Raw genomic sequence first — 114667 nt, forward strand, 5'->3', positions numbered from 1 at the left:
CGTCGACGTTCACGTCAAGACGCCGGGCACAAACATCGTCTCTATCCAGGGCGCGCCGACAGCCACCTTGAACGGCGATGATCTGTCACTGACGTTCAACGACGGCGCCCTGGCGCTATCGGCAACCTCGCCGCAAGGCACGCCGGTTTTGCATAACGTGACGATTACGGATGGCGCAACCGCGGTTGAGACCGCCGGCAATGACATCATTTTCGGTGGCTCTGGGACGACCGATACCGTCACGTGGACCGGTGCGGAAAACAACTACGCCATAACCTACAATGCGGCGACGCAGACCTTCACGGTTAGCGACCACCGCGCCGGTTCGCCCGATGGCACGGATACGGTATCCGGCATCGAGAATTTCAAGTTCTCCGATGCAACATATGCGAGCTCCAACTTCACCACCGCGCCGGTCACGATCGAGTCGTTCGGTTCGACGAGCCTGCTCCAGCAGGGCAGCTACTACGAGCTCGGCGTTTCCGGTCCGATGCTGAAGGACGGCGGAGCGCCAGCGGTTAGCGGGTCATTGGTGGCGATCGGAGCCGAGCAAACGGCAAGCGGGTTTGACGTCGCCTGGAAGATGTCAGGCGCGGACAGCTATACGGTGTGGACCACCGATGCGAACGGCAACCATCTCACGAATCTCCTGCAGTCGGTATCGGGTGCCGCCGTTACCCTGGAAAATCTTGAACTCACCTTCCATCAGGATCTGAACGGAGATGGCAGGATCGGGGTGCTGACCACGCTCAGTGATTTCGATGGGAACCACAAAGCCGACATTCTCTGGCAAAATAGCGACGGAACGATAGCAGTCTGGAACGACGGGCAGCTTGCTGGAGCGCACAATCTAGCCAATGCGGGCGTGGTGCCGAGCGACTTTCACATTGTCGGATCTGGAGATTTCGACGGCAATGGACGCGCCGACATTCTCTGGCAGAGGGAGGACGGCACGGTCTCGATCTGGGACGATGGGCAAATCTCGAGCGCACATTGGATTGCGAATCCGGGCGTGGTGCCGAGCAGTTGGCACATTGCCGGTATTGGCGACTTCGATGGTAACGGCCGCAGCGACATACTTTGGCAAAATAGTAACGGAGCGGTCTCGCTATGGGACAATGGGCAGATTTCCAGCGCACATTGGATTGCGAATCCGGGAGTCGTGCCAAGCAGTTGGCATATCGCCGGGACCGGTGATTTCGATGGTAACGGTCATACAGATATCCTTTGGCAAAACGATAATGGCGCAGTTTCGATCTGGGATAATGGTCAGATTGGCAGTGCCCACATCGTCGCCGCCGCCGGCTTAGTGGCAAGCACCTGGCACATCGTCGGCACGGGAGACTTCAACGGTGATGGACGTAGCGACATTCTTTGGCAGAATGACAATGGCGCAGTGTCGATTTGGGACAACGGTCAGATCGGCAGTGCTCATATTGTGGCAGCCGCCGGTGTGGTTGCGAGTAGCTGGCACATCGCTGGCATCGGCGATTTCGATGGGAATGGGTTCGCCGATATACAGTGGCGGAACGATAACGGCGCAGTCTCAATCTGGGATAACGGCCAGATAGGTAGCGCCCACATTGTGGCGAATGCAGGTGTGATGCCAAGCACGTGGCATGTTGGCGCAGATGGTGTGACGAATGAAATTCTGACAGGTGGGTCGGGTAATACCATCCTCTCGGGGGGGCCGGGCACTAACACACTGATTGCGGGCCCAGGAAATGACTTGATGTCTGGCGGTCCCGGAGCCGATACCTTCGTATTTGCGCCAGTGAACCCGACCGTTTCAAATGGCGTCTACCATGCCGGCTTTGGCAATGATGTCATCACCGACTTCACAGCTAGCTCTGACAACATCAATCATGACGTCTTGCAGTTTGCATCGTCGATGTTTGCGACGGGGACCACCGCTACTTCGCTTGCTGCTGGAACAGCTCATAACGCTGCGGGCGGGTTAGTTGCGCTAGCGCAGCATGGCAGCGATGTCGTGATCACCGTGGATCCAACGGACACGATCACGTTGAGCAATGTGTCACTGACAGTACTCAAGGCGAGCGCCGCGGCAGATTTCCACTTGGTTTGAAGGAGTCCTCGGCGTGAAGTGTTGCGCCGGTCTGCGCGGCCGTAGAACGGGTTCTTCGGATCCGGTCCGATCACCTTGCACTTGCAGAGCTCGGGGCGGCCGTTGAGATCGGCCGGCATTGGGGTGACGTAGGACCTTATGGAGTATCCAAGTTATTCTCACGGATATCTCCAGAACAACCGGTGAGGGGATAACGCACGACAGTGCCAGCATCGGGCGCGCTTAAGTTAGTCAACCAAAAGCTTGCTTTGATCGAGCATGAAAACAGCCGCCTACACCACCTTCGCCCGTCGGAGTTCTTCAATTTCCTCTTGATCTATTCCAAATTCCCGAAGCACTTCCTCGGTCTGTTCACCGAAGTCCGGCGGCCGCGCCACCATCGTGCTGGGTGTACGCGACAGGGTGAAGGGCTGCGCCACCAGGCGAATATCGCGGCCCTCCTTGTTTGGGACCTTTTGAGCCATGGCGAGGTTTTCGACCTGCGCATCTGCGAACACTTGGTCGATGGCGTAGATCGGTCCGCAGGGCACGCCGGCCTCGTTCAGCTCCCTGACCCAGGCCTCGGTCGACTTCCTCACCGTGTGCTTCTCGATCTCGGCGTTCAGGGCGTCGCGGTTCTTGGAGCGGGCCGGGGCGGTCGCATAGTCGGGATTGGTGAGGAGCTCCGGCGCGCCCACGGCTTGGGCGCAGCGCTCCCAGATCCGCCCGCCGGTGGTGGCGATGTTGATGTACCCGTCGGAGGTCTTGAACACGCCGGTCGGAATGCTGGTCGGGTGGTTGTTGCCGGCCTGCTTGGCGACTTCCTTTTCCATCAGCCAGCGCGCGGCCTGGAAGTCGAGCATGAAGATCTGGGCCTGCAACAGCGAGGTCTGCACCCACTGGCCCTGGCCCGAGACCTCGCGCTCCAGCAGTGCGGTGAGGATGCCGATGGCGCAGAACAGGCCCGCCGAGAGGTCGGCCACGGGAATGCCGACCCGCATCGGACCCTCGCCCGGCGCGCCGGTGATCGACATGAGCCCGCCCATGCCTTGCGCAATCTGATCGAAGCCCGGCCGCTTGTGATAGGGGCCGTCCTGGCCGAAGCCGGAGATGCTGCCATAGACGATGCGCGGGTTGATCGCGCGCAGGGCCTCATAGTCGATGCCCAGCTTCTTCTTCACGTCGGGGCGGAAATTCTCGACCACCACATCGGCCTTGGCGGCGAGCCGCTTGAAGACGGCAAGGCCGCGTTCGTCCTTCAGATTGAGCGTCATGGCCCGCTTGTTGCGGTGCAAATTCTGGAAGTCAGACCCTCGCCGCGGCCCGCCCGGCTGCTCGCCGCCGGCATCCTCGGTGAGCGCATCGATCTTAATGACGTTGGCGCCCCAATCGGCCAGCTGCCGCACGCAAGTGGGCCCGGACCGCACGCGGGTCAGATCGAGTACGGTGAAACGTGACAGGGCTTCCGAGGCATGTAGGAAGGGCATTTTTCGAGAACTCCGGACATAGGGGCGGTATGCCGATCTTCTGATCGGTTAAATTGAGCCAAAATTCAATGGTCTGACGAGAAGCCCGCTCCCTTGCCGCCGCAGTGGCGCGTTTTAGCCCGGATGCCTCCGCAATTAACGGTAATTAACCGGGATTGCGCAGGGGTGGAACGTGGCCGAATGGTTTGCGCCGTCCATTGCGTTTGCCCGCTCCGTCGAAACTGCAAATTAACGCCAGGAAATCAATCCTTTGGACTTTGTGCGCGACAATGCGGGTCGCAATCGCGGCGAATCGCTTCGTGCGCTCTGCGTTTCCGCCTGCTCCCGATGGTCAAAGCTTGAGACGACACGATGACATCGACATCTACCTGGACGCCGACCTCGAACAAGCTGATCTCCGACGATCCCTTTTACACAGTCGTCGGCGATAGTATTCACGGGAGCTACATCCCGGCCAGTTCGGGAGGCTCGACGACCGGCGGTTCGACATCCGGCTCAGTCATGTCGGTCACTTCGGGTGGCATCTCGATCAACCTGATCCTCGATGCGGCCGCGCAGGCGGCACCAACCAGCTTCAAGAACGGCCTGCAGCAGGCGGTTGCGATCCTGGCCGCCAACATCACTGATAAGATCACCGTCAACATCAAAATCGACTATAGCGGCACCGGCGGTGGCGCCGCTGCCGGCCCGGACTCGGGCTATTACGAGAATTACTCGTGGGTCCACTCGGAGCTGGTCAACAACGCGAGTGCCGGCGACACCACATTCAACAGCCTTCCGACCGGATCCACGATCCAGGGACAGTCGAACGTCGCGGTCTGGAACGCGCAGCTCAAGCTCTGGGGCGTGCTCGGCGCCAACGACACCACCACCGACGACGCCAGCGCGAATTTCTCGACCGACATCGACCCCAACCTGTTGGTCGGTGTTGCGCTGCACGAGCTGACCCATGCGATGGCGCGCGTGCCCTATGGTTCTGCGCCCGATGTATTCGACTTCTACCGCTTCACGAGTCCGGGCGTCCGCCTGTTCGAGGGCCGCGCGACCGCGCCGGCGGCGTATTTCTCGTTGGACGGGGGGATCACCAAACTCGCCGACTACGGCCAGAACTCCGACCCGAGCGACTTTCTCAACAGCGGTGTGCAGGGATCGAACGATCCGTTCAACGAATACTACACCAGCAGCACCATTCAGGGCCTGACGACGACCGATCTGAAGCAGCTCGATGCGCTCGGCTTCCACCTCGCGCTCAACTCGCCGACGACGCTCGAGTCCTACGGTTCGACGAGCCTGGTGCAGGCCGGCAGCAATTACTTCATGAACCCGACGGCCGGCGGCGCCGGTCCGTCGATCAAATATAGCGGGACGTCGGTCGTTGCGGGACAGTTCGGCGACTATGTCCCGATTGGCGCGGAGGCGGTGACGAACGGCTACGAGGTGGCCTGGAAGAACACAACCACAGATCAGTATTCGGTATGGAGCACGGATGCCAACGGCAACTATACCGGCAATTTCTACATGCCGGGTCCGGGCAACAGCATTGCGCTGGAAACACTCGAAACCAGCTTCCATCAGGACCTGAACGGTGACGGCACAATCGGCGTCGTACAGTCCGTGATCGAGGCGATCGGAACGACCGCTCTGGTCGTGTCAGAAAACAATTATGTTCTCAATCCGGTTGCCGGCGGCACGGGGCCGATACTGAAATATCAGGGGGCCCCCGTCGCGCCCGGTCAGTTCGGCAATTATGTTCCAATCGGCGCAGAGCCGGTGACGAACGGCTACGAGGTGGCCTGGAAGAATACGACCACGGGCCAGTATTCGGTATGGAGCACGGATCCCAACGGGAACTATACCGGCAACCTCTACATGCCGGGCCCGGGCAACAGCACGACGCTGGAAACGCTTGAAACCAGCTTCCATCAGGACCTGAACGGTGACGGCACGATCGGCGTCGTCCAGTCCGTGATTGAGGCGATCGGAACGACTGCCCTCGTCTTGTCAGGCAACAATTATCTTCTCAATCCCGTTGCGGGCGGCACGGGGCCGATGCTGAAATATCAGGGGCCCGCCGTCACGGCCGGTCAGTTCGGCAGTTATGTTCCGATCGGCGCGGAGCCGGTGACGAACGGCTACGAGGTGGCCTGGAAGAATACGACCACGAGTCAGTATTCGGTATGGAGCACGGACACCAACGGCAACTATACCGGCAATTTCTACATGCCGGGCCCGGGCGACAGCACGGCGCTGGAAACGCTTGAAACCAGCTTCCATCAGGACCTAAATGGCGATGGGACGATCGGCATTCCCACTAGCGCGAATACTGCCGGGCAGGTTGCGATCGTCGCCGGAGATAGCTTCGTGTTCGGAGCAGGCACCGGTGAACAGTCGAATTCCGGCGGCTTCGACTTCTCGCAGCTAACGACCGCCCCGGACGCAGTCAAATTCGCGGTCAACCTAGCGGAATCGGTCGGGATAGGGAGCCTCGGCGAACACATTGCCGATTGCTTTGGACATCAACCCGCTCTTCACCACGAACTGCTCGCCGGCTTTATTCTTCATCATTGAATCGCGTGCTGCTCAACCACGCAAACCGGGCGTGGCACCACGGCATATCGGCCCAAAAACACAAGACGTAAGAGCGTCGAGGCATGCAATCGACCGGAGCGGTGCCGAACGTCCATCGTTGACCGTCGGCTCGACCTAAGTCGGGCTTCGATGCAGGGGACCCCTGATCCAGACAAACCTGTTGGAGCGGCAGTTCCTTCAGAGTAGGATACGGGGTGATCACACGGGGCTGGACGTGATCCTCTGCTCGATCTATCGGTTAGTCGGGGCGTCAGCGTGGCGCGGAGACAACTGTTCTGATCGGCCCGCCAAGCTAGCCGACCGGGCACGATGGCGATCCTGCTGCCGCTCAACTTCACGATGGATCCGACCTCGGCGATCGTGCGGCGAGATCGCCGTCAAGATCGACTTGCGCCCCTGGATTTCCCAGAAGTCGCGCACGCCATTGCGGATTGATGCAGCGCTTCTTTGAAGCAGCCCGGTTTATTTCTACTCTGCGGGCTCGAAACATCATGCAGCCATTCATTGACATTTACAATTTTTCCCGCAATTAACATTGCGGCATTTATGTGCCGATTTTGAGACGGGGATCATTTAAGCTATGGAGAAATTTGCGAGCCGCACCGATGAAGTCGATGCGCTACATTACGTCGGAACTGCTTTTAGGGAGCATTGGAAGCACGCCCTGATCTGCTTCACCACGTTGTTCGTACTCGGCGGAGCAGGAGTATTGTGCAGTGCCAAGGCGACCTATTCTTCAAGGGCCGTGTTAACCTTGGCGCCCTCAATCGAGGCACTGGTCAAGACCGAGGCCGTTCTCGATCCAGTCCTGCAGAACCCGCCATTCAATCAACAGCAGATTCCAATCGAACTGATACGCAAGCAACTGGCCGATAGTGTGACTGTCTCTCCGGAGTTGGCCACAGGCTCGGCCCTTCGAGCGCTGTCAGTTTCCGACGAAACACCGGAGCAGGCACACGCTGTTCTCCAACAGCTACTCAAGAGCCTATTTGCCGCTTCTGTACCGCGCGGCACATCCCGCGAATTTCTTCTGGAGCGGATCAAGAACCAGACCACTGCCCTCACAAACCTGAAAGCTCTGGCGCGGTCTCTGCAGGAGAATGCAAGGACTGTGAATGGAGGAAGCGAAGGTGAGCAATATTCTCGCGCTATGGTAGCGCTTGTATCGGATATCGCGAGCAAGGAAAATGAACTTTGGCAACTGCACAACTCCCTTCTCGGCATGCAGCCGAGCGACGTTATCGTACCACCGACGATCGCCACTATGCCGAACCCGAAGCGTTTGCCCGCGAAGCTGATCTCTGTCGCCACGGTGGCAGTCGCACTCACGCTCGCATTTGTAATTTTGCTGAAGCAATGGCGTCAGCGGTATTCCCTTTCAACACGCGTAAAGCTGCGCCAGGCCGCGAGCGATAGTATGGCGACAGCTAGCGCCTCTGTCCGAATTGGCTGCAAATCCAGCGCATAATCGAATTGAAGAATTTGAACCAGAGGCAATGCGGTTTCTGTTTGCTCTGGCGTTATGCGTCCTCACCGCCGGATGTAAGGGGGCGGATAGTCATTCCTTTCTGCCGGCGTTTATGCGCGCCGACGAAGCCAAACCACGGCCGTCTGAGACTACCCCCGACGTCAAACATTTGGTCGGCACAAAGCTTGCTTCCGTGTTTGTAACAGGCTCGCAGCCGACGAACGTTCGGGTGTCGGCCCCGCTGCATGACCCTCGCGGCACTGGTTGGACTGCTTGCGTTCGCGCCGAACTGACGTCGGCTGTCGGCAGGCCGCTTGGAACCCAGACCTACCGCATATTTATAAGCGATGGAGTCGTTTTTGATCGCCGGCGCGTTGACGCTGATGACAACTGCGTCATCGAGAACTACGAGCCGATCTCCTGAAGACTATCCTCATATCCGGCGCGGGTGTCGCCGCGCAATTGTATCCGAATGTTGCTGGCACGGCGCAGCCCTCAGACCGCGTTCCGCGTACATTCTGATCATGAAATTCTCGGGTCGCTCGCGCGCTGTATCTGCGGCCGACCTGTGCATTGTTCGAGATGAAGGGTGGGATCGCGAGCAGCCGGGCCAGGCCCATCGCCAATTGGGTGTTTGGCATCGAAGGCGATTTGCAATGGTCGGATGAGAAGAGTCGCGCCTCCTTGCATCGGCGTCGTCTCCCGTCTTCCCGGCCTGACGTTCCTTCCCGCCGGCGCGCCGCCGACAGCACGCTGACGATCGACCAGAAGCACCAACAGTTCGGCACGGTTCGCGCCCGGTCGGCATCCTGGCAGCCCCGACGGTGCCGTTCTACGGCACCGGCGGTCCGGCCCTGCGCCAGGCGGCGATGTAGCGAATGTGAGACGCAATCCAGGACACTCCGGCAGGCTTCCGGGGACTGGTTCTGACGGCTCCGGCGGCAACGGCGGTTTTTCTCCGCTCGGTGGCGCCGATATGACGGCTTCCCGTGAACCACCGCGACCTCCGGGGACACCAATTCCGGCAGCGGGGGAGGTGGTGGCGGTGTTACCACTGCAACTTGTCCAGCTTCGGCGGACCTGGCGCAAGCGGCGGCTATGTCGAACACGTCAGTTGCCGGCTGCAAGCTATACTTACACGATCGGCACTGGAGGTGTGCTGGCACTGCGGGGACGAAAGGCTCGCCCGGTGCCGCCGGCTTGATTATCGGCGGAAGAATTCTAACGACTAGGCAGGCTGCCTTCTGGCAGCCCACCATCCGGCGACGAATCCGATGATGCTATCGCCAAGACGCATCATCGGCTTTTCGTACAGCCTCCAGCTTAACAGCCCGATCAGGCAGGTCGCCGCCATTGCTCCAAAGCGAAGTGGTTCCTGCATCCACTCTGGCGGAAGGGGCGGCTGCAGGCGGATGTAGATGAAGGCAAAAACCAAAGGATGGATCAGGTAGATCGAATAGGAAGCGTCGCCAAGAGCGACGCCGATCTGGCTCTTCGCTGGAATGTTCAGGAAAGCAATCAGCGCGAAGTAAAGCGGGATGGGATACGTCGCTCGACCGAACGGCAGCACAAAGAATAGCGCCGCGCAGATCAGGACGGGGATGACGACACCGAAACGCGAGGCTCGCTGGTAGGTTAGATACGCCATGATCCCTGCGAGGAAATTTCCGTAGTAGCTGAAGAACTGTTCGAAGTACCAAGGCAGCATCATCGAGTGGTGGGCGACAAGCCCGGCAATCAGCGCGGCGATCAGCCCGCGCAGACCGAACAGCGGGACTGTCACTGCCGCTAGTACGTAGAACGCCATTTCATGCTGAAGTGACCAGCCAAGGTCGTAGAAGGGGAACCCCTCGGTCGGAAGCAGCGTGAGCGACCAGTTGAAGAAGGCGTCGGTCTGTCGTTCGTTGCGACCAAGAAACCGGGTTAATTCTAGGAAGACGAAGGACGTTGCGATCCACAAGGGATAAAGCCTAAAGATGCGCCGGATCAGAAACGGCAGAGGGGCGAAATGTGGTGACGTCGTGACAAGGCAGATCACGAAGCCCGATATTGCGAAGAAAAAATCGACCGCGATCCAGCCGTAGTCGCGCAAGATTGGGATCGGGTAGGACGTCCCTGTCGGGAATAGCATGGTGACATGCCAAGAGTGAAAATAAGCGATCGACAGCGCCGCAACGGCGCGCGCGATTTGCAGCCCATCTAGCTTTTGGCTTTGTTGCATCGGTGCCCCCTGCGCAGTTCGGCCGGCATCTTAGTCGGAAGTTTGTGGCGTTCAACTACATATCATAGGTCAAGAGACCGGCGCTCGCTCGGGCAACGCGGGCCCTCGGCCGCCCTTGTCGGGCGTTTTTGTTGGGGGAATGAAATGAGGCTTATCGACGAACGGCACCGCCGACTGGACGCGTCGGCTGCCTGTACGCCTGTAGGCGTTGCGATCGCCTCGATAGGTTCAACTTCGACGACGCATGCCGGCTGTACCGGGGGCGCGGGTATCGAATGCAGGATCGGGCAGAACTCGAGCGGCAAGCTCGAATATCTCTAATACGCGGGCTCGTGGCCGAGCTTGCCGGACGCGGCCTGAAGGTCGACTACCACTCGGTATGGGACTTCGTGCATGCCGAGAAGCTCAGCTTCAAAAAAAGCGTGGCTGGCCGAACGCGATCGACCCGAGGTCGCGCGGCGGCGAGCCCAGTGGGCGAAGTATCAAGGTCGCATCGAAGCTGAACGGTTGGTCTTCATCGACGAGACCTAGACCAGAACCGACATGGCCCCTTTGCGGGGATGCCGCGCGGGCACAGGCTTCCCGCCAAGGTCCCTCACGGCCGCTGGAAGACGATGACCTTCCTGGCGGCCCTGCACCATGACCGGATCGATGCGCCATGGTTCATCAAGGGGCTGATCGATGGCGTGAGTTTTCGCACCTATATCGAGAGGGTTCTTCTGCCCGTCCTCCGACCCGGCGATATCGTCTTGGACAACCTCGGCAGCCACAAGAGCAAAAGCAGTTCGCCAGCTCATCCGCTCGGTCGGCGCCAAGCTCTTCTTCCTGCCAAAATACTCGCCCGACCTGAACCCGATCGAACAGGTCTTTGCCAAGCTCAAGCATCTGCTCCGAAAAGCTGCCGCACGAACCGTCAATGCGGTCTGCGCCGCAATTGGCCAGGCACTCGATGCCCTCACCCTCGATGAATGCGCCAACTACCTCAAAATCTCAGGCTCAAACCTAATGCCATCACGCTTTAGATGGACCGCGGGCGCTTTTCGTCCGGTCCGTTCATGCTTGCGCCGGCTCGGCAGTCTTCGCCAATGTGTCGTCGCGCTTCACCGACTATCCTGCGCGGCGACATCAACAATCAGTTCGCAGGTCCACGGTCGCGAAATACTGGACTTAACAAGGGCGTCAAACAGCAAAAGCCCGTCCTCAGGTCTTGTCATCCTTGGCGCGCTTTTTGAGATTTTTCGGGAGCGTAGACTTCGCAGAGCGTTGCGCGCCGCATTCACGACGCTGTCGTGCGTCGAGGGTTCCCGCCGGCTTGCGGAATTCGTCCGCCGATCAAGCAGCGCTGAAGAGAGGCGGGTTGAGAGCGCCGCGAAGCGCACGCGGGTGCATGCTCGGATAATGCCGACAAACCTGTTGGAGCGGCAGTTCCCTCAGAGTAGGATACGGGGTGATCACACGGGGCTGGACGTGATCCTCTGCTCCGTCTATCGGATAGTCGGGGCGTCAGCGTGGCGCGGAGACAACTGTCGTGACCGGCCCGCCAAGCTAGCCGACCGGGCACGATGACATCAGAGACCTCGCGCACGGCAAAATCGGCATAGGAAGTTGCAGCAGGAGAAACTGTGCAGAAGCAGCCTATTGTTGTTTTCGGAATCGGTGACATCGCCGAGTTGGCGGATTTCTATTTCACTCATGATTCCGACTACGAGGTCGCCGCGTTCACGGTCGACTCCGCTTTTCTGAAGCAGCACGAATTTCGCGGCCGTCCGGTGGTCGCCTTCGACGACGTCGTGGACAGGTTTCCGCCCGACAGCTTCGGCTGCTTCGTAGCCGTCAGCTACGCGAATCTCAACGCTGTGCGGACTGAGAAAGTCGCTGCCGCGAAGGCAAAGGGCTATCGACTCGCAAGCTATCTCAGCAGCCGCGCGACAGTATTTCCTGGCTTCGAGCTCAGGGAAAACTGCTTCATCCTTGAAGACAATACCATCCAGCCCTTTGCGACGGTCGGCGCAAACGTGACGTTGTGGAGCGGCAACCATATCGGCCATCACTCGATAATCGAGGATGATGTGTTCCTCGCGTCCCATATCGTTGTATCTGGCGGCGTGCGGATTGGGCAGGCCAGTTTTGTAGGGGTGAATGTCACGATCCGCGATCATGTGACGGTCGGCCGGAAATGCGTCCTTGGCGCGGGCGCTCTGGTGCTCGAAAATCAGCCGGACTTCTCGGTGGTTGCGCCGCGGGGATCCGAGCGTTCACCGGTGCCCAGCAATCGTCTTCGAAAACTCTGAGTCCGCGATGCCGTGGCAACGCCTGGGTCTTGTGTATGCTCCGAGCGGAACGCTGCCGTGGGCGCGGAGCCATGCGGCGTTGCCCGTTCCCTCGTATCTGGGAGGAGACATCTTTCGCTTCTTCTATAGCTCGCGCGATGTGGACAGGCGCTCGCATGTCGGATGGGTAGACGTGGAGGTGTGCGAGAAGCCTCGGGTCCACGGCATCGCGCACGTGCCCGTGCTCGCACCGGGAGTGGACGGCACTTTCGACGACAGCGGCGTTGGCATCGGAAGTGTCGTCGTGACCGATGGTGAGATTGCGATCTATTATATGGGCTGGAATCTCGGAACTCGCTCACCTTGGCGAAATGCAATCGGGCTTGCACGATCTTCATCTCTGGACGGTGCGTTTGCGCGATATTCGGCCGGTCCGATTTTGGACCGTTCGCCGGAAGACCCCTACACGCTTTCCTACCCATGTGTGTTGCGGTTCGGTCCCGATGAATGGAGGATGTGGTATGGCTCAAATCTCGCGCCCGCGGTCGGCAACGCGGATATGCAGCATGTAATCAAGCAAGCGCGATCGGCCGACGGGATTCGCTGGAAGCGGGATGGCAGGACCGTAATCGGGTTCGCCGACGAAGCCGAATATGCGCTGGCGCGTCCAAGCGTGGTGCCGGTCGGCAACAGTCTATTGATGTGCTTTGCGTGTCGCGGCTCGCGCTATCGTATTGGTGCGGCGGCATCGAGCGACGGCGGGACCAGTTGGACGCGGCTGGACGTCGCGATGGGGCTTGTTCCGTCCGATCGAGGTTGGGATAGCGAGATGACTTGCTACCCTGCGCTGTTCTTGCACCGCCAGCGCCTGTGGCTAGCGTACAACGGCAACGGATACGGGGCGACGGGCTTTGGTCTGGCTGTGTGGGAAGGTTCGTTGCCCGTCTAGACCCTCAGGATTGTTTCGGACGTCCGGCGAGGTATTCGGCGATCGATCCAGGCTGACGCACGTTGTAGCCCAGCAGTCGGCGCAGTTCGCTGTCGCTAGTAAACTCATTTCCTAGCGCACTGGGCAGATCGATCTGCTGGCGGATCAATGGAATGGTGTAGACGTGATTGACAGCACGCCGCGCTTTGGCTGTCGCGTTGACACCGCCGCTGTGGAAGACCATGCAGTCGAGCACGATAAACGAGCCCGCAGGCGCGGAAATTGGCAAGGCTTGCGTCTTCACGAAATGATCCGATGGAAAGGCTTCCTGGCGGTGTGACGCCGGCAACACCATCGTGGCGCCGTTTTCAATTGTGAACGCATCGAGGCAGAACAGTGCATTAATGGCAAGCGGACGTGACGATACGAAATGTTGATATGGCAAATCCCTATGCCAAGCCCCTTGGTTGTATTGATTTCCATTCGGCGGATTGACGATGCCGTTCTGCTGGTTGAGCACGACGTAGCCGGAGATCAGTCGGCTGCAAATATCCAGGATCCTGCTGTTGGTAGCCAGCTCAAGAAAAAGTGGATCGTGAGCCAGAGGCAATCGGATGGTATTGTGTTCGTCAATCGATCTGAGCGCATCGGCGCCGCCGTGTCGGGATGTATAACTTTCCTGCGTCCGATCGAAAGCATCGGTTAGCGTCGCCAACTGTTCGCGGCTATAGCCGCCGTCGACCACGCCGTATCCCAACTGGCGGATGGACTCGCAGGTTCTCTCGACGTCGTTCGCCGATTGTGTCTGTTCGAGGATACCATAGCGTCGGGGACTATCGTTCTGCAGGGTATTCATCTCGGGATCAGTTCGTTCCAGGTGATTGGATGAAGACCGTCGCGTTCCAGTCGCCTAGCGACAGCCTCCTGAACATGAGGCGCCGTCGCGATCAGGGTCGGCCAACGAAGATTCTGAACCGCATCTCGATAGGATGCAACGGGTTGCCCGAGGTCCCAGGCCTCGGTTGGATCGTCGAGCACGAGCGAGTCGATACGCGCCCAGGTTTTAGGTGCATAAGTCCTCAGCAGGGCTGCGGTCTGGCCGGCACCAAAGGTCAACAGGTTCGTAGCGGATCGCGACCGATCTAGGAGAAACTGATCCAGCGTTCGCCAGTGCTCCAAATAGGATTGCCGTTCGGAATGGAGCCGGACCGAGTCCGCGTCCTGCGCGAGAGGCTTATCGCGATCATCGGTCTGCGCAGCGAAAATTGACATTTGGAAATCGCCGATGGCGCTCGGTGCCGAGGCCTGCTTTTCAGTCGCCAGCGCCGCCCGCCTGCCGCAGATCCGAAGGGCGCCGCGTGTCAGACTATAAAGATGATCGTAGAACAGCAGCTCCACGTTTGGCGAGTGTCCGTCCGGACATATGATCACTATGCGTCCGTCTGGTGCAAGATGGTCACGCAACGATCGGAGAAATGCGGTTGGGTCGATTGTATGCTCAATGACATTTACTGCGATAATTAGGTCGAAAGGACCTGTGCCGGCGGGAACATCCTCAATAAATCCGCGCACGAGCCTGATGCCCTGCTGCGATCGGGCCGTCTCTGGCAACGCAGGATCTACGCCGCAGGCATCCGCATCAGGCCAGGTTTGCCGCAGTTCGGATAACAGTGCGCCCGAGCCGCAGCCAATTTCCAGAATGGCACTGGGTGGGACGCATTCACCGCGGATCCAGCGGCCGTAGGCCTGCGCCCGCGCAGCATCCGATTTCGGGGCAGCAGCAGCGAGATTGTAATTGTCATCGTAAATGGCGCGTATATCATTTTCCGCTGAACTCGATGCGTGGAAGGCCGTGCCGCACGCCAAGCAAGACATTTTGGCCAATGCGCGAGGCGTCGCCCGTCCGTCGCTGAGCATCGATTGGCAAGGATGCGGGAGCGCTAGTGCGGCGGCGCCGCTACCGCAAATCGGGCAAGGTACGGATGATACGGCCGCGCCTATCAAGTCTTTGCCTCCGGATGTCGCACCAGGACCGTGAACTCGTACAGTCCATAGTCCTGCAGGAGCGCGACCGATCGGCCGTACCGTGAAAGGCAATACCCGAGCATCTCTGACGGGTCGGCATAGTATAGGTTTGATCTTCGCCGGTCAGGATCGCTCGACAGGCTTAGGACGTTGAAGCCAAATCCTTTACGTCCGGCGTGGGCGAGGACGTCCAACGTTTCGCGAATATAAGTAAGCCACGTCTCATCCGAGACGTCGCCTCTGACGTTGAATATCCCGCTGGCGATCGCAAAGTCGGCCTTTGCATCCAACGAAGCTCCGATGTGCCAGCTCCGATCATCACCTTCTCCGTGAAGCCTCCGAGCCGCCTCGACCATGCTGGGTGCTATATCGTATCCCCTGAAATGTCCACGATGGCCAACGCTTCTGAGAAAGCCCAGAAAATCTCCAAATCCGCAGCCAAGATCGATAATCGACCCGTCTTGGTCGTGCTCGAGCAATCGAAGAAACTGCCGATGTCGAAGCTGATGCGATTCAACCCCATTCCAATCGACACCGCGCGATGTCGCGCCGTGGGCGTCGAGTTTGGCGGCATAATACGCCGCCACTTCGGAGAGAATTCTCTCTTGCTTTGAGTCTGTCACTCTTGGTTCTCGATATCAATGAGGGAAGCAGACTGCATCAGCCTCTCGACAGGCTGAGTAGAGGAGCGGTGGACGGAGCGCACGATCGTGTAAGGTCTGCGCTTAGTTTCCGCCAGGATGCTCGCCATGTAGATTCCCAGGATGCCGAGAATCAGTGTGATAAGTCCTCCGAGAAACCACAACGAAATGATCTGCGAGGCAAATCCGCTCACTCCGATACCATTCGTGAGGTAACGCAGCAGGAAGTAGATGATGACGCCAATCGACGTCATGAAGATTAACAGTCCAGTATAAAAGACGAGATACAGCAGCCGTGTCGACGAGGTCGTCAGGTGCTTTACTGCAAGATCGATCCGCTTCCAAATCGAGTATGTCGACGGCGAACTCGAGAGCTTCGCGACGACCATCGGGATTTGGCAGAACCCAGTGACTTCCCAGAGATCGGACATGACGAATTCCCGATCGCGGTGTCGGATCAGCGCATTGACGTAGGCGGCTTTCATCAATCTCGAGGTGACGAGATTCCGCGGCAGAGGTCGGTCGCCAAGCGCGTCGACTAGGGCAAAAAAGACGGTGCCCCCAGCACGCTCCAGAAAGCCGCCGCGCCGAGCCTGCTGCACGCCATAGACGACATCGCAATCGCCCTGACGAAAGCGTTCATAGAACAAGGCCAGGTCTTCGGGCTGCTCCTCAAGGTCGCTGTCGATCAGGAATACGAGATCGCCGGAGGCATAGGCCAATCCGGTCATGATTGCCTTGTAGTGTCCAAAATTGCGGGAAAGATCGACGACGACAACGCAAGGGTCCGAGCTTTGCAGTTGCAGAGCTACCTCCAGGCTGTCGTCTGGAGATCCGTCATTCACCATGATCAGTTCGAGGTCGTCGGTTATCTTGCGAGCCGTTTCGATCGCTCGCCGATGGAATTCTCGGATGTAGGGTGCGGACCGATAGAGCGTGGTGACGATCGAAATTTTCATCGGCCGCTCCTCCGATTGCTGAGGCCCGCTGGCCACGAATAGTGTACGAGTCGCCGATGTTTGATTGGAGTGAACACGATCTATTCAACAGGGCAATTGCTGCTGTGCAAAACGGAGGGCACGCCTTCGAGTGGACCATTCAGCTTTACGGTTTGCATCATTTTGCAGTTTGCGAAAACAGCGTATTTTGCAACGCTTGGGCATTATGGAATGGCCTACCGCCTATTGTCATACGATACGCGAGCCGCACGCGCAAACGTGCGGAACTCCTAAATCGCGAACTTTGAACCGGTGTCGTAACCTTCGGCCCAAAGCTTTCCGATTGGCCCGGAGCCGGGGGTAATAGCCCGGAACTCTTCCGGAGCATTTCAATTCGAAAGTGATAGAGAACTTAACTGCGATCAAGGGTTGTCAGGCAGGCTTGGACGGGCACCGTAGCGACGGCAAGGCGACACTCTCTTGCCTGCGGATCGATATCGATATCTATGGCGCATCGCCGACGGCGCGGTACACCGTCAAAGGCGAGAACCACCAGTCGCAGCAGGATCGATGGGTCTGTGATCTGCTTCAATGCCGGCGACGGGGCGGCCGGCTTCTATTGCACCGCTTGAAGCAGTCCAACCCCGGCTGCGGGCTCATGTTTCGGGGATGACACCTGCCGTTCGTCGGCTGAGATCCCTCCGTAAACAGCTAATCCAGCTTCGTGCCGACCAACCGTTTGCGATCGGGAGCCGCAGCCGACAGTGGCTCGGCTTCTTTGTCACGCACAAGTGCAGGGAGATACGCATGACTATCCGCGCCCGTATACCCGGCGGTCAGGGTACACAGCCCCACAAATAACAGAGCACGCATTTCACCAGGTTGCGAGTCCATCGGGTCTTCACGCGATGGACAGCTTGGCGTGCCCAGAGGAGGAATGCCGGCGCCACTGGCGCCGTAAAGTCACCAATGCCAATGTGAGGGCGAGTGCCAGGGTCGCAACAACGATCAGCTTCTCCAGCAAACGCCTCGGATTAGGTATCGTGGCGGTTGTTGGCTGTACGATAACATCGCCCGGCTGCATGCCACGAAGGCTATTGTGCAATTGCCATAGATCAATTTCCTTGGTTGCGATGTCTGACACCAGCGCCGCCAGCGCGCGAGAATATTGCTCTCCTTCGCTCGCCCCCTCGACAGTCTTTGCATTCTCCTGCAGGGAGCGCGCGACAGTTCTCAGGTTCGTGAGAGCGGCGGCTTGATTCTTGATCCGCTCCAACAGAAATTCGCGGCTCGTCCCTCGCGGTACCGAAGCGGCAAATTGACTCTCGAGCAATACTTGCAGAACCGCGCGTGCTTGCTCCGGTGTGTCCCCGGAAACCGAAATTGTGCGCACGCCTGAACCTGCGATCAACTCTGGGAACACGTTTACGGCCTCAGCCAACTGATTTCGAGCTATCTCGATTGGGGTCTGCTCCCGATCAAGGACGGGTTCTGCAAAACAGGATCGAGAACGGTCTCCGTCTTGATAAGCGCCTCGAAATACGGCGTGAGCGACAGCATGGCCTTTGAGGAATAGGTTGTTTTGGCCGTGAGCAACACTGCTGCGCCACCAAGAAGAAACAAGGTAATGAAGCAGATCAAAGCGATCTCCCGATCCTCCATAAATACGCTGACCAAGTAAGGCAGCGCGTCGACCTCGTCGATCCGCCTCGGCTCCAAGCCCGCCATAATTTAAGTAATCCCCGCAACAAGTTGAAAAAATTCGACGCGAAGAAAATGTCGCGATTAATGGCGATTGCGCGAGCAAATGCCAACCACAACCTTACATGGAACTATGACAGAGAGGCGGTCCCCCATGGCACCGCATTCGTCGTGGTGATAATGTAGGCAACAGATCGCCGTGTTCCTTCAAGCCGTCGCGCGTGATGCAATCGCGGCACTCGACCCAATCCAGGCACGCCCGCGTTCGTCTTTGCCTGTGGATAAGCGGTGCATAACTGGCACCGTGAGAACGTGTCTGGCTGAGTTGGTTACAACTTCAACCAGCTGAGAAGGCTAGATAAAATGACTGGCGGGAATAGGTTGATCACCGGAAAGCGCCCCCGGTTCAAGCTGGCGGGTCTTCGCCCTTGCTCCTCTCTCCGGATCTGAGGAGCTTTGGCAGCGGCGGCATCTGTTGGCGCGGAGTATCGGTCGGCTGGTCGGGGAAGGGATCAAGTTCCTGTGCCTTCCTCCTGGCGATCAGGGCGCCAATAGAACCGATGACTACCAGCAAGACCCCTGCGATTATCAGCCAGTGGGGTAAGCTCAACGTTGCGACAATCGATAGCCACATAGTCTCCGTCAAGCCCTGTACTCTCTAAAGCGGGGGGGGGGCGCTTGCTAGGCGCTCTGGGTAAAGCGCGGGTCGGACCGCTCCGGCATCCGAACTTGATCGATCTGCTGACGCATTCGCACGAGCCTTTGCGCCTCAGCCACCAGACGCTGCTTGTCCCTGGGAGTCAAATTGAGCATCGCTTCGCGAGCAGTAGAAAACTGATTGAACGTGTCATTCAGAAAGAGTCTGATTTTGGTGCAAACTGCGCCCGCTCCAAGGGCTCCGATCCCAGCGCCGGCGAGAAGAAGCGCTATTCCATTTCTAAAATCCGGTTTCACCCCTTTCGATGCAGCATCCGCGCCTTGAATATTGACGGCTGCATAGCCTCCGACCGCTGCGCCTCCGAGCATCGCCCAACCGCATATGCCCTTTACTGCATCTGCAAGCCATTCGGCCATATCAGGCATGCCGAGTCCAGCAGGATCCGAGATGAACTTAATAATTTCGCCTCTATTCATTTCGAGTCCTCAAATCAGCACCACCTGCATTGGCGAAATTAAAATTGTCCGAAAATGACAGACGTATGCAACCATCGCGAGCGGGCCGAGTCCAGCAGGATTTCGGCTCGTCATTTGCGAACCAGAGTGACGGGGCCGGCGTCGAATTATCTGATTCCTAGCGGTCCCAGACGCGCGTGTGTCAATCGGCTCCCAAATTTGCAGGCCGAATGACAAGCAACGAGGACCGTCTAAGCATCCTAGGACAAATTTCGCGATCTGGTCGCGGGACTTCTTTTCCCGTACACGCGGCCTGTGCGTCAGGCTGTGCCTCGACGCTGGGTGAATCGGAATGCTTCAGGACCCGTATCAAACAGTAGGTCAAGCACGCTCACGCCATGTTCAAAGCCGCCATGGAGCTGCGGGTATTCCGGATACCCGTCGTAGCTCATCCACTCAGTAGTGATTCCGTCAGCGGCGAGAAGAGCCTCGTCAAGGTAGGCTCGTGCCGAAGGGCCGCTTAGATAGCGATCCGCGCCCGCGGCACGCGCGATCGCAAGAAGCCTCACAGTTTTCGTACCGTCTGCGGGATAGGTTGTATCCCGGACAATGCGTGTCTTCAATCCAAGCAGCCCTGCTATCTCGCGCGTGAACAGTTCGTTCACATCAGTGAGGCGCGTCTCCTTGTCGGCCCGCTCGTACCAGACCCGCACGACTGGCGCGAGCAGGTCGAAGAACGGTGCGCGACGATAGGCCAGTTCGAGTGCCCGCCAGTGTTTCTCGGCCCATGGCTTTTCGATAGCGACTTCGTCGATCGCCTGGTCGAACCGCCCTTTGGTCACGACAGGTATCGTGAGCCACTCGAGGCCGTTGGCAGTTTTAATACGGTTTCGATTGTGCCAGTGCCGCTTCACAAACTGCATGCGATCGAAGATCACGTACTCATCGCATTGCCCGATCAGGTCGAAAAATCCCTTCCAAGGGATGTAGCAGGACTGAATGATAGAGATTCTCACTTAATGGCCCTGATAAGATTTCTGCTTCTTGGGCTGACGCGGCTTGCTATTCAGTCGGGCTTTTACAGCTTGCACTCACAACGGTCCACAGTTCTGCTTGACTTGCAATCGACTTCGAAGCGGCTGCAATAGGCGTTCAGGTGAGGCTGCTTGGTGGGCTTTGCTATCAAGGAAGTACCGGCTCGGTTGCAGTGAGGAACCCTCGATTTGCCGCCTCTTCTGCGGAAGAAAGGCGCAAGTGTCAGGACCTGCAATCGCGACGACTATGTGATGGTGTCCCTCATTCTTATTCCGCTCGCCGAGCGGAAACAGCCACGAGCAGCCTTAGGTCAGTCCTCTGCGAGCCCGGCCGCGGCGTGGTGTATGATTATCTGCGCTGCTGTCCCCGACCCAAATTCCGTCAGCAGCGTGCGCGGAGATGGAGCCGACCGCGGTCGCTGAATATGCTGGCCAAGGAGTGGTGGATAAATGATCGACAGGAGAGAAATCGTTGTAGGCACTGCCACCTGCGCTTCTCAGACGCGAAGAAATCATTGCGTCAAGCAAATTGCGCCTTCGGCTAACTCCCTCGCATCGTGCGGCAACAAAAGAAAGGTTAGGGTGTCATCATTCCGCGTTAAGCATTTTTTGTGCATTGCGTCATCGGGAAGAAACTGAACTTCTGGCCACCGGAACCGGTTCGGAAGTTGGAATGTTGATGCCGAGATCGGGACTAGTCGCCACGTCCGAACAGGTGTTGCTACACCTCGTCTCGCATGGATGTTTTGCCACCGATCAGCCGCAGTGCCAGCCAGCAAGCCGGTCCGCTCGCGTAGTCTGCTCTGGTCCGTGTCGCTCTCTTTGCTGGCCACCCCCCCGGGAACGTTCCAATTTCCATCGCCAAGGTGGACTGGCCAATCCACCGCCGGCTCGCAAGCCGGTCATTACGGCGCCATACTGGTCGGGGCCAAGGTCGGCGACGGCGACGCGCTTGGTATTCTCGTGAACGGTGTCGATTGGAAGGTCATCGCATGCGGCAGAGGCAGTGGGGCAATCACATCCCTGTTCGTCTCTGATGTCGATCAAGAAGCGGGCTGCAGGATAGGCCTCTTAGCTCCGCGGGCTGCCGGCGAGTGCGAGTCTATTCTGCGTCGACGCGAAAGAAACGGCGGCCCCTTGAAAAGCTGAAAAAAGCCTGCCGCAGTTTCAGATAAGGGCTGGATTGTTATCAAGGCATGTGTGAATTGGAGTAGTGAACCGCAATGTCCCCTGCTAAACGTGCATTGATCTAGCACGTTAGCAATTCAATAAGCACCCGAGATCAATGAATTGCCCCTTCGGACTGTCCTTGCTCGACGCTCACAAATCATCGGCCGCAACAGAAAATATGCGAAATGTGCAGTTGGCGAAGATATTCGAAGCAACGGCCTCTTGCGCATCCTTGATTGCTAGCTTCTCTGTTCTGATTTGGATGCTACGTCTTTGCCAGCACGGCGTCGATTTTACTGACGAAGGTTTTTATTTGAACTGGATTGCAATTCCGCAAGAGTATCGCGCATCCATTTCGCAGTTTGGATTTGTGTATAATCCTCTATTCCGACTCGTCGGACAGGATATTGTGCTGCTCAGGCAAGCAAACGTACTGATCATTTTTTGCTGCGCCTTCCTGCTGTCTTTGACTACGCTACACACGCTGCTTGCAAGCCCATCTGGGAAATCAGATGGAACGGAGAGGCGGCTACTTGCGCCCGCGCTAGTAATCGCTAGCGGGGCGTTAACGTTTTTTGACCTTTGGTTGCCGACTCCGAACTACAACTCCCTTACGTTCGTATCCTTGATGGTTACCTCCATCGGAGTGCTACTGACCAGCCGCGCTCTAGCACGATCGAGCGTCGGCGGATGGGTTGTTGTCGGGGCGGGTGGTGCATTGGCGTTTCTCGCCAAGCCGCCAGCGGCGGCTCTGCTCGGCGCCCTCGTGCTCGCTTTCACGCTTGCCGTCGATAAATTCTCGATTCGTGGATTGCTCGCGTCCATTCTGACCGCATTGTTGATCCTGATCCTCGTAGCGCTGGCCGTCGATGGCTCGCTCCGGGGATTTGTAGCCCGGATGCAGCTTGGCTTCGAGCTCAGCACTGTGCTGGCAGCCGGCCAGTCGCTCGGAAACCTATTTCACCTGGATGGGTTGACCCTGAGCCGGGAGCAGCGGGTCAATTTTGGGCAGCTGCTCGTCCTCGCTTACGTCATGATCGTGCTCACCGCCAGCGCGAGGTCGGCGTTGAGGATCGCGTCCGCGACTATCGCCGCGATTGCTTCAGCAGGTGTGGTCGGTGTGAGTCTCGGGTGGATGAGTCCGACGATCTCGTACGAACCGTTTCAGCCATTGCTGTTCTGCGCGATCCTGTTTGCGACAGTCGTCGCGGCACTGCTCTTTTCGCCTTGGAGGCGTGCACTTCTTTCGCGGGAGATCCTCGCGACCACCGCATTCTTTGTCGTACTGCCGTACGTATACGCCCTTGGGACCAACAACAATTATTGGCAACATGGCGCGCGCGCAGGCTTCTTCTGGCTGATGGCCGCTGTCGTGCTCAAAACCGCGCCGGCTGCGAAAGAGGGGCCTCTCGCCCGCTGGCGCCTTACGCCCGTCCTTGCGGCGGCCTTAGTTGCAACGACTGGAATTCTGTTTGCTTCAGCAGAGCATCCCTATCGTCAGATCGCGCCTTTGCGGATGCAGAATACAGCGAGCGAATTCGGCAGCGGCAATCAACAACTCCTGCTGAATTCCGAAGCGGCAGCCTATGTCCGCAATCTCAGGACCATTGCGGCCGAAAACGGATTTGCGCTGGGTCGCCCGGTGATCGATTTGAGCGGCGTCAGTCCCGGCGCTATCTATGCTCTTGGAGGGAAGCCCCCCGGCGTCGCATGGCTGAGTGCGGGATATCCCGGCAGCAGCAACTTCCTGAAAGCTGCGTTGGCAAATGTCGGATGCGCACAGCTCGCCTCGTCTTGGCTGCTGACGGAACCCGGCTCGCCCGATTCGTTTTCGTTTGACGTGCTCAGTCCGTTCGGTATCGACGTCTTACGCGACTACAAGGAAGTTGGAGTAATCCAATCGGTCCGGGCGTTCGCGCCGGTCAAATTCGAGCAGCGCCTTTACAAGCCCGTGCGGGACCTGAAGGACGCTGTCGATGCGTGCGAGCGGGCCAGGGCGGCGAAGCCGTAGCGATGACGGCTACGCTTTTCGGATCAGTGCAGGAGAATTTGCCGCAGCGTGTCGCAGACCCGCTCCTGCTGCGATTCGCTCAAGCCGATCCAGAACGGCAGCCTGATCAGCCGTTCCGAGACCGATGTCGTGGTCTTGAGTTCGCCGGCCGCGCGACCAAACCGCCGTCCCGCTGGCGAGGAGTGAAGCGGCACATAGTGGAACACCGCGTGAACTCCGTGCTCCTTGAGCGCGGCGAGAACCGTACCGCGGTCGATATCTTGGGACAGCAGGACGTAGTACATGTGTCCGTTCTGGCGGCAACCGTCAGGCACGATAGGACGGCGCAGCAGGCCCCGCTGCTCCAGTCCGGCGAGCATGCCGTGGTAGCGATTCCAGATCGCCAACCGCTCGGCCGTCATGCGGTCGGCCTGCTCGAGCTGGGCCCACAGAAACGCCGCGGTCATCTCGTTCGGCAGAAAGGACGAGCCGACATCCTGCCAGTTGTACTTGTCCACTTCGCCGCGGAAGAACCGGCTGCGATTGGTCCCTTTCTCGCGCATGATCTCGGCCCTGGTGACGAGTTCGGGATCGTTCAGAAGGATGCACCCGCCTTCGCCGGACATGATGTTCTTGGTCTCGTGAAAGCTGAAGCTTCCGATACGACCGATCGCCCCGAGCGCGCGTCCCTTGTAGTCGGCCATGATGCCCTGGGCGGCATCCTCGACAATGCTGAGGTTGTGACGCTCGGCGATCGCCAGGATCGGGTCCATGTTGCAGCCGACGCCAGCATAGTGCACGGGCGCGATCGCGCGCGTCCGCGATGTGATCGCGGCCTCGATCTGCCGCTCGTCCAAGTTAAGCGTGTCCTCGCGCACATCGACGAACACTGGCACCGCGCCGCGAAGAACGAACGCGTTCGCGGTTGATACGAAGGTGAAGGAGGGCACGATGACTTCGTCGCCGCTCTCGAGGTCGAGCAGCATTGCGGCAAGGTCGAGAGCAGAGGTGCAGGAGTGCGTCAGCAGCGCCTTGGCACATCCGGTGTTCCGCTCGAGCCATTCGTGGCAGCGCTTCGTGAACGGACCATCGCCGGACAGGTGGAAATTCCGCTGCGCCTGCTCGATATAGCCCAGCTCGTTTCCGGTCAGATGTGGCCGATTAAAGGGTATGAACTCGGATATCATTCCTTACTCATCGATGTCGACCGCGGGGTCTCGCCGGAAATCATATCGACATCCATCCGCGAGGCTGCTAGCTCGCTCCCGTGGAGAGAGATGGCCTTGAATCACAAAGCCGATGCGAGCGGAAACTTGGGGCCAGCCGACTCCGGGCGTCATAGCCGGGTTCGCCGCCTTGTTCAAGGCTGGTCGGCAAATCTGGTCCAGCTGGCTCTTGGCATCACGCAGCAAGTCCTGCTCGTCCCGGTCTTCCTGCATTTCTGGAGCAGCGATGTGCTCGCGGCCTGGCTGGCCATCCTCGCCGCTGGAAATCTTATGCTCATCGCAGATGCCGGCCTGCAGCTCCACGCGATCAATCGCTTCCTGACCTTCAAGTCGAGCGTCGATCCCGACGGGCGCACGGCAAGCTTCTACGCGCGCATGCGGCTGATCTATTTCGCCGTGGCGGGCGCGCTCAGCGTGGTCGTGCTGGCGCTGACGCAATTTGCGCCGCCGGCCGCCGTGCTGGGATTCCAGGGAGTGGCGGGGTTCGACACCGCCCTTCTTGTCATGACAATTGGCGTGCTGGTGATCCTGCCGTCCAACCTGGTGTCGGCGCTGTACCGGGCGCGCGGCGAGTACGGCCGCGCGGTGTGGCTGCAGAACGGCGCTATCCTCGTCGCACAACTGGCTCAGCTCGTCGCCATCCTGATGCTCGGTACGCTGGTCGCCGTCGCTGTCGCCTTCCTCTCGACGCAGGTTGCGATGGCGTTCTTCCTTGTCGCAATCGATGCGCCGCACCTGTTTCCGTTCCTTCGTCGGAAGCAGGCGCCGGTGTTCCGGCGCCAGTTTTGGCGCTGGTCGGTCGGGCAATTCCGGCTGGCGTTTCCGTTCGCGGTTGCCAACGTGACGGAGCTTGCGTTGCTCAACGCGCCCGTGCTCCTGGTCAGCGCGTTCCTAGTCGATCGTATTGCAGTCGCGCAGTGGGGACTGACGAGAGTGGTCGTTGGGCTTCTGAGGGGATTGTGCGTCCAGGTCAGCCTGCCGCTCGCCGCCGAGCTCGGGCATGACTACGCCATCGGAGACAGGGATCGTCTGCGCCAGCTCTTTGCACGGGGCTCGCTGCTCGTCACCATCCTGTCCAGCCTGATCGTGTCGGGCCTCCTGCCGTTCTGGCCGGATTTCTTCGCCCTATGGACGCATGGCAGCGTCCCCTATGACGCTGCGCTCACCGCGACCTTGCTGCTCGGCTCCGTCGCCACCGCGCCATCGCTGCTCGCGCTCTCCTTCGCCAATTACAGCAATCGACGGGACCTTCTGGTTCGTACGAAAGGCCTGCAGCTCGTCGCCTTCCTGGTTCTGTCCATAACGCTGATCCCCGTGCTGGGCGTGCTCGGAGCGGCGATCGCGATCGTGCTGAGCGATCTCCTGATTCAAATGGGCGTGCTCGGCTCCATCCTCATGCGCCAGACGTTGCAGAATGCATTTCGCCACCTGCTGTTCAGCGGCATTGTCGCCACGGTCATCATTGTCCTCGGATACGGCCTCGGCGCCGTTATCAGGTCCTCGCTACCGCTTGCGGGCTTCCCACGCCTCGTCGGCGAAAGCGTGCTGTGGCTGGTCGCAGTGTGTCTCGTGGCCGGCGTGGTCTGGACTCGCCGCATTCGTGCGACACTGATGGCGTCGGTTCCGGACTAGCGGACTATCACCCGCTGGTCCGGACGACGTCTGTTAGAGGAGGCTGGCTTGGCGGATGAGGTATTTGCCGTAGGCGGTATTCTTCATCGGCTCGGCGAGCTTCACGAGCTGTTCTGCATCGATGAAGCCCTGGAGGAAGGCGACTTCCTCCGGACAGGCGATCTTCAGTCCCTGCCGCTTTTCGACGATGTAGATGAACTCCGAAGCTTCGAGCAGCGACTCGTGAGTTCCTGCATCGAGCCAGGCATAGCCACGGCCGAAACGCTCGGCGCGAAGCTCGCCGCGTTCCAGATACCACTGATTGACGTCGGTGATCTCGAGCTCCCCGCGCGCCGAAGGCTTGATTTCGCGCGCGACATCGACGACGCGCTCGTCGTAGAAATAGAGGCCCGTTACGGCATAGTTCGACTTCGGCGCCTTTGGTTTCTCGACGATTCCCGCCGGACGGTGCGATAGGTCGAACTCGATTACGCCATAGCGCTCGGGATCGTCGACCCAGCAGGCGAATACCGTTGCGCCGCGCGTCCGCTCGGCCGAATTACGCATCAGGGCGCGCAGGTTGTCGCCATAGAAGATGTTGTCGCCGAGGATCAGCGCGCAGGCACTGCCGGCCAGGAACTCGCGGCCGATCAGGAATGCCTCGGCGATGCCGCCCGGATGATCCTGGATGGCAAAGGACAACTCGATGCCCCATTGCCGTCCATCGCCGAGCAGCCGCTTGAACTGGTCGATCTCCTCCGGAGTCGTAATGATCAGCAGCTCGCGGATTCCGGCAAGCATCAAGGTGGTCAGAGGGTAGTAGATCAGCGGCTTGTCGTAGATCGGCAGCAATTGCTTCGAGGTGGCAAGCGTCAACGGATAGAGCCGGGTTCCGCGACCGCCGGCCAGAATGATTCCTTTGCGTTTCATGTGCTCGCACTCTATGTCAGTGTTCACGGCTACTTAGGGTAGGGTGGTCCGTTAGCACGCGCCGTAGCCAACTCAAAGGTCGGAGACGGTCGAGTCGATGCCAAGACCCATCCCCAGAGAGAAAAATCGTTAATTTTTCCAGTGCGTTAGACCGGGGAGAGGTGGCTGCGTTGCTAGGTCTCCACCTCTGGGCTAGGAATGGAGCGGGGACGTCTTCGGCACGACTCTTCCGCGCGCCGCGCCCCTTCCGGCTGACCGACAAGGCATCATGGCGAAGCGCGTCTACTGCACTTACTTTGACCACAACTACCTGCCGCGGGGCGTCGCCCTGTATCAGTCGCTGCAACGATATGCGCCGGGTGCGCGGTTGTGGGTGCTCTGTCTCAATGACATCTGCTACCGCGCGCTCTTAGCGCTCGACCTTCCGCATCTCGTGCCGTGCCGGCTCGCCGATTTCGAGGCCGCTGATCCCGAGGTGGCGGCGACGCGGTCGACGCGCAGCACGATCGAATATTTCTTCACCTGTTCGCCGGCCTGGATGCTCTTCGTGCTGAAACGAGAGCAAGACGCGGAATGGGTGACGTATCTGGACGGCGATCTCTATTTTTACGCGTCGCCCGAGACGATCTATCATGAGCTCGAAGGCTCGTCGGTTGCGATCATTCCCCACCGTTACACCCGGGAGATCGCGCGGCTGAAGAAGTTCGGCACTTACAATGTCGGTTGGGTCGGCGTTCGCAACGAGCCGGACGGTCGGGCAGTCATCGAGTGGTGGCGAAAGAAGTGCATCGAATGGTGCTATGATTACGTGGACAACGGGCGCTTTGCTGATCAGGGTTATCTCGATGCCTTTCCCGGTCTATCCGCGCGGGTTAAGATTATCGATAACATCGGAGCGAACCTGGCTCCCTGGAACATCGGCAACTATCGAATCGATTTCAGCAACGACACCGTCATCATCGACAAGGCGCACCCGCTGATATTTTTCCATTTCCAGGGGCTGAAGAAGGGCCTGGTCTGGTTCGTTTTCAACAGTCACCGGCGCTATCGGGCGCCTTTCTCCATGAACGCGCGCGAGCACATCTATAAGCCGTACATCAATGAATTGCTCGAGATCGAGCGAAGCACCAGCGCGCTTCTGGCTGTTCCCAAAATGAAGCCGCATGGGCGGTCATCGAATGTCGGTCTCAGGAAATACCTCGAGGGCAAGGTGCGAAATTTGGCAACGCGAGTTTTGCAGGTACTCGACGTCGTGACCGGGCGGGCCTTTTTCGTCTACAAGGGAGTTGCGCGCTAGAATCCGCGCATGCTGCTTGCGTTCATACTTTGGGGGCACTGCAGGACCTCCCGATCATACCCTTGGCTGTGTTCTGTCAAAACTACCGATGTCGACATTCCAGAAGAGGTTTGCTAGTTCGTTCTGAACACACTTCAGAGTCAAGAGCAGTGAATCAGTGGTGACCAATGCTGCCGCCGTTTTGGGAATACGGACGCGAATATGACGAGTTGCGGGACGAGATTCTCGCTGCGGTCGATCGTGTCTTCAGCTCAGGTCAGTTGATTCTCGGGCCGGAGGGGCTGGCTTTTGAGCGCCAGATGGCCGAATGCGTCGGCGTGACCGGAGGCGTCGGCGTCAATAGCGGCACCGATGCGATCTACATTGCGCTCGCCGCGCTCGGCGTGAAGGCTGGCGACGAGGTCATCACGGTGCCGAACACCGCGGTCCCGACCGTATCGGCGATCCAGACGCTCGGCGCACGCCCGGTCTTCGTCGACGTGCGGGACAATGATTTCCTCATGGATGTCGAGCAGGTCGAGGGGGCAATCACGCCGCGCACGAGGGCGATCATCCCGGTCCATCTGTATGGCCAGTGCGTCGATCTGGACCCGCTGATGGCGCTAGCCGAGCGGCACGGGCTCAAGGTGATGGAGGACTGCGCCCAGTCGCAGGGCGCGCTCTACAAGGGGCGGCAGTCGGGAAGCATTGGTCATGCGTCGTCGTTCTCGTTCTATCCGACCAAGCTGCTCGGAGGGTATGGCGACGGCGGAATGGTCCTCAGCCGTGACCAGGCAGTCATCGATCTCGCCCGTTCGCTGCGCTTCTACGGTATGGAGCAGACCTACTACGCGGAGAGACATGGGTTCAATTCAAGGCTGGACGAGGTTCAGGCAGCAATTCTCTCGCTGAAGTTGCCGAGAGTGGAAGGTTGGATCGAGCGCCGCCGTAGCATCGCCGGCCGTTACCGGCGCGGCTTTGCGGGTTGCGGCCTTGAGATGCCGGCCGAGAACAACTATGGCCGTCACGTCTACCACCTCTTTGTGGTGGAGGCGCCGCGTGACCGTGACGAAACCTTGGCACGAATCCAGGCGCGAGGCCTGAAATGTGGTGTGCAGTACAAGTGGCCCATCCACCTGATGCGAGGTTATCACGATCTCGGCTATCGCCCTGGACAGTTTCCCGTTGCGGAGAAGAAGGCACAAAGAATCTTCTCCTTGCCCATCTATCCGCACCTCACGGACGACGAGGTCGACGAGATCATTGATGTCGTGAGAGCGGAAATCTAGCATGGCCGAGCATCAGAACCTCGATTGGCTGAGGGACAGGCTGCGGGCTTCACTGTACGCGGAAGCCAATGACCCTTCCGAGCTGATTGAGTGGCTGCAAGACCGCCGCAAAGAGGTGCCGTTTTCTGCTCATTTGATCGCATTGCGCGATGTCGCGAACTGGCGACAGGACGACGACGGCAATATCCACAACGTGAGCGGACAATTCTTCCGGATCGAGGGCGTGAGGGTGCAGAGCGCGCCCGGCCTTCGCGAGATAGCTGGATGGGACCAGCCGATTTTCACGCAGACCGATGGCGGCGTTCTCGCGTTGCTGTCCCGGGAAACGCGAGATCGTGGCGTGGAGTTTCTGCTGCAGGCGAAGGCCGATCCGGGCAACATAGGCTATCTGCAGTTCTGCCCGACCATTCAGAGCACGTGGGAAAACATCCGCGGCCTGAAAGGCGCCCGCCGCGCGCCATTTGCGGAATGCCTCGATCCGTCCGACAATATTCGTCTAATCTACAGATCGAAGCACAATGAGGAAGGCAGCCGCTTCTGGCAGAAGTCGAACGAAAACATGATCCTGTTCGTGGAGGACGCGTCCGCGCTGACGATCGATGATCGTACCTACCGCTGGGCCAGTCTGTCGCAGATCAAGCAGATGATGCTTCTCGACAACGTCGTGGGACCCTACGTCAGGACTGTCGTCGCGCCGCTGTGACGTCCAGTTGATTGCGGCGGCCTCTCACCCCGACTATTTCCTTTTCGAGAGGAGATAGGTTTCTGCTTTCGAACGATGGCCTGTCACCTTGGACACGTCATACGGAATGGACGGCCAGCTTCGTTCCAGGCGCAGCCCGGCTGCTTCGCACAGGCCGATCAGTTCCTGCCTGCCGAAAACGATCTCGACCACCGGCGCGCCATAGGCATATTTTCGCAGATATGTCGTCGGGTGATCGTCGAACACCGGCACGCTGTGCAGGATGCAGTAGTCGGCGACGCGCGCCGCCTCGCGGATCGCTGCGGGATAATCGATGATGTGCATCAGCGATACGCCGTTGAACACGATATCGAAGGCGGCGTCGGCATAGGGCAGGGCGGTCGCGTCGGCGACCTCGAAGGCTGCGGACGGGTAGTTGGCATGCGCCCGCTCGATCATTGCGGCGGAATAGTCGATGCCGGTGTAAAGCAGTCCGCCTTTGACCAGGGCATCGAATACCTCCGAATAGTAGCCGCTGCCGCATCCCACCTCGAGCAATCGAGGCTGCCCGATGCCGGTCGCAGCAACAGCCTCGGCGGCCACCTGGAGGTCGAGCCGCGGCTCGCCCCGCTTCATGGCGGCGATCAGGCCAAGATAGGCCCGCTCCTGACGGCGCACGGTCCGCGCAGCGAGCCAACCACCCGATGAAGCCTGCGCCTTCCGGGCTTCCTCGACCCCGCCAAGCACGCTGTAGTCGGTCGACGTCAGGATCTGCCGGCGGAGCAGCGGCGACGCGTTGACAACGCGTTTGCCGATTTGCCTGATTGCGCGGGGCAGCTTCATGGTCAGGGCCTCAAGGTTTCGACGTAACCGAGAATCTCTCTCGTGCGATGACGATAGGTGTGTTCGCCGAGGGTCTTTGCGTGACCAGCCTGCGCGATGGTGGTGCGGCCGCCGGCATCGTCGAGATATCGCTCGACGGTCTTCAGGCAATCGTCGACCGTGCGCCACACGGCGATTTCGCGATCGGGCTCGAACAGGGTGTGAAGATTGTCCTTGAAGTCGGTGAGCAGGAATGTCCCCACGCCGGTCGCCTCGAACAAGCGCATGTTCCCGGCCTCCCGGCCGGCGAGGTCGATGTGCGAATTCAACGTGATCTTCGACCGCCGCAACACCTGATACATGTCCGCGCCCCAGACCTCGCCCTGGAAGCAGGCGTGCAAGGGCGAGGATGCAGCAAGCGTTCGCGGCAGCGTGCCCCACAATTTGAGATCATAGTGTCGCGCCACGGCCTCGAGCAGCGTGATCCGCTGGCGGTGATCATCGGAGATTGTTCCGACGAATGACACGTCGACGGGAGCCTCGACCGCCGCCGGAAGGCGTTCCAGCACGACCGGGTCGAAGGCCAGATGGTTGACCTCGGCGCGACTGCCGCGTTTGCGGAACCACTCGACCGTCGTCGGCAACTGCGAAATCATAAGATCGTAGGCGGCCCAGTCTTCGCCGGGGGACGGCTCGATGCCGACCTGTCCGATGATGACCGGGTTGCACAATGCCTTGATGCGGCGGATCAGGCGTGTGTCGACGTGGAAGGCGTCCTGATTGAGAATGAGATCGGGGCGGAAGTCCTCGATCTGCGCGAGCAGGATGCGTTCGCTCTGTGAGTCGAGGCGCGGGCTGAGGCCCACACGCCGCGCCAGTGGACGCAGCAACGGCTTGAAGGGCACCGCCGCCCGCTGCAGCCAGCCGGGGAGCCGCTGTACCTTGCTGGACGTGATTTCGGCAGGTGCCTCGATGGTCATGCCGTGTTCGCGCGCCCAGGCCGATTGCAGATAGGAATTGTTGACGTGGATCTCCGCCGCGGTATGGCCGAGTTCGGCGAAGTTGCGCGAGTAGAAATCGGCCACGCCGAACAGGGTCGCGTTCCTCGCCGACATCTGGTCGACGTAGGAGGCCTCGGACAAGGCAGGGTCGCGCCGGTACAGCCACGCCAGGAAGCGCGGGTAGTCGGCGTTGAGTATCAGAATGCGCATCCCCTAGACCGCGATCCGGAAGCTGTAATTCTTGTCGAGCCAGGCCTTGTAGCCGCCGCTTACGATCTCGTCCCACCAGCTCTGGTGGTCGAGGTACCAGTGGACGGTCTGATCGAGGCCGGCCTCGAAGGTGATGCTGCAGCTTTCGCCGAGTTCGTTTGCGAGCTTGCGCGCATCGATGGCGTAGCGGTGGTCGTGGCCGGGCCGGTCCGTGACATATCGGATCAGCGAGCGGCAGGATTGGTTGGTCGCCGCCGGGCATGACGGAAAGCGCGCGGCCAGCGCCGGACTTCCGGCAAACGCGCGGTCGATCAGATCGCAGATCGTGCCGACGACATCGCGATTGTTCCGCTCGCTGCCGCCGCCGACATTGTAGGTCTCGCCCGGAGATCCCCGCTCGACGACCGTCATCAGCGCCCGACAGTGCTCGGACACGTGCAGCCAATCGCGAATGTTCGACCCATCCCCGTAGATCGGCAGCGGCTTGCCCTCCAGCGTATGGATGATCATCAGGGGAATCAGCTTTTCCGGGTGCTGATAGGGGCCGTAATTGTTCGAGCAATTGGTGATCAGCGCGGGCAGCCCATAAGTCACCACGAAGGAGCGGACGAGATGGTCGCTGGCCGCCTTGCTGGCGGCATAGGGCGAATTCGGACGATAGGGCGTGGACTCAGAGAAGGGCGGGTCCGTCGGTTCGAGCGATCCATAGACCTCGTCGGTCGAGATGTGGAGGAAGCGCGCATGCCGCATCGTGTCGGAGGCGCGCCAGGCATCGAGGGCCGCCTTGAGCAGGGTGAACGTGCCGAGCACGTTGGTCTGGAGGAACGCCTCGGGATCGACGATGGAACGGTCGACGTGGGATTCCGCGGCCAGATGCAGCACGCGATCGAACTTGTGCTCGTCAAACAGTGCGCGCACCAGACCCGCATTCCTGATGTCGCCCTTGACGAAGACGATGCCGCCGTTCGCGATCAGCGGTTCGAGGCTGCGGATGTTGGCCGCATATGTCATCGCATCCACGACGACCAGCCGGTCATCCGGACGAGCCGCCCGCCACGCATGCACCAGATTTTGGCCGATGAATCCGGCCCCTCCAGTAATCAGAACGTTATGCATTCAACACCTCGACGATTAGCATTGGTTTTCTCAACGTGCAGGCGCCGGAGCCTTCGCTCGGTCCGACTGGGCGGTGAAAGCCGGCCTCGGCGTAACGTACCAGAGAATGAAGATGATCAGGGCCCCGTTCGACAGCAGGTTCGTGGCCAATGGTACGTTCAGGAGCACCTGGCTCAACAATCCCCCCGACAGGATGACGAATCTCGGAGGCAGGCCGGCCGAGGCCCGGTTTCCAAGAGAGATGACGAGCCCGCAGGCGGCCGCCGCGACCGGCGCCGCAAGGGGCCCGACGGATGCGATGCCCTCGGTGGCAAACAGTGATGCGTTCAGGTTCCCGAGCTCATAATTCTTGGACATCAGGACCGATAGCGGGTCGTTATAGGTACAGCCAAGATACGTCTTGATCAGAAGGATCTGACAAAAGTGCGTTAGCTGATGGGTCGAGAAAAAGTCGTTGTAGACGTCGAGTGCGATCGAGGGGAACGCGATCATCCGGAAGTTGATTGCCGAGAAGTATTTGATGAACAGCTCGTACGGGATGGCTCCGAGCTTGTAGGGAATGATCAGCAACAGTCCGCCGGAGATCGGCAGGAGCAGAGACAGGAGAATGGCGGCTCTTGGTTCGAACCCTCGGGCGACCACCGCGAGAAAGAGCAGCCAGAACGGGGCAAAGAAGGTCAGCTTGGTCAAGGTGATTGGATAGAACGCCAGCAGCAGCAGAAGGGCAATTGCTGCTTTCACTCTTTCACCGCTCGTGACGAAGCTGGCAAAGGCGAACGGCAGCAGCGCGTTCGACGTTATGCCGATGGCGTACCGGAGCGGAGCAGGAAATTCCAAGGCGTTCCGGAAGTCATAGATCGTGTCGATGCCCGCCAGTCTGAAATTGTAGAATGTGCCCGCCGCGACTGTCGCGGCCGCGATCATCAGGATGACCAGCCGCAACTTCTTCGCCGCGTCATCACTCAGAACGACATGCTGCTTGATGGGTCCGGTGATGAAAAGCACCGGGACCAGGAACGCGACGATCGAAGCGATGGCGGAAGCGAGCGACAGCGCCCGGTCGTAGGGAAATTTCGAGAATACACGCAGCCACGCATAGCCGACGATCAGGGTATAGAGATAGAAGCCCACGAAATAGCCGAAACTGAACCGGGCACGCGCAAAGAGGACGGCGACTGCCGCGAGCAGCAGGACGACCAGGGCCGCTGTCGGCAACTGCGCCTGCGCGAAGGCGACCGCTCCGGTGTAACCGTAGAACTGGGCGACATAGACCAGCGACACGCAGCAGACGACCAGGTGAATCCAAAGCAGCAGCAGGCGTCCTTGCCACGACGAAGGGGTCGTGAGGCCGAAGGCCCCGGTCGGTCCGAGGACTCGTTCCGCGGCTTTCATGCCGGCTTGCCGAAGAGTGGCCGGGGGGTCACGTACCAGAGTATGAAGAGCAGTGCAGCGCCGTTGGTCACGAAAGTGATCGTGAGGGAGACGTTGAGGAAGATCTGCGGGAGCACGCCGGCCGACAACAGGACAAATCGCGATGGCAGGCCGGAGGAGGCGGAGTTGCCGACCGCCACGACCAGGCCGCAAATGAAGGCGGCGAGCGGCGCAAGTCCGACGCCAACCGAGGCGATGCCTTCGGTTGCGAACAGTGATGCGTTGAAATTCCCCACATTGTAGGCGTTCTGCATCACGATCGCCAATGGCTCGCGGTAGGGGCAGTCGATGAAGGATTTAAGGGCGTTCACCTGACAGAACCAGGTCAGGTCATGATGGGCAAAGAAGTCGTTGTAAAAGTCGAGGGCGCTGGAGGTCAGCGCGATCATTCTGAAATTGACCAGGCTGAAATAGGCGATGAACTGCTGAAACGAGATGACGTTCAGGTCGAGCAGCCTGGCCAGCAATATGCCGAACAGGATCGGTACCAGCAGAGACAGGATCACCGCGGTTCTCGTCGAGAAGGCCCGGGATGCGACCGCCAGAATGATCAGCCACACCGGCGCGAAAAGCGAAAGCTTGGCCAGGGTGATAGGATAGAACATGAGCAGCAGGAGCAGGCACAGGGCGGCCCGCCACTTGGCGCCCTCGACGACGAAGCAGGCGAAGGCGAACGGCAGCAGGACGTTCGAGGTGATCCCAAGCCCGTACGAGAGCCAGGCCGGAAATTCGAGCTGGTTGCGGAAATTGTAGATCTCGGAGATCCCGACCAGCCGAACATTGTAGAGCGCGCCGGCTCCGAGTGCTGCGGCGGCAAGCACCAGGATGCAGGTCAGCAGCCTTCGAAAGCCGGCCTCCGACAAAACGAACCTCTGTCTGGCCGGTATCGACATCAGCATGGCGGGCAAGAGGAACGTCAGTCCCGAGGCGAATGCCGAGGCATAGGCCACGACGTGGTCGTAAGAGAACGTCGATAGCGGGAGCAGCCAGAGGTATCCCATCAGCATGGTGAAGAAGTAGAAGCCGACGAGGTAGCCGAAGCTGAAGCGGCACACGGCGAACAGGATCGAGAGCAGAGCGAAGGGTGCGATGTTCAGCGCGGCGAGCAAGAGCCTGTCGCTGTTCGTGGGGGTCAGGCGCATGAGCGGCGCGTAGTACTGCACGACATAGGCCATGGAGACGAAGCAGGCGGCCACGTGCAGGTAGATGAGGAAGACCGGCCCGAGTCCCTCGTTGCGGCTCGTGTCGACCTCGATGGGGCTACGGTTCAAGATCTCGTCCACTTCGCTGCTCATCTGCGCAGGGATTGGTTGGCCGCGAGACCGTGGCCGGCCGATCCGTCAGGTCTTCGTGACGACGAAGGTGTGAAGAAAGGCAATCGCTCCGAATGCAACCAGGATCGAGGCGACCGCGGCGATGACCAAGAGGGAGAGCCGCTTTGTGCCCACCGGTTGCAGCATGACCTCGGGCGCGAGCGCGATGCGCGTGCTCTTGAACGCCCTCGCGGCGATCTGCGCCTCGAGGAGAGTCGATGCAAGGGCATCGCGCTGGGAGCGTAACGTGGTGAGATCGCGCGTCGATTGGGCGCGATCCTCGTTCAGGACGGCTAGCAATTCCACGCGGCTCGCGATTTCCTTGCGGAACCCGTCAATGTCGGGCATCGCCTTGTTGTCCGCTTCGAGCTGCGTTGCGGCGCGCTGGAGCGCCGTGCTGCGCTCGAGTTGCATGTCGCGAATCGAGCCCTCCGTTTCGGCCAGCAGTCCGCCCACGCGGTCGAGCACCTTCCCATATTCCGCGATCTGCTGGTCCACCCCGTCGCTGGTCTGCTTCATCAGCACAGTCCGCAGGGAGGCGGCCTCGCGCACGAAGTCGCTGCGCTTGGCGTCCTCTTCCACGATCTGGTCGATGATCTTCTGATGGAGCGCCTTGGCGTCTTCGGCGGCGGCGGGGTCGATGGTGCTCTGGATGCTCACCGTCTGGCCGATGCTGTCGGCCGACAAATTTTGGAGTGCGCCGAGCGTCGATTGTTGCGCGCCGTTCTTGGCCAATGCCGCCAGGGCGGCCGGCCCATAGACAACGGGTATGCGCTTTGCGAGCAGTTCCGGCGATTGGATCGGCTCCTCCCGCCCGTTGAAGGCGAAGGCTCCGATCTCGACCGCGGATCGGACAAGCGAACGGGGCTGGACAAATATGAAGATGGCCGCGGCCAGGACGACGAAGATGATCCCCGCGACAGACAGAAAAGTAACGCGAAACGACTGAAGTGTCCCCAGAATCGCGGCAGTGGCTTGGTCAGTCATGCTCTTGAACTTGGCTTGAAATCTCACAGTCTTTTAGACTGGTTCGCCGACTGTTAGGCGAAATGACGGGCCGAGTCCATTTTTTGGAGTTTTTCGCGCCCCGCGAAGCTCGCAGTTCGCGTTTCGGGCTGGAAGGCTCCGCAGGACAGGGATAGGGATAGGGATAGGGACAGGTCGGTGCAATTGATTTCTCGTGGAAATTGCGCCCGGTTGTCATCTCCGGCGGGTGCCAATTGGCTTGATCTAAAAGAGCTTTTGCGTATAGACCTCTAGGCCGCGAGGGGGCGGATATTGAGGCGTCCTGGCCTCGGCCTGCGTGATCAGGGGGAAGGTTTCATGCTCAGATTCGGCTTGCTCGGTTGCGGACGTATCTCCAAACGGCACGCGGATCTGCTTGGCTCCAATCAGATCGAAAATGCCAAGCTGATCGCGGTTTGCGATCCGGTCCGCGAGCGCGCCGACGCTGTGGCGACGAAATTCGGAATACCTGCAGACTACGACATCGAGACGTTCCTTGCCAGGAAGGACATCGACGTCGTTACCGTGCTGACACCGAGCGGCATGCATCCCCAGCATGCGATCGCCTCTGCGAAGGCGGGCAAGCACGTGGTCGTCGAAAAGCCGATGGCGCTTCGGCTCCAGGATGCCGACGACATGATCCGGGCCTGCGACCAAGCCGGCGTGAAGCTGTTCGTGGTCAAGCAAAACCGCTTCAACGTGCCGGTGGTCAAGGCCCGCGAGGCTCTCGACGCCGGTCGCTTCGGCAAGCTGGTGCTCGGAACGGTCCGGGTGCGGTGGTGCCGTGACCAGGCCTATTACGACCAGGACGCCTGGCGCGGCACTTGGGCCTATGACGGCGGCGTGCTCACGAACCAGGCGAGCCACCACATCGACATGCTGGAGTGGTTCTTCGGCGACGTCGTCAGCGTGCACGCCCGCGCCACGACGGCGCTTGTGAAGATCGAAACCGAGGATACCGCAGTCGCAACGCTGAAATTCCGCAACGGCGCGCTGGGCATCATCGAGGCGACGACGGCGGTTCGTCCGAAGGATCTCGAAGGCTCGCTCTCGATCCTCGGCGAAAAGGGCGCGGTCGAGATCGCCGGCTTCGCCGTCAACCAGATCAGGCACTGGCGCTTCGTCGACGAGCTTCCAAGCGACAAGGAGGTTGTCGAGAAGTTTTCGGTCAATCCGCCGAACGTCTACGGATTTGGCCATCAGGCCTATTACCAGCACGTGGTAGATTGCCTGCTGCACGAGCGCGCCGCACTGGTGGACGGTCTTCAGGGCCGAAAGAGCCTGGAACTGATTTCGGCGCTTTACGAGTCGATTGAAACCGGCAAGGAGGTAGCGCTTCGTTTCGAACCGCGCAGGAGCCGCCTCGGGCTGACCGCATGAACATGCCGGAAGTACATCGGGTCGGCGTACGCGACGACGTCAAATTCGGCGCCGGCGTAAAGCTGGTCGAGCCCTGCAACCTCTATGGTTGCGTCATCGGCGACGGCTGCTTCATCGGGCCCTTCACTGAGATCCAGAAGGACGTGATGATCGGGGCGCGCACCCGCGTGCAGTCGCACGCCTTCATCTGCGAGCTCGTGACTATCGGCGACGACTGCTTCGTGGGTCACGGCGTGATGTTCGTCAACGATACCTTCGCAACGGGCGGCCCGGCCCGTGGACGCAAGGAGCTGTGGCGCACGACGGTCATCGGAGACCGCGTTTCGATCGGCTCCAACGCAACCATCCTGCCGGTCCGGATCGCGAGCGATGTCGTGATTGGGGCAGGGGCGGTCGTTACGAAAGATATCACCGAGCCCGGTACCTATGCCGGCAATCCCGCGCGCCGCATGGCGCCGCGCAAGGAGGCTTGATGCGAGTACCATTCGCCGATCTACACCTTCAGTACCAGAACCTGAAGTCCGAGATTGACGGCGCGATCGCGGCCGTCATCCGCGACAGCGCCTTCATTCGCGGGCCGTTCGTCGACGCGTTCGAGGCGGAGTTCGCCAAGACCGCCGAGGCGAAGCATTGCATTTCCTGCGCGAACGGCACGGACGCGCTCTACCTTGCAATGGTCGCGCTCGGGGTGAAGCCGGGCGACGAAGTGATCACGACGGCGCATTCCTGGATCTCGACATCCGCGATGATCACTTATTCCGGCGCCAAGGTCGTGTTCTGCGATACCGACGATGCCACCTTCACGATCGATCCGGCCGCGATCGAGCGGGCGATCACGCCCCGCACGGTCGGCATCATCCCGGTGCATCTGTACGGTCAGCCGGCCGACATGGACGCCATCATGGCCATCGCGCGGAAGAACAAATTGTGGGTGATCGAGGACTGCGCGCAGGCTCACCTGGCGCGCTATAAGAGCCAGCTCGTCGGCACGTTCGGGGCGGCTGCGACCTACTCGTTCTATCCGGGCAAGAATCTGGGCGCGATGGGAGATGCGGGCGCGGTCGTCACGAATGACTCGGCCCTCGCCGAACACATGACCAAGCTCGCCCGGCATGGTGGCGTGGTGAAGCATAAGCACGACATCGAAGGCATTAATAGCCGTCTGGACGGTATGCAGGCGGCGATCCTGTCGGCCAAGCTGCCGCACCTCGAGGCCTGGACCGTGGCCCGGCAAGAAGCAGCGTCGGTCTATGACGCCGGCCTCAAGCAGATCGAGGATCTCGAGGTGCCGCAGGTCGCGGCCGGCCGCACACACGTCTACCATCTCTACACCGTCAAGCATCCTAAGCGCGATGCGTTGGCGAGCTACCTGAACTCAAACGGCGTGCAGACGGCGATCAACTACCCGACGGCGTTGCCGTTGCTGCCGGCCTATGGCCGGTATGAGCACAAGCCGGAGCAGTTTCCGAACGCCTCTCGCGACCAGCACAAGATACTTTCCCTGCCGATGTACGCCGAGATTAGCCGGCAACAGCAGAGCTACGTCATCGGCCTGATCCGGAAGTTCGAAGGCTAGGGCCTGCTTCCGGCCGTACCGATCACCTCGCGATACCGTCTGGTCGCGGCTTCCTCGCTGTACTTGGCAGCGACAACCGCCGCCCTACGCCCTTTGGCGGTGGTGCCCGCACGATCCGTTGCGGCGTCGGAAATCGCCTTGGCAAGCAGCGCCGGTTCCTCCGGCGGCACGACCCAGCCGATCGCTTCCTCGCCCAGCACGATCGCCGCCTCCGAATGAGATTCGGAGCACACGATGATCGGCCTGCCAACGGCCAGCAGGTTGTAGAGTCGACTTGGAATCGACACGCCGGCTATATGGCGTCGGTAGGGGATCACCCAGACATCCGCTGCAGAGAGGAAATCGACCAACTCGCTGTCGGGCACCGGGGCCATCATCGTCATGTTGTGGAGTTGCTCGGCGGCCGCCAGTTCATTGAGCTTATTCCAGCCGACGCCCCATCCGGAAAACAGGAAGTGGATATCCCGGTTGCCGGCCAGCAGCCTCGCTGCTTCGAACACTGCCCTGGGGTCATGAGTGAAGCCTAGATTGCCGGAGAGGCCGACGACGAATTTATCGCGGAGAACATTGCGAAATGGATTGGCCGGACCGAGCTCTCGGTATCCGATCGGTATCAATGCCCAGTTGGGGATGAAGTGAATTTTCGCAGGCGCAACGCCCTTGTATCTTGTGAGCAGGGGAGGCGTGTCGCGCCCGATCACGATGATGGCGTCGAGTGCCCGGAAGAGCTGAGAATTGGCAAAGCGCAGCAGGCGCGCGGAGATCGAGGTGGGCTTGATGAACTTCGCCGCTTCGAGCGCCTCAGGATAGAGATCGTAGATCAGCAATACGGTTGCGGCCCCCCGCAGCCGTGCCGCAAGGACCACCGTGTAGGGCAGAGTGAACGGGGTGGTCACGCAGAAAACAGTGTCGCTGCGCCTAACTCGTCGCAGGATTTCAAGGAACATGTCAGCGGCGAGCGCGCACATCCCAATCGCTCTACGTACCAGGGCGTGCTTTTCCGATCTCCTGCTCCTGATCTCGACGACCTCTGGCTCATTCTCCGCGCCTGATGAGCGTGATCCCGCTGTGCCGGAAAGGACAATCACTTCGCGGTCCGCTGTCAGTGCGCGGGCAATCTGCCCCAAATACACTGCTGTCGTAGTTTGGTCGGGCGGATAGTGTTGCGTTGCGACGAACAGCCTGTCCGATCCCATGATTGAGTTACTCACGCAGAAAAGCTCTCCGGATTTGATGCCGGTCCGCATTCCTTGACGTTGATCCATCCTTTCTCGCTCTGGAAGGAGATGTACGCTCTTTTGATCCCATCTTCCATCGACGTCGTCGCGCGCCAGCCGAGCGCCGCGAGACGGCTGATGTCGAGCAGCTTCTGCGGCGTGCCGTCGGGGCGCGAGGGGTCGAACGTGATCGCGCCGCGATAGCCGATGACATCGGCGACCAGGCGGGCGAAGTCGGCGATGGTGATGTCCTTGCCGGTGCCGATGTTGATCAGCTCCGCCCCGGAATAAGTCTTCATCAGGTGCACGCAGGCATCCGCCATATCGTCCGCATGGAGGAACTCGCGGCGCGGCGTGCCCGTGCCCCAGACCGTGACGGTCCTGGCGCCGGCGACCTTGGCCTCGTGAAAGCGCCGGATCAGGGCGGCGACCACGTGGCTGTACTCGGGATGATAATTGTCGCCGGGGCCGTAGAGGTTGGTCGGCATCACGCTGATGAAGTCGCTTCCATACTGGCTGCGATAGGCCTCCGCCATCTTGATGCCGGCGATCTTGGCAATCGCATAGGGCTCGTTGGTGGGCTCGAGCGGGCCGGTCAGCATCGAGTCCTCGCGCAGCGGCTGGCTCGCGAGCTTCGGATAGATGCAGGAGGAGCCGAGGAACATCAGCTTCTCGGCACCATTCAGATGCGCGGCGTGGATCACGTTGGCCGCGATCGCGATGTTGTCGTAGATGAACTCGGCGCGCAGCGTGTCGTTGGCGGCGATGCCGCCGACCTTGGCGGCGGCGAGGAACACCACCTGTGGCCGCATTTTCGCGAACCAGTCGAACACGGCGGCCTGGTTGCAGAGATCGACCTCGCGCCGGTCCACCGTGACGAGCTTGACGTCCTCCCGCGCCAGCCGGCGCACCAGCGCGCTGCCGACCATACCGCGATGGCCGGCGACGTAGACGCTCTTGCCCTTCAGCTCAAACGGTGCGTTTGCCATTGGCGACGTCCCGTTTGGCCTCGGCCAGATCGCTCGCCATCATCTCCTCGACGAGCTGGGCAAACGTCCGCTTCGGCTTCCAGCCGAGCTTGTCGCGGGCCTTGCGGGCATCGCCGATCAGGAGCTCGACCTCGGTGGGGCGGAAGTAGGTCGGATCGATCCGCACCACAATCTTGCCGCTCTTGGCATCGACGCCGGTCTCCTCCACCCCCTTGCCGCGCCATTCGATGCGGCGGCCGACCTGCGCGAAGCAACGCTCGACCATCTCGCGCACCGAGCGCATCTCGCCGGTGGCGAGCACGAAGTCGTCGGGCGCATCGGCCTGCAGGATCATATGCATGCCCTCGACGTAATCCTTGGCATGGCCCCAGTCGCGCTTGGCCTCGAGATTGCCGAGATAGAGCGTGTCCTCGAGCCCGAGCTCGATGCGGGCAACGCCACGGGTGATCTTGCGGGTGACGAAGGTCTCGCCGCGGATCGGGCTCTCGTGGTTGAACAGGATGCCGTTGGACGCGAACATGCCGTAGGCCTCGCGGTAGTTCACCGTGATCCAGTAGCCGTACAGCTTGGCGACGCCGTAAGGCGAGCGCGGATAGAACGGCGTGGTCTCCTTCTGCGGGATCTCCTGCACGAGGCCGTAGAGCTCGGAGGTCGAGGCCTGGTAGAACCGCGTCTCCTTCTCCATGCCGAGGATGCGGATTGCCTCCAAGAGGCGCAGCACACCGACGGCGTCGGCATTGGCGGTGTATTCGGGGCTCTCGAAGCTGACCGCGACATGGCTCTGGGCGGCGAGATTGTAGATCTCGGTCGGCCGGATCTGCTGCACCAGGCGGATCAGATTGGTCGAATCGGTCATGTCGCCGTAATGCATCATGAACGGCACGTTGCCGACATGCGGGTCCTGATACAGATGATCGACCCGCGCGGTGTTGAACGACGACGAGCGCCGCTTGATGCCGTGCACGACATAGCCGAGCGACAGCAGATACTCGGCCAAATAGGCGCCATCCTGGCCGGTCACGCCGGTAATCAGCGCCACGCATCGTTCAGTCATTTGGTCTCTTAGGCAATTTCGTGCCTACCTCCCAACTTCCTCTCTTGGGCCTTCTTTTCTAGTGGGCGACGATTGTCAAGCTGACTTCGATTGAGGTCCTCTGATGGCCAGTTGGCTGGAGTTCGAGAAAAAGCGTCTCCTCAGAGGCCACTAAGTCAGATTATCTCTATTCCAGAGTAGTCCGCTTTACGCATCGGAGCACGGCGCCACGGCCGCCGCTTTGTGCTGCACAAAAACAATTCTGTTCACGAATGCAAATAGGTGGATCAGTGTCATTAGCCTCCCTCCAATACAGCTATTGCGGGCAGACTGCTGAAAATTCTGTCGACTTTAATGCCTTACGTCCTCTGCGAAGTCGCACCTGGTGAAAAATCGCAGTGGACAGGCTTCCATCCCATGCGAAGCAATTTGTTCGGAGTCGCCACGAGTGGGACGCCCATGCGTCTCCACGCAGCCCCATATCCGAGCGACGTGAGCCCTGTCTCGATCCATTTCTCAGGTATCTGAATTAGCCTTGGTGGCCTATTGAGCGCAACGCGATATGTGGCAATCATGCCCGCAACGCTGATCACATTAGGATCTGAGACGATAATTGTCTCGCCGATTGTGAGCGGGCTCGATAAAACAAAATCAACCGCTGAATTGAAGTTGTCAATCGACAGTACCGATCGCGGAGCGTTCAGGGAGCCGAAAGGAAGTGGAATTGGAAGCCGCGCCACCTTGCTTATAAGGGCGAAGTTACCCTTCTCTCCGGGCCCGTAGATGACCACGGGCCGAAGGATTGTATAAGGCACGCCAATCGATCGGATAGCATCTTCTGCTGCGAGTTTGGATCGTCCGTATGCGTTAGACGGCCGAGGAGCAGAGTCCTCTGATTGCGGTTGGTCCGAAAACGAAGCGCATTGTGCTGCAATTGATGAAACGAATACGAACTGCTTCACTCCAGTATCTCGGGCGGCCTGAGCTAGCGACGCTGTGCCCTTAACGTTGACCAAGTTATAGGACTGTTCGCTTGCACGCCTGTGTGCGACTCCTGCCAGATGAACAACAGCATCGCATTGTGACAGCAGCGGACGCCAGTCGAATCTGCTGGCCAGATCTGGCACCCGAATATGCCTGATCCTCTCATGCCTCGCGTCAAGGGTCCCTCGTGCGGCGGCCAGTACGGTAAATCCCTGCCCAGCGAGATACTTGACTAGGTGCCGGCCAACGAAGCCGTCGGCTCCTGTAATAAGCACCATTTTCGTCATGCGAAGCTAAGCCGTTTGGCGCAAGGTTTCAGAAAGCAGTGAACGTAAGACTCGTAGGCGGGGTTGTATCGTGTGTCAACGTCCGGGTTCTGGCGGTTTCCTCCTCTTCGGGCATCGTTTCGTGGTGTTGCAGGCGCAGCAGGTTCCAGTCGCGAAATACTACCTTGCGGCGGCTGCCGCTCGGAATGTCGTCGAATCGTGTCTCATCCAGAATCCTTTGCTAACATCCATTGGGAATAACTCGATAAGGTCTGCGATTATGCCGCTGAGGTTGTTCAGAACGTCGTGTGACGATAATGCTCCACGACAGCCTGTGTATGGGTATGGCAGGTCCAGTTGCTGACCAGCCAAAATCAAGGATAGGCGGGCTAGCAAGAATTTGCATGCTCGACGAGTGACACGTATCAGTGGTAGGGAAGCTCAGTAAAATCGTCGGCCACGGATGACCCGCCTTTCGCATCTCACCTTGCGCAATTTCCTGATTGCGCTCCACGACCTGTTGGCGACAACGGCGGCGCTGTTCGTCGCGTTCTATGTGCGCTTCGAGGGCGGCGAGGGCTTTGTCGAGCGCCTGCCGCTGCTGTTCGAGATCCTGCCCTACTTCCTCGCCTTCAGCGCGGTCGTGTTCTTCATCTTCAACCTGACGGATAGCAAGTGGCGCTTCATCTCGCTGCCCGACGCGCTGAACATCATTCGCGCAGCAACCGTGCTGACGGTGGCGCTCCTGGTTCTCGACTACATCTTCGTCGCCCCCAACATCCGCGGTGGTTTCTTTCTCGGCAAGGTGACGATCGTCCTCTACTGGTTCCTTGAAATTTCCTTCCTCAGCGCGTTGCGACTTATCTATCGCTACTTCCGCTATACGCGCGTGCGCCGCCATGCACGGATCGACGATGCCGCGCCGACGCTTCTGATCGGCCGCGCCGCGGATGCCGAGGTGCTTCTGCGCGGCATCGAGAGCGGCGCCATCAAGCGCCTCTGGCCGGTCGGTGTGTTGTCGCCATCGCGCGCGGACCGCGGCCAGACCATCCGCAACGTGCCGGTGCTGGGCGGCCTTGACGATCTCGAGGACATCAACAACGACTTCGCCAAGCGCAACAAGGCCATCGCCCGCGTCGTCATGACGCCGTCCGCCTTCGAACCGGAGGCCCGTCCGGAGTCGATCCTGGTGCGGGCGCGTAAGCTCGGCATGATCGTCAATCGCATGCCCTCGCTCGAGAGCGGTGACACGCCGCGGCTCACCGCGGTTGCGGTCGAGGACCTGCTGTTGCGGCCGAGCGAGAAGATCGATTACGCGCGCCTGGAAGCCCTCATCGCGGGCAAGGCGGTGATCGTCACCGGCGGCGGCGGCTCGATCGGGGCCGAAATCTGCGAGCGCCTCGTCGCCTTCGGCGCGGCGCGTCTTCTCATCATCGAGCATTCCGAGCCGGCGCTCTACGCAGTCACGGAAGCGCTCGCGGCACAGGGTGCCGCTGCCGCGATCGAGGGCCGGGTCGCCAACATCCGCGACCGCGAGCGCATCATGCGCGTGATGGCCGAGTTCAAGCCGGACATCGTGTTCCACGCCGCCGCGCTCAAGCACGTGCCGATCCTCGAACGCGACTGGAGCGAGGGGGTCAAGACCAACATCTTCGGCTCGATCAACGTGGCCGATGCGGCGCTTGCCGCCGGTGCCGAAGCCATGGTGATGATCTCGACCGACAAGGCGATCGAGCCGGTGTCGATGCTTGGCCTGACCAAGCGCTTCGCGGAGATGTATTGCCAAGCGCTCGATCACGACCTCGCGGTCGGGGCCGGCAGCGGCAGGCCGCCGATGCGGCTGATCTCGGTCCGGTTCGGCAACGTGCTGGCGTCGAACGGCTCGGTGGTGCCGAAATTCAAGGCCCAGATCGAGGCTGGCGGCCCGGTGACGGTCACCCATCCCGACATGGTCCGCTATTTCATGACCATTCGCGAGGCCTGCGACCTCGTCATCACCGCGGCGACGCACGCGCTCGGCGCGCAGCGTTCGGACGTCTCCGTCTACGTGCTCAACATGGGCCAACCGGTCAAGATCGTCGATCTGGCGGAGCGCATGATCCGATTGTCCGGCCTCCAGCCCGGCCACGACATCGAGATCGTGTTCACAGGGATGCGGCCGGGCGAGCGGCTGAACGAGATTCTATTCGCCTCAGAGGAACCGGCGGCCGAGATCGGTATCGCTGGCATCATGGCCGCGCAGCCGAACCAGCCGCCGATGCAGGTCCTGCGCAAATGGATCACGGCGCTCGAACAGGCAATCGCGCGCGACGATCGGGCCACCATCAGGACCATCCTGAAGGATGCCGTTCCGGAATTCGGGTCAACAGCGGCCTGACATGGAATCGCTTGGCAAGATCGTCGTCGCGAGCCAGCATTACCCGCCGGATCCGAGCACGACAGCGGCGATCATGGCTGAGATTGCCTGCCATCTCGCGCAAGCGCACGACGTCGTCGTGTTGTCCGGCTCTGCCGGCGCGTCGCCGGCATCGCAGACGGGTTCGGGTAAGCCGCGGATCCTGGCGGTCAAGAACCGGATGGCGGGAAAGGCGGCGCTGGTGCGGCGAGGTGCGGCCGAGCTTCTGTTCGCCTCGCGCACCTTCCTCGCCTTGATCCGGGAGCTGCGGCACGGCGACGTCGTGCTCACCGTGACCGCGCCGTTCATGCTGCCTTACGCGGTGGCCGCGGCAGCCAGGCTCAGGCGCGCGCGCTCCGCGCTGATCATGCACGATCTCTTCCCTGATGTCCTCGTCATGGCGGGGATGCTGAAACCCGGCTCGATCCTGACCAGGATGATTCGCGCAGCCAACGCCCGGATGTTTCGCGCGCTCAATGCCGTCATCACGATCGGCCGTGATGCGGAAAGGCCGCTGCTGAGCTACCGCGGCATGACGCGGAACAAGATCCGCTTCATCCCGAACTGGGCGACGCTCGTGCCGGCTCCGCGTCCGCTGACATCCGACAATCCGTTCCGTCGGGGGCTGCCGGCCCGCTTCATCGTCGGCCTGTCGGGCAATCTCGGCTTCACGCATGATCCGGAGATCGTGTTCGCGGCGGCGCGCCTCTTGAAGGACGACGCGGACATTCACTTCCTGCTCTCCGGCTGGGGGATCGGGTTCGAGCACTTGAAGCAATTACAAGCCGATGCAAATCTGCCGAATGTCAGTTTCGTGGCGCGGGTCGAGGATGCACAGCTTGAGGCATTGCTGGCGGCCGCCGATCTCTGGATCATTCCGTACCGGAAGAACGTCGCAGGGGTATCGGTACCGAGCCGATTCTACAATCTGCTGGCGGTCGGCCGACCTGTGGTGCTGGTCTCCGAGCCCGCGGCCGAGGCCGCGTTGACCGTGGTGGAAAACGAGCTTGGATGGGTCGTGACGCCGGGGCGGGCGGATCAGCTAGCGGAGGCGATCCGTGCGGCAGCGCGTTCCAACGACGGCACCATCGCAGCACGTGCGATGAAGGTCGCCCTAAAGTTTGATCGCGCCACGGCGATGGACGCTTATGCTGACCTAGTCGACGAATTGTTGCGAAAGCCCGATCTGATGGAGCAACGATGAGCGAACGCAAATAGTCGTGCTTGTGACGGACGCTCCGATAGAGATTCAATCGACTGGCGCGGTAAGTAGGCACCGCGGACCACACCGAAGCGCTTTCGGCTTTGCGCGCCCGCCTGGTGCCTATTCTTACATCAAGCTTTCAATCGCCGTGATCGCATCGTGTAACCGGCTCGCGTCGTAGACGAGTTGGTCCAAATCCATCGACACTCGGATACACTCTGAGATGCTGCCTGCATCAGCACAGGCACGAGCGGCTTTTGCGATCAGCGCCGCGTCCGTTAGTTTGGCATGAAGCCCGGCAAGCAAGGCTTTAATGGTGAGCTCTGCAACTTGCGTGTCTATCATGTCACCTCATCTATCGAATTTTGCCGCAGCAAGGGTCCTTGGCCGGCTCAGTTGCGCCGAGCGGCAATCGGAAGCCATGCCGCTCGATCGTCGAAAGTTATTGAGCTCTTTCAGGAGGAGCAGGTGCCGAAGCTGCGCGCCATTCAGCAAGGCTTCGAAGACGGAGAGGACCTCGCGCGCCTGGACGTAGACCTCCATGCTGATGGTATGTTGATCAAAGCCGTAGGAGGCGAGGCGGGCTTCGATGTCATGCGCGGCGACCGGATCCAACTGCCAATCCAGGGCGTTCTGGACTGTGTAGAATTCCGCGGTGCCTTGCAATTCCGGAGCGATGCCCACCACGTCGATACGCCGGAGCGTCGTCTCAACCGCCTTTTGGCGGTAAGCGCTCAGAAGGCGGTGTCGCAGCACGCGATAGCGCTGCATCTCCCAGGATAGTTCGGCGATATCGATGGCGAGGAGCCATTCGACGGCTGATTGGGGAGCGATGTTCCGGAAGATTGCCGCCTGAAGGGCGTGATAGTGGTCCAGGCTTTCTCCAGGGAGCAATTGGGGAGGGGGACACAAAGCCTGGAATTCGATCGGCAGCGCAGTGACGGTTTGCGGTCGTGGACTATCGAAAGGTGCGTTCATTGGCCTGGTGCCTCCAACAGGCGCTGCGAGGTGGTGCCGCTATTGACCATGTTTGCTTCGCTTTCCGCATGCACGGGGCTCGCCTCCCAAAGCTCCTTGGCAATCGGGAGCGGCGCGATCTGCATGTTGACCCACCATGCTCTCTCGTCGCCATGCCGATGCAGGCTTTGGTGATGAGAGCGGCAAAGCGGAACGGTGAATTCGTCGCTGACTTTGCGTCCGAGCGCTCGTGGTTGCGCGAACTTCAAATGGTGGGCATCAGCGGGGCTCTTGTGGCAGACAAGACAAGCCTGGCTCCGGACGAACGCAAGATGCGCCTTGCTCCGCTTCCTTTGCGGCTCCTTCGGGAAGGCGAGGCCGACCTGTTGCCGCTCGGGAAGGGAAGCGACCTCCGCTCCGACTGGATCTGCATTCGCCGCAAGCTGCCCGTCCACCAGAGCTGTATCGGCCGGTGACATCTGATCCTGCTCTGCTCGGCTGACGTCGGGAAGGGCGGCTTCCGCGAGTTTCTTCTGGTAGGCGGCCTCAAGAATGCGGGCGTCCGCCGCCAGAAGGGTATTTTTGAGAGCGAGGCTGACCTTGGCCCAGGCTAGAAGGCCGTCGCCGGCCTCTTGGGATGCCAGCTCGCCCAGGAGCCGCTCCAATAGCTCGGCCGAGCGCTCCGGCGGCAGGACCGGGGGGCGGTTCAGAACACCTCTCGGCGGCTTTCCGTTCGGGCCTGGGGCGGCTTTTGGCTCGGCGGCGGCTGGAGGTCCGACGGCCGCGTCCGGCGCGTCGAGATCGTCCTCTCCGGCGATGCCAACCAGGGCGAATAGGGCATAGCGGCGGGCGTAGGTGAGCGCCGCGCCCATCCGGTGCGGCGCTTCGACGTCCTTGGAAGCGCAGACCGGCCAGTCCGACGAGATCCATTCCCCGGAGGCGTGGGCGAGCAAGGTGGTGAGATGGATCTGGCCTGTCACCTGCTCGATGCGGGTGGTTTGGATGGTGGCGATCTCCTGCTGGCTGAGCGTCTTGCGGACGATGTCCAGGCCGCTGGCGAGCGAGGCGTAGCGAAAGATCCGGTCTTCCTCGCGCGGGAACGGAGACCTGATGATTGCGCTCAGCGTCTTCTCCGGGTTCATCAGCTCGGCCTGGGCCCGGGCCAAGGCGGCTGCGATGGTCCCGATGCGTTCACTGGATTGATGCATGGGCTCCCTCCACAGCCTGAGCCTCGAAGCTGATCGCCCCGGACTTGGAGCGCTTGGCCCTGATCCCGTGGCCGATTGCCTCCCTGGCATCGTCCGGCATGAGCTTCTTCAGGTCCGCCTTGGCCGTCTCGTGCTCTCCATGCGCGTCTCGGGTCCGAAGATAGGTGGCGGCCAGCTCCGCCCATTGGTTAGAGGTCGACATATCGACGACTTTGACGGCTTCGAGCCTTGGGCGGCGTTTCGATGTTGAACGGTGCAGGTGATTCACCCGACTGGACGCAGCGCCAGAATTTCTTCTCGGCCGTGAGCAGGAGGTGCTGATAGAGCGGGTCGGCGTGCACCTTGATCTCGACCCATTTGCCGCCGCCCGTGATGATCGAGAGAACGGACGTGCGGGCGGCAATGACCCACATGTTGTGCTGCAATTGGGCCATGTGTTTCTCAGCCGCCGCTTCCTCCGTAAAGGCCCACGGCAGCATGAACTTGGCCTCGAAGACGCTACCGGTTTGTTCGACGACGCCATCGAGCGTTGCAGCCATCCATTTGTGGACGGGATGTCGAACGCGCTTCTGAATGTCCTTGACCGTGTGACCGGAGAACCGCTGGTACCAGGCGCGATTCAACACCTCGGTCACGGTGCCGAGCTGAACGATCAGGTTGTCCGAGAGATCTTGAGATTCGACCTCACCACGCTTCTCCCGCCACAGCCGAACGAGCGCGTCCTGGTCGTCCCCCATGATGATGCGTGCGTCCGATCCGCCGATGAAATGACGTCGGTCGTTGGGATTGAACTTTATGATCTGGCTTGGCGTATCGGGGCCGTCCGCCTGGACGAAAGCCATCGGCATCTCCTGTTATCACCTGGCGAATGCAGCTCCTGGCTGCACTGCCTTGAGCCCCGCATCTGCGAGGTGAGATACCGGCGCTGCCCGCGCACCTGTTCGAATCAGTAACGCTCCAATTGCCGACGAATGCCAGTCTTATCTGCAGCAAGATTGTTGCTCTTTTGGGCGCGCCAAATGAATGTCAAGCGAACACTACCGGCCTATCCGCCTCCCTTGCGAAACGAGTTGAGAAGAGGCGCCAACTGTCCGAAAATGTCGGCGTCCGTTCGGTGCATCTGGAGTCAAAGATTCAATGCGTCCCGCCGTTTTCTTCGATCGTGATGGCGTCCTCAATGAGGAGGACGGCTACGCTTTTGATCCGAATAAAATTCGGTGGGTGGCGGGCGCCCAGCAGGCCGTCAGAGCGGTCAATGACGCGGGTTACTTCGCTTTTGTAGTGACGAACCAATCAGGGATCGCCCGAGGTCTTTACGAGGAACGCCACGTTCAAATTCTGCATGAATGGATGTCGAATGAGCTCGCCAAAATGGGCGCTCATATTGACGCCTTCGAGTTTTGCCCCCACCACCCCGACGGACGCATCGCTCAATATCGGCGCATTTGCAGCTGTCGCAAGCCGCAGCCTGGAATGATCAAAGCCCTGCTGAACCGGTATCAGGTGAGTATCGGTGAAAGCTTCCTGATTGGCGACAAACAGAGCGACCTCGATGCCGCACACGCGGCGGGCGTTACGGCGTATTTGTTCGAGGGGCCGAACCTTAAGGCATTCATCGCCCCACTCTTGCTGAATCGATCACATTGATCGTTCGCACCCAGAGCAACTCACTCAAGCGCTCGATGTGGAATGCGCTCCATTCTGCCGCAAGAATGTTGCTCATTCTGCTTCGGGGGCTTGATATCCAACGTCGGTGCGAGCGGGTGCTGACATTGCAGGACCGAGCAGGCCCAGGATGACATCAAAACGACAAATCGAAGCCAATCGTGCAAACGCGAAGAAGAGCAGCGGGCCGAGGACCGCCGCCGGGAAGGCGAGGGCGAGCAGAAACGCACGCCGACACGGATTGTCGCGATGGGTTGAAAATGCTTCCCGTTCGAACGCGCTGGCCGAGCTGATTGTGGCGGAATTGGACGGGCCGAATGGTGAGCTTGCGGCGCAACATCTTGCTCAAGCCAAGCTTCGACTATTTGACATCCAACATGCCCGATGCCGTCTGCTTGCGGCGTTGATGGAGTGTCCTGGGCCACAACAATTGAAAGATTTGGCCGGCCTGGAGCGCTACGAAAAGATTGCGCGGGCGAGACAGCGGCGTGGGCTTAAGCACCTCGATGGCGTCAAGATGTGAGGAAGAGGGCAGCAAGTTCGGCTCGGAGCGAGTAGGCCGTCGCAATCCTCAACACCTCTGTGCGATCCCCCAATCCGCGCACGCGGCCGCCGTGCGTCAGGAGGGGGAGGACATCCGCATCGAAGTGCAAGTTTCCAGGCATTTGGCGGGGGCAGGCCCGGCGGCTGATTGTGGTGGGATGGGTGCAGGTCCGCAAAAGGCCTGCGGTCCTACACGAAAATCATCCTTGTGCCGTCGGGCAAAACAGTGGTTCATAGGGTGCTGGTCTCAACTGCGATACGAAGAACCAGCACCATGGCCGATGAATCTGAGGCGTGTTCCGATCTATCGACAATCGCCAAACTCAATGGAGACTTTTGCAGGAACTACGGAAGGCGCCTGGGGGCGTTCCTCTACCTGCGCTCGATCAGTGCCGCCCGCGGACGTTCCTGGTTTTGGGCCGGCTTGCTTTCGGCCGGTTGCTCGATGGTCCTGGAGTGGCTGGGCCGGCACGGCCTTCCTTGGTAAGCCGTCGCGTGATCGCCCGAACGAGCGCGTTAGCCGTGTTGAAGCGCGCAATCCCACGTCGTGCTCGCGCCGCCTCGGAGAATCGAACCGTTCGCTTGACCTTGCCGTCGGTCGGCAGCAGCACGTAATCGAGCACCGCGTTATTGTGCTCGGTCAATCGAATGGCGGCGATCCAGCCTGGAGGCAGACACGCCTCCCGCTCAATGCTCCAATGCGGCGCGTGGTTTTGCTTCCGACCCGGGGTCCAACGCGCGGCCCTAACGGACAAACAAGTTGATCCATTGACACGCACGCAGTCGCTCCAGCCGCCCGGATGTGTGTGCCCACCAGCCTTCCTGATCGCGCTAACCACCTGCAAGAGCAGCTTGGCCCTGAGTTCCGTCCACAGCGGACGCGAATCGATAAATTCATAGCTCCGCTTCGGTGTGTAGCCGAGCAACCGATAGAGATTGCGCAGACTCCCAAAGTGGGTTTGACAGGTCGCGACACAGGGAAGGCCGGGCGTGCTGTCGATGATCAATCGGGTGAGGCGCCCTTCTTTGAGGAGCGTTCTGCGCAGCCGAACCAGCATTTCCTGCTCGGTGAGGTCGACGCGCCGCTCCTCGATGATCTTGTTGACCTTGACGAAGACGCTGCGATCAATGATCGGTTCGATACATCCTTTCAGTTCTGATCCACTGCTCAGGGGGATTGTTGATGCGGGTCTGCCGCAACTTCCAAGACTTGCGATTGAACAGGAGGTTTCCGATATAGCTTTCGTTTCGAAGTACGGCGCCGACCGCTGCGCTGGTCCATGGTGCGGCGGTACTGGAAGCTATGCCCTGCTTGTTGAGCTCCCAAGCAATCACGGATTCGGATCTTATTTCCAAGAACCTGTCGAACATCCATTTCACGACGGCGACTTCCTTTGGATCACCGGGCCGCACTCGAATGTGATCCGTGGTGATGTATTTCCGATCGCCGTTCTTCAGCACCCCTCTTGATTGCATCTTTTCATCGACGAGCTCGCGCACCAAGGCGTAACCTGCGCGGCCGCAAGGCTTATAGCCGAGCCGGGCAAACCGACACTGGCCGGCATGGACCTTCGCTGAAAGCTCGCGACTGTATTCGGCCGCCATCACTCGCTTGATGTTCTTGACGATACTAGCGAGCATGCTGCCGTCGTTGTCGAACTGTTCAGCGCAATAGGCGACTTTGATGCCGGCGCGCTTGCAGACGAATTCGTAATGTGCGCTCTCGTCAACATCCTGGAAGCGTCCCCATCGGCTTACGTCGTAGACCAGGAGGTGACCAAAGTCGGTCCGCCCGCTCTCGACATCTTGGAGCAATTCGAGGAGACCGGCCCTGTTCTTGAGGAGCAACCCGCTCTCGCCCTCATCTTTGTAGGTGCGGACGAGCGTGAGATTATGCGCGTGAGCGTAAGCTGCAATCACCGCAGCCTGATTTTGAATTGAATATTGCTGCCGGTCTGTCGACATCCGAACATATTGAGCGGCTCGAAGGGTGAGGAGCGACTTCGGCAGATGGGCCTTGTGAAGTATGAGCGCGTTACTCATGGTTCACCTCGCCACGAAGCCGGTTGCGGACGGATAGAACTCCCTGGGCTTTTGCGGTTCAAGTTTTTCGAACGGCGTCAGTCAGCGTTGGGTCTGGGAAAAAGATTTGGTGACGCTGGCGCTCCGCACCGAGCCGCGCGGCTAGGTCGTGAGGTTGGGCGTCATAGATGAGGGGGCCGATCCCCTCGGGCTTTCGCGGTTCTAGCGGTTTTGGGATTGTTGAACGCTTGTTGGCGAGTAACCCGGCGGTTCGAGGCGACCGCCTGGACGAGACTTGAGCCTATCGCGTCCTGGATTGCACGAAACGGCGAAACAGCTGACCGGATCAGCTCCCAACGCTTCGGCAATGGTGACGAACTCGATCACATCAAGCCGGCGTTCGCCGGTCTCGAATTTGGCGACGAAGGATTGTGGCTTGCCGAGCTTCTTGGCGAGCGCCTGTTGGCGGATGCCCGCCTTATGTCGCGTTGCGACAAGCAGCTGGATCAGGCGGGCATATTCGGCGGATCTGAGCGACTTTTCCATGGCCGCCGGGCGGTTTCGAATCGGCGGCAGGCAATCTGATCCCAGATCGGGATTATCCCAAAATAGGATCGCATTAACTCTGTTCTGGTAGCGGCCTGCGTTCCGGCTCGACTTCGCGCGCCAGCGGAGCGAAGTCGACCCGTGTTGTTGGCCGTTGAGCGGAGTTGAGAGGTGGATGGACGGAGACCGGCGCGTCGGGCTCAACCGAGTGGCATGGAGCGTGAATGCGCGAAGGCGCAGCCGTTCAAGGTGGGCGCGGTGCGCTACATCAAGCTGGGTCCGGCGGGGCGGTGGGCACGGAAGGCGATTTCCGACGGCATCGTCCCGTTCGGCTATCGCTTTGTGGGGCATGAGGCCTGCGTCGGGGAGGACTGGGACGAGGTGCGCCGGCAGTTGATCGCGGCGGGTCGTAACGACCGGGTGCTGAAGGATGATGAGCGCGAGCTGAAGGAGTTTTATGGGCTGGGGGAGGATACGCTCCGGTTCACGGTGGCCGACGGCCAGATCTGGTGGACGTTTGCGCAAGCCAGCGTTTGTGAGGGTGACAAGGACGACCCGGACGCGCCGCCTAGGTTCCGGCGCACGCGCACGCCCTGGTGCAACGCATCGCTCGGTGGGGACCCGCTGACGGTTCGGTCCTTAAGCTCGGCCCTGACCAGCACGGCGAATTACCGGCGGACCATCTGTGCGGTCCAGCGGGCCGACTATCTGGTGCGGCGGATTCGCGGCGAGGATGAGCCGCTGCGGGCCCAAGCCAACCAATTGATCGCAGATATGACCGCGACCGCGGTGGCGCTGATCCGGCGGTTGGATTGGCGGGATTTCGAGACGTTGGTCGATCTGATCTTCGCTCACAGCGGCTATAAGCGCCAAACCGCGCTCGGCGGCGCCCAGGCCGACATCGATTTTATAGCAAGGCAGCCGCTGACCGGAGACACCGCTTGGGTCCAGGTCAAATCCCAGGCCTCGCAGGCGATGTTTGAGGACTATGTTGAGCGCTTTCGCCGCGAGGCATGCGCGGCCTCGTTGTTCTTTGTCTATCACTCCGCCGAGCGGATGATCCGCTTAAGACGGCCGGCGCCCGACGTGCATGTGTGGTCGGCGCAGACGATCGCGGACGCTGCCGTCGAAGCCGGCCTGTTCGGCTGGTTGGCCGAGCGCGTTCTTTAAGGCGGTTCGCGCAGCCCGGCCGGCCGTGGATTGTCATGTCTGGCGGCCGGGCAAGGTCGCTATTCGGCGGCCTGGGCAAATCCGGCCGCAGGTGGCGCCTTCCGCCGGAGCGCCACCGTCTCAAACGGCTCGGACGTCGCCCCGAGGACCACATCGAGGCCGCACACCGCCTTCAGGCGGCGCAGCGCGACGTCGCAATAATGCGGATCGATCTCGATGCCATAGCCGATGCGGCCGGTTCGCTCCGCGGCGATGAGGGTGGTGCCCGAGCCGAGGAAGGGATCGAGGATGATGCCGTTGCGGCGCGAGCAATCGCGGATGGCGTCCTCGACCATGGCCACAGGCTTCACGGTCGGATGCAGTTGCAGGTCCGAGCGAGACTCGCCGAAGGCGTTCACGCCCGCATAGTTCCAGACATTGGTGCGGTTGCGACCATGTTTGCCGAGCTGGATGTTGTTGATGTGCGGCGCCGCGCCGGACTTGAACACGCAGACAAGCTCGTGCTGCGAGCGGTAGAACGAGCCCATGCCGGCGTTGTTCTTGGCCCAGATGCAGAGGTTCTTCAGCTCGCCGTAGACGCCTTCCGCAGCCGTCAGCATGTCCTGAACATGCCGCCAGTCGATGCACTGGAAATGGATCGCGCCGCTGACCGAATGGGCGACGAGATGGCCGAAGACGGATGCGAGGAAGGCGATGAACTCGGCTTTTGACATTTCGCCGGACGCCATGGCGAATTCGGGATGGCTGATCTCGCCATTGCCCGAGACATGGCCCTCGATCGGCACGTTGTAGGGCGGATCGGAAAAGACCATCTGCGCGCGCTTATCGCCGAGCAGCGCGGCGTAGGTCTCGCGCCTGGTTGAATCGCCGCAGATCAGGCGATGCTCGCCGATGTGCCAGACGTCGCCGGCTCTGCTGACAGGAGGCCCTGTGGCGGGCTCGACGAGCCGGTCTGCCGCGTCCCTGCTGGTGTTCGTATCCTCGAACGCCTCGGCGATGAGGATATCGATCTCCGGCGTCTCGAAGCCGGTGATGGCAACGTCCAGATCGATGTCGAGCTCGGACAGATAATGCAGCTCAAGGCCCAGCAGCCGCTTGTCCCAGCCGGCGTTCTCCGCAAGCTTGTTGTCGGCAATGACATAGGCGCGGATTTTCCGCCTCGGTCATATCGGCGAGCCGGACCGTCGGGACGCGGGAGAGGCCGATCCGCTTGGCCGCGGCCAGGCGGCCGTGGCCTGCGATCACGCCGTTGTCCTGGTCGATCAGGATTGGATTGGTAAAGCCGAACCTGCGGATGGCTTGGGCGATTTGCTCGATTTGCTTTTTGGAGTGCGTGCGCGCGTTGGTCGGGCGAGGCGTAAGCTTGTCGGTCTGCTGGTAAATGATGGTGAGGTCACGAAGGCTGTGTCGATCTTGCAATGGAAGGCTCCTTTTTGCGGGTTGCAGAAGGAGCCGTAGCGGACAGACGATGCGGCTTCACTCAGAATAAAGCCGCGGTCATTTTTTTGAATGAACCTCATTCAAGAACGACCGCCAGCTCATCGGAAGGCGCCATTCTCGGACGAGGTGTTCCGCGGCGCGTTCATGGGCCGGTCTTTGATCTGCTGCCCTTGCAGCATGTGCGGACCGCGCCTCGCTTTGCTTGTCGTCGCCGTCCTGGATCTGAGCCAGAACAGCTCTGTATTCGCCCATAGCGGCCCATAGGCGGAGTTGCGCACAGAGGCTTTTCGGTGGGCGCCCGCGCTTGGCTTTCAGCTCGCGCCGTATGCCCATGATGATCAATGGCCTCAGCCAGGACGGCAGCGGCTTATCCGGATTTGCTTCGAGCAGACGGGCAAGCTGCTCCGGCGTCGGCAGATTGCCGTTGTTGATTTGCAGCTCCCAATATTGGAAGTCGGTTTCGTCAAACAGATTGTAAAGCGTGGGCGTGACCGACATGCGCTTTGTCTCTGAAGAGGAAGCCTAACACGGGTGATATTTGCGATGCCGCGCCAACAGCGCCTCGCCGAGTTCGGTCGGCTCACCTCGCACCGCCTTTAGGAACTCCTCGGTCTCGAGGTTGACCGCGCTGCCGGGCTGCACGGCGTTTCGATTCCGCTGCTCGATCTCTGCTTGGTAGTCCTCGATCGAGGCTGGCGCCGGGACCAGCAGGAAGCGTCCTTTTTCGGTCGGGTCTTCGGACGAGAGGCGAGCGCGCAGTTCATCGATCAGGCGGATTGCCATCGGCTTGGCCTCCGCGGCTTGCGCTTTCAAAAGATAAAGGGCGATCGCGAGATGCGACAGCCGTTGTGGTTTTCCGCCGATGGTGATGGTTTGTGTCTTGAGGGCGAACTTCCGCGTCATAGCGTCAAGGCTGATAGAACCCTTCGGCCGGCCACGCGGATTGCCTGACTTGCCCTTGATAAATCTGGTATCGCCCGGCGGCGGGACGCGCCCCTGCGCAGACACGCCTTTAGTAGACGTCTTCGCCATTGGACCTTGCCCTTTCGAGGGCCTCCTGTTTGAGCTTGGCGATGTGCGCCGATTCCGCGTCGTACTCTGCCTTGTAAGCTTGGAAGACTTCCTCATCCCAGGGCGGGAGCCCGACCTCGCGGATCAGAAGGCGGGTGAGCTCGAGCGGCACGCCCTTCGGCCCGTGGATGACGCCGCTCGTAGGCTCGCGCGGCGGCGGCTCGAGCAGGCCAGCGCGCTCACAGAGCTCTAAGAACGCTTTGATGGCGCGGATTTCGCCTTTGAGCACGCGCTTGAAGAGGCCGTGCAAGGTGGCCTCGTGCAGGTGCATCTTGGTTTTCTTGCCGCTGACCTTGACCTCGAGAGGCGCATCGAGCAGGGCAGCAATGTCGGAGGTTTTGTCGCCACCCGCCGTGCGTTGTCGCCGCTCCGGCTGTCGATGGGCGCCGAACCGCGTTTCCAAAGGCGGCTTGCCGTAGCCAACTTTGTATGTGGCTTGGTCTGTGGCGGGATCGCCGTCGTGCTCGGGTTCGCTGTGCTGACCCATGATCTTGCTCCAGTTTGACGCCTCGGAGCGAGATCTCTCTTCCGGAAAACCCAGAACAAAGCACGCCGAGGCGCGGTCATTAACCGCATCCAGCTCGTCATCTTGTTTTGCCGGGGTTTCTGGGCAATTGGTCCGGCCAGCGACCGGACGCAAAGGATATTTAGGGTGCGAAATTGCAGTCGTCAAACATATTCAAGCCGCTGCAATGCTGAGGGTGACCGGCGCGATTTGTGGACAGGCAAACGGCCGTGATATCCCGCGCGCGAGTTATGATTTCCCGCTGGCGGGGAAGACATTCCCGTGCCCTTGGTGCGGGAATTTGGCGGAAAACCCCTTTATTTGCGGGGAGATGTTAGGCTTCCGCCGTGCTTGAGGGTGCGGATTTGATGGATTTGCCCTGTTAATTCCCGTGAGGGTCTTTCTGGCTGTGCTCACCGCTCATCCGCGATCACCTTGCCGTCGTTCGGCAGCTCCCCAGGGCTCACCAGCTCGACCGCCCCGCCAAGCTTCGTCACCGCGCGCAAAGTCGCCGCGACCTCCTCGCGCAGTGCATCGTTCGCGGCCGCTGTTTCCGCCCTCAGCGTCATCGCGTCGGTCTCGCCCTGACGCGTGACGACGAGCCGCAGCCGCCCCAAATCGCGGTGGCGCTTGCCGATCTCGGCGATCTGCTCGGGGCGGACGAACATGCCCTTGACCTTGGTGGTCTGGTCGGCGCGGCCCATCCAGCCCTTGATGCGCATGTTGGTGCGTCCGCATCTGCTCGGGCCCGGCAGCGCCGCGGTGAGGTCGCCGAGGGCGAGCCGGATCCAGGGATGGTGCGGGTCGAGCGAGGTCACCACGATCTCGCCGACGTCGCGTTCCGCGACCGGATCGCCGGTGCCGGGCTTGACGATCTCAAGGATCAGATCCTCGTTCACGACCATGCCCTCGCGCGCCTCGGTCTCGAAGGCGATCAGGCCGAGATCGGCAGTCCCGAAAGCCTGATAGGCGTCGATGCCGCGCGCCCTGATCTCGGCCTGGAGCGAGGGCGGGAACGCGGCACCCGAGACCAGCGCGCGCTTGATCGACGAGATGTCGCGCCCCGCGGTCGCGGCGGCATCGAGCAGGATCTTCAGGAAATCCGGCGTGCCGCTGTAGCCGATCGGGCGGTAGGCCTCGATCAGCTCGAATTGCTGCTCTGTATTGCCCGGACCGGCCGGGATCACGGCGCAGCCGAGCGCGCGGGCCGAGGCATCGAAGATGAAGCCGCCGGGGGTGAGGTGATAGCTGAAGGTGTTGAGCACGACGTCGCCCTCCCGGAACCCGGCCGCGAACAGCGCCCGCGCGCCGCGCCAGGGATCGGCCTGTCGCCCCTCCGGCTCGAAGATCGGACCCGGGGAGGTGAAGAGCCGCGGGAACGCGCCGGGAGTAGCCGCCACGAAGCCGCCGAAGGGCGCAGAGGCCCTCTGCAGGGCCGGCAGCTCCGACTTGCGCAGCACCGGAAGACGCGCCAGCGCCGCTCTGGAGGTCACCGAGGCCGGGTCGAAGCCCCTGAGCCGCTCGGCATAGGCGGGGGCGGCCATCGCACTGCGCAGCACGCCCGGCAGGCGGGAGAACAGCTCGGCCTCGCGCGCGGCTGCCTCGCGCGTCTCCAGGGCGTCGTAATGGGCGGTCATGGCTGGTCCTTACGGGTTGGCATCCGTTGCACGCCGGCGCCGGCATGGGTATCAGACGGCAACTGCGGTGGCCTGGAGAGATTGGGGTGGCGGACGAACGAATCATGGCGGCGGAGGGGACGGCGGACGTCATCGCGCGCCTGAAGCGCCGCCTGATCGACGAGGCGCTGCCGCTGTGGTCGGCGGTCGGCTGGGACGCTGCCGCAGGCGGTTTCGTCGACCGGCTGCACCGCGACGGCACGGCGGATGCGGCTGCGCCGCGGCGCGTGTTCGTGCAGGCGCGCCAGATCTGGTGCTATGCCAAGGCGGCACAGATGGGCTGGTATCCCGACGGCCGCGCCATCGCGCTGAAGGGGCTGGAGCACCTGCTGGCGAAGGCCAAGGCGCCCGACGGCCGGCCCGGCTACGTGCACCGGCTGACGCCGGAGGGCGCGGTGCTGGACGCGCGGCGCGACGCCTACGACCACGCCTTCATCCTGTTCGCGCTCGCGGCCGCTTATGCGCTCGAGCGGGACGCCCAGGTTCGCGCCGAGATCGACGCGCTGCTCGCCTTCCTCGACGGCCATTTGCGCTCGCCCCATGGCGGGGTGCACGAAAGCCTGCCGGTCTCGCTGCCACGCCGGCAGAATCCGCACATGCATCTGTTCGAGGCGATGATCGCCTGCTTCGACGCGACCCACGATTTGTCGTTCCAGAACCGCGCCGGCGAGTTCTTTGCGTTGTTCCTCGCCAATCTCTACGACAAGCAGAGGCGGATCCTGACGGAGTATTTCGAGGAAGACTGGTCGAAGATCGCGCCGGTCAGCGTCGAGCCCGGCCACCAGGCCGAGTGGGTGTGGCTGCTGAAGGGGTTTGAGCGCATCACGGGATGTCCGACCGGACAGCGGCGATCCGAGCTCCTGGCCACCGCGCTGCGCTATCGCGACGAGGCGACCGGCTGCCTGGTCGACGAGGGCGATGAGGCCGGCCACATCCGCCGCAGCACGCGCCGGCTGTGGCCACAGACCGAGATGGCGAAGGCCTGGATCGCGCAGGCCGAATCGGGCGAGGCTGGCGCGGCGGAGGAAGCGCGCGCGGCGTTGGTGCGGCTCGAACGGCACTATCTCAGCCATCCCGTGCGGGGCGGCTGGTACGATCAGTTCGATCGCGACGGCACGTCGCTGGTCGACACCATTCCTGCGTCGTCGTTCTATCATGTTCTCTGCGCAGTCACGGAAGCGGAGCAGGTGCTCGGATAGACTCTTGTGTTTTGACGCGTTTTCTTCACGCGAACCGGTTCCCACGTTGCTCGAAACGCTATAGCCAGCGCTTACGCCGCTTGAAACTCTTCAGGTTCTTGAAGCTCTTGCGCTGGTCGCCGGCGCCGCCGAGGTAGAATTCCTTGACGTCCTCGTTGTCGCGTAATTCGTCCGCGGTGCCGTCGAGCACGACCTTGCCCTGTTCCATGATGTAGCCATGGCTCGCCACCGAGAGCGCGGCGCGCGCGTTCTGCTCGACCAGCAGGATGGTGACGCCGAGGTCGCGGTTGATCTTCTGGATGATCGCGAAGACCTCTTTCACGAGCAGTGGCGACAATCCCATCGACGGCTCGTCCATCAAAATCATCTTCGGCCGCGCCATCAGCGCGCGGCCGATTGCGAGCATCTGCTGCTCGCCGCCGGAGAGATAGCCGGCAAGCCCGGTGCGCTCCTTGAGCCGTGGGAAATAGTTGAAGACCATGTCGAGGTCGGCATCGACCTCGCGGTCCCTGCGGGTGAAGGCGCCGAGCTTGAGGTTCTCCAGTGAGGTCATGTCGGCGACGATGCGCCGGCCCTCCATCACTTGGAAGATGCCGCGGCGCACGATCTTTTCGGGATCGATGCCGGCGATGGCGGAGCCTTCGAACAGGATCTCGCCGCGCGTGACTTCACCGTCCTCGGTCTTGAGCAGCCCCGAGATCGCCTTCAGCGTCGTCGACTTGCCGGCGCCGTTGACGCCCAAGAGCGCCACGATCGCGCCCTTGGGCACGTCGAGGCTGAGGCCGCGCAGCACCAGGATGACGTCGTCATAGACGACCTCGATGTTGCGCACGCTGAGGAGGGATGCTGCTGGCACGATGCTGGGCGACGGACGCTCGATGTGAGCCGCTTCACTCATGGTCAGTTACTCTCTCGATGTCGTCACCCGCCACCGGGTCGGCGCGAAGCGCCGCCCGATGACAGGCTCCGGCGGGTGACCCAGTATTCCAGAGACCGCCCGACGTTGCCTGAGAAGCCGCGGCGTACTGGATCCCCCGCTTTCGCGGGGGATGACAGTTGTGCGTGAGGCGAGCGTTGAGCTCACCACCCCAGCAATTCCGGCTTGCGCGGCAGCTCGATGGTCTTGACCTTCTCGAGCTTGATCGTGCCCTTGGCCATGAGGTCGTTGAGATCGCCGTCGGTCGCACCCGCGACCTTGGTGCGATAGAGGTCGACCTTGAGGGAGCCGCGGTGATCCTTCTCCGTCCAGGTCGAGGGATTACACACGCCTTCCATTCCGGCCGGCACCCAATCCTTCTTCTGATAGAAGCCTTTCGCCACGTTCTCGCCGGTGGCGCCGCCGTTCTTGACGGCCCAATCCAGCGCCTCCTTCATGTAGAGCGCCGAGCAGACCGCCGCGATGTAGTGCACGGGACGATAGACCTTGCCGGTCGGATCCGACATCTTGGAGATTTCCATCACCGTCTTCATGCCGGGCGCATCGCCGCCCCAGCTCACTGCGGTGCGCAGCGGGAAGATCACCCCATTGGCGGCATCGCCCGCGGTCTTGGCTGCGTTCTCGTCCATGCCCCAGACATTGCCGAGGAACTGCACGTCGGCACCAGCGGTCTTGCAGGCCTTCATAACCGAAATGTTCGAGGCCGCGGTATTCCCGAGATAGGCGTAATTGGCACCGGAGGATTTCAGGCTGAGGCACTGCGCGCTGTAATCGCCGGGCGACAGCGCGAACACCAGCGGCGGCAGTACCTCGAAACCGAGCTCCTGCGCCATGGCTTCGCCGGCGGCCTTCGGCGCGTTCGGGTAGGGGTGGTTGGCGCCCATGTGCACGAATTTCGGCTTGCCGGGCTTGCCCTTGGCCTTCCAGTCCTCGGCCGCCCACATCAGCATCGCGCGCAGCGAGTCCGAATAGCTTGGGCCATAGAAGAAATTGTAGGGCGCGGGCTTGGCCTTGCCGCTCGTGCCTTCCGGATCGGTAAGCGCAGCGGCGTATGAGCCCGACATATCGGGAATCTTGTCCTGGGCGAGGAAGCCGGTCAGCGCCTCGGTGTCGGCGGTGCCCCAGCCCATGATCGCCGCGACCTTGCTGTCGGGCGCCGACCACTTCTTGTAGAGCGCGATCGCGCGTGGCACCTGATAGCCGTAATCGTTGGTGTCGACGCTGACCTGCTTGCCGCCGACGCCGCCGTTCTTGTTGACCCAGGCGAAGGCGTCGGCGACGGCCTGGCCGTAGGGCTGGCCGACGTCGGAGGTGCCGCCGGAATAATCGGCGAGATGCCCGATCGCGATCTGCGCCTGCGCGCACGCCGAGAATGCGGCGATCGCCAGCGCGAGCGATGCGGTGCTCAGAAGCGATTTCGTCCTCATGGGTTGGTTCCTCCTGTTATCGTTTAAGTGAAGTTTCCGAGCTCAATGCGAGAACGGGTAGAGTTTCCAGTAGGCCTTTATCTGCCGCCAGCGATGTGCGAGCCCGTCGGGCTCGAACATCAAGAACGCGATGATGATGAGCCCGATCGCGATCTCGCGCAGGAAGGTGATGTTGGTGTTGAGCGAGAGCGCCTGATCGATCGCGCCGCCTTTCAGGTGCAGGCTCAGCCACTCCATCGATTCCGGCAGCAGCACCACGAAGGCGGTGCCCATCAGCGTGCCCATGATCGAGCCGGTGCCGCCGATGATGATCATGGCCAGGAACAGGATCGAGCGTTCGATGCCAAAACCCTCCTGGGATACCACGAGCTGGTAGTGCGCATAGAGCGCGCCCGCGATGCCGGCGAAGAAGGCGGCGAGGCCAAACGACAGCGTGCGGTATTTGGTAAGGTTGATGCCCATGATCTCCGCGGAGAGATAATGGTCGCGGATCGCCACCAGCGCGCGGCCGTCGCGGGTGCGCATCAGATTGGTCACGAGAATGTAGCTGAGGAGCACATAGGCCAGTACGACGTAGAAGTATTGCCGGTCGCCGCGCAGCGTGTAGCCGAAGACCGAGAACGGCTCGGCGCTCGCCGGCACCGAGCCGCCGGAGAACCATTCGGCGCGGGAGAAGAAGTCGAGCAGGATGTATTGCGCGGCGAGCGTCGCGATGACGAGGTAGAGCCCCTTCAGCCGCGCCGCCGGGATACCGAAGATAAGCCCGACCAGCGCGGTGATCACGCCCGCGAGCGGGATCGCGAAAAACACCGGGATCGGCGCATTGTTGGAGATGTAGGCCGACGTGAAAGCGCCGAGCAGGAAGAAGGCGGCATGCCCGATCGAGATCTGTCCGGTGAAGCCGACCAGGATGTTGAGGCCGAGCGCCGCGATCGAGAATATGCCGATCTGGATCAGGATGCTGAGCCAGTAGCCGCTGAAGAACTGCGGCGCGAGGCATAGCAGCAGCACGCCGGCGATGGCGAAGTTGCGACTGGTCCTGGTCGGGAAGATCGTGGTGTCGGCCGCGTAGGATGTACGGAAGTCACCAGCAGGGATGAGGGCAGGGCCGGCCATGGGTCAAATCCGCTCGATGTCGTGGGTGCCGAACAGGCCGTAGGGCTTGATCATCAACACGATGATCAAGACGTAGAACGGCGCGATCTCGTAAAGATTGCCCCAGTGCAGATACTCGCTGTCGACATATTGGGCGATGTTTTCCAGGAGCCCGATGATGATGCCGCCGAGCACGGCGCCGCCGACGGAATCCAGTCCGCCGAGGATGGCCGCCGGAAACACCTTGATGCCATAGGCCGCAAGGCCCGACGACACACCGTTGACGACGGCGACGACGACGCCCGCGACCGCCGACACGGTGGCCGAAATCGCCCAGGCCATCGCAAAGACGCTCTTCACGGAAATGCCGAGCGACTGCGCGACCTGCTGGTTGAACGCGGTGGCGCGCATCGCAAGGCCGTATTTGGAGGCGCGGAAGAACCAGGCCATGCCGATCATCATGGCGACGGACACCACGAGGCTCATGACATAGACGGTCTGGATCTGAAGCCCGAACAGGTTGACCGACTGGCTCTCGAACACTCGCGGGAAGGGCTGCGGATTGACGCCGAACATCCATTTCAGTGCCGCCTGGAACACGGTGGAGAGACCGATCGTGACCATGATGACCGAGATGATCGGCTCGCCGATCATCGGCCGCAGGATCAGGACCTGGATCGCGATGCCGAACACGAACATGAACACCAGCGTCATCGGCATGCCGACCCAGAACGGCACCTGGTATTTCGCGAGCAGTGCCCAGCACACCCAGGCGCCGACCAGCAGAAGCTCACCTTGCGCGAAATTCACGACCTGCGTCGCCTTGTAGATCAGCACGAACGACATCGCGACCACGCCATAGAGCGTGCCGACCACGAGGCCGTTGACGATGAGCTGGATGAGAAAGGCGGTGTTCATGTTTTATGGTATCCTTCGCCTCTCCCCGCTTGCGGGGAGAGGCCGACGCGCGCCGAGCGATGCGAAGCATCGTCCGGAGCGCGGCGGGTGAGGGGGAGCTTCCACATGCGAGGTGCTGATAAGTCCAAGACCGGGCGCGCAAGAAGCCTGCGAGCCGCGTTGACGGATGTGGAAGGAACGCTCTGGTATCGCCTGCGTGCCCGCAGGCTGAATGGCCACAAGTTCGTCCGGCAAGAGCCGATTGGGCCCTACACCGTCGACTTCATTTGCCGCGAGTGCCGCTTGATTATTGAAGTTGACGGTGGACAACATGCCGACAATCCGCCCGACGCCGTGCGCGAAAAATGGCTTGCCGACCGCAACTATCGGATACTCCGCTTCTGGAACAACGACGTAGCGAGCAATCTGGCCGGCGTTCTCGAAACCATCGCGACCGCCCTCGCGGAAGCTCCCCCTCACCCGGATCGCTGACGCGATCCGGCCTCTCCCCGCAAGCGGGGAGAGGCGAAGAGTCGCAGTGCGCACCCCCTGATTCACTCCGCCGCCTCCGCCATGGGGCCGTGGCCGCCGAGGTCCACGACGCGCAGCGTGGTGCGTACACGTTGGGTAGTGCCGTCCTGGAAACGGATGACGGTGTCGACGGGGATGTCGGCGTCGCCGCGGTAGATGGCGTCGATGATGCCTTCGTATTTCTCGTTGATGACGCCGCGGCGGACCTTTCTTGTGCGGGTGAGCTCGCCGTCGTCGGCATCGAGTTCCTTGTAGAGCAAGAGGAAGCGCGAGATGCGCTGCGCCGGCGGCAGCGTCGCATTCACGGTCTCGACCTCCTTCTGGAGCAGCGCATAGACCTCGGGCCGCGAGGCGAGATCGCTGTAGGTCGTGAAGGAGAGCCGGTTCTTCTCCGCCCATTTCGAGATGATGGAGTAGCGGATGCAGATCATCGCCGCGAGCGCGTCGCGCCCGGCGCCGAGCACCACGGCCTCGGCGATATAGGGCGAGAATTTCAGCTTGTTTTCGATGAATTGCGGCGAGAAGCGCTCGCCGCGCGAGGTCTCCGCCAGATCCTTGATGCGGTCGATGACGACGAGCTGCTTGTTGTCGTTGAAATACCCGGCATCGCCGGAACACATCCAGCCGTCCTTGATGTCGGCGACGCTCGCCTCGGGATTCTTGTAATAGCCGAGGAACATGTTGGGGTGCCGCACCACGATCTCGCCGACGCCGTGAATGTCGGCGTTGTCGATGCGGATCTCGACGCTGTCGGCCATCGGCACGCCCGTCGTGTCGGGATCGACCCTGCCCTCGGGATGCAGCGTATAGGCCCCGAGCAGCTCGGTCTGTCCGTAGAGCGTGCGCAGCGGCACGCCCATGGCCTGGAAGAACTTGAAGGTTTCGGGCCCGAGCGCTGCGCCGCCGGTCGCCGCCGAGCGCAGCCGGGTGAAACCGAGCCGGTCGCGCAGCGCGCGGAACAGGATCATGTCGGCAACGCTCGAACGCTTGCCCTGTTCGAGTGCGGCGAGGCCCGTCTTCATGCCGAGATCGAACAGGCGCTGCTTGAACGGCGTTGCGTCCATCACCTTGGCGCGGACGTCGGCCGCGATCGATTCCCATACGCGCGGAGCAAACAGCACGAACGTCGGCGCGATCTCGCGCAGATCGTTCATCATGGTGTCGGGCTCTTCGACGAAGTTGATCTTCATCCGGCACAAGAGGCCTTTGCCGAGCACGTAGACCTGCTCCATGATCCATGGCAGCGGCAGCACCGAGACGTATTCGTCGTCGGGGCCCTTGGGATCGAAGGCGAGATAAGTCGCGCAGTGGCCGAGCACGCGGCCGGCGGCGAGCATCGCGAGCTTGGGATGCGAGGTCGTGCCCGAGGTGGTGCAGAGGATCGCGACGTCCTCGCCCTTGGTCGCGTCCACTAGCCGATCATAAAGCTCCGGCTCCCGCGCCGCCCGGGCACGGCCGAGCTCGGCGAATTTTTCCGCCGGCATCAGGCGCGGATCGTCGTATTTCCGCATTCCGCGCGGATCGGAATAGATGATGTGCTTCAGCTTCGGCACACGGTCGGCAAGGCCGAGCAGCTTGTCGACCTGCTCCTCGTCCTCGGCGAAGACGAGCTGGGCTTCGCCATAGTTAAGGAGGTAGGAGGCCTCCTCGTCCAGCACGTCGCGATAGAGCCCGAGACTCAATCCGCCGATGGCGTGGGTTGCAACTTCCGCCGCGACCCAGTCCGGCCGGTTGTCGCCGATGATGCCGACGACATCACCGCGGCCAAGCCCCAGCTCGACCAGGCCGAGCGCGAAATCGCGCACACGCGTCTGATAATCGTTCCAGGTGAACAGGCGCCAGAGGCCAAAATCCTTCTCGCGCAGCGCGATCTCGCTGCCGTGCTCCTTCGCGTTCAGCCGCAGCATTTTCGGATAGGTATCGGCCTGCGCGACGCGTCCCGCATAATCCATCATGCGGCGCTCTCCGTCCGTACGGGCGCATCGTCCGGATCGACCAGCACCTCGTCCTCCTCGCCGAGATAGGCGCGCTTGACGTGGGGATCGGCAAGCACCGTGGCCGGATCACCCTCGGCGATCTTGCGGCCGAAATCCAGCACCATGACGCGGTGGGAGATGTCCATCACCACGCCCATGTCGTGCTCGATCATCACCACCGTCATCCCGAACTCCTCGTTGAGATCGACGATGTAGCGGGCCATGTCCTCCTTCTCCTCGAAATTCATGCCGGCCATCGGCTCGTCGAGGAGGATGAGGCGCGGCTCCAGCGCCATGGCGCGGGCCAGTTCCACGCGCTTGCGCAAGCCATAGGAGAGGGTGCCGGCGGTGGCCTTGCGCACCGACTGGAGGTCGAGGAAGTCGATGATCTCCTCCACCTTGCGGCGATGCTCCAGCTCCTCCCTGCGCGCGCCCGTGAGCCAGTAGAGCGAGCCGGTGATGAAGTTGTTCTTCAGGAGGTGATGGCGGCCGACCATGATGTTGTCGAGCACGCTCATATGGTGGAACAGCGCCAGATTCTGGAAGGTGCGGCCGATGCCGAGTGAGGCGCGGGCGTTCGGCGTCAGTGCTGTGATGTCGCGGCCCCGGTAGAAGAGCTGGCCCTCGGTCGGCTTGTAGCGACCGGAAATACAGTTCACGATCGAGGTCTTGCCGGCGCCGTTGGGACCGATGATCGAGAACAGCTCGCCCTCCTTGATGGCGAAGCCGACATCGGTCAGCGCGCGGACGCCGCCGAACCGCAAGGACACGCCGCGCACTTCAAGACTGGTCGCCACCAAAAAATCCCTCCCGGGTGATGGCGCTTGCCGCGCTCTTCATCCGCTTCTGCCAAGGCGATCCTAATACGGTCATGCCGGTGAGGCCATGCAGCTATTGGTCTCCACCGGCCTGGCGCCGCTCTCTTTCCCATAGGGATCAAAAGCCGCATCGCCCAAGGTGGCCCTCAATAAGGGAAAGCGCTATTTTGAAATGTCTCGCGCCTGACAATTCGGCGACAAAGTTTTTCGGGCGGGGGGCGCCTTCATCTTTGGTCGAATGGCGGCAAAGCGAACTTGTTGCAGTGCAACAATCGAGAGTGGAGTGACGAAACGGTGCGGCTGGCTTCGGGATCATGATTTCAGAGGATCACCTGAAGCGCGTTGCCGCGTGGTCGCGCGAGCTCACGGAACGGGAGATCGAGGTCGCCCGCGCCGGAATCACGGAACGGTCCTACGGCACGGGCGAGACGGTTTTCATGCGCGGCGATACGTTTGCGTATTGGGCCGGCATGGTGAGCGGCCTTGCCCGCATGGGCGGGGTCTCGCGCGACGGCAAGGAGACCAGCCTTGCCGGGCTGACGGCCGGTGCCTGGTTCGGGGAGGGCAGCGTGCTCAAGAACGAGCCGCGCCGCTATGACGTGGTCGCACTGCGCGACAGCCGCGTCGCTCTGATGGAACGCAGCGCCTTCATGTGGCTGTTCGAGAACAGCGTCGGCTTCAATCGCTTCCTGGTGCGCCAGCTCAACGAGCGGCTCGGCCAATTCATCGGCATGCTCGAGGTCAACCGCACGCTGGACGCCACCGCGCGTCTCGCGCGCAGCATCGCCTCGCTGTTCAACCCGATCCTCTATCCCGAATCGACCACGCATCTGGAGATCACCCAGGAGGAGATCGGCGCGCTCTCGGGCATGTCGCGGCAGAACGCCAATCGCGCGCTGAACCGGCTGGAGAAGGAAGGGCTGCTGCGGCTCGAATATGGCGGCGTCACCATCCTCGATATCGAGCGGCTGCGCGGGTACGGCGATTAGTCTAGTTCTCGCGCTCCATCTGGCCGACGAGCGCCACGGGACCACGAAGCCAGGGAAACCAAGGCGCGCTGATGCAACGAAATTCCGGTTCTCTATCGACGGTCATCCCACTCTCCGGTGATGAGCGCTCCCGAACCGCCCAGTCCTCCCGGCCGCCTGCTCGACAGTCCCTTCGGCTTCTTCGGGCGGTTTGATGTGACGGAACGACAGCAACAGCGTGATGTCATAGGCGATCTTCAGAGCGCCGCAGATCACGAGCGGGAGTCCTGAAAATGCCGTACCGAGCATCGCGCCAGCCACGCTCGGACTGATGGCGGAGGCAAGGCTGCGCGGGACGGCCGTCACGCTGGCGGCCGCCGGGCGCTCCTCGGGCGTGACAACCGCCATCACGTAGGAAGTGCGTGTTGGCACATCCATCTGCGAAAGCGCCGCTCGGATCGAAAGCAGGACCAATACGATCATCAGGTTCGGAATGAGGGCGGCCGCGATCAGGCAGAAGCTTGATGGGATGTGCGTGAAGACCATCGTGTTGACCAGCCCGAACCGCCGCGACAGCCTTGCGGCAAGCGGATAAGAAAAGGCCGAAAGCGTGTTGGACCAGAAAAAGAAGAGGCTGGCGCTCGAAAGCGAAAGATCGAAGCGCTCGAACAGCCACAAAGCGACAAGCGATTGAACGGCAAAGCCGCCGGCAAAGGCATCAACACTGAAGAGAGCCGCAAGCCGGTAGACAATTCGTCGCGAAGGACCAAGAGCGGAAGCCTTCGGTCGCTCGTCTATTGTTTGTGAGGATTCCGGCAGCAGCCGATAGAGGACCGCGCCGATGAGACCAAGGGCGGTATAGACGAAGAACATGGACTTCAGGGCAACGAGTCTCGGCACGTCAAACGAAACGAGAAAGTCGGGCACGGTGGCCGCCAAGGCGCCCGCCGCCGTCGACAGTCCCCCAATCAGGCTGTAGCGCGCAAAGATCTGCGTACGCTTCTGATCGCTCGTATCGCCGGCCAGGAACGCGTGCTCGAGCGGCACGAAGAGTCCGATATCTCCGGGCGAGGGATTGATGGTGCCGACAAAAGCAAGAAGCAGGATGACCGGAAACGCCTCCGCGAACGGAAACGCCAGACCAGTCAGCATCATCGTGAGCGCGCTCAGCAGCAAGAGCGTCCGCAAGTCGCGATGCACTCCCAGCCAACCGACGCCCAGCGTGAGAATCGCGGTCCCCAGCAGGGCGCCGGTGGCAACCACGCCGATCTGGAAAGGGGAGTAACCCAGCTCGACGAGGTAAGCAGGCAAAATGATCGTGGCAAAGCCGTCAGCAAGGCCGCGCGCGGCGCGTGCACCGAACAGCAGCGCGATTGCGGACCGGGGCTTTAGCTGCGGTTCCACGTTTCGTACGGTGTCCGGCTGATGACTCATCCGCGTAGCGCCTCCAACGCACCGGTTGCAGGCAGCCAGGCCCGCGCATCTTCTAAAGTAGCCGGATGGCGCGCCTCACTACCGGTGTCACTCGATTCGCTATGGCCAGTGTCTGAAGTTCATCTGTTTCCAAGGCAATCTTTTGAGCAAGCATGACGTCGCCAGGAACGAGATACCCCTCAGGAGCAAAGCACAAGATGCTTCCAGATTGCCCCTCGAGATCGATTTCCCGTACGTTAGCAACAGACCCGTATTGCACTCGGTACCGTCTCCGGGTCGCGCAGCCCACGACGTCGAAGTAACCTTGCTCCTCGAACTGTCTCCTCTGGGCTGAGGTTAGCCATTCACGCAGAAGCGACCGTCCTTTCGCCTCAGGTGAATTTTCCCTGACAAAGCTGTGATACAGCCGCCGCAGCGCTCGAAATCGCGAAATCCGAGCTCCACATCTGCTGATCAGAGACACGGCGACCGCCCTTCTATCCACCCCTCAGCCGCCGGAAGAAAAGCGTTTCTTTCGCGGTGGGATCAAAAGCAAACACTCGCCACGATTCGCCGTCCGCGGTCCGCACCGCGGCTGTAAATCCTTGGCTGGTCAACTCCCTGAAACGCCTCTCCGCCTTGGCCAGCGCTTCACCATCGTCAACGTCGAATTCGTGGCGGGAGTGGCCGGTGTGATCCATTACAATTTGGGTCGCCATAGGACGCTCCTGGACTTGGATGCGGACGGGTCAGGTCTCGCTGACTCATCCCTCGTGCGGCTTCAATTCTCGGATGTACTTGATGATCTCATCGATCTGCGCATCGCTGAACATCGAGCCGAACGCCGGCATCGCGCCCGACTTGCCGTTCTTGATACGATTGCGGAGAAAATCGTCGTCCCGTTTCGTATCCATGAGCTGCGGCCCCTTGCCGGCAGCGCGGCCACCATCGGAGTGACACCAGCCGCATGTCGTTGCGAACAACTGAGGGACATCGACTGGTGCGTTATCCGGCGGAGCGGTAGCCGACTGCGCTAGAGCCGGCGCGGCTGACGTCAATGAGGCGGCCAGCACGGCGGGCAGCAAAATCCTGATACGGTGGTCAAAGTTCATGATGCGTAACCCTCTATTGGGGAAGTCGGCATAGCTTCTATTTCACCATCACCCATGCGGGCTGCAGCAGCGGATAAGCGATAAGTCCTACGACCGCCGTTGCCGCAATCAGCGTCGGATTGTTGATCTTCCAGCGAAACAACACGGCAAGAGATACGATGCCGATCGCCGCCGTCAGCCAGTCGCCGATTGCGATCTTCCCGAGCAGGACACAAGCACCCAGGATGGTGCCGATCGCTGCTGCGTATGCGCCCTTCACAAAACCCTGGACGTTGGCGTTTCCTCGATGCCGCGCCAGGATTGGTGCCACGATGAGAACCAACAGGAAGGACGGCAAGAAGATGCCCACCGTGGAGACCAGCGAGCCCCAGAATCCCGCCACCAGATAACCGACGAAGGTCGCCGTGATCACGACCGGCCCCGGACTGATCATGCCGATCGCGACTGCGATTAGGAATTGCCGCTCATCAAGCCAGTTGTATTGCTGTACCAACCCCTGTTCGAGGAACGGCACGATCACCAGACCGCTACCGAACGTCAGCGAACCGGCTTTCAGGAAGAACAGCATGAGTTTGCCGAGTGTAGAACCAGTCGCGACCGGCGCCATCGGCGCCATCGGCGCGGCCGCGGGCACGACAACCACGGGCAGAATTGCGGGTGTACGTTTGAACAAGCTGCCATAGTAGAGAATGCCGACAATGCCAGCGCCGATGAATAACAGCGCGACCTCAGCCTGCAGGATGATCGTCACCGCGAAACACACAACGGCGATCGCCCATTGCAGCCAGTCTTCCATGCCGAGTTTCGCCAGCCGGTAGCACGAGTGCAGGATGAGCGCGATGACCGCAGGGCTCACGCCATAGAAGATGGCAGTGACCGGCTGAAGATCGCCGAGACGGACGTAGAGCGCTCCTAACGCCGCGACAATAACAAAATTGGGCAAGATGAAGCACCATCCGCCGAGCCACGCGCCCCAGAAGCCGCAACGCAGCCACGCGATGTAGACGCCGACCTGGATCGCCAGCGGACCGGGAAGCGATTGACAGATGGCGATGGACTCTCGCATCTGCTCCTTGCTGAGCCACTTCTTGTCGCTGACCAGTTCGCGTTCCATCTGGCCAACGAGCGCAACCGGACCGCCAAATCCGAGAAAGCCGAGGCGCAGGAAATAAAGCGCAAGCTCCGCCATACGGCCACGCTCGGGAATACTAGTTGTTGTCATTTCAAATTCCTTCGAAGAAATCGGCTATCGGTGACCACGAACGCGCGTTAGGGCCTGGCTGAACCGGTGGCTGGTAATACTCCTTGGCTGATGCTGTTCGGCAGCGGATGGGGGCTTTCGATCCTCGCTACGAGAGGCAGAACGAGAAAGAAATGGGCGAAATAGTACGCGGCCCCGATCCGGCTCATGATCAACCATGTGCCTTCAGGTGGCTGCCCTCCGGCATAGGTCAGCAACGCGCAATCGGCGACCAGAAACCAATAGAAGACCTTGAACATGGGCCTGAACCGCCCTGAGCGAACCGGACTGGTGTCCAGCCATGGCAACGCGAACAGGACAAGGATCGATGTCAGCATGGCGATAACGCCGACGAGCTTGTCAGGGATCGATCGCAGAATTGCGTAGAACGGCAGTAGGTACCACTCGGGTACGATGTGCGGCGGTGTAACCCCAGGGTTCGCAGGAGTGTAGTTATCGGAGTTGAGAAGAGCGTTCGGTTCGTAGAAGACGAACCACGCAAACACCAGGAAAAGGACCATGAGCCCGAGCAGATCCTTCACTGTGTAATAGGGATGGAATGGGATTGTGTCGCCTGGATCCTTCGTATCGATCCCCGTTGGATTGTTTGAGCCAAAACGGTGCAGTGCGGCAAGATGAAGTCCGGCAACTGCGACAATCACAAAGGGCAAGAGATAGTGCAAAGAATAGAACCGGTTGAGTGTCGGATCTCCTACCGTGAATCCGCCCCACAACCAGGTGACGATACTGTCGCCAACCACAGGAATGGCTGAGAACAGATTCGTGATGACGGTCGCGCCCCAAAAGCTCATCTGCCCCCATGGCAAGGTGTATCCAAAGAACGCAGTTGCCATCATCAACAGCAAGATGAGGACCCCAAGGCACCAAAGCAGCTCTCGCGGCTCCTTGTAGGATCCGTAGTAGAGCCCACGAAAGATGTGGATATAGACCACTGCAAAGAACATCGAAGCGCCGGTGGTGTGGATGTATCGGAGGAGCCAGCCGTAGTTCACGTCACGCATGATGTGCTCGACGGACCGGAACGCACCGACGCCAGTCGGGACATAGTGCATCGCAAGCACGATGCCGGTCGCGATCATGATCAGGAGCACAATGCCCGCGAGCGATCCAAAATTCCAAAGATAATTCAGGTTTCGAGGTGTTGGATACGAGTTCAGCTCGTGATCCAGGAACGTGAAGAGCGGAAGCCGATAGTCGATCCAGCGAATGACCGGATTTGAGAACTCCGTCTTTGGTTGAGACACCTTTTCGATGATCTGCGATGACATCTTTGGCCTCCTACTTCGGATCGGAGATCGCCTGGACAATGCCGTCGGACGGCGAACCAAGTCCTTTCGGTGTCAGGACGACCTTCTTTCCCGTCGCGGTCACCTCGAAACAGCCGCCATCGGGCTCCGGCAGATCGACGCAGAGGTCATCTCCCTGAATGGTCCACTTGCCGCGCTTCTTGCTTCCCATCGAATAGCTACGGAAGGTCCCGTCGCGTTCATAGACTTCGCGATAGTGGACCTCGTCGGTGACTTCCTTGCCCGACAACTTCGCGCGAATTTGCGCGCCGGATAATTTCCGGAGACCCTCCGCGGCAACAGGTCCGGCATCGAGAGCAACGAGGCTCCCGATACCGGCGAGTACCGCGATGAAGCTCCTTGTGCGCAAGCTGCGCAACTTCGCCTCTTTCACTTCTTGCAGGCCTTGAGGCACATTTGGTACTCGGTCTTGCAGGCTGGTCCGGCGTAGTTCTTCATGCAAGCCTTTTGCTGCTCCGCGCATACCTTGCAGGATGTTTGAGCCTGCGCGGTAGCGTTCAGCGCAAAGAGACCAGTCAGTACAGACAAAGTGAGAGCCACATTTCGCATTCGATCTTCCTTTCGTGAGGATACCAGCATCCTCATTCGGCGGGCGTTGCCCCGACGGGCCAGCCCGCATTCTTCATTGCTTGGCTGGATGCGCCATGACCCTTGCGTCGAATGTCTCCCCATCCTTGTTGGCGTGCATCCTGATGTACGGCCCTGACATCCAGACTTCATTGCACACAAGCGACGGGCTGCTTGGCATCGTCATACACAGCTTGTCGTCCCGAATTTTCCAGTTCCCGGTCCAAGAGCTTCCCGATTCTGAACTGATGAGAGCGCCATCCGGTCGGAGATACATGGACCAGTGCGGTCCATCCGTGATGTCTTGGCCGACAACGCGCGCGCGGATCTGCTTGCCATCCAGCATTCGAAACTGATCTTCCGCACGCGCGTCAAATGCCAAGGCCAGCGCCGCCGCGCAGACAACCAATCGAACAGCGTCTCTTCCACGCATCAGCTCTGTGTCCCTTCAAACGCACGTTGCACAGCCGGCCAATCGATTGCCGCCATGAAGACGTCGACGTAGCTCGCAGCCTTGGCGCCGTAGTCGATGTGATAGGAATGCTCGTACATATCGAGCGCCAGGATCGGCGTGCCGCCGGCCAAGGTGTGGCAGTGGTCCGAAGCCCATTGATTGACGAACTTGTGGTCGCGCGGCGACCAGGTCAGCAGCACCCAGCCGGAGCCGCCACCGAGCGCCTTGCCCATGGCGGCGAATTCGGTGCGCCACCGCTCGTAAGAGCCGAAGTCACGCGCCAGTGCCTCCTTTAAGCTCGTGTCGGGTTCGCTCTCGTCGCCAAGCCCGGCAAAGAACACTTCATGGAGGATCATCGAGTTGGTCGCGATGAGCTGCTCACGCTTGAGCCCGTTGATCAGAAAGCCCGGCGCAGTAGCAAAATCCAGCCCGGCAAGTTGCTCATCGATCAGATTGAGCCGTTTGACCGCGCCGCCATAGTTGTTCTCGTAATGACTGATGATCATCCGCTCCGACATGCCGCGAATACGGCTCGGATCGCAGGACAGCGGCTTCATGACATAGGTCATGATTGTCCTCCGTTGACATCCGTGATGATTTCTAGATTTGACGTATCGCGAGGCTCGGCCGCCTGGTTTCGGGCAGCGGAGTCGATCCACCGCTCGCTGCAGAATCTCGGCGCGGGCGAGAAAATAAGATGCGTTTCGGATGGGGGCGGCCAAACAGCAGACATGCAGCGTCCTTCCTTCTCGGAAAACAGGACGCGATTCTTGGGCATGTCGCCTCACGGGGAGATCGCTTCCCCGTCCGCGCAGATAAAGCGCGACTGACGGATTTGTCAACGCCGTCGAAGCTTGCTGGTTCCTCGGAGCCAGCACTTCATATTATGGGCGCGAACCTGCCTGAGACCTGCCTGCCCCGATGTCACCGATACCGCTCGACGAAGGAAGCCATCTACTCAATCCTCGTCGTCATCGGCGGCACGTAGCCGACTGGTCTGCGTATTGACGGCAACCTTCGTGGCTTGGCCGTCCTTCGAACCGATCGCCTCGAATCCCAACAGCAGCAGGCCGCTGCCTGCCCATATCCATCTCCTGTCCATTGCGCCTGTCCTCTTCTTTCGATCTTCCCTCCTGTTCCCTTCAATTACTGCCGGCGGATACCGTGTAGTCCGCGAAATACATGTGGCTGTCGGCCTTCGACCAGAGCCCGATCCGGCCCGAGACCGGTTGGGCCAGCGTGTGCTCCAGGTAGAGCTTGCCATCGAGATAGCCTTCCACCTTCGTGCCGTTCACGCGGACCTTGAGGTCGTGCCACTGCCGCGTCGCGGTCGGTGTGTTGCGCACCCATTTGACGGAAGAGCGCTTGCCCCTCTCGAACTTCCACAGCACGATATTGTTCTCCAGACAGTTCGCGCGAACTGTCAGGTAGTCTCCGTTTGCCTTGAGGTTGAACAGAATGCCGGCGCCCTGGTCGATGCGACCGGACAAGCCTTCAAAGCGCACCGAGATCTCGCCATTGGTGAAATTGTCGACCTTCGGCGCAACCACGTACGGATAATAGGCATAGGCTTGCACGCGATCGAGGAATTCTGCATAGCGTTCCCCGTAGAGCGCGCGCGCCTTGTCGGCGATACCTGCCGACGATTGCCCTTCCTTCCACTGGCGGCCATCGACGGTTAGCACCTTCTTGCCGCCGTCCTCCTCGATCCTCCAGAAGCCCACCATCGGCACCAGTGATTTTGGCTCCCCGCCGACGGTTTCATTCGAGAGGTCAATTTTGATTGGTTCCGCGGCCAAGCCTGGCAGCGCCAGCGCCGCACAACCGATTGCCGAGAAAATGACCACTCCGATTTTCTTGCTGACACTCATCGCTTTACTCCTTGATGATGAACGAGCGAGCCTTTGTCCGGCGGGAGCCGGCGAATGTGTCGCCAGGCGAACACGATCAGGAGCGGCAATCCGCCGAAGAACCACGGCAGCGTCGCGTCCGCGCTAACGGCCAAGGGATAACCAGGGTACTCTTCGCCGACGCCAGGCGCCGGTGGCTGCGCGCCCGCGAGCGCATATAGCAGCGGCAGTATCTCCCGCGGGCTGGTGGAGCGGCTTACGTCGGTTCGATCACCGTAGACATACTCAATCTGGCCATAGGCGTCCGATGGTCTCGTAACGTTCGACCGCTCGCTCGCGAGAACGACGGTGACGTCGGGCATGACGCGCTCGAGCTTCGCCAGAACGTTCCGCCGAAGATCGATATAGCGGGGGTCCTCAGCGGCGAGATTGACCCTGATGATCAAGGGACGCCGAAGCGTCGCGAGCAAGCGTTCATCTGCGCGCGAGAAGGAGTTGCGACGATCCTCGCTGAGATCCACGGACGCCCTTATCTGAGCTGCGCCGGCGAGCGCAACGACAACGACAAGCACACAAGATACAGAACGGATGATTTTCGTTCGCACCGGTGTTCCAGGAGGGAGCCAGACAACTGTCAGCGCAGTAAGCCCGCCAATGACGGCCGCCACGCCAAGCACGAGGCCGGCCGAGAGGAGCCCCTGTTCGAACGGACGCAGCGTCTGGGTTAGCGACATCTGCGCAAGCCAAGCCGACAGGCCGGAGCGGCCCGCGAGCGTGAAGTCCAGCACCCATGATCCGATCGTGACGGCAAGGGCGATGATGGCGGCAGTGGCTGAATTGTCGGAGATGACCGCGGCGAGCAACCCGATGGCTCCGGCCAGCAGGCCATAGAGCAAATGGCCGAACAACAGATTCAGCGTCTCCGGCACGGCCAGATGACCGCCCAATACGGCCCAGACGGCCAGCGCGGAGAGCACAGGAATGCTGACCATAAGCCAGGCTGCCAGCACGGCGCAAAATTTCGCGGCGATCAGCGTCGAGGGGCGGTACGGCAATTGGACCAGCAGGCGCAATGCGCCACTTTCCTTCTCCTGGCCCAGCACCCGGATCGCCACGAAGGGAAACAACAACGTCACGGCCACATAGAATGAGCCGAATGTCGGAACCAGGATTCCGTCGAGCGGTGATAGGCTCCTCGCCAAAACTGGCGACTGCAGGGCCGCCGCACTTGACTCGCTATAGAGCGAGACTGCCTGGACGAAGCTGTACCCAACGAGCGGACAGACCAGCAGCAACATCGTCCAAAGTGCTCGCCCGGCCGTGACCTCGCGGAGCTCCTTTGCGAGCAGCGGGACGATCGGTGCGGTCGATCGTGCGTATGCCTCACGTGAGCGCAAGAAAGATATCCTCCAGCGAGCCGTTCGGCAGTCTCGTTTGCGCGCGCAGCTCAGCGAGTCCTCCGGACCCGCGCACCTGCCCTGCCGAGAGCAGGATGAAGCGGTCACAGACCCGTTCAGCGTCCTGCAATTGGTGAATTGAGAGGATCAGCGTGCGTCCGCGCGCCGTCTGTCGACGCAGTACGCCCATGACATCGCGCGTCTGCCGCAGATCAAATCCGTCAAATGGTTCGTCCATCAGCAACAGCTCATGCGGCGCAAGCAGTCCGATGGTCAGCATCAGGCGGCGGGCATAGCCTTTTGACAGCGCGTGCACGCGCTTTCGAAGCACCGGTTGCAATCCGAGCGCTTCGATGGTCGATTTGATATCTGCGTCTGAGCGTCGAAAGACGTCGCCGACAAACGAGACGACCTGCAGTGCCGATTGGTCTTGGTATGGACGGACGCCATCAGGCAGGTAGAACAGGACGTCGCGCCGACGGCCTGCGTGCAACGGCTCTCCGTGCCAAAAAACGTTGCCCGAATTCACCGGTAGAAGTCCGGCAATGGATTCCAGGAGCGTCGTCTTGCCGGCGCCATTTGGACCGATAATGCCGAGGACTTCGCCGGCGACGGCAGAAAACGTCACGCCGTCGATGGCGGTGCCGTCGCTTCCATAGCGCTTGGTCAGATTTCTTACGCCCAGCAGAGGCGGCGAACGATCTGGCGAAGACCTGTCGTCGACGGTTGACATGCTGCGTCCTTCTCAGAAATCCGGACGCGATGCTTGGGCATGTCGCCTCATGGGGAGATCGCCATCCCCAGGCCCACGACTCTGCCAAAGCGGGCCTGCTTGTCAATTGGGAACCAGCGAGGAGCGAGGTCCCGAACTTCGCCGGCTATTCACTTCAGATTGATCAAGCCCTGGACGGCACGCAGTGCCGCGCAGACGGAACGACCTACGGTCAAATCTTGGTTCGGAGAGAGGGGCCCGGTCCAGAGGCGGAACGCCTCGTTATCCTGCGTTGGCTGGCGCGTGTGCCGGCCACAGATCCTCACGCCAGCGGATCGCGATCGCCAGCATCGCGATAATCCCCGAGACCGCATAGAGCGATCCCATCGCGGAATAGCCGATCATGTCGATCAAGCTACCGGCGGCGAGCAACCCGAGCGGCAGGCCGTAGATCACCATCATGCGTACCCCCATGACACGGCCGCGCAGATGCGCGCTCGCGGTGCGCATCAGGATCACGGCGGCCGCAATCATCGACATGCTCTGGGCAATGCCGGCGAGCACGAGGCAAGCCATGGCCACCGGCATGGTCCTGAGTTCGACGAACACCAGCAGCATCGCGTACCACGCCAGTGTCGCGCCGATCAGAAGCCGGGCGATGCGCAGGCCGCTCACCAGGCTGAGGGTGATCGAACCGGTCAGCGAGCCCATGGCGAAGCTCGCCGACAGGTAGCCGAGGCCGGTCTGGTCGGTGTGAAAGATGTCGCGCGCGACATAGGGCAGCAAGCCGTTCGTCAGTGGAAATGCGGTGAGATTGGCCAGGAACGCAACGCAAAGCGCTGCGCGCATCCCCGGGCCATTCCAGGCGTAGACGATGCCTTCCTTCAGGTCACCCAGCAATCTCGGGATAGCGCGGTCGTTCGCTGGGAGATGACTCGCGACAACCGACTTTTTCGGCCGGGTCAGGCAGAGCATCAGAATCGCGGCGACAAAATAGAAGCCGGCGATCGCTACGTACACGAGGCCAATACCGAGCGCAGCGAACAGTCCGGCGCCCGTCAACGCTCCGGCGATGCGCGCGCTATCCTGCGTCGTGCGTGCGAAGCTGATGGCGCCGACTAGCTGCTCGGCCGGCATGATGTCGGCGAGCAGCGCGCCACGAACGCCGAGATCCGAGGGGCGGATCAGGCCCATGACCGCGACGATGATCATGACATTGAGCGGTGCCAGATGGCCGGTGAGAGCGAGCGCCATGATGGTCGACGACAGCACCGTATAGGCAAGGCGCATTGCGACCAGAAGATCGCGGTGACCCATGCGGTCTCCGATCATGCCGAACACCGGCGCAACCAGCGTTCCGACATATTGCAACGAGGCAAGGACGGTGAGCAGCAGCACCGAGCCGGTCTCGACCATGATGTACCAGCCAAGCACCAGCGTTTCGACCTCGAACGCCCAGGAGGTGAGCAGATCGGATGGCCATTGGAAGCGGTAGTTGCGGATGCGAAATGGCGCGAGTGCGGAAGGTCGTGTGGCTGTGCTCAAGATGCGGTGACGGGTTTCACGGCGATTCCCTGTCCTTCTTATTTGTTCTTCTGTTTGGCAGGGTAGTACCGACGATGCCCGTGTCAATTGGCGCTACTGTATGCCGCCATGCTTGCCGACAAATCGCGATGCACCATGCGTCGCGTCTCCAACCGCCGCTTGCTCTTCCGGCGCGCCGAGCCCATTCTGGCTCGTATCACTCGGCCCATTCGGCAGGGCCCGGCGGATCGCGCCATCGCGGCTTCCGCGAGGTCTTGGGCTATGGGTCTTGGGTTATGAAAGGTCTTGGGCCAGGAAAGGTCTTGGGCCATGAAGTGCTCGGGTTGCGGTTTCGAGGTTCAGAGCGGCTTTGCCTTCTGCCCGAAGTGCGGCACGAAGCAACCGAACGCGTGCCCTGGCTGCGGCTTTCCATGCGCACCGGATTTCGCCTATTGCCCGAAATGCGGCGCGCTCGTCTCTGGGGCCCCCACAGGCGGCGGGCAGGCATCGGTGCAGACGAGCCCGTTGACACTCCCGATCAGGTCCTCCTCGCCATCGCTCGCGCCGACGGCCGAGCAGTCGGACAAAATCGATAGCGAGGCGAACCGCCGCACCATTACCGTGTTGTTTGCCGACCTCAGCGGCTTCACTGCAATGAGCGAGCGGCTCGATCCCGAGATCATGCAGACGCTTCAGAACGAATTGTTCGAGGAGCTGACGGCCGCGGTGCAGAGTTTCGGCGGCTTCGTCGACAAATTCATCGGCGATGCGCTGCTTGCGCTTTTTGGCGCGCCCGCCGCGCACGAGGACGACCCCGAGCGTGCGGTCCGCGCTGCCCTCGACATGATCGGCCGGACGGCGCGTCTCAGCGACCGCGCGAAGGCGTATGCCGGTTCACCGCTGCTGCTCCATGTCGGCATCAACACCGGGCATGTCGTTGCGGGTGGGCTGGGCGTGGGTGTTGCGAAATCCTATTCGGTGACCGGCGACACCGTGAATACCGCCCAGCGACTGCAATCGATGGCGTCTCCGGGCGAGGTGCTGGTCGGGCCGTTGACGCACCGTCTGACGCGGCATGCGTTCTCCTATGAATCGCTTGGCGAGGTCTCGCTTAAGGGCAAGATGGGCAGCGTCCTGGTCCACCGCCTGAAGGGGCCGCTCGAGGTGCCGCGTGCGGCACGAGGTCTCGACACGCTCGGCCTCGATGCGCCGCTGATCGGGCGGGACGGCGAGCTGGCGCGCATGATCGGCAGCCTTGATCTCGCATGCGGCGGCGCGGCTCAACTGGTGCGGCTGGTCGGCGAAGCCGGCATCGGAAAAACGCGGCTGGTGAGCGAATTCGTCGCCCGCATCCGCGACGAGGATCGTTTCGCAGGCGTGGCGATCCGGCAGGCGATCTGCTCGCCGCTCGGCGAACAATCCTACGGCACACTCGCCGCCGTGCTGCGCAGCGCCTATGGCATCGCACAGAAGGCCGGTGCGGCAGAGGCCGAGGCGAAGGTCGCAGAAGCGCTGTCGGAGCTTGGCCTTGCGGCTGAAGAGGCCGATCGCCTGATGCCCCTCTATTTGCACGTTCTTGGCCTCGGTGATCCCAACGCCTTGCTCAGGCATGTCGAGCCCGAACAGCTCCGCCGGCAGATCTTCTTCGCGATTCGCACCGTCTTCGAACGTCGCCTCGCCTTGTCTCCGCTTCTGATCATTGTCGAGGATCTGCATTGGGCCGATGCTGTGTCCCTCGAAGCGTTGCGGTTCCTGATGGACCGGCTGGAGCGGACGCGGCTGATGCTGCTCTTTACGCATCGGCCCATGCTGGAGCTGGATCAGTTCGGTTCGAGCAGGATCAGTCACACGACCCTTCGGCTGCCTCCGCTTGGCGATGCTGACGGACAAAGGCTGCTCGCGGCCTATTTCAGTCACGGCTGGCATGAACCGCTGGCAAATCTGTTCAGTCGGATCCTCGAACGTGCGAGCGGCAATCCGCTTTTCCTCGAGGAGATCATACGCGGCCTCATCGAGGCCGGCGCCCTGGAGCGCGACGGCGCGCAGTGGCGGATGAAGTCGGACGAAACCGCAACCGATATTCCGGCAAGCATTCAGGCCTTGTTGCTGGCGCGCCTGGATCGGTTGCCACATCAGGTGCGCCACTTGGCTCAGGAGGCCGCGGTGATAGGCCCGCGCTTTGATGCTGCTGTTCTCGGCGCGGCGGCAACCGAGCCGGCAAGGGTCGAAGCAGGGCTCGAACTTCTGTGCGACGCCGAGATCATCGAGGAGGTCGCAGGCTCGAATTCGATTTCGCTGCGGGCCTACCGTTTCACGCAAACCATGCTTCAGGACGTGATCTATCAAAACTTGCTCCTGCAGCGCCGGATCGAGCTCCATGGACGGATTGGTGCCGCGCTGGAGCGGCTCTATGGCAACGCGCCCGAGCGGCTCGAGGATCTCATCCTGCTCGGACACCACTTCAGCCTGAGCGCGAGCAAGCCGAAAGGCGCGCACTATCTGCGCGCGGCCGGCGATCGCGCACGCGCGAGCTATGCCAACGACGATGCCATCCGCTTCTACCAGCAGTCTCTCGCCGTGCTGTTGACCGGCGGCGAACGGGATCCGGAGCGGTTGGTCTTGTACGAGCGGATCGCGGACCTCTGCCGTGTGGCAGGTCGCCGAAGCACGGCCGAGGAGCACTACCAAAGCGCGCTGGAGGGGCACCGCGCGGTGGCGGACCGCATCGGCGAAGCGCGAATTCTTCGCAAACTCGGCGGATTGTTGTGGGACGCCGGCAAGCGCATCAGGGCAGAGACGCACTATGCGGATGCAGCCGAACGGCTTGGCGCGACCGACGCGCCGATCGAGTGGGCGCATCTCCTGCAGGAGCGCGGCCGTCTCGCGTTTCGCTTGGGCGATCACGTCGCTGCGGCGAAATGGGCAGACGAGGCGCTCGGCCACGCGCGGTCCGTGCCGGTGGACGCGGACGAGCAAACCGGGCTCGAGGCAGCGCGCGCGATTGCGGAGGCTCTCAACACCAAGGGGGTCGCGCTGGCGCGGCTTGGACGACACCAGGTGGCGGTGCGCGAGGTGGAGCAAAGTGTCGCAGCAGCCGAAGCCGCAGGCCTCCTCAACGTGGCGTGTCGCGGCTACACCAACCTTGGCGTGCTCTACACGATCATCGACCCGGCGCAAGCCGTGGAGGTTTGCCGGCGCGGACTCGACGTCGCGCATCGTATCGGCGATCTCGGCTTCCAGGCGCGCCTCCTTGCCAATTTTGCCGTCGCCTGTTGCACCTTCACGGACAGATGTACGGAGGAGGGAGTGCCTGCCGCCGAAAAGGCGATCGAGATCGACCGCGCGCTCGATCAGCGCGAGCATCTGCCGGTACCCCTGATCGTGCTCGGGCAGATCCATCAATGCCATTTCCGGCCGGACCTGGCCGCGCGCTGCTACAACGAAGCCATCGAGGTGGCGAGCGAGAGCGGCGAGCCGCAGCAGCTCTTTCCGTGCTATGATGGTCTTGCGACACTGAACCTTGATCGAGACAACATGCCCGAGGCCGAGCGGTATTTTGCGCTGGCCCATGATGTTTGCGCCCGGCACGGGCTCGATCCCGCAGGGCTGATCGTATTGCCGTTTCTTGACTAGCCAATGTGAGGGAGTTCAACCATGTCAGACCGTCATGTCGATGGACCACTTCAGCCGGGCGATCGCGCGCCGAACGTCGTGCTGGACGCCATCACACGCGAAGGAAAGATCGCGCTCGATGATTATCGCGGGCATAGTCCGATTCTGGTCGGCTTGTTCCGTGGCCTGCACTGCCCGTTCTGCCGGCGCCACATCGCGGCGCAGGCACAGCTTGACGGCGCGCTGCGCGGGAAGGGCGTCGAAAGTCTCACGATCGTCAATACGCCGATCGACCGGGCGCGGCTCTATTTCCGTTATCATCCATTGCCCAACCTGCTTGCAGCCTCCGACCCCGATCGGGTCTCTCACCGCGCGTTCGGCTTGCCCAATATCGAGTTCACGGAGAACGAGACCGAGTGGCCGCGCAAGGTGGGCATGGACGTGGTCATGAGCATGCAAGTCGATATGCCCGGCGAATTGCCCGGCCCGATGAACCGCCCGACGGCCGCCGAGTACCTCAACAACAAGGACGGCTACGAGATGACCGAAGCCGATCAGCGCATGGCGGCAACCGGCACGGGCCAATTGTTCGGCCAGTTCCTGCTCGACCGGGAGGGGATCGTGCGCTGGACGTTTACGGAGGTTCCTGACGGCGGCCAGCGCATGTTCGGAGCGCCGAGCCCGCAGGAGCTGATGTCGGCCGCCTCGCAGGTGGCAGCCTAGGTATCGCGCCTGGCGATTAGCCCGCCACTTTCGGCCGTTTCTCCGCGAGCGCCGCCGCCATCGCCGAGATCAGCGGGCGCATGAAATAGTGGTCTTCCACCGGCGAGACGTCAGCGCGCAAGCCGTGAGCCGCGAGCTCGCCAGAGACCGCAGGTCCCACTGACGCGATCAGCGTCCGCTCGAACCCGGCGCGCAGGCGCGCCTCGCTGCCGTGCGCCTTTGCGGTCTCGATCAGGCGGCGGACCTGGCCGAGATTGGTCAGCGCGATCGAATCGATCCGCCCCTCCGCCATCGCCTCGATCGCGGCCACGATGTTGGCGTCGGCCGCCTTGGGATCGTAGACGTAGGGCAGCACCGCATCGACGTCAGCGCCCTGCGCCGTAAGCGCGCCGGTCAGCGCGCTGTGGTCCTTGTCAGGATAGAGCTGAAGCCCGAGGCGATGCCCCTTCAGGTCGATCTTCGCCAGCATCTCGATCACGCCCTCCGTGGTCGGCTTCTCCGTGGTCTGCTGCGCGTCGAGAGCGACCTCGCGCAGCGCCCTGCCGGGTTTCGGCCCGCGGGCGAATTTTCGCGATTGGGCGAGGGACGCGACCAGGGCCCGATCGAGCCCGTGCGCGGCTGCGAGCTTCATGATCCGCCGCAGGCCTTCGCCGGTCATCAGCACGAGGTCGTCGAACGGCTTGTCGATGGCGCGGCGGATCCAGGCCTCGACCGGGGCGGGGTCGGGCGCGTCGTGAATGGCAAACATCGGACATTGCACGACCTCGGCGCCTTGCTCGGCCAAAAGCTTCGAGAACTGCGCCTCCTCGCGCGCTTCCAGGATCAGGATGCGGTAGCCGTTCAAGCGGTCGGCCATGGGCGTGCTCCGGTCGAAAATCGCAATGTTACGTTCATCCTGACTCCGCGTGCGGGATTGGCGCAAGGGCGGGGGCGATGATAGAGCAGGGCCCAAATCGCGGTGTTCCGCATCGTTTGCACAAACCTTCATCAAGGCCCATGCCCGACCATCAATATGTCCTGACGCTCTCCTGTCCGGATCGCCCCGGCATCGTCTCGGCGGTGTCGACCTTTCTTGCCCACAATGGACAGAACATCCTCGACGCCCAGCAGTTCGACGACATCGAGACCGAGAAATTCTTCATGCGCGTGGTGTTCACCGCGGCCGATCTCGCCGTGGAACTGCCGGCGCTGCAAACCGGTTTTGCCGCGATCGCCGAGCGTTTCGGCATGGAATGGCAGATGCGCGACCGCGCGGCGCATCGCAAGGTGATGCTTTTGGTGTCGAAGTCCGACCACTGTCTGGTCGACATCCTCTACCGCTGGCGCACCGGCGAACTGCCGATGATCCCGACCGCGATCGTCTCCAACCATCCGCGTGAGGTCTATGCCGGGCTCGATTTCGGCGAGATCCCGTTCCATCACCTGCCGATCACCAGGGAGACCAAGCGCGAGCAGGAGGGGCAGATCCTCGATCTAGTTGCGAAGACCGGGACCGATCTCGTGGTGCTCGCCCGCTACATGCAGATCCTGTCGGATGATCTCTCGGCCAAGCTGTCAGGCCGCTGTATCAACATCCATCACTCGTTCCTGCCGGGCTTCAAAGGCGCAAAGCCCTATCACCAGGCGCACGAGCGCGGCGTGAAGCTGATCGGCGCGACCGCGCATTACGTCACGCGCGACCTCGACGAGGGCCCGATCATCGACCAGGACGTCGAGCGCATCAGCCATCGCGACACGCCCGAAGATCTCGTCCGCAAGGGCCGCGACATCGAACGCCGCGTGCTCGCGCGCGCGATCCGCTATCACCTGCAGGATCGTGTCATCCTCAACGGCCGCAAGACCGTGGTGTTTGTGGATTAGCGAACGGGGAGTGGCGAATAGTGAATGGAAGAAGCCCGGCTTCCCTATTCGCTATTCACCTCTCAATGCACCGCGCCGCCTGACGTCGAGCCCGTAGCGCCCTTCTGCGCCTGTTCCTCCTTCTCGCGCTCGGCCGCCGGCATCAGCCGCTTGCGCTCGCGCTCCTTCATGTAGGCGTCGTATTGCGGCGTGCCCGGCCGCGGCGGGGCGTCGGCCGGCAGGCCGCCGGCCCATTGCGGGATGTAGTCGCCCATGCCGGCCGACAGCTTCTCGTTGACGGTGCCGCAGCCGCAGAGCCCTGCAGCGAGCGCTAAGAGGATTGTGAAGGAGCGGAAACGCGTCGGCATTGTCTGAGCACGGGAATTGGAACGGAAAGGCCGGCTGTGGCCGGCGCCGGGAGAGTAGTCATCAACAAGGTAAAATAGGCTTATTCGAGGTAGGTAATTGGCTACCAAGAGTCGGTCGCCCGGCGGCTCCCCGGATGTACAGATTCTGCAAGAGAAAGGCTTAATCCTCCATCCACGCCGCGTATCCCATTCCTAGACTGGACCGAAAGGCTCGCGACAAACTGGCTTGATCGGCGACGGGATTTTTCGTTGACAAGTCCATTTTATTTGTACAACCGTACAAATGAAAGCGACAAAGGTCGAGATGCGCGGGGTTACCTGAACGTAACCGCGACATCGCTCCCGCGGTCGCCAATCGGAACGATCGGCTTGCGCCGAATGGTCGCCAAACGTCCGATTGACAATAGGGGCGCGAAAGACGCCATGTGGCTCGCGCGTGAGCTAAGCTGAGGCAAGGACCGGGCACTCGGTCCGGCGCACAAGAGGTCAGGAATGAAGGGGAGGGACATCTGATGTTCGAAAGCAAGTTTTCTCGGGTCGCCGCGGTGGCCGCCATCGCGGCCCTTGCAGCCGCCGCGCCCGCCAAGGCGGCGGATAGCGTCAAGGTCGGCCTGATCCTGCCGATGACCGGCGGCCAGGCCTCGACCGGCAAGCAGATCGAGAACGCGATCAAGCTCTACATGCAGCAGAAGGGCGACACCGTCGCCGGTAAGAAGGTCGAGATCATCGTCAAGGACGACGCTGCGATTCCCGACAAGACCAAGACGGCTGCGCAGGAGCTGATCGTCAACGACAAGGTCAATTTCATCGCCGGCTTCGGCGTGACGCCGGCTGCGCTCGCCGCCGCGCCGCTCGCAACCCAAGCCAAGATCCCGGAAGTCGTGATGGCGGCCGGCACCTCCATCATCACCGAACGCTCGCCCTACATCGTTCGCACCAGCTTTACCCTGGCGCAGTCCTCGACGATCATCGGCGACTGGGCGGTGAAGAACGGCATCAAGAAGGTGGCGACGCTGACCTCGGACTATGCGCCGGGCAATGACGCGCTCAACTTCTTCAAGGAGCACTTCACCGCCGGCGGCGGCGAGGTGGTCGAAGAGGTCAAAGTGCCGCTGCAGAACCCGGATTTCGCGCCGTTCCTGCAGCGCATGAAGGACGCCAAGCCCGACGCGATCTTCGTGTTCGTGCCGGCGGGCCAGGGCGGCAACTTCATGAAGCAATATGCCGAGCGCGGCCTCGACAAGGCCGGCATCAAGGTGATCGGACCGGGCGACGTCACCGACGACGACCTCCTCAACAATATGGGCGACGCCGTGCTTGGCACGGTCACCGCGCATCTCTATTCCGCGGCCCATCCCTCGCAGATGAACAAGGATTTCGTCGCGGCCTACAAGAAGGCTTTCGGCAACCGTCCGGGTTTCATGGCGGTGAGCGGCTATGATGGCATCCACCTGATCTACGAGGCGCTGAAGAAAACCAATGGCGACACCGACGGCACCAAGCTGGTCGAGGCCATGAAGGGTCAGAAGTGGGAGAGCCCGCGCGGCCCGATCTCGATCGACCCGGAGACCCGAGACATCGTCCAGAACATCTACATCCGCAAGGTCGAGAAGGTCGACGGCGAGCTCTACAACGTCGAGTTCGCGACCTTCGAGGGCGTCAAGGATCTGGGCAAGACCAAGAAGTGACGCGCGAAAGCGCGTCATACTGGAGCTGCCAAGCAGCTCCTCTGCGTTATGCCCGGGCTTGACCCGGGCATCCACGCAAAGCCAAGAAAAGAAAGACCAGAGAAGAACGCGTGGATGGCCGGGACAAGAGCCCGGCCATGACGACTAGCTCTAAGCAGGATCGATGACCGCAATCCTCACCAACCTGTTCGATGGCGTTGCCTACGGCATGCTGCTGTTCGTGCTCGCCTGCGGGCTTGCGGTCACGCTCGGCCTGATGAACTTCGTCAATCTCGCTCACGGCGCCTTCGCAATGGCCGGCGGCTATGTCTGCATGGTGCTGGTCAACCGGCTGGGCTGGCCGTTCTTCGCAGCGCTGCCGCTCGCCTTCGTCTCGGCCGCGGCCATCGGCATCGCGCTCGAACGCACACTTTACCGCCATCTCTACACGCGCAGCCATCTCGACCAGGTGCTCTTCACGATCGGCCTGACCTTTATGTCGGTCGCCGCCGTCGACTACATCCAGGGATCATCGCGCGTCTTCATCAACCTGCCGGCCGCGCTCCAGGGCCAGTTCGATGTGTTCGGCATCGGCATCGGCCGCTACCGGCTGATGATCATCGTGATCTGCGGACTCCTCACCATCGCGCTCCAGATGGTGCTGGCCAAGACCCGCTTCGGCAGCCGTTTGCGCGCCGCGGTCGACGATCCCCGCGCCGCGAGCGGCCTCGGCATCAACGTGCCGCAGGTGTTCGCATTCACCTTTGCATTTGGTTGCGGGCTCGCCGGCCTCGGCGGCGCGCTCAGCGCCGAGATCCTCGGCCTCGACCCGTATTTCCCGCTGAAGTTCATGATCTACTTCCTGATCGTGGTTACCGTCGGCGGTTCCTCCTCGATCACCGGCCCGTTCCTGGCCTCGCTCCTGCTCGGCATCGGCGACGTCGCCGGCAAGTATTACGTGCCGAAGATGGGCCCTTTCGTGATCTACACCATGATGATCGTGATCCTGATCTGGCGCCCGAACGGCCTGTTCGGCCGCACGGCCGCGCGTTGAGTTAAAGCCGATGAACGCTTCTTCCGACGTCGGTTACCACGCCCAGCGCCAGGCGCGCTGGCACTATGGCGAAGTCGCCTTCTGGCTCATCGTGCTGGCCTGTGGCTTTCTGTTTCCCACGCGCTATCTGATCATGACCGACATCCTGCGCCTGGCGCTGTTTGCGATGTCGCTCGACCTCATCCTCGGCTATGCCGGCATCGTGTCGCTCGGCCACGCCGCCTTCTTCGGCGTCGGTGCCTATGGCGCAGGCCTTCTTGCCCTGCATGGGATCATCAACGAGCCGGTGCTGGCGCTGCTCGCCGCTGGCCTTGCCGCGATGGTGCTCGGATTCGCCACCAGCTTCCTGGTGATCCGCGGCGTTGACCTGACCCGGCTGATGGTGACGCTCGGCATCGCGCTGCTGTTGGAAGCGCTCGCCGAGCGCTTCTCCAACATCACCGGCGGCACCGACGGATTGCAGGGCATCGAGATGCAGCCGATCTTCGGCCAAATCCCGTTCGACATGTTCGGCAAGGCCGGTTTCTTCTACTCGCTCGCCGTGCTGTTCCTCTTGTTCCTGCTCGCCCGCCGCGTCGTGCATTCGCCGTTCGGCCTGTCGCTGCGCGCGATCAAGAACAATCCGCTGCGGGCTGCGGCGATCGGCATTCCCGTCAACCGCCGCCTGATCGCGATCTACACGCTCGCCGCCTTCTATGCCGGCATAGCTGGGGCGCTGTTCACCCAGACCACGGCGATCGCCTCGCTCGACGTGTTCGCCTTCGAACGCTCCGCCGACCTGATGCTGGTGCTGGTCATCGGCGGCACCGGCTATCTCTATGGCGGCCTGATCGGCGCCGTGGTGTTCCGTATGCTTCAGGAATGGTTCTCCACCATCACCCCACAATACTGGCAGTTCTGGATCGGGCTCGTGCTGGTCGTGATCGTCCTGGTCGGCCGTCAACGCCTGCATCGCTGGGTTCTGTTCGTGCCGAACCTGATCATCAAGCAGGTGGCCGGGCGCAAGGCCGTCGTCGCCGTGCCGGAGAGCGACGCATGACCATTGCGCTCGAAACCCAGAATCTCGAAAAGACGTTCGGCGGCCTGCGCGTCACCCGCGACCTGTCGCTCAGGATCGAGCAGGGCGCTCGTCACGCGCTGATCGGCCCGAACGGCGCCGGCAAGACCACGGTGATCAACCAACTCACCGGCGTTCTCAAGCCGAATTCCGGGCGCATCCTGCTCGAAGGCCAGGACATTACCGATCTGCCCGTGCACAAGCGCGTGCTGCGCGGCCTGTCGCGCACCTTCCAGATCAACCAGCTCTATCCCGACCTGACCCCGCTCGAGACCATCGGGCTCGCCGTCTCCGAGCGGCTCGGCCATGGCGGCGACTGGTGGCGGCGGATGGGGACGCGCGACGACGTCAATGACGAGATCGCCGATCTCCTGACGCGCTTCCATCTGCTCGATGTCATGAACGAGCAGACCGTGACGCTGCCTTACGGCAAGCAACGCCTGCTCGAGATCGCGGTCGCAATCGCGGCCAAGCCGCGCGTGCTGCTGCTCGATGAGCCCGCCGCCGGCGTGCCCGAAAGCGAGCGCCACGACATCCTGGCCGTGGTCGGCGCGCTGCCGCGCGAGGTCACCGTGCTCCTGATCGAGCATGACATGGACCTCGTCTTCTCCTTCGCCGATCGCATCTCGGTGCTGGTCTCGGGGGCGCTTCTCACCGAAGGCCCGCCCGACCAGGTCGCGCGCGACCCCCAGGTCAAGGCCGTCTATCTGGGCGAGGAGGCGGTCAATGTCTGACCTGCTCGCAATCGAATCCCTGCGCGCCGGCTATGGCGAGGCGGTGGTGCTGCCCAACATGTCCCTATGCCTTGCGGAGGGGCAGGTGCTGGCACTGCTCGGCCGCAACGGCACCGGCAAGACCACGCTGATCAACTCCATCGTCGGCGTCACCCGTCGCTTCGCAGGCAGTGTCGCGCTCGCCGGCACCGACGTCACGGCTCTGCGGCCCGACCAGCGGGCGCGCGCCGGCATCGGCTGGGTGCCGCAGGAGCGCAACATCTTCCGCTCGCTCACGGTGGAGGAGAACATGACCGCGGTGGCGCAGCCCGGTCCCTGGACAGTCGAGAAAATCTACGAGATGTTCCCGCGGCTGAAGGAGCGGCGAAGCAATTTTGGCAACCAGCTCTCCGGCGGCGAGCAGCAGATGCTCGCGATCGGCCGCGCGCTCACCCTCAATCCGAAGGTCCTGCTGCTGGACGAGCCGACCGAGGGCCTGGCCCCCATCATCGTCGAGGAGCTGCTGAAGGCGATCGGGACCATCACCCGGGCAGGCGGCATCTGCTCGATCATCGTTGAGCAGAATGCCCAAAAGATTCTGGGGCTTGCCGACCGCGTTGTGATATTGGAGCGCGGAACGATCGTCCACGACGCCCCGAGCGCCGCGCTGAAGGCCGACCCCTCGGTCCTTGAGCGCCATCTCGGCGTCGCCGGGGCGGCCGCCCACTAGAAATCCCGGGAGTAACAAAATGCAGCGAACCAGAGCCCCGTTCCGCGCCGACGAGGTCGGCAGCCTCCTGCGCCCAGCCAAGATCAAGGAAGCCCGCGCAAAACTCGAGAAGGGCGAGATCTCGGCCGATGACCTGCGCAAGGTCGAGGACATGGAGATCGAGAAGGTCGTGCACAAGCAGGCCTCGGTCGGCCTGAAGCTCGCGACCGACGGTGAATTCCGCCGCTCCTGGTGGCATTTCGATTTCCTGGCCAAGCTCACCGGCTGCGAAATGTTCCATCCGGACACGGGCATCCAGTTCGCGGGCGTCGAGACGCGGCATGACGCGGTGCGGGTGATCGGCAAGCTCGATTTCCCTGACAACCATCCGATGCTGGATCACTTCCGCTTCCTGAAGAAGTACGCCGACCAGGCCCACGTCACGGCCAAGATGACGATCCCCTCGCCAGCGGTGCTGCACTTCCGCGGTGGCCGCAAGTCGATCTCCAAGGACGTCTATCCGGATCTCGATGCCTTCTACGAGGATCTCGGCAAGACCTATCGGAAAGCCGTCAAGGCGTTCTACGACGCCGGCTGCCGTTATCTCCAGTTCGACGACACGGTGTGGGCCTATCTCTGCTCGCAGGACGAGTTGAAGAAGGCGCGCGAGCGCGGCGACAATCCGGACGGCCTGCAGCAGATCTATGCACGCATCATCAACTACGCGCTCGCCGAGAAGCCCGCCGACATGGTGATCTCGACTCACGTCTGCCGCGGCAATTTCCGCTCGACCTGGATCTCCTCGGGCGGCTACGAGCCGGTCGCCGAGACCCTGCTCGCCGGCACCAACTACGACGGCTACTTCCTGGAATATGATTCCGACCGTGCCGGCGGCTTCGAGCCGCTGCGCTTCCTGCCCAAGGGCAACAAGGTCGTCGTGGTCGGCGTCATCACCTCGAAGTTCGGCGAGCTCGAGAAGAAGGACGACATCAAGCGGCGTCTCGAGGAAGCCGCGAAGTTCGCCCCGCTGGAGCAGCTCGCGCTCTCCCCGCAATGCGGCTTCGCTTCGACGGAAGAAGGCAACATCCTTTCCGAGGAGGAGCAGTGGGCCAAGCTCAGCCTCGCCGTCGAGATCGCCAAGGAAGTGTGGGGCAACTAGGCTCTGTCCAGCAGCGCAGATAGCGTCATGGCCGGGCTTGTCCCGGCCATCTACGTTTTGAGCGATGTCGGCTTCGTATCAAGCAGGCGTAGCCCGCATGGTGTAGCGAGATGCGGAACCTGCTTTCCTCCCCTCGCTGTCATTCCCCGCGAAAGCCGGGAATCCAGTACGCCCCGGCTTCTCCGAATCTTTCGCTGTCTCTGGAATACTGGATCGCCCGGTCAAGCCAGGCGATGACGACTGAGTGTGTGTGTCGAGCAGCTTCGCTGCAGTCGCGACGGACGGCGCGAATCGCGCCCTCATTTCTCCACCAGATATACCTCGCCCAGCAGCGACGAGTTCGACCACGGCACCTGCTTGTTCTTGGTGGTCGACACCACCTCGGCCCGCACCCGCGTCAGCATCTGCTGCACCTCTAAGCCCGGCGTGCCGATGTGACGGGAGAGGGCGGCGGAGAACGGCGAGTTGGCGCCGTCGCCGTCGAGCGCCACTTGGCCCGGTGCGGTGGCGAATGCGATCAGCGTGCCGGCGCCCAGCGTCGCGCCACTGCCGAGTCTCGTCGGCGCTGCGAGGCCCGAGGCGCCTTCGATGCCGCGACTGGTCCCGGCCGAAGCCACCTGCTGCGCCATCGGATTGTTGCGGCAGGCATCAAAAATCAGAATGTTGGTGCGGACCTGGTCGTCGAGCCCGGCCATGATCGTGTCCATATCGATCATCGCCTCCGTCATGTTGGCGCCCCTCTTGAGCTCGACGTCGACGGGGATGAGGTAGTTGCGGCCGTCGACCTGCACGCCATGCCCGGCATAGTAGACCACCGCCACCTGCGCACGCGCCGCGTCGCGCAGGAAGTCGCGCGTCATCTTCTGCATCGCTGTGCGGTCGAGATCGACGCCCTCGGACACGGTGAAGCCGATCTCGCGCAGGCTCTTTGCCACCGCGCGTGCGTCATTGGGCGGATTGGGCAGCGCCTTGACATGGGCATAGGCGCCGTTGCCGATGACCAGCGCCATGCGCTTGCCGGGGCTTGCGGGGGTAGGCGAGGACGCTGCCGTGGCGTTGCCCTGCTGCTGCACAGGCGTCCCCTGCTGTTGTGGCGACGGCGTCGGCGCATCGCGCGGGATCGGCGCACTCGCGTCGGTCACCAGCGAGAGTCGTACCTTCGCCGTCGCCTGGTTGGCCTTGCTGCCGGCATCCGAAGCTGCGATCGCCAGCGTTGCCTTGTAGTCGTCGCGGGCGTGGGAATAGTCGCCTTTCGCCTCGTAGGCGAGCGCGCGATGGACATAGCCGGAAATCAGCACGCTGTTCGGCGGCGTCATGATGTTGGTCGGCGGCTTCTCCTTCGCAAGCCGGATCGCCTCGCTGCCGTCGGCGATTGCGCGGTCGAGATCGCCCTTGGCGCGCCAGATCGCGGTGCGGTTGATCAGCGGCTGCGGCAGGGTCGGGTCGAGCCGGATCGCCTGGTTGATGTCGGCGAGTGCGCCGTCGAGATCGCCGAGTGCTTGCTTGGAGATGCCGCGGTTCTTGAATGCAAACGCGGATTTCGGCTCCAGCTTGATCGTGGCATCGTAGTCGGCGATTGCCTTGGCGTAGTCGCCCTTTCCGCGCCAGGCATTGCCACGGTTGTGAAAGATGATGCCGCTCGGCGGCCCGAGCTTCAGCGCATCGTCGAAATCGGCGATCGCGATGTCGTACTCGCCCTTGTCGTAATAGGCCGATCCTCGCAGATTGTAGACCGCCTGGCTCGGCTGCAGCCGGATCGCCTCCGTGGCATCCGCGATGACCTTGGCGTAATCGCCTTTCTTGTTCCAGCCCACCGCACGCCAGAAATAGACGGTCGCGAGCTGCTCGCCCTTGAAGACCTTCAGTGCGATGATCTTGTTGCAGGCGTCGATCATCTGATCCGCCGGCGTGGTCTCGGTGGTGCAGAGCGGCCCGAGCTGATTGCGCGCCTGCGCCAAGGCGGGCACCGACCACAAGGCGGCGGTGAGCAGGCAGAGCGCGACGAACAGGCGGCGCATGGCGGGATCCTGTCGGAGGAGGGAGGCGTCCGTTTGTTGCGCGGCCATACGCGCGGGTTCAAATTCCAGCGCCCGCAATGATGGTGTTGCGAGGTTGGCGCACCCTTCCCAACGTCGTCCTGACGAAAGCCAGGACCAAGTACCCCGGTCAGCGTTGCCTGGGCGCGCTACAACTGCTCCCTGGGGTTATGGGTCCTGGCGCCAGGACGACGCCGAGGGTGTCGCGCTGTCATTCCGTCCCTAACGCCACATCCCCGCCACCGCATTCCCCCGGTGGGCAGAAACATGCTAAGACCCGCGGGCCAAACCCCGCTGCCCACACCCGTCCCACCCCATGAAGAACGGCGAGCTCCTCAGCCAGATCACCGAATTCTGCCGCAAGGCGGACATGGCGGAATCGACGTTTGGGCGGCGGGCCGTCAACGACGGCAAGCTGGTGCAGCGGCTGCGCGAGGGCAAACGGATCACCATCGACACGCTCGAGCGGATCCAGGCCTATATGGCCGCGTCGATGCCCGGCGGCATGCCGCCGCCGCGTGGGCTTCAGGTGCCGCCGGAGAAACGCGATCCGCGCGGCAATTTCCGCTTCTTCGAGAACCGGCAGAAATACCTGCTGTTTGTCCACACCTGCAGCGAGAAGCGGGTGATCGCCGATCGTGTGGCGCTCGAGCTTGCCGCCATCCATCCGCGTCCGCCGGCGCTGCGGGTGTTCGACGCCGGCGTCGGCGATGGCACGGTGCTCGCCCGGGTGCTGCGGTCGATGCACCAGCGTTATCCAACCATGCCGTTCTATGTCGCCGGCAAGGAGCTGAGCCTCGAGGACGTCCGCCTCACGCTGGAGAAGGTGCCGGACCGGCTGTTCGAGCACCCGGCCTCCGTATTCGTCTTTACCAACATGTACTATGCCGAGGCGCCCTGGCTCACGCCGGCTTCGCCCGCGGCCGCGGCTGCCACGGTCTGGCACGAGGTGCCGCTGCGCGGGGCCTCGTCCGGCGAGTTCGAGGCCCAGATCGCCGATCTAAAGCCGTTCCTGGAGCAGAATTGGCGTGCCGCCGTCAGCCCGCGCACGGGCATGCCGCTCTATGAGCGGCCCGTGGTGCTGGTGCTCTACCGGGAGGACCACCGATTCCTGCTTGATTCGACGATTCCGCGGCCGGGCCAGATCGAGGCCAATTTCGACCTTGTCATTGCATCCCAGCCATACCGGGCCAAATCCTCGGTCAATTTCCGGGCAAAACGCATCGTTGCCCCGCTGGCGCGGGCACTTCGGGCCGGCGGCCGCCTGATCGGTATTCACTCTCACGGCAATGACCCGGGGATGGAGATCATCCAGGCCATTTGGCCCGGAGAAAATCCTTTCTCCGTGAGCCGTCATGAGCTATTGCGCGCGGTGAAATACGAGCTTGGATCGGCCGGGCGCGACCTCAATTTTAACGCATATGCCGATAACCGTTCGATCTTCCGGTATGATATGGAAGCGCTGCCCAACGAGGTCACCGGCACCATCGGAACCTCGACAGCCTTTGCAGCGTGGAATGCGGCGGTGTATGTCGCTCAGATTGAGGACGACCGATTGACAGAAACGACTCAAAACGGCCGCACTCTGGATGCCGCCAGGGACGTGCTGCGAAAGCACAACGGGCTCTGGTTCTTCGACGAATCCTACGTCATCTCGCGTCGGCGTGATTGACATCACCCAGGTTAAACATCGCAAACGACCGCCGCGAGCGGCGGAACAAGGGGTTACTTGATGCGCGCGTCCTATCTCTTCACCAGCGAGTCCGTGTCTGAGGGCCATCCGGACAAGGTCTGCGACCGGATCTCCGATGAGATCGTCGATCTGTTCTATCGCGAAGGGCCGAAAGCCGGCATCGATCCCTGGGCTATCCGCGCCGCCTGCGAGACGCTCGCGACCACCAACAAGGTGGTGATCGCCGGTGAGACGCGCGGTCCGAAGTCGGTCACCAACGAGCACATCGAGAGCGTCGTGCGCGATGCCATCAAGGACATCGGCTACGAGCAGGAAGGCTTCCACTGGAAGACCTGCGACGTCGAGATTCTCCTGCATCCGCAGTCGGCCGACATCGCGCAGGGCGTCGATGCGCTTCAGCCCGGCGAGAAGAAGGAAGAAGGCGCGGGCGACCAGGGCATCATGTTCGGCTACGCCACCAACGAGACGCCCGACCTGATGCCGGCACCGATCTTCTACGCCCACAAGATCCTGCGCCTCATCTCCGAAGCGCGTCACTCCGGCCGCGAGAAGGTGCTGGGTCCGGACTCCAAGAGCCAGGTCACCGTGCAGTACGAGAACGGCAAGCCGGTCGGCGTGCGCGAGATCGTGGTCTCGCACCAGCATCTGGTCGAGGACCTCACCTCCAACCAGGTGCGCGACATCGTCGAGCCTTATGTGCGCGAGGCGCTGCCGAAGGACTGGATCAACGGCAAGACCATCTGGCACATCAACCCGACCGGCAAGTTCTACATCGGCGGTCCCGACGGCGATTCCGGCCTGACCGGCCGTAAGATCATCGTCGACACCTATGGCGGTGCGGCCCCGCATGGCGGCGGTGCGTTCTCCGGCAAGGATCCGACCAAGGTCGACCGTTCGGCCGCTTACGCCGCGCGCTACCTCGCCAAGAACATCGTCGCCGCCGGTCTTGCCGACCGCTGCACGCTGCAGCTCGCCTACGCGATCGGCGTGGCGCGGCCGCTGTCGATCTACATCGACACCCACGGCACCGGTAAGGTGTCCGAGGACAAGCTTGAGAAGGCGGTGGCGCAGGCGATGGATCTCACCCCGCGCGGCATTCGCAGCCATCTCGACCTCAACCGCCCGATCTACGCGCGCACCTCGGCCTACGGCCATTTCGGTCGCACGCCCGACAACGAAGGCGGCTTCTCGTGGGAGAAGACCGATCTGGTCGAGCCGCTCAAGCGCGCGGTCTAATCACACCATTGTTCCGGGGCGCCGCTTCAAGCGGCGAACCCGGAATCTCGAATCTCTGGATTCCGGGTTCGCTCGTTTCGCGAGCGCCCCGGAATGACGAGCAAACAAACAGGAAGCTCTCATGAATGCGAAGCCCGGCTTCACCGATTACATCGTCAAGGACATTTCGCTCGCCGATTTCGGCCGCAAGGAAATCTCACTCGCCGAGACCGAGATGCCCGGCCTGATGGCCACGCGCGAGGAGTTCGGCCCGAAGCAGCCGCTCAAGGGCGCGCGCATCGCCGGCTCGCTGCACATGACGATCCAGACTGCGGTGCTGATCGAGACGCTCGCCGCCCTCGGTGCCGACATCCGCTGGGTCTCCTGCAACATCTACTCGACCCAGGATCACGCTGCGGCTGCGATCGCCGCAGCCGGCATTCCCGTCTTTGCCGTGAAGGGCGAGACGCTCACCGAATACTGGGACTACACCGCAAAGCTGTTCGACTGGCATGGCGGCGGCACGCCGAACATGATCCTCGATGACGGCGGCGACGCCACCATGCTGGTGCATGCCGGCGTGCGCGCCGAGAACGGCGACACCGCCTTCCTCGACAAGCCGGGCTCGGAGGAAGAGGAGATCTTCTACGCGCTGGTCAAGCGCCTGCTCAAGGAGAAGCCGAAGGGCTACTTCGGCGAGATCGCCAAGAACATCAAGGGCGTCTCGGAGGAGACCACCACGGGCGTGCATCGCCTCTACGAGATGGCGAACAAGGGCACGCTGCTGTTCCCGGCCATCAACGTCAACGACAGCGTCACCAAGTCGAAGTTCGACAACCTCTATGGCTGCCGCGAATCGCTGGTCGACGGCATCCGCCGCGGCACCGACGTGATGCTGTCGGGCAAGGTAGCGATGGTCGCCGGCTTCGGCGATGTCGGCAAGGGCTCGGCGGCCTCGCTCCGCCAGGCCGGCTGCCGCGTCATGGTGTCGGAGGTCGATCCGATCTGCGCGCTGCAGGCGGCGATGGAAGGCTACGAGGTCGTGACCATGGAGGATGCCGCGCCCCGCGCCGACATCTTCGTCACCGCGACCGGCAACAAGGACATCATCACCATCGAGCACATGCGCGCGATGAAGGATCGGGCCATCGTCTGCAACATCGGTCACTTCGACAACGAGATTCAGATCGCGTCTCTGCGCAATTTGAAGTGGACCAACATCAAGCCGCAGGTCGACGAGATCGAATTCCCCGACAAGCACCGCATCATCCTGCTGTCGGAAGGCCGCCTCGTGAACCTCGGCAACGCCATGGGCCACCCGAGCTTCGTGATGTCGGCGTCCTTCACCAACCAGACGCTGGCGCAGATCGAGCTGTTCGCCAACAACAAGAATGGCAAGTACGAGAAGAAGGTCTACGTGCTGCCGAAGACGCTCGACGAAAAGGTCGCGCGCCTGCACCTCGCGAAGATCGGCGTCAAGCTCACCGAGCTGCGCAGGGACCAGGCCGACTATATCGGCGTCAAGCAGGAAGGCCCGTACAAGAGCGATCACTATCGCTACTGAGAGGCGGATCCGATCGATCATCGGCGCGAAGCCCCGGAGCAATCCGGGGCTTCGTCGTTTTGGGCGTGCAGTACGAATCTCCTCCTGGTTGTATCCTGCAGCGATCGCCAGTTGACGGGCAGCGTCCTCGGGCGGACAATCCTCGGCGGCGGAGGAAACGATGTCCCAAGAACATTTCGACGTGCTGATCGTCGGTGCCGGCCTGTCCGGCATCGGCGCGGGCTATCATCTTCAGACGAAATGCCCGGCCAAGAGCTACGTCATCCTGGAGGGGCGCGACTGCATCGGCGGCACCTGGGACCTCTTCCGCTATCCCGGCATTCGCTCCGACAGCGACATGTTCACGCTCGGCTATTCCTTCAAGCCATGGACCGATCCGAAGGCGATCGCCGACGGGCCGCAAATCCTGAACTATGTGCGGGAGACGGCGGCCGAGAATGGCATCGACCAGAAGATCCGCTATCGCCATCGCGTCAAGCGCGCGTCCTGGTCGACGGGCGATGCGCGCTGGACCGTCGAGGTCGAGCGCACCACAGGCGAGGGCGCGACCGGGCTCGTGCGCTTCACCTGCAATTTCCTGTTCATGTGTTCGGGCTACTACAAATATGAGGAAGGCTACACACCCGAGTTCAAGGGCACGGCGGATTTCCAGGGTCGTATCGTACATCCGCAGAAATGGACCGAGGATGTCGACTACGCGGGAAAGCGCGTCGTCGTGATCGGCTCGGGCGCGACCGCGGTGACGCTGGTGCCGGAGCTCGCCAAGAAGGCATCGCGGGTCGTGATGCTGCAGCGCTCGCCGACCTACGTGGTGTCGCGGCCGGCGCAGGATCCGCTGGCCAACAAGCTGCGCCGCAATCTTCCGGCGACGCTCGCCTATCACCTGATCCGCTGGCGCAACGTGATGTGGGGAATGTTCTTCTTCCAGCTCAGCCGGCGCCGCCCCGCAAAGGTCAAGGAGCTGATCCTCAAGGGCGTGCGCATGGCGCTCGGACCCGACTACGACGTCGCGACCCATTTCACGCCGCGCTACAATCCCTGGGATCAGCGGCTGTGCCTCGTGCCGGACGGCGACCTATTCAAGGCGATTCGCGAGCAGCGCGCCACCGTCGTCACCAATGAGATCGAGACATTCACGCGCGACGGCATCCGCCTGAAGGATGGCAGCGAGCTTGCGGCCGATATCATCGTGACGGCTACGGGCTTGGTGCTCCAGGTCGTCGGCGGCCTCGAGATCAGCGTCGACGGCCGCGCCGTCGATTTTGCGAAAACACTGACCTACAAGGGCATGATGTACGCGGACGTGCCGAACCTCGCCTCCGCCTTCGGTTACACCAATGCGTCCTGGACGCTGAAATGCGATCTCACCTGCGAATATGTCTGCCGGCTCATCAACTACATGGACCGGCACAACTTCCGTCAATGCGTGCCGCACAATGACGACGCGGCGGTCACCCTGCAGCCCTCGCTCGATTTCACCTCGGGCTATGTCCAGCGCTCGATTGCGAAGATGCCGAAGCAGGGATCCAAGCGGCCGTGGCGACTGTATCAGAACTACGCCCTCGACATCGTCTCCCTGCGCTACGGCAGGATCGACGACGGCGTGATGCAGTATTCCTGATCGCCATCGCGGTCACGCCTTTCGCATGGTGAGCGCCTCGCTGAATTGTGACTCGTTGGCCGAGCGAAACGATGCCAATCGTTCGCCTGCTGCTCGTCGCCCTCCCGATTGCGCCTACATCTGGCGTGATAGACGGCCGCCGGCCTCATCGAGCGCCGCCTTCCAGTTCAAGAGATCGATATGTCAGAGAAAGTAATCGCCGACCGTCGCAGCTTCCTGGCCAGCGCCGCGATCGGCATCGCCGCGCCGCTGGTTCTCGGCGGCGCTGCCGTCGCGCAGTCCGGCAAGGACAGTCCGTCGCCTTTGCCCAACGTCAAGCCGGGCGCGAACACATCCTTCGCCGCGATCAAGCAGATCGATGCCGGAGTCCTCAACGTCGGTTACGCCGAGGCTGGTCCGGCCGATGGACCCGTGGTGATCCTGCTGCACGGCTGGCCCTATGACATCCACAGCTTCGTCGATGTCGCGCCTGCGCTGGCCCAGGCCGGCTATCGCGTCATCGTTCCGCATCTGCGCGGCTATGGCACCACGCGCTTCCTGTCGCCCGATACGATGCGCAATGGCGAGCCGGCGGCGCTCGCCGCGGACATCGTCGCGCTGATGGATGCGCTCGGCATCAAGCAGGCGACGCTCGCGGGCTACGATTGGGGTGCGCGGACCGCCAACATCGTCGCAGCGCTCTGGCCGGAGCGCGTCAAGGCGATGGTCTCGGTGAGCGGCTACCTGATCTCGAGTCAGGCGGCAGGCAAGATGCCGCTGCCGCCGAGCGCCGAGCTGCAATGGTGGTATCAGTTCTACTTCGCTACCGAACGCGGCCGTGAAGGCTATGCCAAGAACCGGTACGATTTCGCCAGGCTGATCTGGAAGCTCGCCTCGCCCAAATGGCATTTCGATGACGCCACCTATGACCGCAGTGCTGCCTCGCTCGAGAACGCCGATCACGTCGATATCACCATCCACAATTATCGCTGGCGGCTCGGCCTTGCCGAGGGCGAGGTGAAATATGCCGGGTTCGAGCAGCGGCTGGCGAGCTTGCCGGTGATCACCGTTCCCAGCATCACCATGGAGGGCGATGCCAACGGCGCGCCGCATCCGGAACCCGCGGCCTACGCCAAGAAGTTTTCTGGCAAGTACGAGCACCGGACCATCACCGGCGGCATCGGGCACAACCTGCCTCAAGAGGCTCCGCAGGCCTTTGCCCAGGCCGTCGTCGATATCGCCGGGAGTTGAAGGCGAGGGCGGGCCGCAATGCGCCGGCCGCTCAGGCCGCGCCAATGTGCTGTTTTGCGTATTCGGGCCCACGCCGAATCGGTGACGCGGCCCGAACGGTTAATGCCGGATTAACCGGTGAGTCCTAGCCTGTCTCGGCCGGGGTACTCGCAAGGCCGAGGTGAACCCAATGGAAGCCCAGAAGATCGCAGTCGACGCCGTCGTCGCGCTGACTGACTGTGACCGCGACGCCGCCACCACGTTTATCCGCCGGCTCTATCTCGAAGGCGTCAGGGATCCCAAGCGCCTGACCTTCAAGGGGCTCCAGGCGCTGGCTCGAGCCTGACGAGCCTGATTCGGCTCCCTGTTCGTTTCAGCGCCAAGCTCCGTCCGTTCACGATTTCTGGAAAGACGGCAACCCGTTGGCGAATATCTTGCCGGTGCGGCGCGGCCGGGCTACACGACACCCCGGCTGGGTCACTTGGGAACGGGGATATGCTGAAACAGCTCTTTGCACCGCAACTTGTCATCCTTTACGTGCTTGCGGCATCGACGCTTTACGTCCACTTCCGCGGCAAGCAGCGGCTGCGCTTCGCGCGCCAGCTCGGCGATCATTCGACCTATCTCGCGCCCTACAACGTGCTGATGTATGCGGGCTCGGCCGTGCCGAACAAGCCGGTGATCTCGGTTGATCAGTTTCCCGAGCTCAAGCCGCTCAGCGAAAATTGGGAGACGATCCGCGACGAGGCTGTGCGCCTGTTCGACGAAGGCTTCATCCGCGCGGCGGCGAAGAACAACGACTGGGGCTTCTACTCGTTCTTCAAAAGCGGCTGGAAGCGGTTTTACCTGAAGTGGTACGACGACTTCCTGCCATCGGCGCGCACGCTGTGCCCGAAGACGGTGGAGTTGTTGAACGCGATTCCGTCCGTACACGGTGCGATGTTCGCGATGCTGCCGCCGGGCGGCAAGCTAGGCGCGCATCGCGATCCCTTCGCCGGTTCGCTGCGTTATCATCTCGGCCTCGTCACGCCGAACTCAAACAAGTGCCGCATCCTCGTCGACGGCGTCGAATGCGTCTGGCGTGATGGCGAAGCCTTCATGTTCGACGAGACGTTCATCCACAGCGCCGAGAACGCGACCGACGTCAACCGAATCATCCTGTTCTGCGACGTCGAGCGTCCGATGAAGTACGGCTTCATGACCGCGATGAACCGCTGGGTCAGCCATCACATCGTCAAGGCGTCGGCGACCCAGAATGTCGATGGCGAGAATGTCGGCGCGCTCAACAAGGTCTTCGGCAAGCTCTACGAGATCCATCTCGCGAGCCGCAAGGTCAAGGAGTGGAATCGCAGCGTCTACTACACGCTGAAGTATTCGCTGACGGCGCTGATCCTCGGCCTGATCGTGGTGTCGGCGCTGAGGTGATTGGCGCACATCGTCGCCTGGAATCAAAAAGCCCCGGAGCATGCTCCGGGGCTTTGTTATTTGGGGAACGTGTCGTGGTTATTCCGGCTGGCCGATCGAGACCTTCAGCGTGCCGACACCGTCGACGCCGCATTCGAGCTTGTCGCCGGGCTGAAGCTGCGACACGCCAGCGGGCGTGCCGGTCATGATGATGTCGCCGGCAGCGAGCTTCACCTGCTGCGAGAGCTGCCAGATGATCTCCGGCACGTTCCAGATCAGCTCGGTGAGATCGCCCTTCTGGGCTTCCTTGCCGTTGACCGTGAGCCAGATCTTGCCCTTGGATGGATGGCCGATCTTCGAAGCCGGCTGCACCGCGGAGCAGGGCGCCGAATAGTCGAACGATTTGCCGATCTCCCAGGGGCGTTCTTTCTTGCGCGAGGCGATCTGGAGGTCGCGGCGGGTGAGGTCGATACCGACGGCATAGCCGTAGACGTGGTCGAGCGCCTTGTCGGAGGGAATGTTCAGTCCGCCGCTCTTCATCGCGACGATCAGCTCGACCTCGTGATGCAGGTCCTTGGTCAGCGGCGGATAGGGAATGGTGGCGCCATCGGGCACCAGCATGTCGGCGTGCTTGGCGAAGAAGAACGGCGGCGCGCGCTCGTCATTGCCCATCTCGCGGATGTGCTCGAGATAGTTGCGACCGACGCACCAGATGCGGCGCACCGGATAGCGGCCGCTCTCCCCGACGACGGGAAGCGATGCCTGGGGCGGAAGCGGAATGACGTAGGAGGCGGCGTTCATGAAGCGGTCTCGCTGCTCTTGGGGTGAAGGAAATGCTAGGCGGTTGCGCTAATCGGCGCCAGCCCCAGAGGGCCGGCGTCGTGGTGCTGGAGGCGGAAGAACGAGGCGTAGCGGCCCGAGCGGCGGAGCAGCTCGTCGTGCCGGCCCTGCTCGATGATCTCGCCGCCCTCGACCACCAGGATCGCGTCGGCGTGCATGATGGTGTGCAAGCGGTGCGCGATCACGATCGTGGTGCGGTTCTGGCAGAGATGCTCGATCGCCTCCTGCACCTGCTTCTCGGACTCGGAGTCGAGCGCGGCGGTGGCCTCGTCGAGCAGGATGATCGATGCGTTCTTGATCAGCGCGCGCGCCACCGCGATGCGCTGGCGCTGGCCGCCCGAGAGCTGCGTGCCGTGCTCGCCGACCGGCGTGTCGTAGCCGAGCGGGAAGCTCATGATGAAATCATGCGCGCAGGCGGCCTTGGCCGCCTCGATGATCTCGTTCTCGGTCGCGCCGGGCCGGCCGAAGGCGATGTTGTTGCGGATGGTATCGCGGAACAGATAGACGTCCTGACCGACATAGGCGGTCTGCGCCCGCAGCGACTTTCGCGAGACCGAGGAGATCGACTGGCCGTCGATCACGATGTCGCCCTGCGTCACCTCGTAGAAGCGCAGCAGCAGCGCCAGCACGGTCGACTTGCCGCCGCCGGAGGGGCCGACCAGCGCAGTGACCTTGCCGGGCTCGGCGGTGAAGCTCATGCGGTTGAGGACGGTCTCACCGGTGCGATAGGCGAAGCTGACGTCGCGCAGCTCGATCCGGGCGTCGGACAGTTTTAGCGATGGTTTGTCGTCGTCGGAGTGCTCACTGGCCGGGCTGTCAACCACCTCGAGCAGCATACGCGCGCCGACGAGCTGGCTGTTCAGATCGATGTTGAGCCGCGCCAGCCGCTTGGCCGGCTCGGTCGCCATCAGGAAGGCGGTCATGAACGAGAAGAACTGGCCGGGCGTCGCGCCGAGCGCGACCACGCTGTAGCCGCCATAGAGCAGACAGCCGGCGACCGCGAAGCCGCCAAGCATCTCCATCAGCGGGTTGGAGCGGTTGGCGACGCGGGCCATCTTGTTGGCGTTGCGCTCGACGATCGCGATGTTCTCGTCGATGCGGCTTTGCATCGTCTCTTCGAGCGTGAAGGCCTTGACCGTGCGGATGCCCTGCAGCGACTCCTGCATGGTCTCCAGGATGTCGGCTGTGCCGGTGAACTGGTTGTAGGCGAGGCCCTTGATGCGCTTGACCAGCTTGCGCAGCACCAGCATCGCCGGCGGCACCGCGACGAGGCCGATGAACGACATCAGCGGATCCTGCCACACCATGACGCCGATCATGCTGAGCAGCATCAACAGGTCGCGCCCGATGGCATTGACCAGCATGTTGAGGACATCGGTGATCGACTTGGCGCCGGCGGTCAGCCGCGCCAAAAATTCCGAGGAGTGCCGCTCGGAGAAGAAGCCGACGCTCTCGCGCATCAGCTTGGCGAAGAGTTGCCGCTGGTTGGTGGCGAGGATGGCGTTGCTGATCTTCGTCAGGATCACCATGTGGCCGTACGTCGCCACGCCCTTGATGAAGAGCAGGATCACCGTGACGCCCGACAGCATGGCGATGCCGGGGATGTTCTTGTCGACATAGGCCTGGTTGATGACCTGGCCGAGGACGTAGGTCGCCGCCGCAGTCGCAGCGGCAGCCGCCGCCATCAGCGCGAAGGCAACGAGATAACGCCGCCAGTAGGTGATCCCCTGTTCCATGACGAGGCGGCGAATCAGGATCGCTGCCGCATAGGGATCGTCGGTGATTTTCTTTGGAAACTGGGCCATCCGTAGTCCATTGACAGCGCAGGGAAAAGCCTGCCCGCGCGTCAGGGATCGAATGGCCTCTGTGCCCGCTAAAGCGGGGCTTTTCAAGCCCAATTAAGGACTTGCGCAGGGGCGGATTTTAGGCCGAGGCGGCGTGGCGCAGCTCGCCATGGCGCTCGCGGAACAGCTTTTCCTCCCAGGCGAGTGCATGTGCCGCGATGGTCTCGAGGTCGTCGTATTGCGGCCTCCAATCGAGCAGGCTGCGAATCCGGCTGGTATCGGCAACCATGGTCATGATGTCGCCTGGCCGGCGCGGCGCGTACTGGACGGCGAAGCTGCGCCCCGAAACCCGCCGCACCGCGTCGATGGTTTCCAGCACGGAATAGCCGCGGCCATAGCCGCAATTCAGCGTCGCCGAGGCGCCGCCGCGGCGCAGGTACGACAGCGCCGAGCGATGCGCTTGCGAGAGGTCGGTGACGTGGATGAAGTCGCGGATGCAGCTTCCGTCCTGGGTCGGATAGTCGGTGCCGAACACGTCGATCTTGGCGCGCTGGCCGGTGGCCGCCTCGACCGCGATCTTGAGCAGATGCGTGGCGCCGACGGTCGCGAGCCCGATGCGGGCCTGCGGATCGGCGCCAGCGACGTTGAAATAGCGCAGCACGACATATTGCATGCCGTAGGCGGAGGCGACGTCGTGCAACATGATCTCGGTCATCAGCTTCGACGAGCCGTAGGGCGAGAGCGGCCGCGTCGGTGCATTCTCGGGCACCGGCACCTGGTCCGGATTGCCGTAGACGGCCGCGGTCGAGGAGAAGATGAAGCGGCCAATGCCGCGCTTGACTGCGACGTTGAGCAGGTTGCGCGCGGTCATGAAGTTGTTGCGGTAATAGCCGAGCGGATCGCGCATCGAATCCGGCACGACGACGGAGCCCGCGAAATGTATGACGCTCTCGATGTTGTGTTGCGCGATCACCCCTTCGAGCAGGTTCTCGTCGCCGGCGTCCCCGATGAACAGCGGCACGCCTTCGGGCAGATAGGCGGAGAAGCCGGTGGAGAGATCGTCGATCACGACGACGTCCTCGCCGGCTTCCGCCAGCGAAAGAACCGTGTGACTTCCGATATAGCCGGCGCCGCCGGTGACTAAGACAGTCATGATCTCACCCGTCTTCCGATCATCCGCGAAGCTAACGTTTGCGCGGTGAAGAGGGGGTTTCGGCGGCCCTGAACTGGTCACTATGCTTAATGTTGCGTATAGGGGACTTCCGAAACGGAGCGTGAAGTGGCGAATTTCCCCGGCGATCTCCAGGTGATCGTGCCAAATCTGCACAGGCGCTATTCCGGCGTCACCGCGACCAATCGCATGGTGGCGCCGCGGGTGGCAAAACTGTTTCGCGCGGCATGGTTCGGCTCGAACGCGCCGGAGGGGATCACGCGATTGAGCGCTACCGATTTTCTGAAATTGTGGCGCTGCAGGGCGCCCCTGATCTGGCATGCGCGGCGCAACAACGAGATGATCGCGGGCGTTGTGCTACGCGCGCTCGGCTGGCCGCTCAAACTCGTCTTCACCTCGGCCGCGCAGCGGCATCATAGTTGGATCACGCGCTGGCTGATCCGGCGGATGGATGCGATCATCGCGACCAGCGAGATCTCGGCGTCGTTCCTGAAAGTGAAGGCGACTGTGATTCCCCATGGCGTCGACACCGACGTCTATGCGCCGCCAAGAGATCGCGCTGCAGCCTTCGCCGAGAGCGGGCTGCCGGGCCGCTATGCCATCGGCTGTTTCGGCCGCGTGCGCGCGCAGAAGGGCACCGATGTCTTCGTCGATGCGATGTGCCGCCTCTTGCCGCGCTATCCCGATTTCACCGCCGTCATCGTCGGTCAGATCACGACTGAGCAACTTGCCTTCGCGAACGATCTGAAGAAACGGATCGAGGCCGCCGGCCTGCAATCGCGCATCATCATCGCCGGCGAGTTGCCGGTCGCACAGGTGCAGCGCTGGTATCAGCGGCTGACGATCTACGCTTTCACCTCGCGCAACGAAGGATTCGGGCTGACGCTGATCGAGGCGATGGCGGCGGGCAGCGCGCTGGTGGCCGCGCGTGCGGGGGCCGCGGAGCTCGTGGTCGAGGATGGCGTCACCGGCGTGCTGACGCCGCCCGGTGATGCGGACGCGCTGGTCGCGGCGCTCGAGCCGCTGATGCGTGACGCTGCCACAGCGACAGCGATGGGCGAGCGCGGGCGCGCGCGCGTGCTAGCGCAGTTCAGCCTCGATGCGGAGGCGGCGCGGATCGCAGAGGTCTACCGGCCCTTGCTCTGACGAGGTCAGGTGGAAGCGCGGGCGCGCGTTTCGCTGAGCACCCGCTGCGCGATCGCCACGACCTCGGAGGCCGCGATATCGCGCATGCAGCGATGGTCGTTCATCCGGCAGATGGTGCTCTGGCAGGGCTGGCAGGACAGCACGCTCTTGTCCTGGCGCACGGTCGCGGCAAGGCCGTTGAGCGGGGCCCAAAGGTAAGGGTCGGTCGGGCCGAAAATGCCCATGGTCGGCGTTCCCAGCGCCGCCGCGATGTGCATCAGCCCGGAGTCGTTGGAAATCGCGACGCCGGCCGCGGCCATGGCGAGGACGCCGTTGCGCAAGTTCGTGCCGGTCAGGTCCCGCACGCCCGGTCCGCCCGCCGCGACGATCTCCTGGGCGAGCCCCTTTTCCGCGGGGCCACCGACCACCCAGACCTCCAGACCTTGCTCGGCCAGCAGGCGGGCTGTCTCGGGATAATAGGTCCAGCGCTTGGAGACGCCGACTGAGCCCGGTGCGAGCGCTACTGCGGCCCCGGCGCTGAGCCCATTGGCCTGCCGCCAGCGGGCGATCTCCTCCGCCGGAACGCGCAATTGCGGCACCGGCCATTCCGGCGGCAGGGGCGCGCCATCGGGCTGGGCGAGGGCGGCGTTCTTGTCGATGAAGCGGGGGAGCTGCTTCTCGCCCCAACGCCAGCGGTTGATCAGGCCGAACCGGAACTCCCCGACAAAGCCGACCCGCTCGGGGATGCCGGCCAGGGCCGGCGCGATGGCGGCCTTCCAGGTCCGCGGCAGCACCAGGGCGGTCCCGTAGTTCCGTTCCCGCAGCAGCCGCGCCAGGCCGAGCTGGCGGGTGACGGCGAGCCGGCTGCGCGGCAGGTCCCAGATGATTCCTCGGCGGACGCCGGGCATGTAGTCGACCAGGGGGGCGCAGAGGGGCGTGGTCAGAAGGTCGACCGGCCGGTTCGGCCAGCGTTCCTTCAGAACCCGAACGACCGTGTGATTCCGGACGAAATCGCCGATCCACATATAGGGGATGATCAGGATCGGGCGGGTGTCGCCTGGGTCCTCATTTCCGCTAAGATGCGAATTTAGATTCATTTGTCAGTGGGCTTGGGTGCGCTGATTATAGCGGATCGGTTAGCCGCTCCGGGCCGGAACGTAAAGCCGGGAGGGGACCGGGTCCCAAAACCGCTTACACTTTGGCGGATCATGCGCTACGGCAGGACCGGGCCGCACGATCGGGCAGGAAAATTGGTATGTTGCTGGTGACCGGCGGGGCCGGATTTATCGGATCGAACGTCGTTGCCGCGTTGAATGACGCCGGTCGCAGCGACGTCGTGGTCTGTGATCTCCTCGGCACCGACGGCAAGTGGCGCAATCTTGCCAAGCGGCAGCTTGCCGACATCGTCCCGCCGGCCAAAGTGCTCGAATGGCTGAAGGGCCGCAAGCCCGACGGCATCATCCATCTGGGCGCGATTTCCGAGACCACTGCCACCAACGGCGACCTCGTGATCGAGACCAATTTCCGCCTGTCGATGCGCCTGTTGGACTGGTGCACGACGAACGCGGTGCCGTTCATCTACGCCTCGTCGGCGGCGACCTATGGCGACGGCGCGGAAGGCTTTGGCGACGACGCCTCGCTCGCAGCGTTGAAGAAATTGCGGCCGATGAATCTCTACGGCTGGAGCAAGCACCTGTTCGATCTTGCCGTCGCCGAGCGCGTTGCCCGCGGCGAGAAGCTGCCGCCGCAATGGGCGGGCCTCAAATTCTTCAACGTGTTCGGCCCGAACGAGTACCACAAGGGCTCGATGATGAGCGTGCTGGCGCGGCGCTTCGACGACGTCAAGGCGGGGCGCGTCGTGCAACTGTTCAAGTCACATCGCGAGGGCATCGCCGATGGCGATCAGCGCCGTGATTTCATCTATGTCGACGACGTCGTGCGGGTCATCATGTGGCTGCTCGCGACGCCTTCGGTATCCGGCATCTTCAATGTCGGAACCGGCAAGGCGCGCAGCTTCAAGGACCTGATGCTCGCGGCCTATGTGGCGCTCGGCACCAGGCCCAACATCGAATACGTCGACATGCCCGAGGCGATCCGCGGCGCGTACCAATATTTCACACAGAGCGAAGTCGATCGGCTCTGCCGTGCCGGCTACAACGGCGGCTTCACGACGCTCGAGGATGCGGTGAAGGCTTACGTGGGCGGATATCTCGACCAGCCCGACCGCTTCCGCTGAGGCCCAAGGACCATGCCGACGCCCATTCTGGACTTCGATGCCCTCGCGCAAGACATCGCGCGCCGTACCGTGCTGTGCATCGGCGATGTCATGCTGGACGAGTTCGTCTATGGCGAGGTGTCGCGGATCTCGCCGGAAGCCCCGGCGCCGGTGATCGCCGCGCAGCGCAGCGAGATCCATATCGGCGGCGCCGGCAATGTCGCACGCAACGTCGCCTCCCTCGGCGGTCGCTGCATCTTCGTCGGTCTCGTCGGCGATGACGACGCTGGCAGGCGGCTGGCGGCCGCGCTTGACGATCAGGCCGGCATCGACAGCGTGCTGGTGTGCGATCCGTCGCGGCCGACCACGCGAAAGGTCCGCTTCGTCTCCGAACATTTCTCAACGCACATGCTGCGTGCGGATTGGGAGCAGGGGCTGCCGGCCTCCGACGCGGTCGAGACCAAGCTGATCGAGGCGATCCTGCCGCACGTTTCCCACGCCGACATCGTGCTGCTCTCCGACTATGCCAAGGGCGTCCTGACCGCGCGCGTGATCCGCCACGTGATCGATGCCGCGCGAAAGCTCGGCAAGCCCGTGATCGTCGATCCCAAGAGCCTGAACTGGGCGATCTATCGTGGCGCCACGCTGCTCACGCCCAATCGTAAAGAGTTTTCCGAAGCCACCCGCAGCCGCGCCGACACCACGCAGAGCATCGTCGATGCCACCGAGGACTTGATGCGGCTCGCCGATTGCGAGGCGATCCTCGTCACGCAAGGAGAGCACGGCATGACGCTGGTGCCGCGCAACGGCGAGGCGGTGCATGTGCCGGCTTTCCCCGTGAAGGTGCGTGATGTCTCCGGCGCCGGCGACACCGTCGCCGCGGCGCTCGCGGTGTCGCTTGCGGCGGGTGCGGACTGGGACACGGCCCTGCGGATGGCCAATGCAGCGGCCGCCGTTGCCGTCGGCAAGCAGGGCACGGCCAGCGTGAGCACAGCCGAGCTGCGGCGAAAGATCCTGCCGCATGCCTATCTCGCGGCCGAGGAGA

Annotated in this window: 102 protein-coding genes and 2 pseudogenes (2 of these 104 running past the window's edge); 42 read left to right on the forward strand and 62 right to left on the reverse strand. The window is 61.9% G+C overall.

Annotated features, from left to right (window positions below; translation table 11 throughout):
• Nucleotides 1-2086, forward strand: partial view of an FG-GAP-like repeat-containing protein gene (locus tag MTX21_RS39160; protein WP_280969748.1) — the 3' end only. It extends 2573 nt beyond the left edge of the window; only the last 2086 of its 4659 coding nucleotides appear in the window; its start codon lies beyond the left edge, outside the window; it ends in the stop codon at nt 2084-2086.
• 272 nt (nt 2087-2358) lie between these two features.
• Here the strand turns inward: MTX21_RS39160 and MTX21_RS39165 are convergent, their stop codons facing one another.
• A complete protein-coding gene (locus MTX21_RS39165) occupies nt 2359-3552 on the reverse strand; it encodes a CoA transferase (protein ID WP_280969749.1) in 1194 nt (397 codons plus the stop codon).
• 351 nt (nt 3553-3903) lie between these two features.
• Here MTX21_RS39165 and MTX21_RS39170 point away from each other — a divergent pair, with 351 nt between their 5' ends.
• The 3 genes from MTX21_RS39170 (at nt 3904) to MTX21_RS39180 (ending at nt 7609) form a co-directional block, all read left to right on the forward strand.
• The gene (locus tag MTX21_RS39170) at nt 3904-6120 is read left to right on the forward strand and encodes an NF038122 family metalloprotease (RefSeq protein ID WP_280969750.1); all 2217 of its coding nucleotides are present in this window, start codon (nt 3904-3906) and stop codon (nt 6118-6120) included.
• Between the two features lie 330 nt (nt 6121-6450).
• Nucleotides 6451-6576, forward strand: coding sequence for a hypothetical protein (locus MTX21_RS39175; RefSeq protein ID WP_280969751.1), 126 nt, complete (start codon nt 6451-6453; stop codon nt 6574-6576).
• A 145-nt stretch (nt 6577-6721) separates the two neighbouring features.
• Nucleotides 6722-7609, forward strand: a complete 888-nt coding sequence (locus MTX21_RS39180; protein ID WP_280969752.1) for a hypothetical protein — start codon at nt 6722-6724, stop codon at nt 7607-7609.
• 1228 nt (nt 7610-8837) lie between these two features.
• On the opposite strand, the gene MTX21_RS39185 is transcribed toward MTX21_RS39180, so the two are convergent.
• Nucleotides 8838-9830: an acyltransferase gene (locus MTX21_RS39185; RefSeq protein WP_280969753.1), complete on the reverse strand. Its 993-nt coding sequence runs from the start codon at nt 9828-9830 to the stop codon at nt 8838-8840.
• Nucleotides 9831-10150: 320 nt separating this feature from the next.
• On the opposite strand from MTX21_RS39185, the pseudogene MTX21_RS39190 reads away from it, so the two are divergent.
• The 3 genes and pseudogenes from MTX21_RS39190 to MTX21_RS39200 all read left to right on the forward strand — a co-directional run.
• Nucleotides 10151-10811 (forward strand): annotated as a pseudogene (locus MTX21_RS39190) (IS630 family transposase); the annotation flags it as partial.
• A gap of 641 nt (nt 10812-11452) precedes the next feature.
• Nucleotides 11453-12121 carry an acetyltransferase gene (locus tag MTX21_RS39195; RefSeq protein WP_280969754.1) on the forward strand — a complete coding sequence of 223 codons (669 nt, stop codon included), beginning with the start codon at nt 11453-11455 and terminating at the stop codon, nt 12119-12121.
• A 7-nt stretch (nt 12122-12128) separates the two neighbouring features.
• Entirely contained in the window at nt 12129-13049 is a 921-nt protein-coding gene (locus tag MTX21_RS39200; protein ID WP_280969755.1) for a hypothetical protein, read from the forward strand.
• A 4-nt stretch (nt 13050-13053) separates the two neighbouring features.
• On the opposite strand, the gene MTX21_RS39205 is transcribed toward MTX21_RS39200, so the two are convergent.
• The 8 genes from MTX21_RS39205 to MTX21_RS39240 all read right to left on the reverse strand — a co-directional run bounded on the left by MTX21_RS39205 (nt 13054) and on the right by MTX21_RS39240 (nt 20462).
• Nucleotides 13054-13884 carry a phytanoyl-CoA dioxygenase family protein gene (locus MTX21_RS39205; protein ID WP_280969756.1) on the reverse strand — a complete coding sequence of 277 codons (831 nt, stop codon included), beginning with the start codon at nt 13882-13884 and terminating at the stop codon, nt 13054-13056.
• Nucleotides 13881-14894: a class I SAM-dependent methyltransferase gene (locus MTX21_RS39210; protein ID WP_280969757.1), complete on the reverse strand. Its 1014-nt coding sequence runs from the start codon at nt 14892-14894 to the stop codon at nt 13881-13883. The genes MTX21_RS39205 and MTX21_RS39210 overlap by 4 nt, the downstream gene beginning before the upstream one ends.
• 134 nt (nt 14895-15028) lie before the next feature.
• Nucleotides 15029-15676: a class I SAM-dependent methyltransferase gene (locus tag MTX21_RS39215; RefSeq protein ID WP_280969758.1), complete on the reverse strand. Its 648-nt coding sequence runs from the start codon at nt 15674-15676 to the stop codon at nt 15029-15031.
• Nucleotides 15673-16653 (reverse strand): glycosyltransferase, encoded by a 981-nt coding sequence (locus tag MTX21_RS39220; protein WP_280969759.1) that lies wholly within the window; start codon nt 16651-16653, stop codon nt 15673-15675. The genes MTX21_RS39215 and MTX21_RS39220 overlap by 4 nt, the downstream gene beginning before the upstream one ends.
• Nucleotides 16654-17533: 880 nt before the next feature.
• Nucleotides 17534-18073: a hypothetical protein gene (locus tag MTX21_RS39225; protein WP_280969760.1), complete on the reverse strand. Its 540-nt coding sequence runs from the start codon at nt 18071-18073 to the stop codon at nt 17534-17536.
• Nucleotides 18074-18084: 11 nt separating this feature from the next.
• Nucleotides 18085-18360, reverse strand: a complete 276-nt coding sequence (locus MTX21_RS39230) for a hypothetical protein (protein WP_280969761.1) — start codon at nt 18358-18360, stop codon at nt 18085-18087.
• Nucleotides 18361-19014: 654 nt separating this feature from the next.
• Nucleotides 19015-19467: a hypothetical protein gene (locus tag MTX21_RS39235; protein WP_280969762.1), complete on the reverse strand. Its 453-nt coding sequence runs from the start codon at nt 19465-19467 to the stop codon at nt 19015-19017.
• A 299-nt stretch (nt 19468-19766) separates the two neighbouring features.
• On the reverse strand, nt 19767-20462 hold the full coding sequence (locus MTX21_RS39240) for a WbqC family protein (protein WP_280969763.1): 696 nt from the start codon (nt 20460-20462) through the stop codon (nt 19767-19769).
• 1327 nt (nt 20463-21789) lie between these two features.
• On the opposite strand from MTX21_RS39240, the gene MTX21_RS39245 reads away from it, so the two are divergent.
• A complete protein-coding gene (locus MTX21_RS39245) occupies nt 21790-23661 on the forward strand; it encodes a hypothetical protein (RefSeq protein ID WP_280969764.1) in 1872 nt (623 codons plus the stop codon).
• A gap of 23 nt (nt 23662-23684) precedes the next feature.
• On the opposite strand, the gene rffA is transcribed toward MTX21_RS39245, so the two are convergent.
• Nucleotides 23685-24827 carry a dTDP-4-amino-4,6-dideoxygalactose transaminase gene (gene rffA / locus MTX21_RS39250; protein ID WP_280969765.1) on the reverse strand — a complete coding sequence of 381 codons (1143 nt, stop codon included), beginning with the start codon at nt 24825-24827 and terminating at the stop codon, nt 23685-23687.
• A 3-nt stretch (nt 24828-24830) separates the two neighbouring features.
• Nucleotides 24831-25169, reverse strand: coding sequence for a hypothetical protein (locus MTX21_RS39255; RefSeq protein WP_280969766.1), 339 nt, complete (start codon nt 25167-25169; stop codon nt 24831-24833).
• Here MTX21_RS39255 and MTX21_RS39260 point away from each other — a divergent pair.
• A complete protein-coding gene (locus MTX21_RS39260; protein ID WP_280969767.1) occupies nt 25137-26498 on the forward strand; it encodes a hypothetical protein in 1362 nt (453 codons plus the stop codon). The genes MTX21_RS39255 and MTX21_RS39260 overlap by 33 nt on opposite strands.
• Nucleotides 26499-26531: 33 nt before the next feature.
• Here MTX21_RS39260 and rfbA read toward each other — a convergent pair whose 3' ends face one another.
• Nucleotides 26532-27407, reverse strand: a complete 876-nt coding sequence (rfbA, locus tag MTX21_RS39265; protein WP_280969768.1) for a glucose-1-phosphate thymidylyltransferase RfbA — start codon at nt 27405-27407, stop codon at nt 26532-26534.
• 268 nt (nt 27408-27675) lie between these two features.
• Here rfbA and MTX21_RS39270 point away from each other — a divergent pair, with 268 nt between their 5' ends.
• The 3 genes from MTX21_RS39270 to MTX21_RS39280 all read left to right on the forward strand — a co-directional run bounded on the left by MTX21_RS39270 (nt 27676) and on the right by MTX21_RS39280 (nt 30675).
• Nucleotides 27676-28704, forward strand: a complete 1029-nt coding sequence (locus MTX21_RS39270; RefSeq protein ID WP_280969769.1) for a hypothetical protein — start codon at nt 27676-27678, stop codon at nt 28702-28704.
• Nucleotides 28705-28871: 167 nt separating this feature from the next.
• On the forward strand, nt 28872-29972 hold the full coding sequence (locus MTX21_RS39275; RefSeq protein ID WP_280969770.1) for a DegT/DnrJ/EryC1/StrS family aminotransferase: 1101 nt from the start codon (nt 28872-28874) through the stop codon (nt 29970-29972).
• A gap of 1 nt (nt 29973) precedes the next feature.
• The gene (locus tag MTX21_RS39280; protein WP_280969771.1) at nt 29974-30675 is read left to right on the forward strand and encodes an NDP-hexose 2,3-dehydratase family protein; all 702 of its coding nucleotides are present in this window, start codon (nt 29974-29976) and stop codon (nt 30673-30675) included.
• Between the two features lie 33 nt (nt 30676-30708).
• Here MTX21_RS39280 and MTX21_RS39285 read toward each other — a convergent pair whose 3' ends face one another.
• The 6 genes from MTX21_RS39285 to MTX21_RS39310 all read right to left on the reverse strand — a co-directional run bounded on the left by MTX21_RS39285 (nt 30709) and on the right by MTX21_RS39310 (nt 37534).
• Entirely contained in the window at nt 30709-31497 is a 789-nt protein-coding gene (locus tag MTX21_RS39285) for a class I SAM-dependent methyltransferase (RefSeq protein WP_280969772.1), read from the reverse strand.
• A 2-nt stretch (nt 31498-31499) separates the two neighbouring features.
• Nucleotides 31500-32687 (reverse strand): glycosyltransferase, encoded by a 1188-nt coding sequence (locus MTX21_RS39290; RefSeq protein ID WP_280969773.1) that lies wholly within the window; start codon nt 32685-32687, stop codon nt 31500-31502.
• Between the two features lie 3 nt (nt 32688-32690).
• Nucleotides 32691-33803, reverse strand: coding sequence for a dTDP-glucose 4,6-dehydratase (gene rfbB, locus MTX21_RS39295; RefSeq protein ID WP_280969774.1), 1113 nt, complete (start codon nt 33801-33803; stop codon nt 32691-32693).
• A gap of 30 nt (nt 33804-33833) precedes the next feature.
• Nucleotides 33834-35195, reverse strand: coding sequence for a hypothetical protein (locus tag MTX21_RS39300; RefSeq protein ID WP_280969775.1), 1362 nt, complete (start codon nt 35193-35195; stop codon nt 33834-33836).
• On the reverse strand, nt 35192-36505 hold the full coding sequence (locus MTX21_RS39305; RefSeq protein ID WP_280969776.1) for a hypothetical protein: 1314 nt from the start codon (nt 36503-36505) through the stop codon (nt 35192-35194). Before MTX21_RS39305 ends, MTX21_RS39300 begins: the two co-directional genes overlap by 4 nt.
• A gap of 69 nt (nt 36506-36574) precedes the next feature.
• Nucleotides 36575-37534, reverse strand: a complete 960-nt coding sequence (locus MTX21_RS39310; RefSeq protein WP_280969777.1) for a hypothetical protein — start codon at nt 37532-37534, stop codon at nt 36575-36577.
• 336 nt (nt 37535-37870) lie between these two features.
• Here MTX21_RS39310 and MTX21_RS39315 point away from each other — a divergent pair, with 336 nt between their 5' ends.
• From MTX21_RS39315 to MTX21_RS39325, 3 genes are read left to right on the forward strand one after another with little or no spacing between them, the layout of a single operon-like run.
• A complete protein-coding gene (locus tag MTX21_RS39315; protein WP_280969778.1) occupies nt 37871-38932 on the forward strand; it encodes a Gfo/Idh/MocA family oxidoreductase in 1062 nt (353 codons plus the stop codon).
• Complete coding sequence (locus MTX21_RS39320) at nt 38929-39405, forward strand: acyltransferase (RefSeq protein ID WP_280969779.1); 477 nt, start codon at nt 38929-38931, stop codon at nt 39403-39405. The genes MTX21_RS39315 and MTX21_RS39320 overlap by 4 nt, the downstream gene beginning before the upstream one ends.
• Nucleotides 39405-40508, forward strand: a complete 1104-nt coding sequence (locus MTX21_RS39325; RefSeq protein WP_280969780.1) for a DegT/DnrJ/EryC1/StrS family aminotransferase — start codon at nt 39405-39407, stop codon at nt 40506-40508. Before MTX21_RS39320 ends, MTX21_RS39325 begins: the two co-directional genes overlap by 1 nt.
• On the opposite strand, the gene MTX21_RS39330 is transcribed toward MTX21_RS39325, so the two are convergent.
• The 3 genes from MTX21_RS39330 to gmd are packed head-to-tail and all read right to left on the reverse strand — an operon-like array spanning nt 40505 to nt 43768.
• Complete coding sequence (locus MTX21_RS39330; RefSeq protein WP_280969781.1) at nt 40505-41773, reverse strand: glycosyltransferase family 4 protein; 1269 nt, start codon at nt 41771-41773, stop codon at nt 40505-40507. The genes MTX21_RS39325 and MTX21_RS39330 overlap by 4 nt on opposite strands.
• Nucleotides 41716-42714, reverse strand: a complete 999-nt coding sequence (locus tag MTX21_RS39335; RefSeq protein WP_280969782.1) for a GDP-L-fucose synthase — start codon at nt 42712-42714, stop codon at nt 41716-41718. Before MTX21_RS39335 ends, MTX21_RS39330 begins: the two co-directional genes overlap by 58 nt.
• The gene (gmd, locus tag MTX21_RS39340) at nt 42695-43768 is read right to left on the reverse strand and encodes a GDP-mannose 4,6-dehydratase (protein WP_280969783.1); all 1074 of its coding nucleotides are present in this window, start codon (nt 43766-43768) and stop codon (nt 42695-42697) included. The genes MTX21_RS39335 and gmd overlap by 20 nt, the downstream gene beginning before the upstream one ends.
• A 1692-nt stretch (nt 43769-45460) precedes the next feature.
• Here gmd and MTX21_RS39345 point away from each other — a divergent pair.
• Together MTX21_RS39345 and MTX21_RS39350 are read left to right on the forward strand one after the other, a co-directional pair.
• The gene (locus MTX21_RS39345) at nt 45461-47374 is read left to right on the forward strand and encodes a nucleoside-diphosphate sugar epimerase/dehydratase (RefSeq protein WP_280969784.1); all 1914 of its coding nucleotides are present in this window, start codon (nt 45461-45463) and stop codon (nt 47372-47374) included.
• Between the two features lies 1 nt (nt 47375).
• A complete protein-coding gene (locus tag MTX21_RS39350; RefSeq protein ID WP_280969785.1) occupies nt 47376-48596 on the forward strand; it encodes a glycosyltransferase family 4 protein in 1221 nt (406 codons plus the stop codon).
• Nucleotides 48597-48722: 126 nt separating this feature from the next.
• Here the strand turns inward: MTX21_RS39350 and MTX21_RS39355 are convergent, their stop codons facing one another.
• The 4 genes and pseudogenes from MTX21_RS39355 to MTX21_RS39370 form a co-directional block, all read right to left on the reverse strand.
• Nucleotides 48723-48941, reverse strand: coding sequence for a hypothetical protein (locus tag MTX21_RS39355; RefSeq protein ID WP_280969786.1), 219 nt, complete (start codon nt 48939-48941; stop codon nt 48723-48725).
• 6 nt (nt 48942-48947) lie between these two features.
• Nucleotides 48948-49574: a hypothetical protein gene (locus MTX21_RS39360; protein ID WP_280969787.1), complete on the reverse strand. Its 627-nt coding sequence runs from the start codon at nt 49572-49574 to the stop codon at nt 48948-48950.
• Nucleotides 49571-50761 (reverse strand): ERF family protein, encoded by a 1191-nt coding sequence (locus tag MTX21_RS39365; protein ID WP_280969788.1) that lies wholly within the window; start codon nt 50759-50761, stop codon nt 49571-49573. The genes MTX21_RS39360 and MTX21_RS39365 overlap by 4 nt, the downstream gene beginning before the upstream one ends.
• Nucleotides 50745-51603, reverse strand: a pseudogene (locus MTX21_RS39370) (YqaJ viral recombinase family protein). Before MTX21_RS39370 ends, MTX21_RS39365 begins: the two are co-directional and overlap by 17 nt.
• Nucleotides 51604-51898: 295 nt before the next feature.
• On the opposite strand from MTX21_RS39370, the gene MTX21_RS39375 reads away from it, so the two are divergent.
• Complete coding sequence (locus MTX21_RS39375; RefSeq protein WP_280969789.1) at nt 51899-52408, forward strand: HAD family hydrolase; 510 nt, start codon at nt 51899-51901, stop codon at nt 52406-52408.
• Between the two features lie 148 nt (nt 52409-52556).
• Nucleotides 52557-52949 carry a hypothetical protein gene (locus MTX21_RS39380; protein WP_280969790.1) on the forward strand — a complete coding sequence of 131 codons (393 nt, stop codon included), beginning with the start codon at nt 52557-52559 and terminating at the stop codon, nt 52947-52949.
• 406 nt (nt 52950-53355) lie between these two features.
• Here the strand turns inward: MTX21_RS39380 and MTX21_RS39385 are convergent, their stop codons facing one another.
• The 3 genes from MTX21_RS39385 to MTX21_RS39395 all read right to left on the reverse strand — a co-directional run bounded on the left by MTX21_RS39385 (nt 53356) and on the right by MTX21_RS39395 (nt 55537).
• Nucleotides 53356-54027 (reverse strand): hypothetical protein, encoded by a 672-nt coding sequence (locus MTX21_RS39385; protein ID WP_280969791.1) that lies wholly within the window; start codon nt 54025-54027, stop codon nt 53356-53358.
• A gap of 67 nt (nt 54028-54094) precedes the next feature.
• A complete protein-coding gene (locus tag MTX21_RS39390; protein ID WP_280969792.1) occupies nt 54095-55012 on the reverse strand; it encodes a recombinase family protein in 918 nt (305 codons plus the stop codon).
• Nucleotides 55013-55213: 201 nt separating this feature from the next.
• A complete protein-coding gene (locus MTX21_RS39395; RefSeq protein ID WP_280969793.1) occupies nt 55214-55537 on the reverse strand; it encodes a helix-turn-helix transcriptional regulator in 324 nt (107 codons plus the stop codon).
• 213 nt (nt 55538-55750) lie between these two features.
• Here MTX21_RS39395 and MTX21_RS39400 point away from each other — a divergent pair, with 213 nt between their 5' ends.
• Nucleotides 55751-56707 (forward strand): restriction endonuclease, encoded by a 957-nt coding sequence (locus MTX21_RS39400; protein WP_280969794.1) that lies wholly within the window; start codon nt 55751-55753, stop codon nt 56705-56707.
• Between the two features lie 59 nt (nt 56708-56766).
• Here MTX21_RS39400 and MTX21_RS39405 read toward each other — a convergent pair whose 3' ends face one another.
• The 6 genes from MTX21_RS39405 to MTX21_RS39430 form a co-directional block, all read right to left on the reverse strand.
• The gene (locus tag MTX21_RS39405; protein ID WP_280969795.1) at nt 56767-57519 is read right to left on the reverse strand and encodes a site-specific DNA-methyltransferase; all 753 of its coding nucleotides are present in this window, start codon (nt 57517-57519) and stop codon (nt 56767-56769) included.
• 265 nt (nt 57520-57784) lie between these two features.
• Nucleotides 57785-58126 (reverse strand): ParB/Srx family N-terminal domain-containing protein, encoded by a 342-nt coding sequence (locus MTX21_RS39410; protein WP_280969796.1) that lies wholly within the window; start codon nt 58124-58126, stop codon nt 57785-57787.
• A gap of 78 nt (nt 58127-58204) precedes the next feature.
• Entirely contained in the window at nt 58205-58645 is a 441-nt protein-coding gene (locus tag MTX21_RS39415) for a hypothetical protein (protein ID WP_280969797.1), read from the reverse strand.
• 24 nt (nt 58646-58669) lie between these two features.
• The gene (locus MTX21_RS39420) at nt 58670-59179 is read right to left on the reverse strand and encodes a DUF5681 domain-containing protein (protein ID WP_280969798.1); all 510 of its coding nucleotides are present in this window, start codon (nt 59177-59179) and stop codon (nt 58670-58672) included.
• Entirely contained in the window at nt 59160-59891 is a 732-nt protein-coding gene (locus MTX21_RS39425; protein ID WP_280969799.1) for a hypothetical protein, read from the reverse strand. Before MTX21_RS39425 ends, MTX21_RS39420 begins: the two co-directional genes overlap by 20 nt.
• 245 nt (nt 59892-60136) lie before the next feature.
• Nucleotides 60137-61360 carry an AMP-binding protein gene (locus tag MTX21_RS39430; RefSeq protein WP_280969800.1) on the reverse strand — a complete coding sequence of 408 codons (1224 nt, stop codon included), beginning with the start codon at nt 61358-61360 and terminating at the stop codon, nt 60137-60139.
• 86 nt (nt 61361-61446) lie between these two features.
• On the opposite strand from MTX21_RS39430, the gene MTX21_RS39435 reads away from it, so the two are divergent.
• Entirely contained in the window at nt 61447-62598 is a 1152-nt protein-coding gene (locus tag MTX21_RS39435) for an AGE family epimerase/isomerase (protein WP_280969801.1), read from the forward strand.
• A gap of 58 nt (nt 62599-62656) precedes the next feature.
• Here MTX21_RS39435 and MTX21_RS39440 read toward each other — a convergent pair whose 3' ends face one another.
• From MTX21_RS39440 to MTX21_RS39455, 4 genes are all read right to left on the reverse strand, one after another.
• Nucleotides 62657-63496: an ABC transporter ATP-binding protein gene (locus tag MTX21_RS39440; protein WP_280969802.1), complete on the reverse strand. Its 840-nt coding sequence runs from the start codon at nt 63494-63496 to the stop codon at nt 62657-62659.
• Nucleotides 63497-63678: 182 nt separating this feature from the next.
• Nucleotides 63679-64962 (reverse strand): ABC transporter substrate-binding protein, encoded by a 1284-nt coding sequence (locus MTX21_RS39445; protein ID WP_280969803.1) that lies wholly within the window; start codon nt 64960-64962, stop codon nt 63679-63681.
• A 42-nt stretch (nt 64963-65004) separates the two neighbouring features.
• Nucleotides 65005-66078 (reverse strand): branched-chain amino acid ABC transporter permease, encoded by a 1074-nt coding sequence (locus MTX21_RS39450; RefSeq protein ID WP_280969804.1) that lies wholly within the window; start codon nt 66076-66078, stop codon nt 65005-65007.
• Between the two features lie 3 nt (nt 66079-66081).
• Nucleotides 66082-66975 (reverse strand): branched-chain amino acid ABC transporter permease, encoded by an 894-nt coding sequence (locus tag MTX21_RS39455; RefSeq protein ID WP_280969805.1) that lies wholly within the window; start codon nt 66973-66975, stop codon nt 66082-66084.
• A gap of 105 nt (nt 66976-67080) precedes the next feature.
• On the opposite strand from MTX21_RS39455, the gene MTX21_RS39460 reads away from it, so the two are divergent.
• Nucleotides 67081-67446 carry a DUF559 domain-containing protein gene (locus MTX21_RS39460; protein ID WP_280969806.1) on the forward strand — a complete coding sequence of 122 codons (366 nt, stop codon included), beginning with the start codon at nt 67081-67083 and terminating at the stop codon, nt 67444-67446.
• Nucleotides 67447-67508: 62 nt separating this feature from the next.
• On the opposite strand, the gene MTX21_RS39465 is transcribed toward MTX21_RS39460, so the two are convergent.
• Together MTX21_RS39465 and MTX21_RS39470 are read right to left on the reverse strand one after the other, a co-directional pair.
• The gene (locus tag MTX21_RS39465; RefSeq protein ID WP_280969807.1) at nt 67509-69440 is read right to left on the reverse strand and encodes a long-chain fatty acid--CoA ligase; all 1932 of its coding nucleotides are present in this window, start codon (nt 69438-69440) and stop codon (nt 67509-67511) included.
• Entirely contained in the window at nt 69437-70258 is an 822-nt protein-coding gene (locus MTX21_RS39470; RefSeq protein ID WP_280969808.1) for an ABC transporter ATP-binding protein, read from the reverse strand. The genes MTX21_RS39465 and MTX21_RS39470 overlap by 4 nt, the downstream gene beginning before the upstream one ends.
• Before the next feature lie 335 nt (nt 70259-70593).
• Between MTX21_RS39470 and MTX21_RS39475 the strand changes: the two genes are divergently transcribed.
• Entirely contained in the window at nt 70594-71268 is a 675-nt protein-coding gene (locus tag MTX21_RS39475) for a Crp/Fnr family transcriptional regulator (RefSeq protein WP_279376574.1), read from the forward strand.
• Between the two features lie 102 nt (nt 71269-71370).
• Here the strand turns inward: MTX21_RS39475 and MTX21_RS39480 are convergent, their stop codons facing one another.
• The 14 genes from MTX21_RS39480 to MTX21_RS39545 all read right to left on the reverse strand — a co-directional run bounded on the left by MTX21_RS39480 (nt 71371) and on the right by MTX21_RS39545 (nt 82865).
• Nucleotides 71371-72681: an MFS transporter gene (locus MTX21_RS39480; protein WP_280969809.1), complete on the reverse strand. Its 1311-nt coding sequence runs from the start codon at nt 72679-72681 to the stop codon at nt 71371-71373.
• Between the two features lie 52 nt (nt 72682-72733).
• The gene (locus MTX21_RS39485) at nt 72734-73144 is read right to left on the reverse strand and encodes a hypothetical protein (RefSeq protein ID WP_280969810.1); all 411 of its coding nucleotides are present in this window, start codon (nt 73142-73144) and stop codon (nt 72734-72736) included.
• Nucleotides 73145-73157: 13 nt separating this feature from the next.
• Nucleotides 73158-73379 (reverse strand): hypothetical protein, encoded by a 222-nt coding sequence (locus tag MTX21_RS39490; protein WP_280969811.1) that lies wholly within the window; start codon nt 73377-73379, stop codon nt 73158-73160.
• A gap of 45 nt (nt 73380-73424) precedes the next feature.
• On the reverse strand, nt 73425-73772 hold the full coding sequence (locus MTX21_RS39495; RefSeq protein WP_280969812.1) for a cytochrome c: 348 nt from the start codon (nt 73770-73772) through the stop codon (nt 73425-73427).
• A 37-nt stretch (nt 73773-73809) separates the two neighbouring features.
• Nucleotides 73810-74994 (reverse strand): chromate efflux transporter, encoded by a 1185-nt coding sequence (gene chrA, locus MTX21_RS39500; RefSeq protein WP_280969813.1) that lies wholly within the window; start codon nt 74992-74994, stop codon nt 73810-73812.
• 47 nt (nt 74995-75041) lie between these two features.
• Nucleotides 75042-76301, reverse strand: coding sequence for a cytochrome b N-terminal domain-containing protein (locus tag MTX21_RS39505; RefSeq protein ID WP_280969814.1), 1260 nt, complete (start codon nt 76299-76301; stop codon nt 75042-75044).
• Between the two features lie 10 nt (nt 76302-76311).
• Nucleotides 76312-76803, reverse strand: a complete 492-nt coding sequence (locus tag MTX21_RS39510) for a hypothetical protein (protein ID WP_280969815.1) — start codon at nt 76801-76803, stop codon at nt 76312-76314.
• 159 nt (nt 76804-76962) lie between these two features.
• Nucleotides 76963-77340, reverse strand: coding sequence for a hypothetical protein (locus MTX21_RS39515; protein WP_280969816.1), 378 nt, complete (start codon nt 77338-77340; stop codon nt 76963-76965).
• Nucleotides 77340-77930, reverse strand: coding sequence for a Fe-Mn family superoxide dismutase (locus MTX21_RS39520; protein WP_280969817.1), 591 nt, complete (start codon nt 77928-77930; stop codon nt 77340-77342). The genes MTX21_RS39515 and MTX21_RS39520 overlap by 1 nt, the downstream gene beginning before the upstream one ends.
• Nucleotides 77931-78319: 389 nt before the next feature.
• Nucleotides 78320-78463, reverse strand: coding sequence for a hypothetical protein (locus MTX21_RS39525; protein ID WP_280969818.1), 144 nt, complete (start codon nt 78461-78463; stop codon nt 78320-78322).
• A 40-nt stretch (nt 78464-78503) separates the two neighbouring features.
• A complete protein-coding gene (locus MTX21_RS39530; protein WP_280969819.1) occupies nt 78504-79232 on the reverse strand; it encodes a hypothetical protein in 729 nt (242 codons plus the stop codon).
• Nucleotides 79229-80608 (reverse strand): ABC transporter permease subunit, encoded by a 1380-nt coding sequence (locus tag MTX21_RS39535; RefSeq protein ID WP_280969820.1) that lies wholly within the window; start codon nt 80606-80608, stop codon nt 79229-79231. The genes MTX21_RS39530 and MTX21_RS39535 overlap by 4 nt, the downstream gene beginning before the upstream one ends.
• Complete coding sequence (locus tag MTX21_RS39540; RefSeq protein ID WP_280969821.1) at nt 80595-81341, reverse strand: ABC transporter ATP-binding protein; 747 nt, start codon at nt 81339-81341, stop codon at nt 80595-80597. Before MTX21_RS39540 ends, MTX21_RS39535 begins: the two co-directional genes overlap by 14 nt.
• Before the next feature lie 261 nt (nt 81342-81602).
• Nucleotides 81603-82865, reverse strand: coding sequence for an MFS transporter (locus MTX21_RS39545; RefSeq protein ID WP_280969822.1), 1263 nt, complete (start codon nt 82863-82865; stop codon nt 81603-81605).
• Nucleotides 82866-83174: 309 nt separating this feature from the next.
• Here MTX21_RS39545 and MTX21_RS39550 point away from each other — a divergent pair, with 309 nt between their 5' ends.
• A complete protein-coding gene (locus MTX21_RS39550) occupies nt 83175-86477 on the forward strand; it encodes an adenylate/guanylate cyclase domain-containing protein (protein ID WP_280969823.1) in 3303 nt (1100 codons plus the stop codon).
• 21 nt (nt 86478-86498) lie between these two features.
• Nucleotides 86499-87179, forward strand: coding sequence for a peroxiredoxin-like family protein (locus MTX21_RS39555; protein WP_280969824.1), 681 nt, complete (start codon nt 86499-86501; stop codon nt 87177-87179).
• A gap of 16 nt (nt 87180-87195) precedes the next feature.
• On the opposite strand, the gene MTX21_RS39560 is transcribed toward MTX21_RS39555, so the two are convergent.
• Nucleotides 87196-88035, reverse strand: coding sequence for a uroporphyrinogen-III synthase (locus tag MTX21_RS39560; protein ID WP_280969825.1), 840 nt, complete (start codon nt 88033-88035; stop codon nt 87196-87198).
• A gap of 140 nt (nt 88036-88175) precedes the next feature.
• Between MTX21_RS39560 and purU the strand changes: the two genes are divergently transcribed.
• Nucleotides 88176-89039, forward strand: coding sequence for a formyltetrahydrofolate deformylase (gene purU, locus MTX21_RS39565; protein WP_280969826.1), 864 nt, complete (start codon nt 88176-88178; stop codon nt 89037-89039).
• A 62-nt stretch (nt 89040-89101) separates the two neighbouring features.
• On the opposite strand, the gene MTX21_RS39570 is transcribed toward purU, so the two are convergent.
• The gene (locus MTX21_RS39570; RefSeq protein ID WP_280969827.1) at nt 89102-89386 is read right to left on the reverse strand and encodes a hypothetical protein; all 285 of its coding nucleotides are present in this window, start codon (nt 89384-89386) and stop codon (nt 89102-89104) included.
• Nucleotides 89387-89898: 512 nt separating this feature from the next.
• Here MTX21_RS39570 and MTX21_RS39575 point away from each other — a divergent pair.
• The 6 genes from MTX21_RS39575 to MTX21_RS39600 all read left to right on the forward strand — a co-directional run bounded on the left by MTX21_RS39575 (nt 89899) and on the right by MTX21_RS39600 (nt 95745).
• Entirely contained in the window at nt 89899-91074 is a 1176-nt protein-coding gene (locus MTX21_RS39575; RefSeq protein ID WP_280969828.1) for an ABC transporter substrate-binding protein, read from the forward strand.
• Between the two features lie 163 nt (nt 91075-91237).
• Nucleotides 91238-92107 carry a branched-chain amino acid ABC transporter permease gene (locus MTX21_RS39580; protein ID WP_280969829.1) on the forward strand — a complete coding sequence of 290 codons (870 nt, stop codon included), beginning with the start codon at nt 91238-91240 and terminating at the stop codon, nt 92105-92107.
• Between the two features lie 10 nt (nt 92108-92117).
• Nucleotides 92118-93146 (forward strand): branched-chain amino acid ABC transporter permease, encoded by a 1029-nt coding sequence (locus tag MTX21_RS39585; RefSeq protein ID WP_280969830.1) that lies wholly within the window; start codon nt 92118-92120, stop codon nt 93144-93146.
• On the forward strand, nt 93143-93898 hold the full coding sequence (locus MTX21_RS39590) for an ABC transporter ATP-binding protein (RefSeq protein ID WP_280969831.1): 756 nt from the start codon (nt 93143-93145) through the stop codon (nt 93896-93898). Before MTX21_RS39585 ends, MTX21_RS39590 begins: the two co-directional genes overlap by 4 nt.
• Nucleotides 93891-94607 carry an ABC transporter ATP-binding protein gene (locus MTX21_RS39595; RefSeq protein ID WP_280969832.1) on the forward strand — a complete coding sequence of 239 codons (717 nt, stop codon included), beginning with the start codon at nt 93891-93893 and terminating at the stop codon, nt 94605-94607. The genes MTX21_RS39590 and MTX21_RS39595 overlap by 8 nt, the downstream gene beginning before the upstream one ends.
• 19 nt (nt 94608-94626) lie before the next feature.
• Nucleotides 94627-95745 carry a cobalamin-independent methionine synthase II family protein gene (locus MTX21_RS39600; RefSeq protein WP_280969833.1) on the forward strand — a complete coding sequence of 373 codons (1119 nt, stop codon included), beginning with the start codon at nt 94627-94629 and terminating at the stop codon, nt 95743-95745.
• 299 nt (nt 95746-96044) lie between these two features.
• Here MTX21_RS39600 and MTX21_RS39605 read toward each other — a convergent pair whose 3' ends face one another.
• Nucleotides 96045-97763, reverse strand: a complete 1719-nt coding sequence (locus MTX21_RS39605) for a caspase family protein (protein ID WP_280969834.1) — start codon at nt 97761-97763, stop codon at nt 96045-96047.
• Nucleotides 97764-98097: 334 nt separating this feature from the next.
• Here MTX21_RS39605 and MTX21_RS39610 point away from each other — a divergent pair, with 334 nt between their 5' ends.
• The 7 genes from MTX21_RS39610 (at nt 98098) to MTX21_RS39640 (ending at nt 106508) form a co-directional block, all read left to right on the forward strand.
• Nucleotides 98098-99453, forward strand: a complete 1356-nt coding sequence (locus tag MTX21_RS39610) for a hypothetical protein (protein WP_280969835.1) — start codon at nt 98098-98100, stop codon at nt 99451-99453.
• A 60-nt stretch (nt 99454-99513) separates the two neighbouring features.
• Nucleotides 99514-100710 (forward strand): methionine adenosyltransferase, encoded by a 1197-nt coding sequence (gene metK, locus MTX21_RS39615; RefSeq protein ID WP_280969836.1) that lies wholly within the window; start codon nt 99514-99516, stop codon nt 100708-100710.
• Between the two features lie 121 nt (nt 100711-100831).
• Nucleotides 100832-102253, forward strand: coding sequence for an adenosylhomocysteinase (ahcY, locus tag MTX21_RS39620; protein WP_280969837.1), 1422 nt, complete (start codon nt 100832-100834; stop codon nt 102251-102253).
• Between the two features lie 160 nt (nt 102254-102413).
• Complete coding sequence (locus tag MTX21_RS39625; protein ID WP_280969838.1) at nt 102414-103874, forward strand: NAD(P)/FAD-dependent oxidoreductase; 1461 nt, start codon at nt 102414-102416, stop codon at nt 103872-103874.
• 180 nt (nt 103875-104054) lie between these two features.
• Nucleotides 104055-105104 carry an alpha/beta hydrolase gene (locus MTX21_RS39630; RefSeq protein ID WP_280969839.1) on the forward strand — a complete coding sequence of 350 codons (1050 nt, stop codon included), beginning with the start codon at nt 104055-104057 and terminating at the stop codon, nt 105102-105104.
• Between the two features lie 169 nt (nt 105105-105273).
• Entirely contained in the window at nt 105274-105429 is a 156-nt protein-coding gene (locus tag MTX21_RS39635; protein WP_280969840.1) for a hypothetical protein, read from the forward strand.
• A gap of 149 nt (nt 105430-105578) precedes the next feature.
• Nucleotides 105579-106508, forward strand: coding sequence for an aspartyl/asparaginyl beta-hydroxylase domain-containing protein (locus MTX21_RS39640; RefSeq protein WP_280969841.1), 930 nt, complete (start codon nt 105579-105581; stop codon nt 106506-106508).
• 78 nt (nt 106509-106586) lie between these two features.
• On the opposite strand, the gene MTX21_RS39645 is transcribed toward MTX21_RS39640, so the two are convergent.
• The 3 genes from MTX21_RS39645 to galE all read right to left on the reverse strand — a co-directional run bounded on the left by MTX21_RS39645 (nt 106587) and on the right by galE (nt 110264).
• Complete coding sequence (locus tag MTX21_RS39645; protein WP_280969842.1) at nt 106587-107288, reverse strand: fumarylacetoacetate hydrolase family protein; 702 nt, start codon at nt 107286-107288, stop codon at nt 106587-106589.
• A gap of 35 nt (nt 107289-107323) precedes the next feature.
• A complete protein-coding gene (locus tag MTX21_RS39650) occupies nt 107324-109132 on the reverse strand; it encodes an ABC transporter ATP-binding protein (protein WP_280969843.1) in 1809 nt (602 codons plus the stop codon).
• Between the two features lie 118 nt (nt 109133-109250).
• Nucleotides 109251-110264, reverse strand: a complete 1014-nt coding sequence (gene galE / locus MTX21_RS39655) for a UDP-glucose 4-epimerase GalE (RefSeq protein WP_280969844.1) — start codon at nt 110262-110264, stop codon at nt 109251-109253.
• A gap of 126 nt (nt 110265-110390) precedes the next feature.
• Between galE and MTX21_RS39660 the strand changes: the two genes are divergently transcribed.
• Complete coding sequence (locus MTX21_RS39660; RefSeq protein ID WP_280969845.1) at nt 110391-111428, forward strand: glycosyltransferase; 1038 nt, start codon at nt 110391-110393, stop codon at nt 111426-111428.
• A gap of 5 nt (nt 111429-111433) precedes the next feature.
• Here the strand turns inward: MTX21_RS39660 and waaF are convergent, their stop codons facing one another.
• Nucleotides 111434-112504, reverse strand: a complete 1071-nt coding sequence (gene waaF, locus MTX21_RS39665) for a lipopolysaccharide heptosyltransferase II (protein WP_280969846.1) — start codon at nt 112502-112504, stop codon at nt 111434-111436.
• A gap of 158 nt (nt 112505-112662) precedes the next feature.
• Here waaF and rfaD point away from each other — a divergent pair, with 158 nt between their 5' ends.
• Together rfaD and rfaE1 are read left to right on the forward strand one after the other, a co-directional pair.
• Nucleotides 112663-113643, forward strand: coding sequence for an ADP-glyceromanno-heptose 6-epimerase (gene rfaD / locus MTX21_RS39670; RefSeq protein WP_280969847.1), 981 nt, complete (start codon nt 112663-112665; stop codon nt 113641-113643).
• Between the two features lie 12 nt (nt 113644-113655).
• Nucleotides 113656-114667 carry the 5' portion of a D-glycero-beta-D-manno-heptose-7-phosphate kinase gene (gene rfaE1 / locus MTX21_RS39675; protein WP_280969848.1) on the forward strand. The gene runs 473 nt beyond the window's last position, so the window shows 1012 of its 1485 coding nt (coding positions 1-1012); it begins with the start codon at nt 113656-113658; the stop codon falls past the right edge of the window.

It is taken from the genome of Bradyrhizobium sp. ISRA430 (genome assembly GCF_029909975.1).
Taxonomy (GTDB): Bacteria; Pseudomonadota; Alphaproteobacteria; order Rhizobiales; family Xanthobacteraceae; genus Bradyrhizobium.

Coding starts and splice junctions, on each gene's coding strand:
- MTX21_RS39610 (WP_280969835.1), top strand. CDS start 98,098: ATGAAGAACGGCGAGCTCCTCAGCCAGATCACCGAATTCTGCCGCAAG.
- MTX21_RS39200 (WP_280969755.1), top strand. CDS start 12,129: ATGCCGTGGCAACGCCTGGGTCTTGTGTATGCTCCGAGCGGAACGCTG.
- chrA (WP_280969813.1), bottom strand. CDS start 74,994: ATGACAACAACTAGTATTCCCGAGCGTGGCCGTATGGCGGAGCTTGCG.
- MTX21_RS39275 (WP_280969770.1), top strand. CDS start 28,872: ATGCTGCCGCCGTTTTGGGAATACGGACGCGAATATGACGAGTTGCGG.
- MTX21_RS39420 (WP_280969798.1), bottom strand. CDS start 59,179: ATGGCGAAGACGTCTACTAAAGGCGTGTCTGCGCAGGGGCGCGTCCCG.
- MTX21_RS39460 (WP_280969806.1), top strand. CDS start 67,081: ATGCGAGGTGCTGATAAGTCCAAGACCGGGCGCGCAAGAAGCCTGCGA.
- MTX21_RS39530 (WP_280969819.1), bottom strand. CDS start 79,232: ATGAGTGTCAGCAAGAAAATCGGAGTGGTCATTTTCTCGGCAATCGGT.
- rffA (WP_280969765.1), bottom strand. CDS start 24,827: ATGATATCCGAGTTCATACCCTTTAATCGGCCACATCTGACCGGAAAC.
- MTX21_RS39345 (WP_280969784.1), top strand. CDS start 45,461: ATGACCCGCCTTTCGCATCTCACCTTGCGCAATTTCCTGATTGCGCTC.
- MTX21_RS39430 (WP_280969800.1), bottom strand. CDS start 61,360: ATGACCGCCCATTACGACGCCCTGGAGACGCGCGAGGCAGCCGCGCGC.
- MTX21_RS39480 (WP_280969809.1), bottom strand. CDS start 72,681: ATGAGTCATCAGCCGGACACCGTACGAAACGTGGAACCGCAGCTAAAG.
- MTX21_RS39415 (WP_280969797.1), bottom strand. CDS start 58,645: ATGTCGGTCACGCCCACGCTTTACAATCTGTTTGACGAAACCGACTTC.
- MTX21_RS39490 (WP_280969811.1), bottom strand. CDS start 73,379: ATGGCGACCCAAATTGTAATGGATCACACCGGCCACTCCCGCCACGAA.
- rfbB (WP_280969774.1), bottom strand. CDS start 33,803: ATGCATAACGTTCTGATTACTGGAGGGGCCGGATTCATCGGCCAAAAT.
- MTX21_RS39205 (WP_280969756.1), bottom strand. CDS start 13,884: ATGAATACCCTGCAGAACGATAGTCCCCGACGCTATGGTATCCTCGAA.
- galE (WP_280969844.1), bottom strand. CDS start 110,264: ATGACTGTCTTAGTCACCGGCGGCGCCGGCTATATCGGAAGTCACACG.
- MTX21_RS39285 (WP_280969772.1), bottom strand. CDS start 31,497: ATGAAGCTGCCCCGCGCAATCAGGCAAATCGGCAAACGCGTTGTCAAC.
- MTX21_RS39515 (WP_280969816.1), bottom strand. CDS start 77,340: ATGCGTGGAAGAGACGCTGTTCGATTGGTTGTCTGCGCGGCGGCGCTG.
- MTX21_RS39180 (WP_280969752.1), top strand. CDS start 6,722: ATGGAGAAATTTGCGAGCCGCACCGATGAAGTCGATGCGCTACATTAC.
- MTX21_RS39165 (WP_280969749.1), bottom strand. CDS start 3,552: ATGCCCTTCCTACATGCCTCGGAAGCCCTGTCACGTTTCACCGTACTC.
- MTX21_RS39640 (WP_280969841.1), top strand. CDS start 105,579: ATGCTGAAACAGCTCTTTGCACCGCAACTTGTCATCCTTTACGTGCTT.
- MTX21_RS39575 (WP_280969828.1), top strand. CDS start 89,899: ATGTTCGAAAGCAAGTTTTCTCGGGTCGCCGCGGTGGCCGCCATCGCG.
- MTX21_RS39170 (WP_280969750.1), top strand. CDS start 3,904: ATGACATCGACATCTACCTGGACGCCGACCTCGAACAAGCTGATCTCC.
- MTX21_RS39525 (WP_280969818.1), bottom strand. CDS start 78,463: ATGGACAGGAGATGGATATGGGCAGGCAGCGGCCTGCTGCTGTTGGGA.
- MTX21_RS39570 (WP_280969827.1), bottom strand. CDS start 89,386: ATGCCGACGCGTTTCCGCTCCTTCACAATCCTCTTAGCGCTCGCTGCA.
- MTX21_RS39360 (WP_280969787.1), bottom strand. CDS start 49,574: ATGAACGCACCTTTCGATAGTCCACGACCGCAAACCGTCACTGCGCTG.
- MTX21_RS39365 (WP_280969788.1), bottom strand. CDS start 50,761: ATGCATCAATCCAGTGAACGCATCGGGACCATCGCAGCCGCCTTGGCC.
- metK (WP_280969836.1), top strand. CDS start 99,514: ATGCGCGCGTCCTATCTCTTCACCAGCGAGTCCGTGTCTGAGGGCCAT.
- MTX21_RS39465 (WP_280969807.1), bottom strand. CDS start 69,440: ATGATGGATTATGCGGGACGCGTCGCGCAGGCCGATACCTATCCGAAA.
- MTX21_RS39405 (WP_280969795.1), bottom strand. CDS start 57,519: ATGGTCTTTTCCGATCCGCCCTACAACGTGCCGATCGAGGGCCATGTC.
- ahcY (WP_280969837.1), top strand. CDS start 100,832: ATGAATGCGAAGCCCGGCTTCACCGATTACATCGTCAAGGACATTTCG.
- MTX21_RS39645 (WP_280969842.1), bottom strand. CDS start 107,288: ATGAACGCCGCCTCCTACGTCATTCCGCTTCCGCCCCAGGCATCGCTT.
- MTX21_RS39510 (WP_280969815.1), bottom strand. CDS start 76,803: ATGCGCGGAGCAGCAAAAGGCTTGCATGAAGAACTACGCCGGACCAGC.
- MTX21_RS39385 (WP_280969791.1), bottom strand. CDS start 54,027: ATGCTGGTTCGGCTGCGCAGAACGCTCCTCAAAGAAGGGCGCCTCACC.
- MTX21_RS39585 (WP_280969830.1), top strand. CDS start 92,118: ATGAACGCTTCTTCCGACGTCGGTTACCACGCCCAGCGCCAGGCGCGC.
- purU (WP_280969826.1), top strand. CDS start 88,176: ATGCCCGACCATCAATATGTCCTGACGCTCTCCTGTCCGGATCGCCCC.
- MTX21_RS39520 (WP_280969817.1), bottom strand. CDS start 77,930: ATGACCTATGTCATGAAGCCGCTGTCCTGCGATCCGAGCCGTATTCGC.
- MTX21_RS39270 (WP_280969769.1), top strand. CDS start 27,676: ATGGCGAAGCGCGTCTACTGCACTTACTTTGACCACAACTACCTGCCG.
- MTX21_RS39335 (WP_280969782.1), bottom strand. CDS start 42,714: ATGGCAAACGCACCGTTTGAGCTGAAGGGCAAGAGCGTCTACGTCGCC.
- MTX21_RS39650 (WP_280969843.1), bottom strand. CDS start 109,132: ATGGCCCAGTTTCCAAAGAAAATCACCGACGATCCCTATGCGGCAGCG.
- MTX21_RS39380 (WP_280969790.1), top strand. CDS start 52,557: ATGACATCAAAACGACAAATCGAAGCCAATCGTGCAAACGCGAAGAAG.
- MTX21_RS39300 (WP_280969775.1), bottom strand. CDS start 35,195: ATGAAAGCCGCGGAACGAGTCCTCGGACCGACCGGGGCCTTCGGCCTC.
- MTX21_RS39175 (WP_280969751.1), top strand. CDS start 6,451: ATGGCGATCCTGCTGCCGCTCAACTTCACGATGGATCCGACCTCGGCG.
- MTX21_RS39400 (WP_280969794.1), top strand. CDS start 55,751: ATGGAGCGTGAATGCGCGAAGGCGCAGCCGTTCAAGGTGGGCGCGGTG.
- MTX21_RS39605 (WP_280969834.1), bottom strand. CDS start 97,763: ATGCGCCGCCTGTTCGTCGCGCTCTGCCTGCTCACCGCCGCCTTGTGG.
- gmd (WP_280969783.1), bottom strand. CDS start 43,768: ATGACTGAACGATGCGTGGCGCTGATTACCGGCGTGACCGGCCAGGAT.
- MTX21_RS39630 (WP_280969839.1), top strand. CDS start 104,055: ATGTCAGAGAAAGTAATCGCCGACCGTCGCAGCTTCCTGGCCAGCGCC.
- MTX21_RS39260 (WP_280969767.1), top strand. CDS start 25,137: ATGCTCATCGCAGATGCCGGCCTGCAGCTCCACGCGATCAATCGCTTC.
- MTX21_RS39230 (WP_280969761.1), bottom strand. CDS start 18,360: ATGGCGGGCTTGGAGCCGAGGCGGATCGACGAGGTCGACGCGCTGCCT.
- MTX21_RS39450 (WP_280969804.1), bottom strand. CDS start 66,078: ATGGCCGGCCCTGCCCTCATCCCTGCTGGTGACTTCCGTACATCCTAC.
- MTX21_RS39390 (WP_280969792.1), bottom strand. CDS start 55,012: ATGAGTAACGCGCTCATACTTCACAAGGCCCATCTGCCGAAGTCGCTC.
- MTX21_RS39625 (WP_280969838.1), top strand. CDS start 102,414: ATGTCCCAAGAACATTTCGACGTGCTGATCGTCGGTGCCGGCCTGTCC.
- MTX21_RS39550 (WP_280969823.1), top strand. CDS start 83,175: ATGAAGTGCTCGGGTTGCGGTTTCGAGGTTCAGAGCGGCTTTGCCTTC.
- MTX21_RS39280 (WP_280969771.1), top strand. CDS start 29,974: ATGGCCGAGCATCAGAACCTCGATTGGCTGAGGGACAGGCTGCGGGCT.
- MTX21_RS39505 (WP_280969814.1), bottom strand. CDS start 76,301: ATGTCATCGCAGATCATCGAAAAGGTGTCTCAACCAAAGACGGAGTTC.
- MTX21_RS39315 (WP_280969778.1), top strand. CDS start 37,871: ATGCTCAGATTCGGCTTGCTCGGTTGCGGACGTATCTCCAAACGGCAC.
- waaF (WP_280969846.1), bottom strand. CDS start 112,504: ATGAATCTAAATTCGCATCTTAGCGGAAATGAGGACCCAGGCGACACC.
- MTX21_RS39555 (WP_280969824.1), top strand. CDS start 86,499: ATGTCAGACCGTCATGTCGATGGACCACTTCAGCCGGGCGATCGCGCG.
- MTX21_RS39635 (WP_280969840.1), top strand. CDS start 105,274: ATGGAAGCCCAGAAGATCGCAGTCGACGCCGTCGTCGCGCTGACTGAC.
- MTX21_RS39495 (WP_280969812.1), bottom strand. CDS start 73,772: ATGAACTTTGACCACCGTATCAGGATTTTGCTGCCCGCCGTGCTGGCC.
- MTX21_RS39220 (WP_280969759.1), bottom strand. CDS start 16,653: ATGAAAATTTCGATCGTCACCACGCTCTATCGGTCCGCACCCTACATC.
- MTX21_RS39320 (WP_280969779.1), top strand. CDS start 38,929: ATGAACATGCCGGAAGTACATCGGGTCGGCGTACGCGACGACGTCAAA.
- MTX21_RS39445 (WP_280969803.1), bottom strand. CDS start 64,962: ATGAGGACGAAATCGCTTCTGAGCACCGCATCGCTCGCGCTGGCGATC.
- MTX21_RS39375 (WP_280969789.1), top strand. CDS start 51,899: ATGCGTCCCGCCGTTTTCTTCGATCGTGATGGCGTCCTCAATGAGGAG.
- MTX21_RS39580 (WP_280969829.1), top strand. CDS start 91,238: ATGACCGCAATCCTCACCAACCTGTTCGATGGCGTTGCCTACGGCATG.
- MTX21_RS39395 (WP_280969793.1), bottom strand. CDS start 55,537: ATGGAAAAGTCGCTCAGATCCGCCGAATATGCCCGCCTGATCCAGCTG.
- MTX21_RS39590 (WP_280969831.1), top strand. CDS start 93,143: ATGACCATTGCGCTCGAAACCCAGAATCTCGAAAAGACGTTCGGCGGC.
- MTX21_RS39355 (WP_280969786.1), bottom strand. CDS start 48,941: ATGATAGACACGCAAGTTGCAGAGCTCACCATTAAAGCCTTGCTTGCC.
- MTX21_RS39325 (WP_280969780.1), top strand. CDS start 39,405: ATGCGAGTACCATTCGCCGATCTACACCTTCAGTACCAGAACCTGAAG.
- rfbA (WP_280969768.1), bottom strand. CDS start 27,407: ATGAAACGCAAAGGAATCATTCTGGCCGGCGGTCGCGGAACCCGGCTC.
- MTX21_RS39440 (WP_280969802.1), bottom strand. CDS start 63,496: ATGAGTGAAGCGGCTCACATCGAGCGTCCGTCGCCCAGCATCGTGCCA.
- MTX21_RS39290 (WP_280969773.1), bottom strand. CDS start 32,687: ATGCGCATTCTGATACTCAACGCCGACTACCCGCGCTTCCTGGCGTGG.
- MTX21_RS39475 (WP_279376574.1), top strand. CDS start 70,594: ATGATTTCAGAGGATCACCTGAAGCGCGTTGCCGCGTGGTCGCGCGAG.
- MTX21_RS39600 (WP_280969833.1), top strand. CDS start 94,627: ATGCAGCGAACCAGAGCCCCGTTCCGCGCCGACGAGGTCGGCAGCCTC.
- MTX21_RS39455 (WP_280969805.1), bottom strand. CDS start 66,975: ATGAACACCGCCTTTCTCATCCAGCTCATCGTCAACGGCCTCGTGGTC.
- MTX21_RS39560 (WP_280969825.1), bottom strand. CDS start 88,035: ATGGCCGACCGCTTGAACGGCTACCGCATCCTGATCCTGGAAGCGCGC.
- MTX21_RS39350 (WP_280969785.1), top strand. CDS start 47,376: ATGGAATCGCTTGGCAAGATCGTCGTCGCGAGCCAGCATTACCCGCCG.
- rfaD (WP_280969847.1), top strand. CDS start 112,663: ATGTTGCTGGTGACCGGCGGGGCCGGATTTATCGGATCGAACGTCGTT.
- MTX21_RS39540 (WP_280969821.1), bottom strand. CDS start 81,341: ATGTCAACCGTCGACGACAGGTCTTCGCCAGATCGTTCGCCGCCTCTG.
- MTX21_RS39235 (WP_280969762.1), bottom strand. CDS start 19,467: ATGAATAGAGGCGAAATTATTAAGTTCATCTCGGATCCTGCTGGACTC.
- MTX21_RS39595 (WP_280969832.1), top strand. CDS start 93,891: ATGTCTGACCTGCTCGCAATCGAATCCCTGCGCGCCGGCTATGGCGAG.
- MTX21_RS39185 (WP_280969753.1), bottom strand. CDS start 9,830: ATGCAACAAAGCCAAAAGCTAGATGGGCTGCAAATCGCGCGCGCCGTT.
- MTX21_RS39330 (WP_280969781.1), bottom strand. CDS start 41,773: ATGGATCAACGTCAAGGAATGCGGACCGGCATCAAATCCGGAGAGCTT.
- MTX21_RS39310 (WP_280969777.1), bottom strand. CDS start 37,534: ATGACTGACCAAGCCACTGCCGCGATTCTGGGGACACTTCAGTCGTTT.